A 112,804-nucleotide genomic window follows, 5' to 3' on the forward strand; every position below is an offset into this window, starting at 1 on the left:
CCTCGCGACCGATGATGGAAAACCCTCGCGGCTTCTGAAGGTCCGACGCGATCTTGGCCAGGAACTTGTTGTAGGAGAGCCCGACGGAGATGCTGATCCCGATCTCCGTCTCCACTTTATGGGCGAAACGGGCGAGGGTCAGGGCCGGGCTTCCGTGATGAAGCCGTTCTGTTCCGGTCAGGTCGAGGAAAGCTTCGTCGATGGAAACCGGCTCGACCAGCGGGGTCAGCTCCCGCATGAGCTGGCGCACCTCGCGCCCGGCCTTGCTGTACTTTTCTCCATTGGGCTTGATCACCGTGGCGTGGGGGCAGAGCTTGAGCGCCTGGAACATGGGCATGGCCGAGCGCACGCCGTAGGTTCGCGCCACGTAGCAGGCCGTGGAGACGACGCCGCGCTTGCCGCCGCCGATGATGACGGGCTTGTCGGCGAGGCTGGGATCGTCGCGCTTTTCCACCGCCGCGAAGAAGGCATCGCAATCCACATGAGCGATGGAGAGGGTGTCCCGTTCCTTGTGCCTGAGAAGGCGAGGGGAGCCGCAGACCGCACACCTCTCCGCCAATGGTCGGGCGGAAAGCGTCAGGCAGTCACGGCAGAAGGGCGCTTCGCTCATCGATGGCCGATTATTCGAACTCGGAGGGCGAAAGGGTCCAATGGGCCTGCACGATGTGCTCCGGCTTGGTATTGAGCTCCTTGGCGAGCGCGATCAGCAGCGGCTCGTCGGAGACCACATAGTCCAGGATTCCGGCAAAGAAGCCGGGGGACGAGGCGGCCGAGCGGATGGTGTCGGGCCTCAGGCCGGATACTGCCAGAAAGCGGCCGAGGCGCTCTTCGTCGCTTGTGATGAAGGAAAACGCCCCGAGTGCGACATTTTCGGCCTCGTCGCGGGTAACTCTTTTTAAGGGAGTGTTCATGCTGTCAATTTGCATTTCATCAATAGGTTTTGACCTAACTATACCATCAAATGAACCATTGGGCCGGTGAAGTACATCCGGAGCCCCGGGGAAAGCGGCCATGAAGAAGACGGTGCTCATCGTTGAGGACAACGAACTCAACATGAAGCTCTTCAACGACCTCCTCGAGGCCCATGGCTATGCGACCTTGAAGACCAGTCATGGGATCGAGGCCATGGAACTCGCCCGGGCTCACAAGCCCGACCTGATCCTCATGGACATCCAGCTGCCCGAGGTGTCGGGTCTCGAAGTGACCCGGTGGCTCAAGGCCGACGATGAGCTGAAGTCGATCCCGGTGATCGCTATTACGGCCTTCGCCATGAAAGGCGATGAGGAGCGGATCAGGGAGGGGGGCTGCGAGGCTTATATGTCCAAGCCGATCTCCGTTTCCAAGTTCATCGCGACCGTGAAGACCTATCTGGAGGCGGACGGCAAGCCGTCTTAAGCGGGTTCAATCCAGGGCAAGAGCCGCGCCGAGGCTTGAAGCGCACCGGTCATCCCTTTGGGGCGCCTTGGCTTTAACTTTTTTGGGAAAATGCCGCTTTTTGGCCACATAGGAGCTTGCATCGCTCCATGTTTCCTATACGTTCAGCCTAAATTTCCCGCTTTAAGCGGAAGAAATGCCCTACGGATGCTCAGGTCCGCCGCATCTCCTGGGACTTCGTGGGCTCGGCCAGCCCGGGGGCAGTTCGTTGCCTCCTCAACGCTGCTCCCGGCTGGCCACCAACTTCTCCATCTGATTTCCTAATTTCAGGCGCCGAAAGGCGCCTTTTGTTTTCCAGACCTTGATCGCCAAGCGTCGGCAAATTCGCCGAACATTGGCCGAATCGCTATGTATTCCTACTTTACTCAAGCTTGGCGGCAAGAAAACCTCTCTTTAGGGAAGGGTGGGCTTCAGGCTCGATCCGGGATGCGATTGCCTGTCTGCCCTGCTACCCTGGACGAAATTGACCTAACGGGATGAGGGATTATGGATCATCGCACACCTTCGCTTCCGCCCAAGACCGCGCTGACCCGCTTCTCCGTGGGCCCTCTGTCGACGATGACCCGTCGTCTCGCGGATGTCGCTTCTGGGCGTGCTCCTGCCGATCTGGTGATCACGGGTGCCCGCGTGCTTTCGACCTATAGCGAGCGCATCGCACCGGAGCGGGAGGTTTGGATCGCGGGCGGACGGATCGCCGCCGTGAAGCCTGCGGGAGCCTATCGTCAGGTCAGTGGGACGCCGGGACGGGTTTATGACGCGAAGGGCGGCATCGTCGCTCCAGGCCTCGTCGATCCGCATATCCATATCGAGAGCAGCATGATCACGGCCTGTGCTTACGCGGAGGCGGCCCTGCTCAACGGCACGACGACGATTTTCTGCGACAGCCACGAGATCGGCAACGTGATGGATGCTGCCGGCATCGAGATGATGCTGGAGGACGCGCGCCATGCGCCGCTTTCCATTTTCCTGACGGTCCCGAGCACGGTGCCTGCGACCTCCCCGGATCTGGAAACAGCGGGCGGCGACCTCACGCCGGACAAGATCGCGCAGCTTTTCGACCGCTGGCCGGAGGCAGCTGCGCTCGGCGAGAAAATGGACTTCGTCCCCGTCACCATGGGCGACGAGCGCAGCCATGCGATTCTCGCGGCAGCGCTGGAGCGCGGCAAGCCGGTCTCGGGCCACATCTACGGCCGCGAGTTCGTGGCTGCCTATGCGGCGAGCGGCGTTACGGATACCCACGAGGCCATCGACCGGGATATCGCCGACGACTTGCTCGATGCAGGCGTGTGGATCTTCCTGCGCGGTGGCCCGCCGACGACCCCGTGGCATTCGCTGCCCGAGGCCATCAAGACGATCACGGAGCTGGGATCCTCGCATAAGCGCATCTGCGTCTGCACCGACGACCGCGATGCGGACGATCTCATGATGTTCGGGATGGATTGGGTGACGCGCGAGGCCCGCCGCGCCGGCATGAGCCGCGAGCAGGCGTGGAGCATGGGCTCCCTCCATCCGGCGACACGTTTCGGGATGGAAGGGGAGATCGGCGGGCTCGGCGGCGGTCGGCGTGCCGACGTGGTGCTGCTGAACGACGAACTCGAAGTGCAGAACACCTGGTATGGTGGCGAGCTGGTGGTCGAAAACAAGAAGATCACCCCGGTACTCGATCAGGCCCTTTCCAATCGCTACCGTTATCCTGCGGAGGCGTATCGCACAGTCCACGTCTCGAAGCGGCCGAAGCTCATTCCGGAGCTGCCCGCAGCGGTGTGCGAAGCCCATGTGATCCGCGTGGCTCTGCCCGGTATCGTGCTCTTTCACGACAAGGTGCAGCTCCAACCCGAGAAGGATTGGGATGCGCTGCTTTCCAAGAACAACCTGACCTTCGTGTCTGTCATCGAACGCCACGGCCGCACCGGCGGGGCGGGAATCGCCCATGGTCTATTGAAGGATTTCGGACTGAAGAGCGGTGCGGTCGCGAGCAGCGTCGGGCACGATTCCCACAACCTGATCGTGGCAGGAACGAACGAGGGCGACATGCAGGTGGCCCTCGATGCGATCATCGAGGCGCAGGGCGGTGTCTGCGTCGTGGATCAGGGCAAGGTCGTCGCCATGGTGCCGCTGCCCATTGCGGGCCTTCTCTCCGACAAACGCGTCACGGAGGTAGCGGCGGAGACACGCGCTCTGAAGGCCGCGTGGGACAAGGCAGGTTGCAAGATCCCTTATATGGGATTCAACCTCATCCCCCTCTCGGTCATCCCGGAGATCCGCATCACTGATAAGGGATTGGTGCTCGTGCCGGAGATGAAGCTGGTGCCCCTTTACGAAGAATGACCGGTCAGGTGGCAGGACGATCGGATCCCATGTCTGCCGCTGCCTGCTGAAGGGTCAATTCTTCGATCCGCTCGAGCAGGTCGCCTAAATCCTGCCTGAACTGCTCGAACGCAAAGCCGAGGGCGAAGATCTGTCCGAACGTCTTCCCAGGCAGTTCATGGATGAGGGTGTCCGTCCTGAGCGCTTCCGCTTCGGTGCTGAACGCATTCAACGCTTCCTCGAAGACGGCCGATTCAGGGGGAGCCTTACGCTGATGAAGCGCTGACGCGAGGTCCAAGAGCAGCCTGCGGGTCGCCTCATGCAGGGCCATGAGGGAGGGAGTGAGCTTGTCCCGAGCCGGAGCGGGCAGAGGGCTCGAGGACGCACGGCCGATCATCACGAGGTCGTGGCGTACCCGGTAGAGGGTGCGGATAAGTGGCTCCGGATCAGGGGCCTCGGTCAGGTGACTTTTGCGCTCCCGCGTTGCCTCTTCGGCAGCCGCCTCCGCCTTCTTCAGAGCAGAACGGATCTGAGGATGGAGCTTCTGGAGAGCAGAGCGGCCCTGCGGGCTGGCCGTCAGCTCAGCGATGAAAACGGAGAACAGCTCCGCATTGAGAGTCACGACCCGGGCGGCCGCCTCGGTCAGCAGAACGTGCGCCCGCGCGGGCAAAATGAACAGCGAGACGACAACGCCGACGATATTGCCGAGCGTAATCTCCAGCACCCGATCAAAGGCGGAGGCGAGGGGGCCTATGGCCTGTCCTGTAGGAGGCAGGAGCATGATCAGCGAGGTGATGGGTGCGACCCGGAACGCCGGCTTGACCGCTGCCAGAAGTGCCAAGGGGAACAGAGCCACGACGATAGTAATTCCCAGACTCAGGGGGGAATCGTGTGGAGCGAGGGCGGCGACGAGGCCGCCATAGATGGCACCGGCCAAAGTGCCGCTGAACCGTTCGACGGCGGCCTTGAGCGATGCGCCGACGCTCGCCTGCATCACGACCACGGCGGTGATCACGGCCCAGTAGCCCTGCGGCAGATCGAGGATCTTCGTGACGACATAGGCCAGCGTGCCCGCGATGGTGACCCGCAGCGCCAACTTCAATTCGGCCGAACGTGCTCCGATGCGACCGCGTATCCATTCGATCCACCCAAATGGTGCCATGCGATTCTCCGGGCGCAGAGCATAGAGGGTGGTAGGCGGAGCCAGCTATGGAAAAGTCCGGCCTGTGGCGGACCTTACTCGCGTGGCAGCACAACCAGCGCGGAGCCGCATCCCTCGCAGGTGCCGAGGCTGGGCGACGCGATCATCTGCGTCGTCCGGCATTCAGGGCAACCCTTCAGGGCCATATGGAGCGATCCCTGCATCTGGTGTGCGCTTTGACGGAACGCCTCGCTGACTTGGACGGCCTGTTCGAACATAGGCGCCTCCCATGGTGACCCTCATGCTGCGCCTGTCGCGATCCACCGTCAACCAAGCTTCCCGGCGGCTACGCGGGCTCCTTGTGCCCCGTCGGCAGCATCGTTTCCGTATGGGTGACGAGGCTCGCGACCGAGAAGATGCCGAAGAGAACATGTGGCCAGAAGACTTGATCGGAAAAGCCGAGCAGGAAGGGCGATGCCGCAAGCAGGATCCCGCCGATGCCGTCGAGCATCAGGTGCAGTGACAGAGGAGGCCTAGCTCATAGGCCGTAAGGGCGGAGTACAGGATGGCTCCCGCGCCGAACGCGATGGCAACCCACGTGGCCGGTGTCACGTCCGTGAAGCCGAAGATCCACGGCGCCGCCATGAGGGCGATCCCCAGAGACAATCGATCGCACCATGAACGGCGGTGGGCGGAAAGCGCATGACGATTTCTAATGTCAGGCCGATTTGCACCAATGTGCTTCGCTACGTCCTGTTCCTTGCCGTCATCGACGTGGCTTGTGGGAAGGCCGGTCTGCGCTAGTTCGCGGAGAACGATAGGCGAAAGGCGGAAGAGGGAATGGACAGAATTCGGTGGCAGCAGGACCAGGTGGCCGGTGTGCCGCTCAACCGGTATGTCGGCTTCGTCGGCCCCATCGAAGTCGGGAGCGTGGCTTATGACGGAAGCAATCGGTTCTGGATCTGGTCGACGCCGCTGCAGGAAGATGCCTGGGGCTATGGTCCAACGGAGCAGGCCGCCAAAGCCGCTCTGGAAGCTTGGCTCGCTTCATGGCTCGACAATTTCAGACCCTTCTTCCAGGCAGACATCCATCCTTGATCGACCGGTAGCAGGCGAGCCTGGAGGCCTGAACTGATGGCAGGAACAACGACGACCTTCGCCCTGTTGTCGCGCCGGAGGAGAGCCCGATGGGCCATATCGTTCTGCTGGGCGACAGCATCTTCGACAACGGAGCCTATGTGAGATCCGGCGAGCCGGATGTGGTGGCGCAGGTCCGTGCCAGGTTGCCGGGCGGGTGGAAGGCTACTCTGTGTGCGGTGGACGGCGCCATCACGGCCGGGATCCAGCCTCAGATGACCCGAATTCCAGCCGACGCGACTCACCTGATCGTCAGTGCCGGAGGCAACGATGCCCTGCGCAACAGCGGGATATTACGGGAGCCCGCCCGCTCCGTAGCCGAGGTGCTGGCGAGGCTCGCGGATGTCCGTGATGAGTTCGCCCGCAATTACCGCGACATGCTGGACGCCGTTCTGAGCCGGCGCCTTCCGACGGCGGTCTGCACCATCTACGATGCCCGTTTCCCGGAACCGGACGAACAGCGCCTAGTCGTTACGGCCCTGTCGATCTTCAACGACGTCATCATGCGGGAAGCCTTCTCGCGCCGGCTCCCCCTCGTCGATCTGAGGCTGATCTGCGATCATCCGGACGATTACGCCAATCCCATCGAACCCTCGGCGAAGGGCGGGGACAAGATCGCAGCCGTCATCGCCCAGGTGGTGGCGGGTAACACGATCTTCCCGCGCTCGCAGGTTTACGCCCAATAAGGGCATGCTTCGCAGTGGAGGCGACGACCCGTCCGGACCTTCGCTCGAACATGAACAAATTGTCAGAATTGTATGTATTGCATGAAGAAAAACATTAAATATTCGGCCAAGCTCCGAACCGGATTTCATGTTCCGAATTGATCTGCCAAGGATTTAGGTCCGTCACTTCTCAAGAGGTCGACCATGAAGAAGTTTGCTTTAGTGGCTGGCGCTGCGGTGATTACGCTGGCAGGTGTCGGTAGCGCTCAAGCTCAGTACTGGCGCGGTGGGTGGCACGGCGCGGGATGGCATGGCGGCTACTATCCCGGCTACTACCGTAGTGGCGGGTGGAACAACGGCGGTGCTGTTGCCGCGGGCCTAGTCGGCGGTGCCGTCCTCGGCGGCCTTCTGACCGCGGCCGCAACGCCGGCCTATTCCTATCCGGCTTATGGCTACCCAGCTTATGGCTACGGATACGGTTATCCTGCCGCCTACAGCTATCCGGCCTACAGCTACCCAGCTTACGGCTATTATTCGGCCCCTGTAACGCGCGTCGTCTATCAGCCGGTCCCGGCCTATCGGACCCGCGTGGTTTATCGCGAGCCGGCCTACAGGACCCGAGTCGTCTACAGGCAACCTCGCGTAGCGACGCGGGTCGTCTATCGCGACCAGACCCGTGTCGCCCGCCCGGTTCGGCGGGATGTGGTGACCACGGGCTCCATCAGCCATCGCGAGGTCAACAGAGTCCGCAGGATCGACGGCGTCTATCGCTAAACCTACCGAGGGTAGTCGAGGAGACCACTTCGCGCTCTCAGAAAAAAAAGCCGCCCCGACGAGGGGCGGCTTTCTGTTTGAACGGATCTGTCGGAGGCCTTACTTAATCTTGGCTTCCTTGAACTCCACGTGCTTCTTCGCGACCGGGTCGTACTTCTTCAAGTTGAGCTTCTCGGTCATCGTGCGCGAGTTCTTCTTCGTCACGTAGAAATAGCCCGTGTCAGCGGTGGAGACGAGCTTCACTTTGATCGTTGCGGCTTTGGCCATGGTCGGGACCTCTTGTTCGGTTCAGGCGCTCGGTTGGCCCACGGCATGGCCGAAACGCAAAGGCCGGGTGAACCCGGCCGGAAAATCGTGGGGTTCCCATGCCTGATTATCGCAGATCAGTCAAGGGCGGAGGGCGGATTCTTCGATCGTCCGGCTCCTCCCGTTGAGGGCGTCTCGGTAGGAACAGCCGGAAAACGGGCTATAGCAGCTCCCGCACGAAACGGCCGCGCTGCTGATGATAGAAGGGTACCGGAAGCTGATGGCTGAATCCGGCTGCGATCCGGGCCTCCAGCTCGTCCAGAATCACAGTCGTAATCGGAGGCAGGTCCAGATCCTTCGCCTTGGCGATGGTGACCCAGGCCAGCTCGACGAGCTCCGCCTCCGGTCCGACGACGCCTTCGAGCTCGTCGGCGATGGCGGTGCGGTCGGCGGCGAAGAATCGGGTATCGAACCGTCTGACGCGCTTGGGCGGCGTGATGGCGCGGCCGATGAGGTGTAATGCTTCCAAATCGGGAAAAACGCCTCTTTCCAGGAACGTCGTCCAAGCCGTGTCGGCCGGCGCACTCTCCGGGCTGCCATAATCCTTGGTGCCGAGCAGAAGCCCGGTTTCCTCGAAGGTCTCGCGGATCGCCGCAAGCGCCAGAGCCCGGCTGCGCTGAGGCGAGGGGCGAGACACGCGGGCCATGAGGGCCTGCTCCGCCCGGGGATGGAGGGCGCCGGTCACCGTCATGGAACGGTCTCCGGCTTCGATCCGACCGCCCGGGAAGACGAACTTGCCAGGCATGAACTTCAGGCCCTCATGGCGCCTGCCCATGAGCACCTTGGGGGTCTTGCCCTTGCGGTCGATGATGATGAGGGTGGCGGCGTCGACGGGACGGAGGGTGGGGAGCTTGGGATTGGTCTCAGCGGAAACGAGGCGATCCATCCTCGCCAAAGTCTCGGTATCCGTCACGGGTGTTGTCCTCGCTAGAGCATCGGACCTAAAAGTGGATCCCACTCTTAGGATTCAATCTGATGCTCCTTTTCTAGGCTGGCATTCTTCTGGTTCCGGGCAGCGCCGAAGCCATGCATACCTAGCGCGTATTGCAGCCCCACGACAGCGCCTTTCACAGGCTGGAGCAGGGCAAGGCACAGGATCAGCGTCAGGGCCGGCCAGAGCGCCAGATGCACCCACATGGGCATCTCGAGCTTCGTCTCGGTCATGAGAATCCCGTAGCCGATGAGGTGGCCGACGATGAAAATCACAATGTAGGGCGGGAGGTCGTCAGCCCGGTGATGGTGGAACTCGGTCCCGCAGGCCTCGCAGTGATCAACGACCTTGAGGAAGCGCCTGAAGAGCCTGCCTCTGTCGCAGGCAGGGCAATGGCCCAGAAAGCCGCGCTTCATGGCCGGGATGGCCTTCACCTCTTCCGTCATGGCCGTAGACGTCGTCTCGATCGTCAAAGACATCCTTAATCCCCAAAACATCAGGCGCGGCCGCGCCGCTTCACCTTCACGCGGGTCGGAGCGCGACCCTTCGGGGGAGGCGACTTGCCCGCCTTGAAACCGCGAGGCGGACGCTTCGCGCCACTCCTGGACGGCCCGCTCCGGCCGGTAACGCGGCCCTTGGTGAGAAGCTCGAACCGCAGCGCACCTGCGACGGGCGCCGCCTCGACCAGCTTCACCTCCACTTTGTCGCCGAGCCGATAGGTTTCACCCGTATCATCCCCGCGCATCGAGTGGGTCCGCTCGTCGTAGCGGTAGTAATCGTCGCCGATGGTGGCCGCCGGAACGAAGCCGTCCGCGCCGGTCTCATTCAGCTTGATGAACAGGCCTGCCTTCGACACGCCCGAGATCTGTCCATCGAATGTGGCCCCGATCCGGTCGGCGAGGAAGTGCGCGATCAGGCGGTCGATTGTCTCACGTTCCGCCGCCATCGCCCGGCGCTCTGCAGCCGAGATCTTGGCGCTGATCTCGATCAGCTCGGCCCGGGTGGTATCCGGCGGCAGCCCATCCTTGCCGAGCTTGAGCGAGGCGATCAAGGCGCGATGCACGATGAGATCGGCGTAGCGCCGGATGGGGGAGGTGAAATGGGCGTAGCGTCGAAGGTTGAGGCCAAAATGACCGTAATTCTCTGCCGAATATTCGGCTTGGGACTGCGAGCGCAGCACCACCTCGTTGATGAAGAGCTGATGCTCCGTGTCCTCGACGCTTCTCAGGATGCGGTTGAACAGTTCCGGCTTCAACGCGCCCTGACTCGGAACCTTAAGGCCGATGGAGGCCAGCACCTCACTCAAAGCACGTATCTTCTCGAGCGAAGGCTCGTCGTGCACACGGTAGATCAGGTCGGATTCGGCCTTCTCCAGGCTCTCCGCCGCAGCCACGTTGGCGAGGATCATGAATTCCTCGATGAGCTTGTGAGCCTCCAGCCGCTCCGGCACGAAGATCCGGTCCACAGTGCCGTCGGGCTTGAGCACGATCTTGCGCTCGGGAAGGTCGAGGAACAGTGGCTCGCGGATGTCACGGGCCTTTTTCACCAGCTCGTACCCGGCCCAGAGCGGCCTTAGGATCGTGTCCAGGATCGGCCGTGTCATGTCGTCAGGCCTGCCGTCGATGGCGGCCTGGGCTTGGCTGTAGGAAAGCTTTTCCGCCGAGCGCATCATGATCCGGTGGAAACTGTGGCGAATTTTTCGCCCGTCGGGGCCGATCACCATGCGGACCGCCAGGGCAGGGCGGTCCTCACGCGGTCTCAGAGAGCACAGGTCATTGGAGATGCGCTCCGGCAGCATGGGGACGACCCGGTCCGGGAAATAGACCGAGTTGCCGCGTTCCTGCGCTTCGCGGTCCATGGCCGAGCCGGGGCGCACATAGGCCGCCACGTCGGCAATTGCCACGGTAAGGATATAGCCGCCGACATTGTTAGGATCCTCGTCCGAAACGGCATGCACGGCGTCGTCATGGTCCTTGGCGTCCGGCGGGTCGATGGTGACCAGGGGAAGGTCGCGCCAGTCCTCCCGGCCATCCAGGGAAACGGGCTTTGCCTTCTCGGCTTCCTCGATGACAGCTGTCGGAAACTCGTTGGGGATGCTGTGGGCGTAAATCGCGATCAGGCTGACGGCCTTCTCCGATCGAATCTCGCCAAGGCGCTCCTTCACCTTTGCAGTGGGCAGGCCGAAACGGCCATGCTTCACCACGGACACGGAGACCAGATCCCCATTCTGCGCCTCGCCCTCATCGCCGGGCCGGATCTGGAGTTCCTGCTCACGGGCCTTCTTGTCCACGGGTACGAGCCGTCCGCCACCCTCAGGCAGGGCTCGGAAGATGCCGAGCACCTGCGCCTGCTTCTTGGCGATGATCTTGGTCACACGGCCGGAATAGCGGTGGATGTCGCCGGGCTGGAGCGGGTCGACCCTCAGCAGAGCCCGATCGCCGACGCCGGCCACCGGCATGCCAGGGCGTGGCTTGCGCGGGGCGACGATGATGATGGTCGGGATGGAGCCGTGCTCCTCTTCGTCCCATTCGGTCGGCACGGCGATCAGCTCGCCGTCCCGGTCCCGCTTGGTGATATCGGCCAGCACGACCGGCGGCAGCTGGCCCGCCTTGTGGACCGTCTTGCCGCGCCTGTCGACGATACCTTCGATTTCAAGCTCCTTGAGCAGCTGCTTCAGCCAGATCCTGTCGCTGCCCTTGATGCCGAAGCGCTGCGCGATCTCGCGCTTGCCCACCTTGCCCTGGGCATGGGCGATGAACGACAGGACCTCTTCGCGCGAGGGCAGGGTAGCCGATGGGGCAGGTTTCGAACGTTTGACCAAGAGATAAGCTCGTCGGGTTTACAGGGTCTTGTCGCATGCGAACGTTGTCGCGGCTAGTCCGGGCCGCTCGGCATCCTTGATGACGCATGGGCGGAACAAGAGATCCATTTCGGGACGGGGCTTTGCGGCCAAAAAATAAGGCCCCGATGTCGGAGCCTTTGAGGGACCGGCCCGTGGGGGCAGAATGAGCCGGTGAGTTCATAAAACGCGCCGATCAGGGGATGGTTCCAAACTATTTTGAAAAATTTTCGAGAAAGTTTTGGAGAGCCTCCTGTGACCTAACGTAACGACCGATGTACCGATCAGTATTGAGATCACCGGCACAAGGCCGGTGATGACGTTCGAACTAGGTTTGCCCTCATCAGATATCCAGATCCGCCTCATCCGCGAAGGCCGCGCGTTCCTGGATGAAGGCGAAGCGAGCCTCGGGCTTGTTGCCCATCAGGCGCTCCACGGCGTCGCTCGCTTCCGGCTTGTCATCAGCCTCCACCACGACCTTCAGGAGCAGGCGCTTCTTCGGGTCCATGGTGGTTTCCTTCAGCTGGGCCGGGAGCATCTCGCCAAGGCCTTTGAAGCGGCCGATTTCGACCTTGCCACTGCCCTTGAATACGGTCTTCATCAGCTTTTCCCGGTCGGCATCGTCGCGGGCATAGGCCGATTTAGACCCTTGCGTCAGCCGGTAGAGGGGCGGCACCGCGAGGTACAGGTGCCCACCATCGATAAGGCGGGGCATCTGCCGGTAGAAGAAGGTGATCAGCAGCGAGGCAATGTGCGCGCCGTCCACGTCCGCGTCGGTCATGATGATGACCTTCTCGTAACGCAGGTCGGAATCCTTGTAGTGGGAGCCCGTGCCGCAGCCCAGCGCCTGCACGAGATCGGAGAGCTGCTGGTTCTGATGCAGCTTCTCCCGACCTGCGGAAGCTACGTTCAGGATCTTGCCGCGCAGGGGCAGAACCGCCTGGGTGGCGCGGTCGCGGGCCTGCTTGGCGGAGCCGCCGGCCGAGTCGCCCTCGACGATGAAGAGTTCAGAGCCCTTGGCGCCGGCATTCGAGCAATCCGCCAGCTTGCCGGGCAGGCGCAGCTTGCGGGTCGCGGTCTTGCGGGCGACCTCCTTCTCCTGGCGGCGGCGCAGGCGCTCTTCCGCCCGGTCGATGACCCAGTCGAGGAGCTTGTTGGCCTGCTGCGGCGCCGCCGCGAGCCAGTGATCGAACGTGTCGCGAATCGCGTTCTCGACGATGCGGCCGGCTTCCACCGTCGCCAGCTTGTCCTTGGTCTGGCCCTGGAACTCCGGCTCGCGGATGAAGACCGAGAGCATGGACGCGCAGGTCGCCATGACATCGTCGGTGGTCACGGCCGCCATGCGCTTCGACTGGCCGACGCGCTCGGCATGCTCGCGCAGGGCACGCAGGAGCGCGATGCGCAGGCCGTTTTCGTGAGTGCCGCCCTCGGGGGTCGGCACGGTATTGCAGTACGAGACGGAGAATCCGTCCTCGTTGGTCATCCAGGCGACCGCCCATTCCAGGGAGCCGTGGCTGCCGGGCTTGGTGATCTTGCCGGAGAAGAGCTGGTCCGTGACCAGCTCCTTACCTTCGATGTCGTGGAGCAGGTAGTCCTTCAGGCCGTTGGGGAACTTGAAGGTCGCCTCGGCCGGAACGTTGTCGGTTCCCTCGATCAGGGACGGGGCGCATTTCCAGCGGATCTCGACACCGCCGAAGAGATAGGCCTTCGAGCGGGCCATCTTGAACAGGCGGCGTGGCTGGAAGTGAGCGTCCTTGCCGAAGATCTGCCAGTCGGGCTTGAAGCGCACCTTGGTGCCGCGCCGGTTGAGGACGCGTCCCACAGTTTCCAGCTTGCCCTGCGGGATGCCGCGCGAGAAGACCTGGCGATAGAGTTGCTGGCCGCGCGCCACTTCTACCTCGAGGATCTCCGAGAGGGCGTTCACCACCGACACGCCGACGCCGTGCAGGCCGCCGGAGGTCTCGTAGACCTTCGAATCGAACTTACCGCCCGCGTGGAGCGTGGTCATGATGACCTCGAGAGCGGACTTCTTCGGGAATTTCGGGTGCGGGTCGACCGGGATGCCGCGACCGTTGTCGGTCACGGAGAGCCAGCCGCCTTCCTCCAGTTCCACCTCGATGAAGGTCGCGTGTCCGGCGACCGCCTCGTCCATGGAGTTGTCGATCACTTCGGCGAAGAGGTGGTGCAGGGCCTTCTCGTCCGTGCCGCCGATATACATGCCGGGACGGCGGCGGACGGGCTCGAGCCCCTCCAGCACCTCGATTGCGGACGCGTCATAGCCGGCTTCCCCCGGCGTGCCCTGAGAGGGCGCCGGACGGGACACCTTGACGGCGGCGGTTCGGGCTGAGGCGGGTGCGGCGCGCTTAGGCCCGGCGCCCCCGAAGAGATCGTCATTGTCTGTCATTGGGACCTTGGTCCGGGATGATGATTCGCGTTTCTTTACACTATTTCTCATTCCGTTTTTATACGAGAACAAAACGGAAACGAAAAGGGCGGTCTGTGGTGACAATCCACAAATTCGAAAATCAGGCTAGGCCGTAAAGGTTACCAGCGGTTTCCCTCTAAAGGATGTCTTCCGACTGTCATGAGGAACTGTTTAAATTGCATTCACGTTGGAAAGGTTAAGCATGAGCTTAACGGGAGAAACGGGCGTGACGACGCGGACGACTTTGACACCGGCACAGAAGCTTCACCTGGACCGCGCCGCGCGCAACGCCGGCGAGGCCTTTGCCTTCGACGAGCCGGATGCCGCGCCCGCGACTCAGCGATCTTACGGCTCGAGCCTGGTCTGGCTTTCCATGGCGGCGGTGGCCGTGCTGGGTCTGAGCTTCCTCTTCTAATCATCCTCGTCGGCGCTTTTGTTCTCACCGAAGATCGAGACGAGCCAGTCCTCGATCCGTTTGCCGAAGGTCAGCATAAAGAGCGTGATCAGGGTTCCGGCGATGGTGATGAACCAGGCGCCTAAGCCCGCGGTCACGCCGAGGCCCGCCGCGATCCACACGGTCGCGGCTGTTGTCAGGCCGTGAACCCGCATTTCGTCGCGTCCGTGGAGAATCGCCCCGGCACCGAGAAAGCCCAGGCCTGTTAGGATGCCCTGCACGACACGGCTGACGGCATCCTGACTGAAATGCAAATCCTGGTAGACCGAACCAGACAGGATCACGATGGCAGAGCCCAGGGCGACGAGGCCGAGTGTTCGCATGCCGATGGGCTTGTTATGGATGTCCCGGTTGATGCCGACCACCATGCCCGCGACGGCAGCGCCGCAAAGGCGCAACGTCATTTCGAGCTGGTCGGCATACTCAACCGATAACCAGGACAGCCATTCCCGCATGGGAATCAGCCGGCCTTGGCCGTTTTCTTAGACGACGCCTTCTTCGCCGCGGGTTTCTTGGCTGCCGTCTTCTTGGCCGGGGCCTTCTTCGTGGCGGCTTTCTTTGCAGCAGGCACCTTGGCGGCAGCTGCCTTCTTGGCCGGCGCCTTGCGCCCACGGCCCGCCTTCTTCGACGGACCGGCCGCCCGGCGAGCCTTCAGAAGCTCGACAGCCTCCTCCAGCGTCACCGCCTCCGCCGCGAGGGTGCGTGGCAAAGTGGCATTGGTCTCGCCATCGGTCACGTAAGGCCCGAAGCGGCCGGCCTTCACCACGATGGGCTTGCCGGATTCCGGATCATCGCCCACGGGGCGCCCTGGATCGGCGGCACGGCGGCCGCCGCCTCCACCGCTTTCCTTCGTGACAATCAGATCGATGGCGCGGTTGGCGCCGATCTCCAGCACGTCGTCGCCGGGCCCGAGATTGGCGTAGGTCTTGCCGTGCTGAACATAAGGCCCGTAACGGCCTATGCTCACCAGGATCGGCTCGCCCGATTCCGGATGGGTCGCCACCTGACGCGGCAGAGCCAGGAGCTTCAGGGCCTTCTCCAGATCGACCTGAGCAGGCGTCATGCCCTTGGGCAGGGACGAGCGCTTGGGCTTCTCGCCCTCGCCGAGTTGCACGAAGGGGCCGAAGCGGCCGTCGCGGAGGGTGACTTCGAGGCCCGTCTCCGGATCCGTGCCCAGCACCTTCACGCCGGGCTGGCCGCCATTATCCGAGGACCCGTCGCCTTCGCCCTCGACGCCGCTGGCGGCGAGCTGGCGGGTGTACTTGCACTCAGGGTAGTTCGAGCAGCCGATGAAGGAGCCGAACTTGCCGAGCTTGAGCGAGAGCTGGCCCGTGCCGCAGGTCGGGCAGGTACGCGGGTTGGAGCCGTCGCCCCTGTCCGGGAAGATGTGAGGCCCGAGCAGATCGTTGAGAGCATCGAGGACCTCCGTCATGCGCAGCTCCTTCGTCTCGCCGATGGCGGCGGAGAAGTCGCGCCAGAAGTCGCGCAGCACCTGTTTCCAGTCGATCTCGGAATTGGAGATCCGGTCTAGCTGCTCCTCGAGGTCCGCTGTGAAGTCGTATTCCACATAGCGGCGGAAGAAGCTCTCCAGGAACGCCGTGACGATGCGGCCCTTGTCCTCGGGCACGAGCCGTTTCTTCTCGATGCGCACGTATTCGCGGTCGCGCAGGGTCTGCAGCACGGCCGCATAGGTCGAGGGGCGGCCGATGCCGAGCTCTTCCATGCGCTTCACGAGGGAGGCTTCCGAGTAGCGCGGCGGCGGCTCGGTGAAGTGCTGGCTCGCGTTGATGCGGCGGCGCTCCAGGGGATCGCCCGCTTTCATCGGGGGCAGGCGGCCTTCGTCCTCATCCGCCTCGTCGTCCTTGCTCTCGTTATAGAGCGTAAGGAAGCCGTCGAACTTGATCACCTGGCCGGTGGCGCGAAGATCGAGCTTGCGCGGTCCGACCTGGGCCAGAATATCCGCCGTGGTGCGCTCCAGCTCGGCCGATTCCATCTGGCTCGCGATGGTGCGCGTCCAGATCAGGTCGTAGAGACGGGCCTGCTCGGGCTCCAGGTACTTGGAAACCTGCTTCGGCAGGCGGCTCATGTCCGTCGGGCGGATGGCCTCGTGGGCTTCCTGCGCGTTCTTGGCCTTGGTCGAGTACTTGCGCGGCGCGCCCGGCACATAGCGGTCGCCGTATTCCTTGCCGATCACCCGGCGGGCGGCCTGAACGGCTTCCGGCGCCATGTCGACGCCGTCCGTACGCATATAGGTAATGAGGCCGACCGTCTCGCCGCCGATATCAACACCTTCATAAAGCCGCTGCGCGATGCGCATGGTTTGTGCCGGCGCAAGGCCCAGCTTGCGCGAGGCCTCCTGCTGCAGAGTCGAGGTGGTGAAGGGCGGGTAGGGGTGCCGTTTGGCGGGCTTGGCCTCGATGTTCGCGACCGAGAAGGTTGCGAGTTCCAGGTCCTTCTTGAAGGCTTCTGCGTCCTTGCCGTTGCCGATGTCGAGGCGCTGGATCTTCTTGCCGTCGGCGCCGACGAGACGCGCGTCGAACACCGCGCCCTCCTTGGTGGCCAGGGTCGCGATCAGGGACCAATATTCGCGCGGCTTGAACGTCTCGATCTCGAGCTCGCGGTCGCAGACGAGGCGCAGCGCCACAGACTGCACGCGGCCGGCCGAGCGGGCGCCGGGAAGCTTGCGCCAGAGAACGGGGGAAAGGGTGAAGCCGACGAGGTAGTCCAGCGCCCGGCGGGCCAAATAGGCGTCGACCAGCGCTTGGTCGATCTCACGCGGCTGGCGCAGGGCGGCCTGCACGGCATCCTTGGTGATCGCGTTGAAGGTGACGCGCTCGACGGGCAGGTCCTTCAGGACGCGCTTTTCACGCAGAGCCTCCAGGACGTGCCAGGAAATCGCCTCGCCTTCGCGGTCCGGGTCGGTGGCGAGGATGAGCTTCTCGGCTCCCTTGATCGCCTTGGCGATATCGGAGACCCGCTTCGAGCCCCTGTCCTCGAGCGTCCAGATCATGCGGAAATCGGCATCCGGGTCGACCGAGCCATCCTTGGCGGGCAGATCGCGGATATGCCCGAAGGAGGCCAGGACCTCGTAATCCTTGCCGAGATACTTGTTGATCGTCTTGGCCTTGGCAGGCGACTCGACGACGAGGACTTTCATGAACGACTTCCTAAAAGCGGGAGCAGGCGGAGGCCCCGTTGCCAGGGCTGGCACGTCGGCGAGCCCCTGACCGACGCAGGGCGGGATAAGTGGTTGATGATCGCGGACAAGTCAAATCGGACTTGTCCATATGTTCCCTATATGGCCGTGAAGGCGCGCTCCAGCAAGGGACCGACCGCCTCTCCGAGGTCATTGGCGCCAATCATCCGGGCCGGAGCAGCAAGGCGGGTGAGGGCGTAGGCCTGTGTGATCTGGGCCGGCGCGGAGCGGGCCAGGGCTGCTGTGGCGGCAAGGACGAAGAGCCGTTCGGCCACGAATCTCGCCTTCGACTCGGGGTCGGAGGATTGCAGAGCCAGGACGATGTCCCGGGCGGCCTCGGAGGCTCCCGGAAGGTCCGCGACATCCGCCATCAGGCGCTCCAGAACGGTGGCCGCGACCTCCGGTTCCCGGTTCTCCGCGCGCAGGATATCGAGGGCGATCACGTTGCCCGAGCCCTCCCAGATCGCGTTGACCGGGGCCTCCCGGTAGAGCCGAGGCAGGGCGCTCTCCTCCACGTATCCGTTGCCGCCGAGGCACTCCATGGCCTCGTAGAGGAGGCGCGGGGCCGCCTTGCAGATGCCGAACTTGGCCGCCGGGGTCACGAGCCGGGCATAGGCCGCCTCGTGGTCGTCGGTGCGCGCCAGATCGAAGCTGCGGGCGGTCCGCAGGGCAAGGGCCGTCACGGCCTCGCTCTCCAGGGCGAGGTCCGCCAGCACCATCCTCATGGTCGGCTGATCGATGAGCTTCCTCTGGAAGACGCTCCGATGGCGGGCATGGTGCATGGCAAGAACCAGTCCCATCCGCACGAGACCGGCCGAGGCCACGGCGCAGTCGAGGCGGGTCAGCTGCACCATCTCGATGATGGTGCGCACCCCGCGTCCCTCCTCGCCGATTCGCCACCCGAAAGCTTCGTGGAACTCGACCTCCGAGGAGGCGTTCGAGCGGTTCCCGAGCTTGTCCTTGAGCCGCTGCAGGCGAAGCCCGTTGAGGGATCCGTCGGGCCGGAAGCGGGGGACGAGGAAGCAGGTGAGCCCGCCGGGAGCTTGGGCCAGGACCAGAAAGGCGTCGCACATGGGCGCCGACATGAACCATTTGTGCCCGGTGAGGACATATTCGTCCCCGGCCGTGGCTGCCGCCCTGGTGGAGTTGGCCCGGACATCGGTGCCGCCCTGCTTCTCCGTCATGCCCATGCCGAGGGTAACGGCCGTCTTCTCCCAGAAGGGAATGAAGCGGGAATCGTAATCCCGCGAACGGATCCTCGGCAGCCACTCGGCGAGCAGGGTCGGGGAGGTGGCAAGCGCTGCCACCGAGGCATGGGTCATGGTGATGGGGCAGATGTGCCCGCTCTCGACGCCAGCCGCCGTATAGATTCGAGCCGCCCGCGCCACGTGGGCGTGAACGGTTCGCTGCTCGTCCCAGGTCGAGGCATGAAGCCCGTCCTCCATGCTGGCTCGCATCAGCACGTGATAGGCCGGGTGGAACTCGACCGCATCGATACGATAGCCTCTTGCATCATGCGTGCGCAGCTTCGGCGGGTTCTCGTTGGCGAGCCTGCCGATGTCCAGCCGCTCCGCCGTGCCCCAGGCCTCGCCGAATTCCATGAGCCGTTCGGCCTCCACATCGACGCCGTTGACTTTCAGGCTGTCGAGCAGGGGACGGTTCGTGGCGATGAGATTCACGTCGCCGAAGGGGGGAGTCTGGTTGAAGACCTCGTGGGTGTCATGGTTCAACGACATGGCGTGACCCTCGGAGAGATGTTCCTCTTATTTTAGGGCGTCATGGCAGAAACGATGACTGTCTAGTGTTCCGTACCAACGTCACCTCCGGCCTTGTGCCCGTGATCCTGATTGCATGAGGCCCCGGGCCCTTCAGTATCGAGATGACCGGGACAGGCCCGGTCATGACTTGGGCGCGTGCCATAGTCGGGGCTAGTCAGTCCCTGGGCAAAATGTGAAGCCGGGCCAAATCCGTTGCTTGCCGCCGTTTCCCGGAGCGCCTATAGCCATCGCTTTAAGATGAGTGACGCCCCCCGATCCATTTTTCCCCACCGGCATCTCCTCGGCATCGAGGGGCTGTCTCCCTTGGACATTCAGGCACTTCTCGATCTCGCCGACAGCCAAGTCGAGGTGAGCCGCCAGATCGAGAAGAGCAAGTCGAGCCTTCGCGGCCGGACGCAGATCAACCTCTTCTTCGAAGCCTCCACCCGCACGCAATCGTCCTTCGAGATCGCCGGCAAGCGGCTCGGCGCCGACGTGATGAACATGCAGGTCGCCTCGTCTTCGGTGAAGAAGGGCGAGACCCTGATCGACACGGCCGTGACGCTGAACGCCATGCGGCCGGACATTATCGTCGTGCGGCATCACGCGGCCGGCGCGGTGCATCTCCTCGCCCAGAAGGTCGATTGCTCGGTGGTCAATGCGGGCGACGGCGCCCACGAGCATCCGACCCAGGCCTTGCTCGATGCCCTGACCATCCGCCGCAACAAGGGGCGCATCGCCGGTCTCACAGTGGCGATCTGCGGCGACATCCTGCATTCCCGCGTGGCGCGTTCCAACATGATCCTGCTTGCCGCCATGGGTGCGCGCGTGCGCCTCGTCGCACCCTCGACGCTGCTGCCTCCTGGCATCGCGCGCCTCGGTTTCGAAACCTTCACGAGCATGAAGGAGGGGCTGAAGGATGCGGACATCGTCATGATGCTGCGCCTGCAGCGCGAGCGCATGAACGGCTCCTTCGTGCCCTCCGTGAAGGAATATTTCCGCTTCTACGGGCTCGATCAGGAAAAGCTCGCCTTCGCCAAGCCCGATGCCCTCGTGATGCATCCGGGGCCGATGAACCGGGGCGTGGAGATTTCCTCGGACGTGGCCGACGGCGCGCAGTCCCTGATCCGTGAACAGGTCGAAATGGGCGTCGCCGTGCGCATGGCGGTGCTGGAGGCTCTGGCGAGCCATCTGCCGAACCGGTGAGACGCGTCATGAGCAACCAACCCATCCTCTTCAAGAACGCCCGCCTCATCGACCCCGCCAGCGACCGTGAGGAGCGCGGCGGTCTTCTGGTACGCGACGGAGCAATCCAGGCTGTCGGTCCGCAGGTGACGGAAGCGACCGACGCGCAGGTGATCGATTGCGCAGGCCAAGTGCTCGCCCCCGGTCTTATCGACATGCGCGCCTTCATCGGCGAGCCGGGCGGGCCCTATCGCGAGACTCTGAAAAGCGCCGGGGAGGCGGCCGCGGCGGGTGGTGTCACGACGGTCGTATCCATGCCGGATACGAACCCGGTGCTCGACGATCCGGCCGTCATCGATTTCATCGTGCGCCGGGCGCGCGACACGTCCATCGTCAATATCCGCCCGGCGGCCGCTCTGACGAAGGGTTTACAGGGGCAGGAGATGGCGGAGATCGGCCGGCTCATGGAGGCCGGCGCGATTGCCTTCACGGACGGTGCGCGCTCCGTCACGAATGCCCAGGTCATGCGACGGGCGCTCACCTACGCCCGCGACTTCGACGCGCTGATCGTCCACCACGTGGAGGATCCCGACCTCGTGGGGCAGGGCGTGATGAACGAGGGGGAATTCTCCTCGCGGCTCGGGCTCCCGGGCATCCCGCGCGAGGCCGAGACGGTGATGCTCGAACGGGACGTCCGTCTCGTGCGGCTTACGGGCGGACGCTATCACGCGGCGATGATTTCCTGCGCCGATTCGGCCGAGATCGTCCGGGCTGGGAAGGGAAAGGGGCTGCCGGTCACCTGCGGCGTCTCGATCAATCACCTGGCGCTCAACGAGAACGATATCGGCGATTACCGGACGTTCATGAAGCTCTCGCCGCCCCTGCGCCATGAGGACGACCGGCAGGCGGTCATCGAGGCATTGGCCGATGGCACGATCGACGCGATCGTATCGGACCATAATCCACAGGATGTTGAGAACAAGCGGCTGCCCTTCGCTGAGGCAGCGGACGGAGCGGTGGGGCTCGAAACGCTGCTTTCGGCCGCCTTGCGCCTCGTCCATGCGGGCCGCATTTCCCTGCCCAGACTCCTGCGGGCTTTGTCTACGAGACCCGCCGAAATCCTTGGGCTTTCCGGGGGACGCCTGAGCGTAGGCGCTCCCGCCGATCTGATCGTCTTCGATCCGGATGCCCCTTACGTGCTCGACAAGCGCCAGCTCAAGTCGCTGTCCAAGAATTCGCCCTTCGACGAGGCGCGCCTCGAAGGCCAGGTCTCCACGACGATGGTGGCGGGCAGGGTGGTTTTTCATCGCGATACGATGTAACGAGATATGAATGTCTGACGAAGCCAACCTCCTGCACCTGCTCACCGCGCTGGTCTTCGGCTACCTCCTGGGTTCGATCCCGTTCGGCCTGATCTTCACCCGGATGGCTGGCTTAGGAGATGTGCGCAAGATCGGCTCCGGCAACATCGGCGCCACGAACGTTCTCCGCACCGGCCGGAAGGGCTTGGCGGCCGCTACCCTGCTCGGCGACGCCCTCAAGGGAACCGTCGCGGTTCTGGTCGCCGCGCAATGGGGCCCGCAATTTGCCACGGTCGCCGCGCTCGGGGCCTTCCTGGGGCATCTTTTTCCGGTCTGGCTCAGGTTCAAGGGCGGCAAGGGCGTTGCAACCTTCATAGGCGTGCTGATCGGCCTCAAGCCGCTGGCGGCTCTGATCTTCTGCCTGATCTGGCTCGGGGTGGCCTTCGCCAGCAAGTACTCCTCACTCTCCGCCCTGATCGCGAGCGCTGCGACACCTGTGGTTCTCTGGCTTCTCGGGGAGCCCGGCATGGCCGGTGTGTCGATCATCCTCGTGGCGCTGCTCTGGTGGAAGCACAGCCAGAACATCAGCCGTCTGCTTGCCGGGACCGAGGGCAAGATCGGCCAGAAGGGCTGACCCATGATCCTGACGGATGAGCAGCGTCTCGATTGGCTTCGCCTCATCCGGTCAGAGAAGGTCGGTCCGCGCACCTTCCGCGCCCTCGTGAACCAGTATGGCGGCGCGGCCGCTGCCTTGGAGGCGCTGCCGGATCTCGCCCGTCGCGGCGGGCGCCTGATGCTGAAGGTCTGCAGTCGGGCGGAAGCCGAAAAGGAGATGATCGCCGCTGCCCGTCTCGGCGTTCGTTTCATCGCCATGGGCGAGCCGGACTATCCGAAGACCCTGAAGGCCATCGATACAGCCCCGCCTCTCATCGCAGTTCGCGGCTCTGCCGCCGTTCTGGCTCGCCCTTCGGTCGCCATCATCGGATCGCGTAATGCGTCCGCCTCCGGCCTCACTTTCGCGGAACGCCTGTCGCGCCAGCTCGGTGAGGCTGGTTACGTGGTCGTCTCGGGGCTTGCGCGCGGGATCGACACGAGGGCCCACAAGGCAAGCCTGGAAACCGGAACGGTCGCCGTACTGGCGGGTGGTCACGACCGCATCTATCCATCGCAGAACGAGTCGCTCCTCCTGTCCATCGTGGAGCAGGGAGGTGCGGTGGTTTCCGAGATGCCGATGGGCTGGGAGCCACGTGGGCGCGACTTTCCGCGCCGGAACAGGATCGTGTCGGGACTCTCCTACGGCGTTGTGGTGGTCGAGGCGGCGCGCCGGTCCGGTTCTCTCATCACGGCGCGGTTTGCCCTCGAACAGGGGCGCGAGGTCTTCGCCGTTCCAGGCTCGCCCCTTGATCCCCGGGCCGAGGGGACGAATGACCTTATCCGCGAAGGCGCCACGCTCTGCGCTGGCATCGAGCACGTGACCAGCGTCCTTGAGCCGCTGATCGCCTCAGGTCCGGAACTCGACCAGGGGGCCGAAGAACCACAACACGTGATCGGTGTGGAAGAACTTTGGGACGAGCTGGATCTGCCCGATATCATCCGCCCACCGGTGCGGCCGGTCGCGCCCGATGCGGGCTTCGACGAGGAAAGAAGTGAAGCCGAGGCCGACCTGATCGCGTTCCTCGGCCCATCGCCGGTGGCTATCGACGATCTCGTCCGGCAGTCGGGACTCTCCATCCGCAACGTTCAGATGGCGCTGCTGGAGCTCGAGATGGCCGGGCGCCTCGAACGCCATGGTGGCAATGCGGTGTCGCTCATCGTCGGGCGCTAACCCTTCAAGGAATCCCTGTCCGTCGCCTGCAGAGCCCTGATGGCCTCCAGCCGCGCCATGTCGAGGAGATAGGCGAGGAGGTCGAGTTTCGTCTCACGAGCGAGATAGGACAACTCGGCCGAAAACTCTGAGATGTATTGAGCCGTCTCCTGAGCAGACATGTTCGCTCGGTTCGGGAGGACAGTCTCCGCCTCTTTATTGGCCTGGAAATCGAGGGGATGGCGCGGGGTTTTGGACATCGAGGCTGTCACTGTCTCCATGTTTCAGTTCATTTAGATAGCAGCACAACCTAAAATCAGACAAGTGGGTCATATATAATCTGTGGTTGCAATCGACGATCGCCGTGGGGATTGACCGTGGCGGCAGGGCGAGCACTTCCAGGGTTTTAGGGAACGGAAGGGGCGCGTCTGTCTCTGAATCGGGTGTCTCAAAAATTGTGCGAGCCATCGACAGAAGCCGAATAAGCTTGCATTGGAGTTCCGATCTCCCACTCCACTTGTGTTGTCCGCGTAAGCTCCGAGGCATTGATGATCCACGTGACGAATTCCATCGCGCTCGATGAGTCGGAGCTTCAGGAGAGCTTTATCCGTGCCTCCGGGCCGGGCGGTCAGAACGTCAACAAGGTCGAGACGGCCGTTCAGCTGCGCTTCGATGTACGCAATTCTCCCTCGCTGCCCGATTACGTGAAGGAAAAACTGGAAAGGCTCGCCGGAAAGCGGCTGACCAATGAAGGCGTTCTGATCATCACCGCCCAACGCTTCCGCACACAGGAGCGCAACCGCGAGGACGCGGTGGAGCGTCTTGTGGAGCTGATCCGTCAGGCGACCGAGCGCCCGAAAACGCGCCGTCCCACCCGGCCGACGCTCGCCTCGAAGAAGCGCAGGCTGGAGGCGAAGGGGCGACGGGCCGAGATCAAGAAGGGTCGCAGCGGCAAGCCGGGCTTCGATTGAGGATTTACCCCTTAAGAACGATGCCGCCGAAGCCGAGAAGATCGGCGAAGACGGCCAGCACGACCCCGAGCCCGACGAGGATGAGGCCGGCGAGAAAGAACCGGACCGAGCGGTTGTAGCGATCGAGCAGGAGCGAGGAGACCAGCAGAAGATCCGCCAGCGCCTTCACCTGCAGGGCGAGACCCAACGTGATCAGGGCCACCGAGACAAGGTCCGAATGGCTCCATTCCCCTGGTAGTGCCGACCAGCGGCTCAGGAACCCGAGGGAGAAGCCGACGATGACGCCGATGGCCATGATGGAGCCGTTGCGGAAGGTGGCATCGACCCGTTGCAAGTCTTCGGTTGTGACAGATTCAGCAGCTTCCTTCCCCATTCTCAGGCTCCACTCTGTACAGTTCCACAACCTGAAGCGATCTTACCTTACTTGATGGCTGGTGAGCCGGCGAAACCGGTGGCAGCGCCTCACCCCGACGGAGGATAGGGGTGCTCAGCGCCTTTGAAGTCCGAGACCGTGTAGCAGCCGCCAGATTCGCGAATGGCATCAGGGCCGATGACGGCCTTCCCGTGTCCGCCGGGAATATCGAGGATATAGGTCGGCTGGCAAAGCCCCGAGATGCGGCCGCGCAGGCCCGCCACGAGGGCGCGGCCTTCCTCGATGGAGAGCCGGAAATGGCTCGTGCCTGGGGCGAGGTCCGGATGGTGGAGGTAGTAAGGCTTCACCCTTGTCTCCACGAAGGCGCGCATGAGGGCCGCCAGAGTATCGGCATCGTCGTTGATCCCTTTGAGCAGGACCGACTGGCTGATCATCACGATGCCGGCATCCACGAGCCGGGCGCAGGCCGCGCGAGCGGCAAGCGTCAGCTCGCGTGGGTGATTGGCATGGAGGGCTACATAGGCTGTCTTGCCGCTCGCCTTCAGCGCCGCGATCAGAGCTCCGTCAATTCGCTCCGGCTCGACCACGGGAACGCGGGTATGGAAGCGCACGATCTTGACGTGATCGATGGCGGAAAGCCGCTCCATGATCTCAGAGAGGCGTCGGGGCGAAAGAACCAGCGGATCTCCGCCGGTGAGGATCACCTCCCAGATTTCCGAATGGTCGGCCATATAGGCGAAGGCCCGGTCCATGGCCTCAGGGGAAAGAGTGCCAAGCCCCTGCGGGCCCACCATCTCGCGGCGGAAGCAGAAGCGGCAATAGACCGGGCACACATGCACGGCCTTGAGCAGCACGCGGTCGGGATAGCGATGCACGATGCCTTCGACCGGGCTGTGCGCGAGGTCGCCGATGGGGTCCGCGCGTTCCTCAGCCGTGACGTTCAACTCCGCCGGATCGGGCACGAACTGGCGTGCAATCGGATCGTCCGGGTCGCTCCGGTCGATGAGTGCGGCCATGGCAGGGCTGATCGCTACGGCGTAGCGCTCCGCCACCGCCTCGATTCCGGCCAGGTCTGCGGGCGCGACAAGACCGCTATCGACCAGTTCGTCAGGGGTGCGGATGGGACGGATCGCGTTCAACGGCTCGTCTCCGGTACGGGTGCCCAGATGACCTGATCGATGCGCGAAGCCCCGGTGGCGAGCATCGCCAACCGGTCAAAGCCGAGCGCGATGCCGCTCGCTTCGGGCATCTGCGACAGGGCTGCCAGGAAGTCCTCGTCCACAGGATAGCTTTCTCCGTAGATCCGCATCTTCTCCGCCATCTCGGCCTCGAACCGGCGCCGCTGCTCGGCGGCATCCGTCAACTCGCCGAAGGCGTTTGCGAGCTCTACCCCGCAGGCGTAAAGCTCGAACCGCTCGGCCACGCGCGGGTCCCGGGCTGTCGGACGTGCAAGGGCCGCTTCTGCGACCGGGTATTCGTCCAGGATCGTGGCGCGTCCGAGGCCGAGATGGGGCTCGACCCGCTCCACGATGGCGCGGCTGAACAGGTCCGCCCAGGTATCGTCCTCCGCCACCCGCATACCCGCCGCCTTCATCTGGGCGGCAAGGAGCCCCCGGTCGGTCGCGCCGCTCCGGTCTATGGAGGCGAGAAGGTCAATGCCGGCAAACCGCTGGAAAGCCTCGGCGACGCTCAGACGTTCCGGCTCCATAAAAGGATCGGTTTCACGGCCGCGATAGGTGAGGGTGCGGGTGCCTGCGGTCTCGGCCGCGAGGCCCAGAATTTCGCGGCAGTCTCGCATGAGCGTCTCATAGCTCTCACCCGCCCGATACCATTCGAGCATGGTGAATTCCGGGTGGTGCAGGGGACCGCGCTCTCGGTTTCGGTACACATGGGCGAAGCAGGCGATCCGGCTCTCTCCGGCAGCCAGCAGCTTCTTACAGGCGAATTCCGGGGAGGTGTGCAGGTAGAGGGGCGTCCGCGCCCCGTCATGGCCGATGGCCTCCGTCGTGAAAGCATGGAGATGCGCCTCGTTTCCCGGCGAGGCCTGGAGCGTGGCCGTATCCACCTCCACGAAGTCGCGGGCACCGAAGAACCCGCGCAGGGCTGCCTGGATCCGGTTCCGGCCGATCAGGAACGGGCGCCGATCCGCATGGACGTGAGGTGTCCACCAGGGAGAGGGGGCAGGTGCGGGCTTATCCATTCCAAAGGGCTCATTAAGGTCGGACTGGCGATTTGTGCGAAGATAGGCTACTTGCGGCACCGAAACCGTTTTCGGTGCCACTGAGGGCTGGACGACCCGACCCTCACGACGCGCCCTTATCTGTCACAAGGAAAGCCTCCCGTGAAGGTCATCGCCTCTACGCTCCGCAAAGGCAACGTCGTCGATATGGATGGCAAGCTTTATGTGGTTCTCACCGCCCAGAACATCCACCCCGGCAAAGGTACGCCGGTCACCCAGCTCGACATGCGCCGCATCTCCGACGGCGTGAAGGTCTCCGAGCGCTACCGTACCACCGAGCAGGTCGAGCGCGCCTTCGTCGAAGACCGCGAGCATACCTTCCTGTATCAGGACGGCGAGGGCTTCCACTTCATGAATCCGGAGACCTACGACCAGGTGGTCGTGCCGGAGGACATCATCGGCGACCAGAAGGCCTATCTCCAGGAAGGCATGGCCGTGATGCTCTCGACCCATAACGGCGTCGCGATTGCCATCGAGCTGCCGGCTCGCGTGACCCTCGAGATTACCGACACCGAGCCGGTCGTGAAGGGGCAGACGGCCTCCTCGTCCTATAAGCCCGCCATGCTGTCGAACGGCGTGCGCACCCTCGTGCCGCCGCACATCACTGCCGGCACCCGCGTCGTGATCATGACGGAAGACGGCTCCTACGTGGAGCGCGCGAAGGACTAAGTGTTCCGGCGGAGCGCCACGCAGCCCTCATCCTGAGGAGGTCGCGGAGCGACCCTCTCGAAGGAGAGGGTGGTGGCTGCAAGAAAGAACAAGGTCTTGAAGGGCAGGCGGTTTCGGTGGAGTCTCACCGGACGTCCTGCCCTTAAATTTTGGAGTCGAACGGTTTCATGGTGTCCGGTCCCGTAAACCCCATCAACCCTCTCGTTGCGGATGTGGGAAGCCCTCCGATCCCCGAGGCGCAGAGCTGGATCAGGCGCTATGATGGCTCCTTCGGGCCGCTGATCAACCTCTCCCAGGCCGTTCCGGGCAACGCGCCCCATGCGGGGCTGCTGGAGCGGATGGCCGCCGTCGCGGGGTCCGCGGCAGGCTCGCAATACGGGCCCATCAACGGCGATGCGGATCTTCGGCAGGCCTATGCAGCCGATCTCTCGCACCTTTATGAGGGCCGGATTGCGCCCGAGGACACGGCGATCACGGCCGGCTGCAACATGGCCTTTTTCGCTGCCATGATGCTGCTCGCCCATCGCGGCGAAGCGGTGCTGCTGCCGACCCCCTGGTATTTCAATCACCAGATGACCCTCGACATGCTGGGCATCGAGGCGCGCCCGCTGCCCTGCCGGCCTGAGAATGGTTTCGTGCCTCTCACGGATGATGTGGAGCCCCTGATCGACGAAAAGCTCAGGGCCATCGTCCTCGTCACGCCCAATAACCCGACCGGGGCCGTATATCCCGCCCATGTCATCGAAGCCTTCGCGCAGCTCTGCCGGAGGCGCGGCATTTATCTCGTGATTGACGAGACTTACCGGGATTTCCTGCCTCAGGGTATGAACCGCTCTCACGGGTTGTTCTCGACCGAGGAATGGCGGGACACGGTAATCCAGCTCTATTCCTTCTCGAAATCCTACGCGATCCCGGGGCACCGCACCGGGGCGATCACGGCCGACGTCAAACTCGTCGAGCAACTCGCCAAGATTCTCGACTGCATCCAGATCTGTGCCCCGCGGACCGCCCAGGCGGCGCTGCCGTGGGCCATCGATGCCCTGCGTGACTGGCGCGAGGACAACCGCGCAGAGATCAACCGGCGTGCACAGGTTTTTCAGGATGCTCTCGCGCCTCTGCCCGAATGGAAGATCGAGTCCGTCGGTGCCTATTTCGCCTATCTGCGCCATCCGTTCCCAGACGCCAAAGCGCAGCAGGTGGCCGAGAAGCTTGCCACGGAACGGGGGGTTCTGTGTCTGCCCGGAAGCTACTTCGGACCTGGACAGGAGCGACATCTGCGGGTCGCCATCGCCAATGTGGGAGCCGATGTCCTTCGAGGGCTGACGGAGCGGTTCCGGGGCCTTCGGGTCTGACCCTCCCCAAGAGAGTAAGCGACAATCTGCGGGTCCCGCCCTTGGCAGGATGGCGGGGCGATGGTTACTCTCTTGGTCAAGCAAGGCATCCGAGAGGGATGTTCGGGGATTCGTTTTGACCGTCAAAGTGGACGTCGCAGCAGAGCCAGGAGACCGACATGCGGAGCCGTTGGACGGTTCCGCAAACGGTGCTGCCTTGGTGGCGGAACGTCCTTCGCCAGTGCGGACGGATTATAGGCGGCGGTCCTCAAGGAGCTACGCAGCGCTCGATCTCGGCACGAATAACTGCCGCCTTCTCATTGCTGAGCCTGCGCATTTCGGCTTTCGCGTCGTCGATGCGTTCTCGCGCATCGTGCGGCTCGGCGAAGGCCTTGGCCGCGGCAACCGCCTGAGCGAAGACGCGATTTCGCGGACCCTCGATGCGCTGCGCGTCTGCCGCGAGAAGATGGCCGCCAAGGATGTGACGCGGGCGCGCCTCGTAGCGACGGAAGCCTGCCGGCTGGCAGAAAACGGCCCGTCCTTCATTGAGCGCGTGCGCGACGAACTGGACCTGGAGCTTGAGGTTGTCGACCGCAAGACGGAGGCTTATCTCGCCGTCACCGGCTGCGCATCCCTGGTCGATCCCAAGGCCCATTCCGTCATCGTGTTCGACATCGGCGGCGGTTCGACGGAGATTGCCTGGCTCGACGGTCAGGCGCCACACGCCTTCGCCGATCCCTGCAAACGGATCCGCGCATGGGATTCTTTGCCTGTAGGGGTGGTCACGCTGGCGGAGCGCCACGGCGGAATCGACGTCACGCCCAAAACCTTCGAGGGAATGGTTGAGGAGGTGTCCGAGCTTCTGCTCGATTTCGCTCTCGTCGCGGCTTCGGCAGGGCGGGCGCGCAACTTCCATCTGCTCGGTACCTCGGGAACCGTCACCACGGTCGGCGGCATTCACTTGGGACTTGCGCGCTATGACCGGCGCCGGGTCGACGGAATGTGGATGCGTCATGGCGAGATCTCGACAGTGATGCAGCGTCTGCTGCATTCGGACTTCACGCAGCGGGCCGAGAATCCCTGTATCGGCAAGGATCGTGCCGATCTGGTTCTCGCGGGCTGCGCCATTTTGGAAGCGATCCGGCGGGCTTTTCCCTCGGAGCGCCTGCGCATCGCGGATCGCGGACTGCGCGAAGGAATTTTGATGAAGATGATGCGAGAGGATTCGGTGTGGCGAGGGGGCCAGCGGTGAGCGCCAAGACAGGTTCCGGAGTCCGCAATCTCAAGCAGCGTGTGAAAACCGCCAACAAGCGGTCCCTCTCGTCGCAGAAATGGTTGGAGCGTCAGCTCAACGACCCTTACGTGGCCCGCGCGAAGCGCGAGGGCTATCGCTCGCGCGCGGCCTTCAAGCTGATCGAAATCGACGATAAGTATAAGATCCTGAAGCCCGGCCAGCGCATCATCGATCTCGGCGCGGCGCCCGGAGGTTGGTCGCAGATCGCCGCCAAGAAGGTGGGGCCGAAAGGAAAGATTGTGGGCATCGACCTTTTGCCCATCGATCCGATGGCCGGAGTCGAGTTCATCCAGCTCGACTTCCTGGACGACAGTGCGCCGGCCCGGCTGATCGAGATGCTCGGCGGCCCGGCCGATGTGGTCATGTCCGACATGGCCGCCAACACGACGGGTCATAAGAAAACCGACCACCTGCGCATCATCGGCCTTGCGGAGGCGGCGATCTATTTCGCCCGAGAGGTTCTTGCTCCCGGTGGCGTCTTCGTGGCCAAGGTGTTCCAGGGCGGCACCGAGAACCAGCTGCTTGCCGATCTCAAGCGCGACTTCGCCGTCGTGCGCCACGTCAAGCCGGCCGCGAGCCGGGCCGATTCGGCGGAACTCTATGTCCTGGCCACCGGTTTCCGGGGGCGGGCGGACGATACGCCGGCCGCCTGACGGCTTCTTGCCCAAGGCCTTTGAGCATAAGGAAACGACCATGGCACCGCATCAGATCGGCATCATCGGCCTCGGCAAGATCGCACAGGACCAGCATCTGCCGGTCATCAAGGCCAATCCGGATTTCGAGCTTCTGGCGGTTGCGAGCCAGCGCGGATTGAAGCCGGATGAGGCCAAGTACAGTTTCCAGGACTATCGGGACCTCCTGAAGATCCCCGAGGTGGAGGCCGTATCCATCTGTACGCCGCCCCAGGTGCGCCACCAGATTGCCAGGGACGCGCTCCTGGCGGGAAAGAGCGTGCTTCTGGAAAAGCCGCCCGCCGCGACCTTGAGCGAGCTCGAGGATCTCAAGGAACTCGCCGCGAAGGTGGGCAGGGTCGTCTTCACCACATGGCACGCCCAGTACAACAAGGCCGTCGAGGAGGCGAAGAAGGCGCTGGCCGGCTGGACGATCAAGCGCCTTCTGGTGACCTGGAAGGAAGACGTTCGGCACTGGCATCCGGGCCAGCAATGGATCTGGCAGGCCGGCGGGTTCGGCGTGTTCGATCCTGGGATCAACGCGCTCTCCATCGTCACCCGCATCATGCCCGAGCCGGTCTTCATCAAGACCTCGAACCTGGAGTTCCCCGCCAACCGCGATGCCCCGATCGCCGCCCACCTCACGTTTTCCATGAGCCACGGCCAGGGCGATCTTGAGGCGGTGTTCGACTGGCGCCAGACCGGCCCGCAGACCTGGGACATCGAGGTGGAGACGGAAGCCGGTTTGAGCCTCAAGCTCAGTCACGGCGGCAGCTGCCTGGAGATCGGCGGCCGACAGGTCGTGCAGGAAGAGCCTGCGGAGTACCAGGGGATCTATCGCCGTTTCGACGAGCTGCTGAACACTCGCCAGTCGGAGGTGGACGACGCCCCGTTCCGCCTCGTGGGCGATGCCTTCATGGTCGGAAAAAGGGTGCAGGTGGACGCGTTCGAGGATTGAGGAGCCTTGAAAGGAACATATCCGGTCGTTCCGGCATGGTTTAAGGGCTCGCCTGTCGAGCCACGACAGGAAGTGTGGCCAAGTGCTCATGCAAGGAGCGTTGCCCGACTGGCCAGCCCGATTATTCGGGAGGTTGATCATGCAACGGCATCTCATCGTGTCTGCCATCTTGGCCGGGACAGTAGGACTGATCCTGGCTCTTCCGACGCCTGCCTCTGCCCTGACGATGAAGGAGTGCAGCGCCAAGTATAAGGCCGCCCAGACGGCGGGAACGCTCGGCTCGACGTCCTGGAACGACTTCCGTAAGGCGCAATGCGGTTCGACCGCATCGGCGGCTCCAGCCGCGACCGGTCCGTCGGCTCCGGCGACCACGGGAGCCGTCGCTCCCCAGACACCGACCAGCTCATCCGCCGCGCGGTCAGCAGCCCCGATGACGCGCGGCAACGTGGTATTCCCGACCGCCGTCTCGTCGAAGTATTCGACTGGGTCGGCAGGAAAGGCGCGCATGCACACCTGCCTCGACCAGTACAAGGCGAACGAGGCAGGAGGCGGAAACGGCAATGGCGGCCTGAAATGGATCGAGAAGGGCGGCGGCTACTATTCGCAGTGCAACGCCCGCCTCAAAGGTTGACGAGGGCGCTCAACCACCGTCATTCCGGGTCGCCTCTGGCTTAGGCCCGGAATGACGGTATCGCGCTGTTAAGCCAGATACTTCTTGAGGAACGCCACCGTGCGGCTCCAGGCCAAATCCGCCGCTTCCTTGTTGTAGCGAGCGGCGCCGGTGTCGTTGTTGAATGCGTGGTTGGCTCCCTCGTAGACGTAGATCTCGTAGGTCTTGCCGGCCTGCTTCAGGGCTGTCTCGTAGGCCGGAATGCCGGCATTGATGCGCTCGTCTAGCCCGCCATAGTGCAGCATCATCGCGGCATTGATCTTCGGCACGTCCTCCGCTTTGGGCTGGCCGCCGTAATAGGCCACGCCCGCGTTCAGATTTGGCTCGTTGACGGCAAGGGTGTTCACCGCGCCGCCGCCCCAGCAGAAGCCGATGGCACCGACCTTGCCGTTCCCGTCCGGGAGCCCTTTCAGGTAGGCCACCGCTGCCTTGCCGTAGGCGGTCACGTCCTGTGTCTTGAGCTGGCCGATCATCTCGCGGCCCTTGTCCTCGTCGGCGGGCGTGCCGCCCATGGGGGAGAGGTAATCGAGCCCGAGTGCGATGAAGCCCTGGGTCGCCACGCGCCGGGTCACGTCTTTGATATGTGGGTTAAGGCCCCGATTCTCATGGATGACGATCACGGTCGGCAGCTTGCCTGCAGCGTCCTTCGGCTTCACGAGATAGCCCTTCAGGCCCTGGATGCCGGGAATGTCGACCGTCTCGGCGGTGATTCTCGGGTCGTTTTCCTGAACGGTCTGTGCCTTGGCGTAATTGCTCTGCAGGACCGACAACACAGTCGTCGCGGCAGCGGTGCTGCCGGCCAGGGCGGCAAGCCTGTCCAGAAAGCTGCGGCGGCTCATGCCGCCATGAGTGAAGTCGTCGTAAAGGTCGATGATGCGTTGGTCCACGGGCGCCCTCCCAGGCACCGGGTTTGCCCGATGCGTTTGTTCCCGGCACGAAGGTAGCGCAGCCTAACGGCCCGAAATACCGTCCCCAAGCCCCGTAGAGGCCGGTTTGTCCTTCACAATCTTGTGTCCGGACATTTCGGCGCCCGCCGTCGGCGACAGGCCGATGAAGACGAAGCCGGCCAAGGCCGATACGGTGGCAACTGCCCAGAAGGCCGGGCCGAAATCGGAGGCCGTGATGGTTGGATTGCCGTCGAGGCCGGCCACCGCTTCCAGCACGAAGGCTCCGAAGGCCACGCCGACGCTGAGGGAAACCTGCTGCAGGGCGCTCGACAGGCTTGTGGCATAGCTCATTTCCCGGTTCGAGATCTCCGCATAGCCGATAGCGTTCAGGCTCGTGAACTGAAGCGACCGGAAGCAGCCGCCGACGAGCAGGATGACCATCATCAACCAGTGTGGCGTCTCGGGCGTGAAGAAGCCGTTGGCGGCCACGAAAGCAGCTCCGATGAAGGCGTTGACGATCAGGAGTTTACGAAATCCGGTCCGCTCCAGGATGCGCTTGGCCATCGTCTTCATGAACAATGCTCCCACCGCCGCGATGAAGGTGAGCGAGCCCGACGCCAGGGGGCTCAAGCCGAAGCCCACCTGCAGCATGAGGGGCAGGAGGAATGGGATCGCCCCGATGCCGACGCGGAAGAGGAAACCGCCCACCACGCTGATGCGGAAGGTCGGGATCTTGAGCAGGCTGAGACGCAAAACCGGGTAGGGCGTGCGCCGCGCGTGGAACACATAGAGGACGAGGCAGATGGCGCCGATTACCACGCAGCCGAGCGAGATCTCCTCCGGTATCAGGTGCCGTCCGCCAGAGGCGAAGCCGAGCATGAGCAGGGCGAAGCCGAAACCGGAGAGCAGGAAGCCGATGAAATCCAGCGGCGGCGTGTCCTCTTCCTTGATGTTCGGCACGAACATCGTCGCCAGCACGATGCCGAGGATGCCGATGGGGATGTTGATGAAGAAGATCCAGCGCCAGTGGAAATAGGTGGTGATGAAGCCGCCGAGCGGCGGTCCGATGATCGGCCCGACCAGAGCCGGGATCGTCAGGGTCGCAAGAGCCTGCACCACTTCGCTGCGGGGGACGCTCCGCAGCAGCACGAGGCGTCCCACGGGCACCATCATGGCCCCGCCGGCGCCTTGGACGAACCGAGAGATCACGAACCATTCAAGGGAATTGGCGGCCGCGCAGGCGAGGGAGCCCGCCATAAACACCCCGATGGCAATGGTGAAGATCGTGCGCGCCCCGTACTTGTCCGCCATCCAGCCGGAGATCGGGATGAAGATGGCAAGGCTCACCAGGTAGGATGTCAGCGCTAGCTTGAGCGCGATCGGGTCTGTCCCCAGGCTTTGCGCGATCATCGGCAGGGATGTCGAGATGACCGTCGAATCCGTGTTCTCCATGAACAGGGCTGTGGCGATAATCAGCGGGAGAAGGCGGGATTGACGCATGACTCGTGGGACTTAGCGCTCGTCACTTCCCTTGCAAAGGGCAAAAAGGCGCAAGGCAGGTCTTCTGGAGAAGCGGCACTCGACCCTTTGCTAATTGACAAGCCCGTGCTACGGACCCGTGCCAACTCGCCAAAGCGTTATTCTCTTAAATCCGCACCTCTGAAGGAGTTGGTTATGGCCTCTGTATTTGCCGATAAGTTCATCGAAGGACTGACCTTCGATGACGTGCTCCTCCGGCCCGGCCGCTCCGAAGTCCTGCCCGGCGACGTCGACGTGGCGACCCGGCTGACCCGGACCATCCGCCTCAACATGCCGATCATCGCCTCCGCCATGGATACGGTGACGGAAGCCCGCATGGCCATCGCCATGGCCCAGAACGGCGGCCTCGGCGTGATCCACCGCAATCTCGAGCCGGAAGCCCAGGCTGAGCAGGTCCGCCTCGTGAAGCGCTACGAGTCGGGCATGGTGATGAACCCGATCACCATCCATCCCGACGAGACCCTGGCCGAAGCCCTCGCGATGATGAAGCACCATGGCATTTCGGGCATTCCGGTGGTGGAGCGCGGCCCCGGCGGCACGAAGGGCAAGCTCGTCGGCATCCTGACCAACCGCGACGTCCGCTTCGCCAACAATCCTGGCCAGAAGGTCTCCGAGCTGATGACCAAGGACCGCCTGATCACGGTTCGCGAGGGCGTGAGCCAGGACGAGGCCCGCCGCCTCCTGCACCAGTTCCGCATCGAGAAGCTCCTGGTCGTCGACGATCATTACCGCTGCATCGGCCTGATCACCGTGAAGGACATCGAGAAGCAGGTCGCCTATCCCAACGCCGCCAAGGACGCGCAGGGTCGCCTCCTGGTCGCCGCCGCCACGACGACGGGCGAGCAGGGCTTCGAGCGCGCCGAGCGCCTCATCGATGCTGGCTGCGACGTGGTGGTGGTCGATACGGCCCACGGCCACTCCGTGAAGGTTCTGGAAAGCGTCACCCGCGTGAAGAAGCTCTCCAACGCCGTCCAGATCGTGGCCGGCAACGTGGCGACCCGGGAAGGCGCCCAGGCGCTCATCGATGCCGGGGCGGATGCGATCAAGGTGGGCATCGGCCCCGGCTCGATCTGCACCACCCGGATCGTGGCGGGTGTCGGCGTGCCCCAGCTCACGGCCATCATGGAAGCCGTCGAGGCCGCCTCGCAGGCCGACGTTCCGGTGATCGCCGATGGCGGCATCAAGTTCTCGGGCGATCTCGCCAAGGCCCTCGCGGCCGGGGCCTCCTGCGCCATGGTGGGCTCGCTGCTGGCCGGTACGGACGAGACCCCCGGTGAGGTGTTCCTCTACCAGGGACGCTCCTACAAGTCCTATCGTGGGATGGGTTCGGTCGGCGCCATGGCCCGCGGTTCGGCGGACCGCTACTTCCAGGCGGAAGTGCGCGATACTCTGAAGCTCGTGCCGGAAGGCATCGAGGGGCAGGTAGCCTACAAGGGACCGGTTTCGGCCGTGCTGCACCAGCTCACCGGCGGCCTTCGCGCCTCCATGGGCTATGTGGGCGCCGCGACCCTGCCGGAGTTCCAGGAGAAGGCCAAGTTCATCCGCATCACCAGCGCGGGCCTGCGTGAAAGCCACGTCCACGACGTGACGATCACCCGGGAGAGCCCTAACTACCCGACTCGTAGCTAAGCTTCAGTCGAGTTCTTGCCCATGAGCATCACGGCCATTCTCCTTCCCGTCTACGTTCAGGTCGCGCTGACCATCCTGCTGCTGCTCTGGATGGGCAGTTCGCGGTTCGGCAGCCTTCGAGCGGGCGAGGTGAAGGTGAAGGACATCGCCTTGGGCGAGCGCAACTGGCCGACGCGCATCCTGCAGGTCCAGAACTCGTACCATAACCAGTTCGAGCTGCCGGTCCTGTTCTATGTGCTGGTGGTGCTGGCGCTGATCACCCGCAAGGCCGATATGCTGTTCGTGGTGATGTCCTGGATGTTCGTGGCAAGCCGCCTCGTCCATGCGGCCATCCACACGACCTCGAACCGGGTGCCTTTGCGCTTCCAGGCCTTCGTCGTCGGTGTGCTGATCCTGGCTGCCATGTGGGTCATCTTCGGCATCCGGGTGCTGGCGGCCGAGACTGGTGTTTAGGAAGGGGCGGGATGGGCGTTGAACCCATCCCGCGCATCGCATTAGTACTTGCGGCCGCTCTCGAGCTGCGTCTTCGCATCCATCTGCTTGACGGGAGGCGGGGTGAGATCGGCAGCCGGGGCGGTGGCGCAGGCAGCGATGGTCAGGGTAAGGCCGACGGCAACGAGGCCGCGGGTCAGTCGGGTCAACATAGAGAGTGGCTCCAAAGAGGAATCGTGCGGAATGCACGTACCCTCTCAATCCACTATCGATGGGGACAGAAAATAGGAAACAATGTGTCGTTTATACGGCCAAGCTTAAGTGTGCTTTTTCGATGACACCTGCCGCCCGCATCTCTGCCGCCATCGAGGTCCTGGCCGATATCGATGCCCGCCGCCGCCCGGCGACCGACGCCCTGAAGGATTGGGGCCTGTCGCATCGTTTCGCCGGTTCCAAGGATCGGGCCGCCATCGCAAGCCTCGTCTACGACGCTCTGCGCCGGAAGTCCTCGGCCGCCTGGATCATGGGCGAGACGACGCCCCGCGCGATCGTGCTCGGGATGCTGAGGCTCCAGCGGAGCATGGCACCAGATGCCATCGCGGCGCTTTGCTCTGGTGATCGCTTTGCTCCGGAGCCGCTCTCGGCCGGCGAGCGCGAGCGCCTGGAGAAGGCCGATCTCAGCGATGCGCCACCCCCTGTGGCGGGCGACTTTCCGGACTGGATCGAGCCGTCCATCCGCGGTCTTTTCGGAGACGATCTCGTGGCGGAGATGCGGGCGCTTACGACCCGTGCGCCGCTGGATCTGCGGATCAACACCCTGAAAGTCTCTTCGCGCGAGGAGGCGCACGATGCCCTGCCGCATCTTGGCGCCGTCGAGACGCCGCTCTCGCCGCTGGGCCTCCGCATCGCTCCGAGCGAGGACGGGCGCGGCCCGGCGGTGCAGTCCGAACCCGAGTTCCTGAAGGGTTGGATCGAGATCCAGGACGAGGGCTCGCAGCTCGTGGCGCTGTTGTCCGGCGTCAAGCCCGGCGAGCAGGTGGTCGATCTCTGCGCGGGCGGCGGCGGCAAGACCCTGGCGCTGGCCGCCATGATGGAAAACCACGGCCAGATCTACGCCACCGACAACGACGCCCGCCGCCTCGCTCCGATCCATGACCGGCTATCGCGCGCAGGTGTCCGCAACGTCCAGGTGCGCACGCCCCGGGCCAAGGCCGATGCGGTGACGGATCTCGACGGAAAGATCGATTGCGTTCTGGTGGATGCGCCCTGCACGGGCGTCGGCACCTGGCGGCGCAATCCGGATGCGAAATGGCGCCTGCGCCCCGGCAGCCTCGAGACCCGGCGCAAGGAGCAGGAAGCGGTTCTCGACCGGGCGGCACGGCTCGTAAAACCGGGCGGGCGCATCGTCTACATCACCTGCTCGATCCTCCCGGAGGAGAACGATGAGGCGCTGTCTGCCTTCATGGAGCGTCACGACCGGTTCAAGCCTGTCTCCATCGACAAGGCATTGGAGGCGGCTCAGCTCGGCCGTCTCAAGGATGTGGCGCGTCCAACCGCTCATGGGCTCCAGCTGACGCCACACAAGACCGGCACCGACGGCTTTTATGCCGCGATCCTGGTGCGAAACCCATGAAAAGCCTCATATTTCGATTGTTGTCCCGACCCCGAAGGCCGTAAGAACCTGCCATGACTCAGACCCACGATAAAATCCTCATCGTCGATTTCGGCTCCCAGGTGACCCAGCTCATCGCACGGCGCGTGCGTGAGGATGGCGTCTATTCGGAGGTGGTGCCGTTCCAGAAGGCCGCAGAGGCGATCCGGACTATTAAGCCCAAGGGCGTGATCCTCTCGGGTGGGCCGGAATCGGTCACGACCGATGCCTCGCCCCGCGCGCCACAGGAGCTGTTCGACACGGATCTTCCGGTCTTCGGCATCTGTTACGGCCAGCAGACCATGGCGGCGCAGCTCGGCGGCGAAGTCGAGGGCGGGCATCATTCGGAGTTCGGCCGCGCAGAGGTCGAGGTGCTGACCGAGAGCCCGCTGTTCCAGGGCGTCTGGCAAGTCGGCAAGAAGTATCCCGTGTGGATGAGCCACGGTGACCGGGTCACCAAGCTGCCGGCAGGCTTCGAGGTGCTGGCAATCTCGGAGAACGCGCCTTTCGCGGCTGTCGCGGATGAGGCGCGTAAATTCTATGCCGTGCAGTTCCACCCGGAGGTGGTGCATACGCCGCAAGGCGCGCAGCTCATCCGCAACTTCGTGCGCGACATCGCAGGCTGCAAGGGCGACTGGACCATGAAGGCCTTCCGTGAGGAGGCCATCGAGCGCATCCGTGCCCAGGTCGGCACCGGCCGGGTGATCTGCGGTCTGTCGGGCGGCGTCGATTCCGCCGTGGCGGCCGTGCTGATCCACGAGGCCATCGGCGACCAGCTCACCTGCGTGTTCGTGGACCATGGGCTGCTGCGTGCCTCTGAAGCCGAGCAGGTGGTCACGCTGTTCCGCGATCACTACAACATCCCGCTCGTGCACGTGCAGGCGCAGGACCTCTTCATCGGTGCGCTCGAAGGCGTGTCGGACCCGGAGGTAAAGCGCAAGACCATCGGCAAGCTCTTCATCGACGTGTTCGACGAGGAGGCCAAGAAGATAGGCGGCGCTGACTTCCTGGCGCAGGGCACGCTCTATCCCGACGTGATCGAAAGCGTCTCGTTCACCGGCGGGCCTTCAGTGACCATCAAGAGCCACCACAACGTCGGCGGCTTGCCCGAGCGCATGAAGATGAAGCTCGTGGAGCCGCTTCGTGAGCTGTTCAAGGACGAGGTGAGGGTGCTCGGCCGCGAGCTCGGCCTACCCGAGGCCTTCGTCGGACGCCATCCGTTCCCCGGCCCGGGTCTCGCCATCCGCGTGCCCGGCGAGATCACCCGCGAGAAGCTCGACATCCTTCGCAAGGCCGATGCGATCTATCTCGAGGAGATCCGCAATGCCGGCCTCTACGACGAGATCTGGCAGGCCTTTGCCGTGCTGCTTCCGGTGAAGACCGTCGGCGTCATGGGCGATGCGCGCACCTACGATCACGTCTGTGCGCTCCGCGCCGTCACGTCCATCGACGGCATGACGGCAGATTTCTATCCCTTCGACATGACCTTCCTCGGCCGGGTCGCTACCCGCATCATCAACGAGGTGAAAGGCATCAACCGCGTCACCTACGACATCACCTCGAAGCCGCCTGGGACGATCGAGTGGGAGTAACAGATGCCGGTCACCCTCTATGGCATCAAGAATTGCGACACGGTGAAGAAGGCGCGCTCCTGGCTGGACGCCAAAGGCGTGCCCTATGCCTTCCACGACTACAAGTCGGAAGGCATTGACCGCCCGCGTCTCGAATCCTGGGCTCGCGATGTGGGCTGGGAGACGCTTCTGAATCGTGCGGGAACCACGTTCCGCAAGCTGCCCGATGGCGATAGAGTCGGGCTCGACGAGCCGAAGGCGCTCGCGCTCATGCTCGATCAGCCCTCCATGATCAAGCGCCCGGTGCTCGATCTCGGCGGGCGGATTCTGGTGGGTTTTAAGCCGGAACTATACGAAGAATCGATCAGGTAGCGTCTCGTCCGCTTCCCTCGTCATAGCTGTGCTCGTCATGGCCGTGCGCGTCTTGGGATCTCAATGCGTCAAAACGTCGATCCCCTGAACAAGTCCGAGGATGACGAACCCATCTTTCTCATTGAGTTTCCGTCGGATTACGCCTGCGGCGGATCGAAGTTCAGGCCGGGCAGCCCGTCGCCGTCGGGAGTGCCGAAACCGCTGGGCTGCAACTTACTCTATCGGTAGGACCATCTCGCAGGACGCGCCTCCCGGGGCGTAGGAGACCCATGCCTTGCCGCCTAGCTCCGCGCCTAGTCCGCGTTCGATGAGGCGGGAGCCGAAGCCCTTATGTGTCGGGGGCTTCACGGTGGGGCCGCCGCGCTCCCGCCAGGAAAGGACGAGTTGCTGCTCTTCACTGTCTGGCGACGGACTCTGCAAATCCCAGACGATGTCGACTTCTCCGTTATCGTTCGAGAGCGCGCCGTATTTTGCGGCATTGGTGGCGAGCTCATAGAGCGCCATCGAAAGCGAAAGCACCATCCGTGGGCTCACCCGCACCTTGGGGCCGCGCATGTGAATTCGCTCGGGCAAGCCGCCGCGATAAGCCTTGACGGCTTCCTCGATGACATAGGTCAGTTCCGCGCCCTCCCAGTTTTCCCGCGTCAGCACGTTATGGGATTGGGCAAGCGATATCAGCCGCCCCAGGAAGGTCTCATGTACGGATCTTGGTATATTCGTGTTGCGCAGGGTATGGGCGGCAATCGACTGAACGGTGGCGAGCGTGTTCTTAACTCGATGGTTGAGCTCGTTGATGAGCAGCCGCTGTCGCTCCTCGGCCTGGACGCGTTCGATGGCGACGGAGGCAAGTTGAGAAAGCTGGACGATGATAGCTTCGTCCTCGGCATCGAACTCGCTTCCATCCATTTTGTCCGAGAGCTGGATGAGTCCCAGAATTCTGTCGTCCTTCCAAACGAGAGGCGCCGCAAGCCATCCTCTCATCGGGGGATGAGCGTCCGCATATTGACCGAAGCCACGCCAGCGTGGATGCGCCTCGAGCTCGGCTTGCGTCATGCGGATCGGCTTATTGGTTTCGCCGATCATCGTGTAGATTCCCGAGCCATGGGGAGAGGCTTCGAAGTCCTTCCATTTCTCGTATTTGTCGGACATGAGATTGACGGCGATCAGCGAACTCCAGCTGTTGGTCCGAAGGAATCCAACGGTCGCCTGATGCGCGCCGACGATCTCCTGAGCTGCCTTCGTGACGCTGGTGAGCAATTCCTCAAGCGAAGCCGCCGCCGTGATGGCAAGCGAGGCTCCGGCGAGGGCTTGGAGCCGTTCGGAGCGCTTGCGTAACGTTGCTTGGGTCTCATCGGAGCCGAGGGCATGAACCTCGACCATGGTCCCAGAAGCGGTCCGGCTCCGATCCTGGAAAGGACACGCCCTGAAGGCCACCGAAAGAGGAGTTCCGTTCTTGTGCAGGAGAACCGCTTCTCCCTTGCTCTCATGATCGATGGGATAAGGATGCTCGAAGAACGATTCGTCATGGGGTTGAGGGAGGTCCCCGTGTCTGCCGGGGAGTAGGATTTCCCGCAAAGGGCGGCCCTGCAATTCACGCGAGGAGTAACCTGTTAGCGTCTCGGCTGCGGCGTTGATGTCGACGCAGTTTTGATTTCGGTCAACCAAGAAGATCGCGGCCGATAGGAGGTCGAGCAGATTTCTCGGATTGTTCTCACTCTCCCGCACTGTACCAAAGCCCTGTTCTGATGCCCCGATACACCGCCTTTTAACTTAGTAGCTACATCGCATCCGTCCGCCGCGACGAAATCAGATATCAATCGTCTTCAGTCGAAAAATGCCAATTCTATGGTTCGCTTTTGGCTGTTCTGCTAATGAATGTTTTTTGACTTGATAACGTAACCCAATAAACAAGCCATTTTTGTGGCGATAAAACATTATAATAGAAATATTGCTGCGGCAGCACGACACTGGCTGCGACTCCTGCGGAGGAGAGATCTTGCTTTTAGAGCGAAGAGCCGGACGGATCCTCGTCTTCGCTCATCCTGACTGACCATCGCCCTTCTGCCGTTCCAAGGATGGTAACGGGCAATCCCGCTCAAAACGAAAAGGCGGGCCGCAAAGCCCGCCTTTTCAATGTCCGCTTCAGCCGTCCCTACTGGATCTTCGGCGGCTCGTCGAAGTTCAGGCCGGGGAGGCCGCCCGGTTCGCTGCCGGGAGCGCCGAGGCCCGGGACCAGCAGCTCGTCGAGCTTCTTCTGCACCGCTGCCGGATCGACGGTGGGTCCGGCGGCCTTGTAGTGCATCACGATCTGCGGGAACATGATCACGATGGCCACCATGATCAGCTGGATGCACACGAAGGGCACGGCGCCCCAGTAGATCTGGCCCGTCGTGACCGGCTCCATCTTCTTGCCCGTCACACGGTCGATATACGGCACCTTCGGTGCCACCGAGCGCAGGAAGAAGAGGGCGAAGCCGAAGGGCGGGTGCATGAACGAGGTCTGCATGTTCACGGCCAGGATCACACCGAACCAGATCAGGTCGATTCCGAGCTTGTCGGCCGCGGGCCCGAGGAGCGGGATGATGATGAAGGCCAGCTCGAAGTAATCGAGGAAGAAGGCCAGGAAGAACACCAGGATGTTCACGAAGACCAGGAAGCCGACCTGACCGCCGGGCAGCGAGGTGAGCAGGTGCTCGACCCAGATGTGGCCGTTCACGCCGTAGAAGGTGAGCGAGAACACGCGGGCGCCGATCAGGATGAACAGCACGAAGGCCGAGAGCTTCGCGGTCGCTTCCGTCGCCTGACGAACGAGGGTCCAGTTGAAGCGGGCGGGGTTGTTGTCGAGCTTGCGCTTGACGGCCGCGAGGATCACCGAGCCCAGGGCGCCCATGGCGCCGCCTTCGGTCGGCGTCGCGAGACCGATGAAGATGGTGCCGAGCACGAGGAAGATCAGCAGGAGCGGCGGCACCATGACGAAGGTGACCTGCTGGGCCATGTTGGACATGAGACGCAGGCCGGTGAAGCGCTCGACGATGCCGACGATGAGCGCATAGATCGTCCCGGCGAGGATCATCTCGAAGGCGAGCGCGGCACCTTCATGTCCCTGGCTGTGAAGATAGGCGTAGAGGCCCACCAGGACGGCAGTGAGAACGGCCGAGATTGCGATGCGCTTGGCGCCCAGCATCTTGTTCATGAGGGCGCAGATCAGGGCCACCACAGTGGCGACGCAGATCGTCAGGATGACGAAGTCGGCACCGGCCTTGGTGCCGGTCTGAGACATCACATAATAGCCGACGAGACCCGAGAAGAGCACCAGGATGCCGAGCTGCCACACGCCGCGCGCGCCGTCGGGCTCGCGATAGCCGATGGCTTCCGGCGGCAGGCCGGGGGCCGATTTCGGGAAGAAGATCGACATCAGCATGATGTAGCCGGCGTAAAGACCGGTCAGGATCAGGCCGGGCAGGAAGGCGCCCTCGTACATGTCGCCCACCGAGCGGCCGAGCTGGTCGGCCATGACGATGAGAACGAGGGAGGGCGGGATGATCTGAGCGAGCGTACCGGAGGCCGCGATCACGCCGGAGGCGAGACGGCGGTCGTAGCCGTAGCGCAGCATGATCGGAAGCGAGATGAGGCCCATGGAGATCACGGAGGCTGCAACGACGCCCGTCGTGGCGGCGAGCAGCGCGCCCACGAAGATCACCGCATAGGCGAGGCCGCCACGCACGGGTCCGAAGAGCTGGCCGATGGTGTCGAGCAGGTCTTCCGCCATGCCGGAGCGTTCCAGCACCAACCCCATGAAGGTAAAGAACGGGATCGCCAGCAGCACCTCGTTCGACATGGTGCCGTAGATGCGGTCGGGCAGGGCCTGAAGGAGCGGCCAGGAAAGGGTGATGGTCTCGGGCGCCAGCGGAGCGAGTTCCACGGCGATGAAGAAGAACAGAAGCCCGTTGGCCGCGAGCGCAAACGCGACCGGGTAGCCGAGCAGGAGGAAGACCACGAGCGCCGCGAACATGATCGGCGCGAGGTTCTGGGCAATCAATGCAGCCATTGATGAAAACTCCGGAATACTTGGATCTGGCGCCGGGGATCAGCTGACGCCGTCGCCGGGAGGCGTCGCGCCGGTGCCAGGGGAATTGACGGTGCCGATGTCCTGGATGAGGCGCTCCGCCTCGGCTTCGACGCTGTGGCCGCCGGATTCTTCGTCCTCAAGCTGGCCCTGCATGATCGCGACGCGCTTGATCAGCTCGCTCAGCCACTGGAAGAACATGGAGAGGAAGCCGAGCAGAATGAGCCCCTTGGCCGGCCAGATCAGCAGGCCGCCGGCATTCGACGAGACCTCGCCGGAGCGATAGGAGTTGATGAAGTAGGGGATGCACAGCCAGAGCAGCAGGGCCACAAAGGGGAGTAGGAAGAAGATGTGGCCGAAGACGTCGATCCCGTCCCGGCTGCGCTTCGAAAGCCGGCTGGAGACGATGTCGATGCGGATATGCTCGTTCGCCTTCAGGGTCCAGGCGGCGCAGAGCATGAACACGGCACCGAACAGGTACCATTGCAGCTCGAGCCAGGCATTGGAGGATACGCCGAAAACGCGACGGATGATGGCGTTGACGGCCGAGACCAGGATGGCCACCACGATGGCCCAGGCCGCAACCTTGCCGATGCGTTCGTTGATCGAGTCGATGACACGGGATAGCCCAAGAAGCGCCGTCACCTGTCTCCCCCTTGAAATTGTTGATATGTTGCGGCCTAGCTATCGGACTTCAGGCAGTACCGCTAGTGCCGTTTTAGTCTAAGCGAGGTTTGCGGCCCTCGTAGCGGGGAAATTTTCGGGCTGCAAGATGCTCTGTTGTTAAAAGTTTAGGCAGCCTAAGGCTTTGGTCTCGATAGGAAACTTGCGGCGTCAGCGTTCAGGCTTTCCGTCTTACGTTGCGTCTCCCAGTCGTCCCACTTGGTTCTCCGGGTCTGGAATGGCTATAAGTTCCTAAACTCTGGAGGTGATCGTGACGCTGCTGATTGTTGGACTGGTGATCTTTCTCGGCATCCACTCCTTCAGCATGGCGCGCGGACGCCGAGCTGCCCTGATCGGAAAGATCGGGGAGGGGCCCTACAAGGGCCTTTACTCGCTCGTGTCCTTGATCGGGATCGTGCTGATCGCCATCGGCTTCGGCCAGTATCGCGCAAACGGCTACATCCCGGTCTGGGAGCCACCGGTCTGGACGCGTCACCTCGCCCTTCTCTTGGTCTGGCTCGCCTTCATCTGCCTCGCGGCGGCCTATCTGCCGGGACGCATCAAGACCCGGCTCAAGCACCCGATGCTCGCCGGGGTGAAGATCTGGGCCGTGGCGCATCTTCTCGCCAACGGCGATCTCGGGTCTATCTTGCTGTTCGGCTCGATCCTGGCCTGGGCGGTGATGGCCCGCATCAGCGCCAAGCGCCGCGACGTGGCGGCCCAGCACGGGGGCACTGCAGCGCCTGCGGGATGGCGCAACGACGTGCTGGCGGTGGTGATCGGAACGGTTGCCTATCTCGCCTTCGCGTTCTGGCTGCATCCCTGGCTGATCGGCGTTCCCGTCGTGCCTACCCGGACGTGAGAACTCTTGCGCACGAAGCCTCTCGCCTTGCGCGATGGTCTATGTTAGGCGACCTCCTTCGATTGCAGGAGGCGGCTGCTTTTTGGCCGCAAGAGTGAGACGATGGCCCCGAACGACGAGTTCATTCGCGAAGTCGATGAGGAATACCGCCGCGACCGGATCGCCCAGATCTGGAAGCGCTACAACGGAATCATCATCGGCGTGGTCGTGCTGGTCGTGGCCGGCGTCGGCGGTTGGCGCTTCTGGGAGCATACCCAGCAGACCCGGGCACAGGAAGCGGCCGTGCGCTACGAGGAGGCCCTGCGCCTCTCCTCCGAGGACAAGGGACAGGAAGCGCAGGGCGCGTTCGAGGCCGTGGTCAAGGAAGACGGCGGCACCGGTTATGCCATGCTCGCACGCTTCCGTCTGGCCGCGGAACTCGGGCAGCAGAATGCCGAAAACGGCGCATCGGCTTTCGACGCGCTCGCCGGCGACTCCGCCGTGCCGCCCCTGTGGAAGGATCTCGCGCGCCTTCGCGCCGCCTGGCTGCGCGTCGACACGGCCGAACCCGCCAAGTTGCGTCAGGCTGTGGAACCTCTGGCCTCGCCATCGAGCGCCTGGCGCCATTCTGCGAGGGAACTCTTAGGCTTATCCGGCCTTAAGGCCGGTGATATGGATTATGCCGGTCGCTGGTTCGACCAGATCGCCGCCGATCGCGAGACGCCTTCCTCCCTGAGGCAGCGGCTTGCCGTCTATACCGCCCTGGTGGCGGGCGGTCCGGTGCAGGCGACGCAGTAGGATAGGACAGGACATGACGGCGACCGTCGCCATTGTCGGGCGGCCGAATGTCGGCAAATCGACTCTCTTCAACCGTCTCGTCGGCAAGAAGCTGGCGCTCGTGGACGACCGGCCGGGCGTGACCCGCGACCGGCGCGAGGGCGAGGCCAAGCTCGGCGATCTCGAATTCCGCATCATCGACACGGCAGGGCTCGAGGAGGCGACCGAAGAGTCGCTCCTCGGCCGTATGCGCGCACAGACCGAGGCCGCCATCGCCGATGCCGACGTGATCCTGTTCGTGATCGATGCCCGAGCCGGGATTCTGCCCGCCGACCGCCCCTTCGCCGAGATGGTGCGCCGATCCGGCAAGCCTGTGATCCTCATTGCCAACAAGGCCGAGGGTGGCTCCGGCATGGCCGGCGCCTATGAGGCGTTTGCGCTCGGCCTCGGCGATCCGGTCCCGCTCTCCGCCGAGCACGGCGAGGGCATGGCAGACCTCTTCGAGGCGCTGATGCCTCACTTCCCCGATCCGAACGAGATGGAGGAAGAGGAGGACGACCCGAACAAGCCGTTGCAGGTCGCCATCGTCGGGCGTCCGAACGCGGGCAAGTCCACCCTCATCAACCGCATGGTCGGAGAGGAGCGCCTGCTCACCGGGCCCGAAGCCGGCATTACCCGCGATTCCATCTCGCTCGATTGGGAATGGCGCGGACGTCCGATCAAGTTGTTCGACACGGCGGGACTGCGCAAGCGCGCACGCGTTGAGGACAAGCTCGAAAAGCTTTCCGTCGCCGATGCCCTGCGTGCCGTGCGCTTTGCCGAAGTCGTGGTGGTGCTGCTCGATGCCACGATCCCGTTCGAGAAGCAGGATCTGTCCATCGTCGATCTGGTGGAGCAGGAGGGCCGAGCCCTCGTGATCGGCCTCAACAAGTGGGATCTCGTCGCCGACCAGCAGGGCCTCCTGAAGGACCTGAAGGAGAAGGCCACCCGCCTTCTGCCGCAGGTTCGCGGCGCTCCGGTGGTGCCGCTCTCCGGGCTCGCCGGCAGCGGCATCGATCCGCTCATGAAGGCGGTATTCCAGGTCTACGAGAAGTGGAACACTCGCATCTCGACCGCGAAGCTGAACCAGTGGCTTTCCGAAGCCCTGGAGGCCAATCCGCCGCCCGCGGTCTCGGGACGCCGGATCAAGATTCGGTACATGACGCAGGTGAAATCGCGCCCGCCGCATTTCGCCGTCTTCGGAAACCAGCTCGATGCACTGCCGAAGAGCTATACGCGCTACCTCGTCAACGGCTTGCGCGAAGCCTTCGATCTCCCCGGCACCCCGATCCGCGTGTCCCTGCGCATGGGGCAGAACCCGTTCGACAAGGAGCGGAAGTAGGGCGCTTCCAGCCGCCGAGCATGGCCGGCACGATGCCGGCCATCGGGTGTTTTCATTCCTCAGTAGAGCGGTTGCAGCCTCACGTTGGGGATCACGAAGGGGCCCATCGCCAGAAAACCGTTCTCAAGCCGCAGAGCCGGCAGGGAGGCGAGCTGCGGCTTCGCGTTGGGCTGACCCTGCTGCGAACGCGGCCCCTGTCCGAGCAGCATGCCCAGGAGATTGCCCCCAACTCGCCCACCGGTCAGGTTGCCCAGGAGACCGTCGAGGCCTGCGGCCGCGACGGTGAGCTGGCCTGCTGGGCGGTGCTGCTCGTCGAGGCGCAGCTCGCCCTTGGTTTCGATCTGGCGGGTGCCCTTGATGGCCGAGAGCATCAGGATGTCGAGCTTGCCGCCCGCATTGCGCCAGAGCTCAAGCTCTTCGACGATCGTTCCGCCCTTGAAACCGTCAGCCTGGGTCACCGTGACGTCCGCGCTCAGGTTGGTGGGCTCCGCTCCGCCGATCAAGGCATCGAGGATGGGGATGCGCGCCTCTGTCACCGAAGCGGCCACATCGCCCGCGAGCTCGGCCCGTCGTGAGGGATTGGGGCGGACATGGAGTTCCAGGTGCCTGCCGGATCCGGCAATGTCGCCGTTGCCGAGTCCCGTCACCGACACCTTGGGGGCATCGGCCGCCACTGACAGGCGCTGTAGGCCGGTCTGCGAGGCGTTGATGCTGGCCTGGAGCAGGTCCCAGCTGCCGTCGACCGTCACGGCCCCGTCCGTCACGCGCAGCGGGCCCGCCACTTCCACGATCACCCGCCGCGGCTGATAGACCTGAGCGACGGCCTCGGTGCGCCCGAAGGAGGCGGACACCGAGCCCCGCTTCAGGTCGAGGGACGCGCAGATGATCTCAATGCGGAACGGATACCCCAGGATCGTCCGGTCGCCGCATGTCCATTGCCGCCCGTTCCTGGCCTCCGCGGCGATCCAGCCGTCGAGAGCCTCCGCCGTACGGTTGCGGATCACGAACCAAGCGATGCTCCAGGCGATGGCAACGAGTAGCAGCAAGACGAAGGGTGTGTAGAGCCAGAAACGGCTGCGGCGAACGCTCGCCGTTGGGGCAGCCTGGTCCATGCGCGATCTCCTGTTGTGCTGGTGTGTGGTTACTGGTAGCGCCGGATGCAGGCAAGGTTCGGGCGCGGGTGACATGAAGGATCTCACGGAGGATTTATGGGTTTTCGGCTACGGCTCGCTCATGTGGCGGCCCGGTTTCCCCTACGTTGAACGCATTCACGCGCACCTTTACGGCTACCACCGGTCGCTCTGCGTCTTCTCCCACGTTCACCGCGGAACGCCCGAGCATCCGGGGCTGGTCATGGGCCTCGACCGGGGTGGGCGCTGCCATGGAGTGGCCTTCCGCGTGGCGCCCGAGGAGGCAGCGGCAACGGTCCAGTATCTGCGCGAGCGCGAGCAGGTCACCTCCGTTTATCTGGAGCGGCATGTGCCCGTGCGGCTGGCCGATGCGCGCCGCGTTCGCGCGCTGGCCTATGTGGTCGACCGCAATCATGGGCAATATGCCGGCCGGTTGTCCTATGATGAGGTCTTGAGGCTCGTGCGTCAGGGAGAGGGAATTTCCGGACGCAATCCCGATTACGTGCGCTCCACTTACGAGCATCTCATCGGCATGCACGTGGTCGATCCGCTGCTGCACCGGATCGTCGACGCGCTCGATCAGGAGGCGTGAACCTCGTTCTCGCGCAAATCCTCGAAGATCGCGCGGCGGTCGTCCTCGGTCGCAGCCAAGCGATGGATATGGAGTTCGGTGGCGCCGAGATCCTGAACCTTGGCGAGCCAGCGCAGGCGGGTCTGCTCGCTGGGATCCGATGCCGCCATAGCGGCGTCGACCACCATTCCGTTGCCCGTTCGATCCCGCTTCACGGCCAGGATCACCGCGTCCGTGACCTCGAGAAGTTCCGTCTCGTTCAGCGGATGCACGCCGACAATGTAGCGGCGCCCCGAACGGCCGCGCCAGGAACTCAAGGTGGAAGAGGAGCGAAGCCCAGCGGTCGCCCGTAGCCTTTCCTCGCGCACACCAGTCCTCCGCGTTCGGTCGTTGCGGAGATCCCGCATGGCCGCGTTCCAGGATATGGTTCGTTTGTTCGCCATATGTTCTTATATGTAAGAACGGCTGCGTGAGTCGTCAAGGCTGCTGAAAGCTTGGCTGTGCTTGGGTTTGCGGGTTTTTGCGCCCGCTTATGTGAGCGTTGAGCTCACACAAGCGGGAGGGCCGGCACGAGGCCAGCCATGACGTAAGGACGGTTGGTAAGCCGGGAAAGCACCCAGGAGCAGCTTCTCACACCTTCGACAACGTGGTCTCTGAAGCGGTTGAGCCTAAACCGAGTTCCGCCCGGCCCTCCTCAAGAAGCCGGTTGGAAGCCGTCTCGATCCGCTCCTGAACCAGCTTGAAGAATTCCTCGCGCGCCAGCCCTGGGGCGATGGGGTCCTGAACCTCGATGCGCACCGTGCCGGGACGGCGGATGAACTTGCGGCGGGGCCAGTAGAGGCCCGAGTTCATGGCGATCGGAATGCAGGGAAAGCCGAGATTCTGGTAGAGATGCGCCACGCCGTACTTGTAGGCCGGAGGTGCCCCCGGTGGGCGGCGCGTGCCCTCGGGGAAGATGATGATCTGCCGGCCGTGCTGGGCTTCTTCCTTGGCCCGTGCCGTCATCTGCACCAAGGCCAGCGATCCCGCCTTGCGGTCGATGGGAACGCAGCGCGCCTTGGCCAGATACCAGCCGAAGAACGGGATCCACATCAGCTCGCGCTTGAGGATGTAGGTGGGATCGTCGAGAAGCGGCAACAGGGCGAAGGTCTCGAGGAACGACTGGTGCTTGGCGGCAACCAGCGCCCCGCCGGGCGGGATCTTCTCCTGCCCGGTGATCACGACCTTGATTCCGGCGACAACCCGCAGAAGCCAGACCGAGGTGCGCGCCCACATCTTCACCAGTTCGATGAACTGGCGGCGAGGCACGAGCGCTCCCGGGATCAGGAGGATTAGCCACAGGATCAGGTTGGCATAAAAGGCGACGTTGAAAAGCAGGGAGCGAACGATCAGCATGATTTCTTGAAAACGAAAAGCGGAGCATCGTGCTTCGCGGGCGCGGCACCTTAATGGGTTTTCGTGCAGGACCATAGGGCCCCGGACCCAAAAATGGACCCGCCTTTGGGATCAAATCAGATGCTTCATTCTTCAGACTGAAGCACTGTCCCCGAGGCGGCTCGGAGCTATACGTGGCGCTAGCGCCAGAGTGGTTCGGCGACGATCTGCGCCTTGATGGGCCCCCCGCCGCTGATGATCTTCGCCACCGAGGAGCGCTCCGGATCTTTCTCGAAGCGGGTCCGGATCCAGACCGCCAGGAACTTCAGATACTCGGTGAAGACCAGGCGGGCCACGGCCGGCTTGTGCCACCACTCATGCGGGTCGATGGTGGCCGCGACCGGATAGGGGATCTTCTGAAGGTTCGGCAGCGCGTGCTCGAGTTCCACCAGGGTGCGCGGCATGTGGTAGTTCGAGGTCACCACGATGATGGTGTCGAATCCGTTCGCTTCGGCCCAGCGTCTCGTCTCGATGGCGTTGCCGATGGTGTTCCGGGCCCGGTAATCCAGATCCACGCAGCAATCGAAGAGCCGTCGCTGGCCCGGATTGAGGCGGGCGATCTGGTCCCTGCTGGTGTTTTCGTTGACGCCGGAGATCAGAAGCCTCTTGGCATACCCCTTGGCGAGAAGGTCGATGGCGTCGCCGATGCGCTGCGCGCCGCCCGTCATGGCGACGATCCCGTCCGCCCGTGTCTCGGGCGGCTGCTCGAAACGGTCGAGGCTGTAGACGAAGCCCAGGAAGCCGAGGAACCCGATGACCAGGGCCGCAATGAAACTCCAGAAGCCGAAGGTGAGCAATCGGCTCACAAGAGACCGCTCGGCGGGATGCCTAGTCGATGCGGGCATCGTCCAGCCCCAGCCCACAGCCTCTGTGGAATCCACGGCGCCCGGCGCTACCCAACTCTGCGTTCGCGAGGTCATCTTGGACGAACATAACGGAGAATGCGGCAATGGAGAGGCAACCTGCTCTTTCCTTGTTAACCCTCACCATCAACCACTTTCGTTAAGAAAGCGTCTCACGGTCAGGCGCGAGACGATGCCGGCGATCAGTGCCACGAGGAGCGCAATGAGGATCACCACCGTATAGCCGCTCCAGCTGATCGTGAAGGCGCCGAACAATGCCTCCAGCTGGTCGCCGGTGGGACTTGCCCGCCAGGAACGGGCCACGAAACCCAGGATCAGGGTGAGGAGCAGGGCGGCGGCAGCCCCGATGGCGCTCCCGCGCAGGCCGAGCCGAAAGAAGCGACGCTGGAATTCCTTCGCGATGAAATCGTCGTTGGCGCCAACGAAATGCAGCACCTCCACCACCTCCCGGTTGCCGGCCATGGCGCCCCTCGTGGCGAAGATCACCGCAAGGCCCGCGGCGAGGAGCACGAGGGCGACGAGGAAGACTCCGATGCCGATGATCGTGTTGGCCATGGTCGACAGCCGCGAGACCCAGAGGGCGTGGTCGTCGAGGGTGGCGCCGGGCACATCGCGCTGCAGGGATTGCCGCAACGGACCGAAATCGGGCCTCGTATCCTGTTTGATCTTGATCACGATCAGACGGGGAACCGGCAGATCCTTGAAATCGAGGCCGGTCCCGAGCCACGGCTCGAGCAGACGCTCGGATTCCTCTTTCGTGAAGGCCTGGGCCTGCTCCACGCCGGGCGTCTGCCGGGCCAAGGCCACGGCGCGTTCTACGTCCTGGTCGATGGAGCGCTGGGCATTGGGGCGGATCTGGATCGTGACTTCACGGGCGATCTCGGAGCGCCACTGTGCGGAACTTGCCGACACGAGTTCGGCGCCGCCGGCGCAGAGCGCGGCGAGAAAAGTCAGGATGGCGATGACGGCCGCAAGGGCCTGGCCGCCGGCCGAGTCCACCGGCACGAGCGGGGCGTTCCGGCTCAAGGAGGCGGGCAGGGTGCGTTTCTGTCCCTCGGCGGCAGCAGCCTTCTTGGGACGAGGTTGAGGCGCGGCGTTCATCCGGCTCACTCGTCGATATGCAGCCGCCCGTCGCCGAGCACGAGGCGGCGCACGTCGAGCTGATCCATGAGACTGAAATCGTGGGTTGCTATGACCACCGAGGTTCCGAGACGATTGAGTTCGATGAACAGGCGCAGCAGGCGGCGGGCGAGCGACGGGTCCACATTGCCCGTCGGCTCGTCCGCGAGCAGCAGGTCGGGGCGCACGATCAGCGCCCGGGCGATGGCCGCGCGCTGTTTCTCGCCACCGGAGAGGACGGGCGGCAGCATGTGCATGCGGTCGCCGAGGCCGACCCAGCGCAGCAGCTCGACAACCTCGGCCCGGTAGCTCGATTCCTCCTTGCCCTGGACGCGCAAAGGCAAGGCCACGTTCTCGTAGGTGGTCAGGTGATCGAGCAGGCGGAAGTCCTGGAAGACCACGCCCATGCGGCGGCGGACACTCGTCAGCTCGTCCTTGGAAATCCCGGATACGTCTTCGCCGAAAAGCGAAATCAGGCCGCGGGTCGGCTTCACCGAGAGCAGGATCAGGCGCAGAAGCGTGGTCTTGCCGGCGCCGGACGGGCCGGTAAGGAACTGGAAGGAATTCGGCTCGATGGAAAAGGTCAGGTCGCGCAGGACCTCGGGGCCCATGCCGTAGCGCACGCCCACATTCTCGAAATGCACGGCCGGGGCCGCACTCTCGTCATAGTCCTCGTCGTAAAGCGCCTTCACGCGTCTCGAGCCATCCTTGGAGGTTATCGGTTCTTGTGGCGGATAAAGACCGCGATTCGCCTTCTTATCGCCCCTGCATGGTTAGCAAGCCATAAACTCGGCATGCGGCGACGGGAAGCCAGCGGTTCGCGGGACATTGCCGCAGGAGAGGCGAGGGAGACGATCTCCCTCCACGTCATCGCTTACCTCAGGCCGGCAATACCGATCCGAACGACCCTGCGCTCCTCTAAGCGGGATGACTTGGCCGGCAAGCACCTCTTTGACCCTAAAACGTCCAAGTCCGTTTGACATCCTCGTCCAAGCATGGTCGTGAAGAAGCAGGCCCAAGGCTTTTGTATTCTCTGCTGGATTGATGACGATGAGCACTGCCCCCCGGATCCGGGTCCTTTTCGACGAAGACACCATTGCCAAGCGCAACGAGGCGCTGGCCCAGGAAATCGCGGCCGCCAAGCCCGAGAACCTCCTCGTCGTCGCCGTGCTCAAGGGCAGCTTCATGTTCGCCGCGGACCTGATCCGCGCCCTGCACCGGACCGGGCTCACCCCCCAGGTCGAGTTCGTGCACCTGTCGAGCTATCTCGACGGCACAGTCTCCACCGGAAACGTCACGATCCTGCGCGACGTGGAAAGCGACGTGCGCGGACGCGATGTGCTGCTCGTGGACGATATCCTGGAATCCGGCCGTACGGTCACCTTCGCCAAGGACCTGCTGATGGCCCGGGGCGCCAAGAGCGTGAAGACCGCCGTGCTCCTGGAGAAGCCCGGCAAGCGCGCCGTGCAGATCCATCCGGACTACGTGGGCTTTACCTGCCCCGACGTGTTCGTCGTCGGCTACGGCATGGACGTGGCCCATTCCTACCGCCAACTGCCCTTCGTCGGCGTGGTCGATCACCTCGACAACAGCCCGGACCTGTTCGACAAGCCGGAAGCCTGATTATCCGTTCAGGCGCCAGATCGTCCCGTTGAGCAGGGTGGCATAGGTCACCCAGGCCAGATAGGGCACGAGAAGCAGGCCTGCGGTCCGGTCGAGCCTCCAGAAGGTGCGGATCGTGGCGATGATCGCCACGATCAGCGCGGCGATCACGATGAGGCCTGCAATCGGGCTCCTTCCGCCGAAGAAGGCAAAGGACCAGAGACCGTTCAGCGCGAGCTGAGCAAAGAAGGCGATGATGGCGGTCGAGCGTCCGCGGCGGTTTTCCGGCAGGGCGAGAATGCGCCAGAGCGCATAGGCCATCATGGCGTAGAGCAGCGTCCAGGCCACCGGAAAGGCCCAGTTCGGCGGCGTGAAGCCGGGCTTCTGGAGACCAGCATACCAGGTCGGGATGTTCGGCTGGGTGACGAGGCTTGCCGACACCGCGACTGCGACCACCGGCACCACCGCCACGAGGAAGCGCGGAAGCGGCCGCATTGCATGGCTGGCCGGCGCAGTTTGATCTGTATGCATGCTCGGAATCTCTTTATGACGGACGCATTGTTATCCTTGTGACGCAACCTGTCACGCTTGCGGAGGTTCCCTCATGTCGTCATCGCGTTCCCCATGGTCGAAGCGCAGCCTGGCGGCCCAGGCCATGGGCCATGTGGATCCGATCACCAAAGCGATCGTGCCTCCGATCCATGTGACGACCACCTATATCCGCGACGAGGACAACGCCTACTCCTCGGGCTTCGTCTATGGCCGCCCCGACAACGCCACGGTGCGCGAGGCCGAGGAGGTTTTGGCCATGCTGGAGGAGGCCGAGGCCGGCGCGTTGCTGTTCTCGTCCGGCATGGCGGCCGCGACCGCCGTATTCCAGGCGCTGGATCCGGGCGATCACATCGTGGCCTCCAAGGTCATGTACTGGGCCCTGCGCAGCTGGCTGATGACGGAAGCCGTGCGTTGGGGTCTCAAGGTCGATTTCGTGGAGACCGACGACCTCGATGCCCTCCGTTCTGCCGTGAAGCCCGGCGAGACCAAGCTGGTCTGGGTCGAGACGCCCTCGAATCCGCTCTGGACGATTACCGACATCGCGGCCGCCGCCGAGATCGCCCACGCGGCTGGGGCGCGTCTCGCGGTCGATTCCACCACCGCCTCGCCGATCCACACCCGGCCGCTGACCCTCGGCGCCGACATCGTCATGCATGCGGCGACCAAGGTGCTGAACGGCCATTCCGATGTGGTGGCGGGCGCGCTCGCGGGTGCGAAGGCCGACGCATTCTGGACGCGGGTCGCCTCCATCCGCAAGATGCAGGGAGCCATCCTCGGGCCTTTCGAGGCGTATCTCCTGATGCGCGGCATGCGCACGCTCCATGTGCGGACGGCTGCACAGGCGAAGAGCGCGCTCGATCTCGCTCAGCGCTTTTCAAACCATCCTCAAGTGGCCCGCGTGCTCTATCCCGGCCTGCCGCAGCATCCCGGCCACGACATTGCCGCCCGGCAGATGGAGAACGGCTTCGGCTACATGCTCTCGATCCAGGTCTCAGAAGGAGAGGCTGCCGCGATCCGCACGGCGGCGCGGGTCGGCCTGTGGAAGCGGGCGACCTCGCTCGGCGGCGTCGAGAGCCTCATCGAACACCGCGCTTCGATCGAAGGTCCGGGCACCCCATGCCCGCCCGACCTGCTGCGTCTTTCCACCGGCATCGAGGATGTGGAGGACCTGTATCGGGATCTGGATGAGGCCTTGCGGGGCTGACATCCTCTTCGTCATGGCCGGGTTCGTCCCGGCCATCCCGATTTGAAAAGCGCTGTGCCTCAAACAAACGGGATCACCGGCACAAGGCCGGTGATGACGTGCAGTGAGTGGGAAGGGCGGTGGATTGTGGGCCCCCCTTAGCCAGCTATCTTGATCCTGTCACAAAACCTGTGCTTCTCTCCGATACAGGCGAACCCTGTTTCGCAAGAAGATCAGCCGAGGGAAGACCATGACACAATCCATCACCCGCCGCCGCGTCCTGCAGACCGGCGTGGCCGCAGCCGCCATCGCCGGAATGCCTCAATTCACGTGGGCGGCAGGCCCGGTCGTGAAGCTCCGCATCCTGGAGACCACCGACCTTCACGTGAACATCTTCCCCTACGACTACTACCGCGACGCCGCCGACGATACGGTCGGCTTGGCACGCACCGCGACCCTGGTGAAGGCGGCGCGTGGTGAAGCGAAGAACAGCCTGCTGTTCGATAATGGCGACATCATCCAGGGCTCCCCGCTCGGTGATTACGTGTCCTATCGGAAGGGCATGAAGAAGGGCGACGTTCATCCCATCGTCGCCGCCATGAACACCCTGAATTACGATTGCGGCACGCTCGGCAATCACGAATTCAATTACGGTCTCGATTTTCTGCAGAATTCGCTGGGCGCCGCAAAATTTCCGATTGTCTGTGCCAATGCGGTGAAGGCCGACGGCCAGACCCTCTACAAGCCTTGGCTCGTTCTCGACCGCGAGGTGGTCGATGAGTCCGGTGCCAAGCAGAAGCTGAAAGTCGGCGTGATCGGCTTCGTGCCGCCGCAGATCGTGCAATGGGACAAGGCGAATCTCGACGGTAAGGTGACTACCGTCGACATCGTGGATGCGGCCAACAAGCATGTACCGGATCTGAAGAAGGCCGGTGCCGACATCGTCGTGGCGCTCTGCCACTCTGGCATCGCAGGCGGCGAGCGCAAGGGCGGCGAGGAGAACGCGGCGCTACATCTCGCGAAGGTCGACGGTATCGACGTGATCCTCACCGGCCACCAGCATTTCGTGTTCCCCGGCGGCAAGGAATTCAACAACATCGATGGTGTCGATGTGAAAGCCGGCACGCTCCATGGCAAGCCCGCCGTCATGGCCGGATTCTGGGGCAGCCATCTGGGCCTCATCGACCTTGAACTCACCAAGGACGGCGATGCCTGGAAGGTAGCGAACTTCCGCACCGAGGCGCGCCCGATCTACGACCGCGTCGATCGCAAGGTCGTGGCGAAGGTGGATTCGGAGGTCGGCGTGATCGCCGCCGCTCAGGCCGATCACGACTCGACGCTGAAATACGTGCGCGAGCCCGTCGGCAAGACTGCGGTCCCGATCCACTCCTATTATTCGCTCGTGGCGGACGACGCCTCGGTGAAGCTGGTCGCGGAGGCGCAGTCCTGGTACGTGGCCGACCAACTCAAAGCCTCGCCCTTCAAGGATCTGCCGATCCTTTCGGCGGCCGCGCCCTTCAAGGCCGGTGGACGCGGCGGACCGAACTACTTCACCGAGATCAAGCCGGGCCCGCTCGCCATCAAGGACATGGCGGACATCTACATCTATCCGAACACCATCCGCGTCGTGAAGGTCACCGGTGCGCAGGTGCGCGAATGGCTGGAGCGCTCGGCAGGCATCTACAACCAGATCGACGTGGCCAAGGGCGGGGAGCAGGAACTCATCAATCCCAAATTCCCGGCCTACAACTTCGATGTCATCGCGGGCGTGCAGTACAAGATCGACCCGACGCAGGCCTCGCGCTACGACGACAACGGCAAGGTCGTGAATGCCGATGCGCACCGCATCAAGGACCTGACCTATAACGGCAAGCCCGTGACGGATGATCAGCAGTTCATCGTGGTGACCAACAATTACCGCGCTGGCGGCGGCGGCAACTTCCCCGGTGCCGACGGAACGACCATCGTGTTCGAGGCGCCGGATCTGACGCGCGATGCCATCATGCGCTACATCATCGAGAAGAAGGAAGTGGCCCCGAAGGCCGACGGCTCCTGGTCGCTCGTCTCGCCCGCCGGCGTCACCATGACCTTCACCACCGGTCCGAACGCCGCCCAGTATCAGCCGGCCGGCATCAAGGTCGAGAAGATGGGCGATGCGCCGGAAGGCTTCGTGAAGTACCGCATCGTGAGCTGATCCCGCTCCACATCGCTTGGCGAGGCGGCCGGGCTCATGCCCGGCCGTTTTCATTCGGGCCTCTATGCGAAGAACTCGAACATCACACTTGCGTGAGCACTCACTGCGTCATTTCGCCAATTGCTGGCGAAACAGACAGCACTCCCGCCCATGTGGCTGAAGGCGCGACCGAAATTCGTCACGTCCCCTGCGCTTGTCATGACCGGAAAAGCGGCACCCCCGATGCTTGAAGCCAATTTAACCTTGCGCTAACCAGCGGCCTTTCGAATGCGGGCATCGCCGCATTGCCGATCCTTATTTTATTCTGGTCTTTCCATGATTTTTCTCCTTCGCAGATTGGTCTGCTTTCTGCTCGCATCGGTCGCGATGGCGACGCATGCCGCCGCCGATGAAGACGAGATCTGGAGCAGGAACATCACCCCATCCTGGCTCGACGAGCATCTGGCGGCCAAGCGTGCGACACGTGCGCGTCCGGCGCCTCGCCTGAGCCGCACACAGGTCTGGGCCTACGGCTTGTCCCGTTCCGACATGCAGGCCTTCCTCCCGACCGATTTCGACCGGGCCGTCGGCGCCAAACTGCAGCCGTTCCAGGACTACAACTTCCTCGTAGGAACGGAACTCGTCCGCAGCGGCAGCGAGTCCAGCCTTGTATCATCCAGAGCGACCTGGGAGGCTTTCCTGGAGCGCGACTGGCAGACCCTCGGGGTCAGCGCCGGGCTGTCGACGGCGGGTTTCGTCGACAGCGTACAGAATGCCTATACGCAATCCATCAGCGGCAGCATGGATATTCCGTTCGATATCCCTCTCCAGACGTGGACCACGCAGCTGCGGCTGTCTCCCAGCATGAATCTGGACAGCATGAACGGCGTCGTCGGCACCGGCCTGTTGTCGGAGATCATCGGCCGGACCCGGCTGAGCTCCCGTGCGGATCGCTTCACGTCCGATCTGAATGTCAGGCTTGGTTACGGCGTCGCGCCCGATACGCGCCCGACGGCTTCCGCAAGACTCGAGTTGCGGATCGCGCCCAATCTCTGAATGGAGCATGGGCGCATCGCTCCGGCTGCCGTTCCGAACCTGTCAGGCCCTTGCCCGTTGACGGTGAGGCTTGTGACTGGAGCGACATGTGGGACAGCTGATCTTCGATGGCCTCGGGCCTTATGATCTGCCTGATGCGACCCATGCGGATGCGCAAAAGGACGGCGATGGGTTTATGATCTCATTCCGGTTGTGGAAGTCGGAGAACGCCTGGACCTTGGTCCGGGTCCATGTGAGCGACGAAGAGGCGGTGAAGCTTGCCCGTCAGATCGGAGATGCACGCATGCGATCAGACGGATCGACCGTTATCTGACGGAACGCTTGAGGTGGGTTATTCAGGGAAGCGGAATCAGGTCGCTCATGGTTTCCGGCTTCGGCTCCTTGCCGAGGCGCTTGCGCTTGGCGAGAATGATGGTGCCGTTGAGTTCGCCGCCGAAGAGGAAGATGGCTCCAAGCGTGTAGAGAAAGATCAGGGCTACCATGGCGGTGGCGAGGCCCCCATAAGTCGAGGCGTAGGCGCCGGGGTAGAATTCCAGATACCAGCTGAAGGTGAAGCCACCGAGAAGCCAGAGGAGCAGCGTCACGCCCACCCCGGGCAGCACGTTCCGGAAAGGGCGGCGTCCGGCCGGCACGAGCTTGTGGGCGAGCAGAAGGCCCGTCACGATCACCAGGGTCGCGACGCTGATCCGCAGGAAGCCGATCAGAACGGCGAGAGGTTCGAGAGCCGGCACCCAGGAGAGGACGATCCGCCACACGAAGGGGCCGAGCACGACCAGAAACGCCAGGGCCAGCAGCATCATGGCGCCGGCGATCACGAAAGCGATGGATTCGAGCCGCGTCAGCCACCACGGCCGGGTCTCACGGACCCCGTAGGCGCGGTTCAGTCCGACCCTGAGGCTCTCCACCCCACTCGACGCGAAATAGAGCGCCAGCACGAGACCTAGGGTGAGTACGTCGCTGCGCCGCCCGGTGAGGATCGTATGCACCTCACGGGCGATCGGCCCGGCGACCTCCTGCGGCCAGGCCTCGAGGATGATGTCCGCCACTTCGTCGGCCAGAGACCCCGTCCCGAACAGGCTCGCCAAGGCGGTGACGAGGATCAGGAACGGAAAGAGCGAGGTCAGGACCGACAGGGCGATGTGGCTCGCGATAGCCCAGGAATCGTGCAGCACGAAGCGGGTGGACGCGATGGCCAGGAGTTCAAGCGAGAGGCGAAGGCGATTCAAAAGACAGGTCTCCAGGCTGCTGGAGATGGTGCGCCAGAAGCCAAGGGCAAGGAAGGGGGAGGCGGGTCTGACTTGAGGGATTTTCCTTTGTCCTGGGGTAAAGTGTTGGTTGCAGGCGCCGGACCGATGCGTGAATGGCGCTGGCATACCTCTCCCCGGTGGGGAGAGGTCGAGCGAAGCGAGGGGGAGAGCACTTTCCGGATAGATCTTTAACCCCTCACCCGCCGCGCTACCGCGCGTCGACCTCTCCCTCAAGGAGAGGTGAACCCGCTTCATTCCTTCACCCGCATTCCGTCATGTATCGACACGTCGTGAAAATCGACGTTTGGATGAGAGGCCACGGATCGACAAAGGCCGAGGTTCGGGCCTACAAGCTCACGATCGGTCTGCCTCATCCCATTTCCGCCATGAACCCGACTCCCTTCGCTCGCCTCGCGCCGCCACTCTTCGTGCTCATCTGGGCGACGGGGTTCATCGTGGCCCGGTTCGTGGCGCCCTACGCCGAGCCGCTGACCTTCCTGTTCGTCCGCTATGTGCTGGCGACTATCGTCCTCGGTATCATCGTTGCCGTCGCGCGGGTGCCCTGGCCTCGAAAGTGGTACGATTGGCGCAACAGCCTTATCGCCGGCGTTCTCCTGCACGGGCTCTATCTCGGCGGGGTCTTCTGGTCGGTGAAGCATGGGCTGCCTGCCGGGATCTCGGCCCTCGTGGCCGGGCTTCAGCCCCTGGCCACCGGGCTTCTTGCCGGGCCCCTCCTGGGCGAGCAGGTTTCTGCGAGACGGTGGACCGGGATCGGCATCGGCTTCATGGGCGCGGCCCTTGTGGTGGCGCCGAAGCTGGGAGCGGGCGGCGTGCCGGCCTTGTCGCTCGGCATCTGCATCCTCGGAATGCTCTCCATCACCTTCGGCACGATCTGGCAGAAGCGCACCGGCAGCAACCTTGATCTGCGGGTCAACGCGGCCATCCAGTATATTGGGGCGGCAGCCATCACTTTGCCTCTCATGCTCCTGACGGAGCAAGGCCATATGGAGCTGACCCTGCCGCTTCTCGGGGCTCTGGCATGGGCCGTGCTGGGGCTGTCCATCGGGGCCATTGGACTGCTCCTCTTCCTCATCCGTCAGGGAGCCGTCGTCGGCGTTGCAACTCTGCTCTACCTCGTGCCGCCGGTCGCGGCCCTGATGGCCTTTGCTCTTTTCGGCGAGACCTTGAGCCCGATTCAGCTCGCAGGCATGGCCTTGGCTGCTCTCGGCGTTGCTGTGGCAAGCCGGAATTGAAACGCGCAATGCCCCGACCGCATGGCCCGGGGCTTTGTCTCACGTTCGCACTATTTCGTGATTCTCACTGATACCGGATCGCTGGCGGGAAAGGTCTCCTCCACGCCTTCATCGAGCAATTCGTCCTGGTGCTTCTTGCCGTTTTCGGAAGACTTGTCCTCCTTGCGCTTGGGCTTGTCCTTCGGTGTGTCCTTCTGGCGGTTCTTGTCCGTCATGGCATGTCTCCATCGTTCGAGTGGAATTCCCGTTGAGGAGGCAACGCATCAGGCCAAGCTTCGATCCTTCATTCGGCTACTGTAAACGAAAACGGCGCCTTGCGGCGCCGCTTCCAGGATCCTTAGCGGGGCTGGCCCTGCTGCTGGTTGACGAAATAGTCGAAGGGCAGCTCGGCGATGCGGAACCAGGTCAGTTCCTTGTCACGGAAGGTGCTCCAGGAATCGTACACCTTCTTGAACTTGGGGTTGGAGGCGGCGATCTCGTTGTAGAGCTTGTAGGCTTCCTTATAGCTCTGCTCCATCACGTCGCGCGGGAATGGGCGAAGCTGGACGCCTTGGCCGACGAGGCGGCGGATCGCATCGGCGTTCTGGGCGTCGTACTTGGCCACGCACATGGCGTTGGCTTCCGCACAGGCCGCTTCGAGGATGGCCTTGTAGTTGGCAGGAAGCTCGTTCCACTTGTTCATGTTCACGTAAAGCGAGGGCTGGGCGCCGCCTTCCCAGAAGCCCGGATAATAGTAGTACTGGGCAACTTTCACGAAGCCGAGCTTCTCGTCGTCGTGTGGGCCGGAGAACTCGACCGCGTCGAGGGTGCCACGCTCCAGGGCCGGGTAGATGTCGCCGGCAGCGAGGACCTGGGGCACCACGCCGAGTTTCTGCATGATCTGGCCGCCCATGCCGGCGATGCGCATCTTGAGGCCCTGCAGGTCGGCGATGGATTTGATCTCCTTGCGGAACCAGCCGCCCATCTGCGCGCCGGTCTGGCCCGCCGGGATCGGGTAGATATTGTAGTCCTTCATGAACTCGCGGACGAGATCGAGGCCGCCGCCATAGTACATCCAGGCGTTATGCTGGCGCACGTTCATGCCCCACGGCACCGAGGTCTCGAACATGAAGGTCGGGTCCTTGCCGATGAAGAAGCTCGACAGAGTGTAGGAGCACTCGACCGTGCCGTTCTGCGTGGCATCGAGGCTCTGAAGCGCACCGACGATCTCGCCTGCGGCGAAAACCTGGATCTGGAACTTGTTGTCGGTGGCCTGAGCCACGCGCTTGGAGATCATCTCGCCGGCGCCGAAGAGGGTGTCGAGGCTCTTCGGGTAAGCCGAGGTCATGCGCCAGCGAACTTCGGGCTGCGCCTGCGCGATAGCCGGAGAAGCGACAGCACCCGCCGCAGCCGCAAGGCCCGCACCCTTGAGAACTTTTCTTCTATCCATGAGCATTTCCTCGACCGATTTATGTCGTCATTGCCGATTTGGCTGAACATTCCATAAAGCGGGAGGAGGGCCGCTGTCACTCCGCCTTCTGTTGGGTCAGGTATGCGGCGGGAGAGAGCAAGCTATGCAGTGAGGTCATCCTCTCCATTGTCATCCCGGGCGGCGCAGCCGATCCGGGATCGTCGGACGGGTGTGTTGTGTTCGACTATCCCTTCCACAAGAAGGAGAGGGCTTGCGGCGCTGTATTCTGAAAGCGATCCCGGGTTCTGCTGCGCAGCCCCGGGATGACGTGCCTTGCCGGTCTTACCGCTCTTCCGAGCCACCTTTGGATAATGGGCGCTGCTGCTGGCCGCTATGGGCTCGGGCTGAGCGTTTGGGGGGCTTCTCGTCGCCGGTGGAGGATGTCGAGCGTCCACCCGACTGGCTCGCCGTGGGATGACCACGCACCAAAGTACCTTTCGGCACATCCACCGCATTGCCGGGCGCCGGGACGCGGGCGCGGGAAGCAGCGCCGCCGCTCATGCCGGTCGGGCCCGTCGTGCCTTCGGTCTGTGCTGCCCGAGGAGCCGGACTCTTGGCGGCAGTCGTGTTCACGCCCTCGGCGATCTCCTCGTTCGACAGCTGGAAGCCCGCATCGTCGTCTTCCTCCTCGGGCACTTCCTTGAAGGAATGAAGGCCGGCCTTTGAACCGCTCGTCGGGCGGTTGTCGTCCACGTGATCGATATCGAGATCGGGATCGAGCTTCTTGGACGCACCCATGATGCCTGTGGCTTTCGCAGCGGCGCGCTTGGTGTTGCCGACATCGTTGCGCTGGGTCGGGCCTGCAACGAAATCATCGCCGGTCTCTTCCTGGGCGACCTCGTTCAGCACCTCATCCACTGGCGGCTCCGGCAGACGGCCACGCTTGTCCTGTGCCATGGGCTATTCCTCTTCTTGGGTTTCGGTCAGGCCTTGCTGGCCTTCATTTCCAGGAGGCAACGTCCCGTCCAGGACGGGTGTTCCGGCCCCGCATCATCGAAGAAACGGGACCGAACGTCCTTATTGGCCGAGCTCTTTCTGCATGTCCTGCAGCAGCGCCAGATGCTCGTTGATCTGACCGCGCGCGAGCTTGGCCAAGTTCGTCATCTCACGATTGCCGGAGGCCTGTTGGAGATGGCTCTCCTGAAGCTTCAGCAGCTCCTGATGTCCCTCGATCTGCATCGCGACGTAATCCTTGTCGAAAGCCGGGCCCGGCTGGGCCTTCGACAGGCGCTCCATGGCCTGCGCGTCCTTCTGCGGTAGCTCGGGGGCTGTCGCAGCGGATTGCCGTGCGCCCTGCGTGGTGGAGGCGGTGGCGCTCGGATCGGCGAAGGAACGCATGATGTCGGTGAGCAGGTTCTGCTCGGCGATCTCGAAATTCGCGAACTGCTTGACGCGCGGATTCTGAGCCTTGCTGTGTGCAAAGTTCGACTGCTGCAGCGACACGGTGCTCAGTCTCAGCATCTGCTCGACATATTGCCGGTCGACCTGCGATTGCTGCTGGCCCATGGCGGCCGGCGCGCTGGCCTGTCCCTGGCGCATGGGGGACTGCGTGTCCTGCGGGGCGCCACCTTGCTGCGTGCGCTGCTGGCGCTGCTGGGCGTTCTGGCCGAGAGCCGGATTCACCTGTGTTTCGGCGGGCTGCGGCGTGGTGGGCTGCGTGATGGCCTGGTTCTGCTGCTGAGCGAGGGCGGGAAGGCTGATAGCGGCCATGAGGCCGGCAACCACGAGGCTGCGTGACATCAAGTTTCTCCTGCGAGCAAGTTGTGAGAGCGAACGTTTGCGGGAGAAATTTGTTCGAGCACGTAGTCTCAGCTGATCGTTCCTGCTCAGGCCGAACTTCGAGCAAGCGTGTCCGTTGTGAGACTGAGCGAACGAAGGGAAGAACGATGCAGGACCGGGCAACACGAGTCGTCATGCTGGTGATCGCGGCGCTGCTCGCGATCTTCGTGCTCCAGCCTTACGTGACGGGCTACTTGTTTTCGGCCAGGGAGCCGCGTCCTGTCGCGGCGCGCGGGGATCTGTCCGAGTACGAGCAATCGACAATCCGCGTTTTCGAGACCGTTGCGCCCTCCGTGGTCCAGGTGGTCGCCTTGTCCGGGCGTGGCCCCGCGGGAGGGCAGCCGGCGGGATCGGGTACCGGGTTCATCTGGGATGCCGCGGGCCACGTGGTCACGAACCACCACGTGGTCGAGAACGGCGCGTCCTTCGTGGTGCGGCTCGCATCCGGCGAGGTGCTGCCCGCGGATGTGGTCGGCCGGGCGCCGAACTACGATCTCGCCGTGCTGCGGGTTCAGCGCCAAGGGGGATTGCCGGCGCCCGTCGCTGTTGGAAGATCGGCCGATCTCAAAGTCGGACAGACCGCCTATGCCATCGGCAACCCGTTCGGACTCGACCAGTCCCTCACGACCGGCATCATCAGCGCGCTCAAGCGCCGTCTGCCCACGAGCGGCGGACGCGAGGTCGCGGACGTGATCCAGACCGACGCGGCGATCAATCCAGGCAATTCGGGCGGCCCGCTGCTCGATTCCGCAGGTCGCCTCATCGGCGTCAATACGGCGATCTTCTCGCCGTCCGGCACCAATGCGGGCATCGGCTTCGCCATTCCCGTCGACGTGGTCAACCGCGTGGTGCCGGAGCTGATCCGCAGCGGTCGCGTGCCGACGCCGGGCATCGGGATCCTGGCGGGGGACGAGACGCTCGCGGCTCAACTCGGCGTGAACGGCGTGATCGTGGCGGAGGTCGTGCCGGGCTCGCCCGCCGAACGGGCCGGATTGCGCGGCGTCGATCTCCGTGCTGGCGTCATCGGCGACGTGATCGTCGGTGTGGGGGATGATCCCGTGCGGCACCTGTCTGATCTGACGGACCGGTTGGAGCGCACCGGCGTGGGGAACACGGTGTCCCTCACGATTCTCAGGAACAATCAGCGGCAGGATGTCAACGTGGCGGTCGTCGACGTGGGAGAACAAACGCCGCGCTCTCGCAGACCATAAAGAGAACACAACTTTGGTAGGGGCTGATTTGTTTCCTCGAAGTCGAAACTTTCTCGAAGGCCCGCCGTTAGTCATCGAACCTTCACCAACGGAGGAGCGAATGAAACCTGACAGCACCGAACCCAATATCCTGGTGCAAAGCTCGGCAGTCGATCTGGGCGATATATTTCCCGAATACGCGAAGACCAACATCAATCAGGTCGCCGGCAAATATTTCGGCCACTTGAGTGCGGCATCGGTCTACGTCACGCGGGAAGGCATCACCTATCGCTGCACGGTAAACATGCAGATGGGCGCCCTCAAGATGATGACGGGCGAAGCCAAGAACAAGGATCTCTACGCCGCCTTCCGGGCTGCGCTGCAGAAGACGGCCAAGCAGCTTCGCCGCTCGAAGCGTGAACTGCGTGAGGACAAGGCGGCGCGCACCGACAAGGACATGCTCCTGCGTGAAGGAACTGCCCCGCGTCGCACGCAGAGGCGCAGCGAAGAGGCCGCACCGGCGGCCAACGACGAGGGCGACTACCGCGTCGCTGCTGAATAATCCGACACTGTAAGCCGTTGCGACATCCGGCGGTCATCGCCAGGAAGGTCGCCTGTGTTTCTCCGCAATGTCCTGGCCGGGAACGACCTCTCCCGGCCAGAACGCGCCGCGACGGCTTGGAGCATCGGACCCAAAAGTGGGTCCACTTTTGGGATCCAATCCGATGGTCAACTCCCTGAGCTGGCGCATCGTGCGGCCCTCTGGGTTCGCACGATGCGCTAGTCTCCGACCGCGCGCATGAGGGGCCTCGGCGGCTCCATGAGGTTGTCAGAGATCAACTGCATGAATTCCATGATCGGCGCCGGGCGGCCGAACAGGTAGCCCTGTGCTTCCGCGCAGCCTTCGAGACCGAGGAACCGCAGTTCCTCGGATGTCTCGACACCTTCGGCGATGACGGGAAGCCCCAAGCCCCTCCCGAGCCCGAGTACGGCGCGCACGATGGCGGCCGCCTGAGGATTCGCATGAACCGCCTGGATGAAGGAGCGGTCGATCTTAATCTTGTCGAACGGGAAGGCGCGCAGGTTCGAGAGCGAGGAATAGCCCGTACCGAAATCGTCCATGGCGATGTTGACGCCGATCTCCTTCAGTCTCTGGAGCGAGAGGAGCGCGCGGTTGGGGTCGCGGATCAGCGCCGTCTCGGTAATTTCGATCTCGAGCCGTTTCGCCGGCAGATTCGTCTGATTCAAGGTGGCCTGGACGAATTCCACGAAGCCGTCGCTGGTGAGTTGCAACGCCGAGACATTCACCGCGACGGTCAGCGGCCGTCGCCAGCTCGCGGCCTCCCGGCAGGCCTCCCGCATCACCCATTCGCCGATCTTCAGGATGAGCCCACTCTCTTCAGCGATCGGAATGAAGACGGCGGGCGAGACACTGCCGCGCGTCGGGTGGTTCCAGCGCAGCAGGACCTCGAACCCGTTCACCTCGCCCGTATCGACCTGCGCCTGCGGCTGATAAGCGAGACTCAGTTCGTTATTGGCGATGGCGCCGCGCAGGTCGTGTTCGATGCTGCGGCGTTCCCGGATCTGGGCTCCCATGGACGCCTCGAAGAACCGATAGGTGCCTTTGCCCTCCGTCTTTGCGCGGTAGAGGGCCGCGTCGGCGCTGGAGAGCAGCTCTGTACGGTCCTTTCCGTCGGCGGGATAGAGTGCGATGCCGACGCTGACCGAGAGGAGCCCCGCCGGAACGCCCTCCTCGTCCCACTTGAGGCTTTTGAGGAGCCTGTCGGCGAGCTGGCCCGCCTGGGCGGGATCGGTCACGTGAGGCGCGATGATGGCGAACTCGTCACCGCCGAGACGCGCGAACATCTGTCCGTCCAGGAGGACCGAGGAGAGATGCTTCGCGATGTCCTGAAGTACCCGGTCGCCGGTGGCATGGCCGTAGAGGTCGTTGACATCTTTGAAGCCGTCGAGGTCGAGGCACAACAGCGCCATCTGCCGTTTGGTTCTCCGATGCAGGCGGATCTCGCGGTCAAGGCGGAGATCGAAACTCGCGCGATTGTCGAGGCCGGTGAGTGCATCGTGATGAGCGAGATAACGGATCCGCGCTTCCGCGTTCCGGCGATCGCGGAGGTCGCGGAAGGCGACCACGTTGTGCGGAGCGCCGTTGTAGATGATCTGACGGGAGATCAGCTCGACGGGGAGGAGGGTGCCGTCCGCATTCCGCAGATCGGTTTCGACGGCTTGCCCCGGCCACCCGAACAGCTTGTCCCGCTTGGCGCTGTCGGGCACCCAATCGGCGAGGGACTGGCCGGCAATCTGCTCGGATGTCAGGCCGGTCAGGCGCGCGAAGCTCTGGTTGACCGTCACGATGGAATCCCCGTCGCAGAGGACGAGACCCTCGACCGCGGCGTCCGTGAGGTCGCGCATCCGCTGCATCTCCAGGGAGGCACGGCGGCGCTCCCGGATGTCGAGGCTCAGCGCGAGGACGGCGAGCAGCAGTATCGAGAGACTGACGAACGCCACGCCGCTGGCGAGCCATTCGGTTTGGATGGAGGAGGGCGAGAGCGGGATGCTCGGATCGGGCGTGATACTGACCGCCCCCATGGCGGTGAAATGATGGCTGCAGATCGCGAGCGTGAGCAGCAGCGCGCCGAGGATAGTTACCTTTCGAGACGAACGGTTGAGCGCGGTCGCGAGAGCCGCAGCGCCCAGAAGAGCGCCCAGCAGGATCGAGGCGGCCACCAGTGCAGAATCCCACGCCATGATGCCGGCGACCTCGAAGGCAGCCATGCCGGTATAATGCATTACGGCGATGCCGCCGCCGACGATGGCGCCGCCGATCCAGGGTGCCGAAGAAAGTCCGGACAGCAGAGCGGTGCCGAGGCCAATGCCGGTGAGGATCACGGCGGCTACCAGGGACACGATTGTCAGCGTGACGTTGTATGCCGTCGGCAGGGATGGGGAGAAGGCCAGCATCGCGATGAAATGCGTGGCCCAGATGCCGAATCCGGTAGAGGCGGCCGCGATGGCGAGCCATGCGAGCCGGCTGCGACTTTCCGTACGTCGCGCGTGGTTGAGCAGGTTGATCCCCGTCAGAGAAGCCAGCGCGCAGACAAGCGCCGCAAGGGCAACGAGCCGGAGATCGTGCTGGGAGACGATGCAATCGTAGACGGTGAGCATGATGAGCCTTTGCAGATCGCCCGCCGCTTCGATGCCATCGCGCGTAAGGGATGCTTGCCGGAAACTGAGATCGGGAAGATGATCCGGCCTCTTACCGGTATGGCGGGGCGGCATCATGCCTTTGGATCGGCATCATTCAAATGAGCCCCAATCCGCCAAGGATTTCGGGACCTTGTCCCGCTCGGTAAAATGAGACATCGCCTCGGCAAGTCAACGAAGGACGAACGAGAAGGGATGCCTATTGGGCAGCAGGGTTAATGACGCATGCTGGCGTGCATTCTGCTCAAGACATGTTCTGATCAGCTGTTGTCGTCGAGGACGACACCCCGCATGTCATGGCCAAGCGCATGCTCCGTCATCTCGATGCCGAAAGGCCTGGCGCTGTACGGAAGCGAGATCACCGGCACAGGGCCGGTGATGACGTGGTGCATGTATCCAGGAAAGAGGCGTGCCCGGAATTCACAGCAGACGAAACGCCTCAAGCCGGCATCTGCGGCTCGATGACCTTTCCGTCCTGGGTGAAGTCGTAGATCTTGCCGGTCTCGCTCCAGGCAGGAAGAGCAAGCTTCACGATGTGAGGGGCGAGGTCTTCCGGCGTCTTCAGGGTCAGAGGATCCTCGCCGGGCATCGCCGTGCGGCGCATGGCGGTGCGCAGCGGGCCCGGATTGAGCAGCATGGCCCTGACCGGGGTCGTCGCCGTCTCGGCGGCATAGGTGCGCACCAAGGCCTCGAGGGCAGCTTTCGACACCGAATAGACCCCCCAGTAAGCCTTGTGCTTGTGGGCGGCTCCGGACGTGATGAAAATCGCGCGGCCCGCATCCGAGGCGCGCAGCAGCGGATCGAGGGAGCGGATGAGGCGATAATTGGCCGTCACATTGACCGCCATCACCTCGTCCCAGACAGGCTGGTCGATATGGGTAATCGGCGCAAGCTCTCCGAGCTGGCCTGCATTGCCGAGCAGGATGTCGAGCTTGCCCCAGCGCTCGTGGATCGCAGCGCCCAGCCGGTCGAGCGCGTCGAAGTCCTTCAGGTTCACCGGCACGAGGGTGGCCGAGGCTCCCTTGGCGCGGATCTCGTCGTCGAGGGATTCGAGCGCTCCCTGGGTCCGGGCAAGCGCGATCACGTGTGCGCCGGCTTCGGCAAGGGCGAGGGCCGCCGCGCGGCCGATGCCGCGCGAAGCGCCGGTGACGACCGCGACGCGGTTGTGGAGGGGCTTGTCCATGGGAATGCTCAGTCGGCTTCGGCGAGAACGGCGAGGCGGCGCGGGGTCGCGACGGCGAGATCCGTCAGCGGCGTCGGGTAATCGCCCGTGAAGCAATGGTCGGTGAACTGCGGCTGCGCCGGGTTGCGGCCCTTCTCGCCCATGGCGCGATAGACGCCCTCGATGGACAGGAAGGCGAGCGAATCTGCCCCGATATACTGGCGCATCTGCTCCAGGTCGTGGGTGGCGGCGAGCAGCTTCTCCTTCTCCGGCGTGTCGATGCCGTAGAAGTCGGGATGCGTGATCGGCGGGCTCGAGATGCGGAAATGGACCTCCTTGGCGCCGGCCTCGCGCATCATGCGCACGATCTTCACGGAGGTCGTGCCGCGCACGAGGCTGTCGTCCACGAGCACGATCCGCTTGCCGGCAATCGCCGAACGGTTGGCGGAGTGCTTCATGCGCACGCCGAGCTCGCGCACCGACTGGGTCGGCTGGATGAAGGTGCGGCCCACGTAGTGGTTGCGGATGATGCCGAGTTCGTAGGGCAGGCCGCAGGTCTGGGCGTAGCCCAGAGCCGCCGGCACGCCGGAATCGGGCACCGGGATCACCACATCTGCGTCAGCCGGGGATTCCAGGGCGAGCTCGCGGCCCATGCCCTTGCGAACGTCGTAAACGCTGCGGCCGTTCACGACGGAATCGGGACGGGCGAAATAGATGTATTCGAAGATGTCCGGGCGGGCGGGCTGCTCGGGTACGAAACGGAAGGATTCGATGCCCTCGTCCGAGATCACCACGCATTCGCCGTTCTCGATGTCGCGGACGAAGCGGGCCCCGATGATGTCGAGCGCGCAGGTCTCCGAGGCGAGGATGTAGCGGCCGTCCAGCTCGCCCAGCACGAGCGGGCGGATTCCCAGCGGGTCGCGGGCGCCGATCAGCTTCTTGTTGGTGAGCGCCACCAGGGCGTAGGCGCCCTCGAGCTTCTGGATGGCCTCGACGAAGCGGTCGATGACCCGGTCCTTGCGGCTGCGGGCGACGAGGTGGACGATCACCTCCGTGTCCGTGGTGGACTGGCAGATGGCGCCGTCGCGGATGAGGTTGCGGCGAAGCGTGAGGCCGTTGGTCAGATTGCCGTTATGAGCCACCGCGAAGCCGCCGCCGTCCAGCTCTGCGAAGAGGGGCTGCACGTTGCGCAGGACGGTCTCGCCCGTGGTCGAGTAGCGGGTATGGCCGATGGCGGAAAGGCCTTCGAGGCGTTCGATGGTCGCGCGGTCGGAGAAGTTGTCGCCCACCAGGCCGAGCTTACGCTCCGAATGGAAGACCGATCCGTCGTAGGAGACGATGCCTGCCGCCTCCTGCCCGCGATGCTGCAGAGCGTGGAGTCCCAGCGCGGTGATGGCGGCGGCATCCGGGTGCCCGTAGATGCCGAAGACACCGCATTCTTCGCGCAGGGTATCGCCATCGAGGTCCAGGTTCACCTGCTTCGGGGTGACCTGCCACGTCTCAGACAAAGCAGACATGTTCGTACCTTTGGGATTCGCGCCCCCACCGGCGCCGCCCTTATGTAGTCGGCATTCGACTAAACGCCAATGCCTATTCTGACGCTGGCGGAAACGTGATGCCCGATCGGATGCAAAAGTGTGTTTGCACTGTTGCACCCGCTGCCGGTTTCCCCAGGCGCTACTTGGACTTACGCACTAAACTGGAAGTACGTTCCACACGGTGCGCGAACGGCTCAGCTCCGCCGCTGGGGCGGCTGCGGGGCTGCAGGTGCCGCCGGGGCTGCCGGGCGCTGCGGGTCCGGCTCGGCCGGCTCGGTCTCCGCCGGCGCTTCCTTGTTGCGCAGGCGCTGGATCATGGCCTCGGCATTCTCAGGCAGCATCGCGATGATGCTGTCCCGGGCATTCTCCATGGCGGGGCGAGTCTTGGAATCCGCTGCCCACACAGGTTCCTTGCCCTGGACCAGCCAACCCAGGAACGCCCAGCCGATCACGCAGATCAGGAAGCCGCGCGCGGCACCGAAGAAGAGCCCGAGGGTACGGTCGAGGGCGCCGATGCGGGAATCGAGGATCAGGTCGGAGATCTGCACCGTGATGATCGACACGATGATCAGGGTCACGATGAAGATGCCGCCGATGGCCGCAACGAGCGCCACCGTGTTGCTGTGGATATATTGCTGCGCGATCGGAAGGGCCGTCGGATGCAGGTACCAGGCCGCGGCGGCCGCCACGACCCAGGCCACGATGGCGAGCACCTCGCGGGTGAAGCCGCGAACGGCGGCGAGAAGAGCCGAGATCAGGACGATACCGATGACGACGAGATCCAGTACGGAAACGGGCATGGGCCGAGCCTACGCAATATGACAGGAATGGAGCCGCCTTCGCGGGTTTCGAGCCTGGCTCTATAGCGTTAACAATGGCTTTCGTCACCCTTGGAACGGCAGCAGGCTGTGCGAAGGCGGCGGGAGAGTGGCCTTTCAGACGATCGCCTAGGAAACCTGCACGATCAACTTGCCGAAATTCCTACCTTCCAACATCCCGATGAAGGCTTCCGGTGCAGACTCAAGGCCATCGACGATGTCTTCCTGGTACCTGATGCGCCCCTCGGCGATCCATTGCGCCATCTCCCGGTAAAAGGCAGGGCGCTGAGCATGGAACTCGCGCTGAATGAAGCCGCGTATGGTCAGGCTCTTGGTGAGCACGTCGCGCATGAGAATGGGCAGCCTGTCCGGGCCTTCGAAGGGGCCGGTGCTGTTGTATTGCGCCACGAGGCCGCAGACCGGAATGCGGGCAAAGGTATTCAGTAACGGGAAAACGGCATCCCAGACTTTTCCGCCGACATTTTCGAAATAGATGTCAATCCCATCCGGACAGGCGGCTTGCAGATCCTCCGCGAAAGAGGGCGAGTGATGGTCAAGGGCGACATCGAAACCGAAAACGTCTCGAACCAGCGCGCATTTCTCGGGTCCTCCGGCGATTCCGACCGCTCGTGCCCCTTTGATGCGAGCTAGTTGCCCCACCGTCGCCCCGACAGGACCGCTGGCCGCCGCCACGACCACGGTCTCCCCCGGCTTTGGCTGTCCTAGAGTGAGCAACCCGGCATAGGCGGTGAAGCCTGGCATCCCGAGCACGCCCAATGCGGTCGTGACAGGCGCCTGCTGCGGATCGAGCTTGCGCAGGTCGGACCCGTCCGACAAGGCGTAGGACTGCCAGCCCGAATATGAGAGAACGATCTCGCCCGCAGTGTAGTCCGGGTGGTTGCTCTCGAGCACCTCGGCCACGGTACCGCCCTCCATGACCTGCCCGATCTCGACGGCCGCAGCGTAGGATTTCGCAGCACTCATGCGGCCTCGCATGTAAGGATCGAGCGAGAGATACCGGATCCTGAGCAGCACCTGCCCGTCGCTCGGCCTCGGGATCGGTTTCTCCACGAACTCGAAGTTGTCGGGCGAGGGGCGACCGACCGGGCGCGAAGCGAGGAGCACTTGGAGGTTCTGGTCTGTCACGGTGCGATTCCTGGAACGGGATTATGTCAACGCGCCGGGTTCCATGGCGCGCACGATAGGCTTGCCATAACGGGTGGGGCGCCGATCCCATTCGTCAAGCCTTGGAGGCGCCGTTGCAGCACTGTGGAACAACAAAAAAGCCCCGGCGGATACCGCCGGGGCTTCAAGAAGAAGTGATGTCGGTCTTCAGATGAACAGGAAGTCGTTGAAGGACAGCGCTGCGCCGGGCTTCACCTTGAGGATCTCGATGGGCTTGGCGCCGCCGGATCCGTCCACGTCGAGGTAAACGGTGCCGTTCTTCTTGTTGTAGACGACATAGTCGTTGCCGTCCTTGGACGTGGTTCCGACGGTGAAGAACTTCTTCTCCAGCTTGCCTTCCTTGAAGACCTTGTCGAGCCCGACCGACGACATCTTATCCGGCTTGCCCTTCTTGGCGAGGCCGAAAAGATCGCTTTTAGAGGCTTTGACCTTGAACGATTTCAGTGCATCCAGGTCGAAAAGGATCTTGTCCTCTCCGGACTTGAAGTCTCTGATCTGGTCGAAATGCCCCTTCTTGAAGGGTGTGTCGAACACGAAGGTGTCAGCCCCGGCACCGCCGAAGAGGATGTCTTTTCCGCTTCCGCCGTTGATGGTGTCGTTGCCGCCGTTGCCCCAGATCCAGTCATTCCCGGCGCCGCCGTTGATGATGTCGGCGTTCTCGGTTCCGCGGAGCTTTTCGTTGCGCGCCGAACCATCGACCTCGCTGACGTCGGTTACGCCGATCGACAGCGTCTTCTCAAAGCTCAGGCCGCCCGCATCCGTCACCTTGACCGTAACCCTAAGCGAAGAAGCCGTCTCGTAGTCGAACTTTGCGCCGTCAGCCACGACAAGTTTGTTGTCGACGATCTGGAAGCGTCCGCCAGCGTTATCCGTCAGGCTGAACGTGAAAGTCTCGTTCGCATCAGGATCAAGAGCCATCAGGGCACCAACTTCAGTGCCCGCTTTAGCATTTTCTGCGACCGCCGGTGCCACAATCCCCCCGAGAGCGAGGTCAGTCGGGGCTTCATTGACGTTTGTGACCTTAACTGTGACCGATGCCGGATCGACCGGGGTCGATCCGCCCTCGCTCGTCGCGCTGATCGCGAGATTGAAAGACGTCAGACCGCTCTCGAAATCAAAGAGGCTTGGCGTCTTCACGCGCAATTCACTGCCTTCGATCACAAAGCGTTCCGAAAAGTAATCCGCCAGCTGGAAGTGAAAGGTTTCGCCCGTTGCGCCGCCATTGACTTTGAGGGTGGCGACCAGGTCGCCCGCTTTCGGGTTTTCCCCAATGCTGATGGTGGACAGAATATCGATTGTGGCCATGTGTTCCTCTCAAGGCTCTTTGAAATTGTACCTCCTCGGAGGTATCTCGAACGGGTTATTAGTTCTGCGGAACTGTCACGAAGTTCCTCTAAAGTGTCAATGCGGACAAATGGTCTAGTCGTATGCCAAGATGCATGTTCGACTATGATGCTTTGCGATGACGCACGGAATAATTTGCGACAAAGTCCGTGACGTGTCCGATCAATGCTTTGGAACGCTAGAGGCGTCCGCTTTCTAGCCTTGGGTTTTTGTCCGGCTTCGGAGGGAATGTTGTTAATGACGAGCTTTAATCCGCTTGAACCTCTGGCACAGCGAGAATCAGGGGAAAGCGGCCGTGGTACCAAGGGACCTCAGCCCGGTCGGTGGATGCCGGGCTGAAGGGAATTCCTCAGATAAAGATCAGATCGTCGGCCTTAAAATAGGTCTCGAGCTTCGTATCGTGCCCGTAGGAATTCACTTCGGTGATGTCGAAGCTCCCCTTTCTTGCAAGGCTGGGACTGGTGAGTTCCGTGATGTCGAAACTGCCTTTTCTTGAGAGAGTGGGGCTGTCGAACTCGGTAATGTCAAAGCTTCCCTTCCTGGAAAGGGTAGGGCCCGTAACCTCGGTAATGTCGAAGCTGCCTTTCCTGGCAAGGCTGGGGCTGTCGAGTTCAGGAATTGGAGCGTTTGAAAGGTTCTTCGCCATCTTTCCCCCTACAGATTTAAGGCTTGTCCGGTTCTGAGACTTAAGATACCGGCTGAGCACCAATGATACGATATATAGTAACATTGAACTGTCAAGCAGGATTTCATCATAACGAAACGGCATGCATTCTCTACCCAGCCTTGCGCCGACGCGCTGCGATTCCTGCAACGAGATCAGTGATATGGCCAATGGATGAGGCCGCCAGCGGCAGCTTCTCCTTGTTGGATTTATCCACACGCGGTGCCGGAGCGATCGCGCTCGAAAAGCCGAGTTTCGCCGCCTCCTTCAGGCGGGCCTGTTCCTGCGCCACGGGGCGGATCGCGCCGGACAAGCCCATCTCTCCGAAATAGACGGAATCGGGCGGCAGCGGATTGCCCGAAAGCGAAGAGATCAGGGCGGCCGCTGCCGCAAGATCCGCTGCAGGCTCGGTGATGCGCAGGCCACCTGCGACGTTGAGATAGACGTCGTGCATGCCGAGTTTCAGTCCGCCATGGGCCTCCAGCACGGCGAGCACCATCGACAGGCGGTTCTGATCCCAGCCGACGACGGCCCGGCGCGGCGTGCCGAGGGACGTCGGAGCCACGAGGGCCTGGATCTCGACGAGAAGCGGGCGCGTGCCTTCCATGCCGGCGAAGACGGCCGTTCCAGGCGTGGCCATGTCGCGCCCGGCGAGGAACAGTTCGGATGGGTTGGAGACCTCGCGCAGGCCCTGGTCCGACATCTCGAACACGCCGATCTCGTCGGTGGGTCCAAAGCGGTTCTTGACCGCGCGCAGGATCCGGAAGTGGTGGCCCGTATCGCCCTCGAAGGAGACCACGGCATCGACCATGTGCTCGACGACCCGGGGGCCGGCGATCTGCCCGTCCTTCGTCACGTGGCCGACCAGGATCACGGCGGTGCCCGTGGTCTTGGCGAAGCGGATCAGCGCCTGGGCCGAGCCGCGCACCTGGGTGACGGTACCCGGCGCGGATTCCACCGTCTCGGTCCACATGGTCTGGATCGAGTCGATGATCGCAAGCGCCGGCGGGCGGCCCTGGCTCAAGGTAGCGATGATGTCCTCGACATTCGTCTCGGAGGCGAGCTCGACGGGGGCTTGGCCGAGGCCGAGGCGTTCGGCCCGCAGGCGCACCTGCGCCACCGCCTCTTCGCCCGAAATGTAGGCGACGCGCTCGCCCCGATTGGCGAGGGCGGCGGAGGCCTGCATGAGAAGGGTGGACTTGCCGATGCCGGGATCGCCGCCGAGCAGGATGATCGAGCCGTGCACGAATCCGCCGCCCGTGACCCGGTCGAGTTCCGCGATACCCGAAGGCGTGCGCGGGGCTTCCTTGGTCTCGCCGGAGAGGCCTTCAAGCGGAAAGATGCGGCCTTTGGCGCGGGACGGACGCGTGGCGACGGGCCCCGCCATGGGGCTGGCGGAACCGGCCTCCTCGGCGATGGTGTTCCAGCCGCCGCAGGCCTCGCACTTGCCTTTCCAGCGGTTATAGACCGCGCCGCATTCCTGGCACACGAAAGAGGGGTGACGCTTGGCCATCAGCCCTGTCCCCCGCGATAGGCCCGGGCATAGCGTGCGCCGAGATTGGTCAGGATTTCGTAGCCGATGGTGCCTGCGCGGCGGCCGACCTCGTCGATGGTCAAGTCGCCGCCGATGAGGGTGACGGTGTCGCCGCGCTGAACCTGGTTCTCCAGCACGCTTGTGACGTCGATGGTGATCAGATCCATGGAGACGTTGCCGGCGAAGGGGCAGGGGTGACCCGCCACCAGGGTCATGCCGGCGAGCAGGTCATCGCCGCTCCTGCCGCGTGCGCTCGCGGAACGCGGGTAGCCGTCCGCATAGCCGACGGAGAGGGTGGCGATCCGGCGCTTCTCCAAGGCCAGCCATCGCCCATTGTAGCCCACCGTGTGATCCGCCTCGACCCAGCGCAGCTGCACGATGCGGGCCTCCAGGCCCACGACCGGCTTCATAGGATTGTCCCGGCCCGGCGTCGGGTTGCCGCCATAGAGCGCATAGCCGGGCCGCACCAGGTCGTAGCGCGGCTTGTCGCCAAGGAAGATGCCCGAAGAATTCGGGAGCGATGCGGGAATGCCGGGAAGAGACGACCGCACCGATTCGAAAGCCTCGATCTGCTCGCGGTTCAGCGGATTGTCGCTCTCTTCCGCGCTCACGAAATGGCTCATCAGAAGCGCGGTTTCGAAATCCTTGAGCGCCGTCCGGTCCTCGAGCGTCAGTCCCTGAGGCACGGTGAGGCCGAGCCGGTTCATGCCGGTATCCACATGGATCGCGGCGGGCCGCTTCCGACCTTCAGCCCGGCAGAACCCCGCCCATTCCTCGATTTCCTCGAAGGAGCCCAGGACGGGCCTCAGATTGAATTCCGCGTAAGTCGGTCCAGTGCCGCCGAAGAGGCCGTTCAGCACATAGATCGCCGCGTCCGGCGCCACGGCGCGGGCGCGGATCGCCTCGCTCAGATGCGCCACGAAGAATGTGCGGCAACCGGCTTTGCCGAGAGCTGGGACGGCCTGCTCGATGCCGATGCCGTAGGCATTCGCCTTGACGACGGCGGCCGTTTCCGCGCCGCCCGCCTTGTCACGCAGGGTGCGCCAGTTCGAGGCGAGAGCATCGAGGTCGATGTGGAGGATGCCTCCGGCGGCGTTCTCAGGGATGCCGCCGGCGGTTTCATGCTGAGAGGTGAGCTTGGTCAATCGCCAATCCGTTCGGGAAGTTTGTCTTCATCCGCAAGGTCGGTGAAGCGGGTGATGTCGGCCTGGAAGGCGAGCTGCACGGTGCCGGTCGGTCCGTGACGCTGCTTGCCGATGATGACCTCGGCCTTGCCATGGACCTGATCCATCTCCGATTGCCACTTGAAGTACTCCTCGGTGCCGGGTTTCGGCTCCTTGTTCTTCAGATAGTACTCCTCGCGGTAAACGAACATGACCACGTCGGCGTCCTGTTCGATCGAGCCCGATTCACGAAGGTCGGAGAGCTGCGGCCTCTTGTCGTCGCGGGATTCGACCTGACGGGAGAGCTGAGACAGAGCGATGAGCGGGACGGACAGTTCCTTGGCAAGCGCCTTGAGGCCGGTGGTGATCTCGGTGAGCTCCTGCACGCGGTTCTCGCCCTTCTTGGCGGATCCGGAGAGGAGCTGAAGATAGTCGACGATGAGGATGTCGAGGCCGCGCTGACGCTTGAGGCGGCGCGCGCGGGCAGTCAGTTGCGCAATGGAGATACCGCCGGTCTGGTCGATGTAGAAGGGGATCGACTGCATCTCTCTCGCGGCTTCCGTGATTTTGTAGAAGTCGTCCTCGCGCATGTCGCCGCGGCGGATCTTGTAGGACGGCACGCCCGACTGCTCGGCGATGATACGGGTCGCGAGCTGCTCGGCCGACATTTCGAGGGAGAAGAAGCCGACGATCCCGCCATTCACCGTCTTCAGGTTGCCGTCCTGCTGCTTCTCGGCCCGATAGGCCTTGGCGATGTTGAACGCGATATTCGTCACCAGCGAGGTCTTACCCATCGCCGGACGCCCGGCGAGGATGACCAGATCCGAAGGCTGAAGGCCGCCGAGGGACTTGTCCAGGTCGATGAGCCCCGTCGAGATGCCGGAGAGGGCGCCTTCTCGCTTGTAGGCGGCGGCGGCCATGTCGATGGCCGCAGTGAGCGCATCGGAAAAACGCTGGAAGCCGCCGTCGGCGCGGCCCGTTTCCGCGATCGCATAGAGACGCCGTTCGGCCTCCTCGATCTGCTCGCGCGGTGAATTCTCCACCGGGGCATCGAAGGCGTTGTTGACGATGTCCTCGCCGATATTGATGAGGTTGCGGCGGATGGCGAGGTCGTAGATCGTGCGGCCGTAATCCTCGGCGTTGATGACGGTGGTCGCCTCGGCTGCGAGACGTGCGAGATACTGGGACACGGTGATGCCGCCGAGATCCTGATCCCCCAGGAAGGTTTTCATGGTGATCGGGGTCGCGATCTTGCCGGCCTTGATCAGGCTCGTCGCCACCTCGTAGATGCGCCGGTGCAGGTCTTCGATGAAATGGCTGGCTTCGAGGAAGTCCGAGACGCGGTAATAGGCGTCGTTGTTGACCAGAATCGCGCCCAGCAGAGCCTGTTCGGCTTCAATGTTGTTTGGGGGCGTCCGAAACTGCGGCTCGGCGGTTTCGAGGCGGGCGATCAGGGCATTGGCGGTGGCCATCTGGCGCTCCGGAAACAGATAAGGGTTTAGAGTCTCTTAGACCGCAATTGGTGTCCTAAAGGTTGCCGGGCGGACACGAAGCCGGGACTCCTCCCGATCTGTCCTCGCTGTCCTCGATTCTCACACCGTTCCTTGTCTCGCAGGCGTCGCAACTTGACTCTTCCACAAGCCTGAAAACGAAAGAAAAACGCTCCCCGTCGAATCGACGGAGAGCGCGATTTTAGAACAAATCAAGAACTAGAGCAATCGGTCCAGCTTGGATGTCACATCTTCCACATCATGGCCGGGCTTGTCCCGGCCATCCCGACCCGTGAAGCTCGGCGCTCTTCGGATCGGGATCACCGGCACAGGGCCGGTGATGACGGCGGAGGATTTCATTCCCGGCCATTGCGGGCCGGAAACGACAACCTGCCTCAGAGCTCTTCGTCGCCGCCGGCTTCGGCCAGGGCAGCGCCGACCTCGAGGCCGAGGTCGTCGAGGTTGGTCTCCTCACGGGTCGTGACCGACTCGCCGCGAGCCTGACGCTCGGCTTCCTCAGGGCTGCGGGCGACGTTGATCGTCACCTGAACCTCGACCTCCGGATGGAGGGCGACCGGCACGTTGTGCAGGCCGATGGTCTTGATCGGCTGGTTGATCGCGATCTGGTTGCGGTCGACCGTGAAGCCGTTCTGGGTCATGATCTCGGCGAGGTCGCGGGTCGAGACCGAACCGTAGAGCACGCCGGTTTCGCCCGACTGGCGCAGAATGATGAAGCTCTGGCCGTTCAGCTTCTCGCCGACGGCTTCGGCTTCCTTGCGGCGCTCGATGTTGCGGGCCTCGAGCTGGGCGCGCTGGGTCTCGAAATGCTTCTTGTTGGCGTCCGTGGCGCGCAGGGCTTTGCCGCGCGGCAGGAGGAAGTTGCGTGCGTAACCGGAACGGACCTTCACGGTCTCGCCCATCTGGCCGAGCTTTGCGACGCGCTCGAGAAGGATCACTTCCATGGTTGTCTCCTTTAGGTTCGTGATCAGGTGGAAAGGGTTGGAGGCGGATTCGGCCGCGTGCCGAAGCGGCGGCGCAGACCGAAGACGGTGTCGGCAATGCCGAACAGGGCCAGGGCGACCATGAGGATGCCCTGGGTGACGAAGATCAGCACGTACAGTGCCGACAGGATGAACGAGCGGCCCGACTTGCCCCGCGTGCGATCGTGGATGGCCGCGAGGCCCTGCAGGGCGAAAGCCATCAGGAAGGCACCCGATAGGGCCATCCCGAGGGCGCCGATGAAGCCGTCGAAGCTCGCGACGACGAGCGCGCCGACCAGGATCAGACCGACGGACCGGGGCATCACGAGGTCCGGCACCGGAGCCCAGGGGCGCGGCAGGCGCTTTGAGGCCTGGACGATGCGGGCGGCGGCCCAGAGATAGAGGGCCAGGACGGTGGCAAAGCCCTGGGCCGAGAGGAAGGGTGTCAGGCGCGCGAAGATGCCGACCAGTTCCTCACGCGTTTCCGGTTCGAGTGCGCCCGCTCCGGAGGTGGCGAACTGCGTATCGACGAAGGCCCCGGCGACCGAGCGGGCGTTCTGATCGAAGGCCGCGTAGTCGCCGCCCGTCGAGATCACCCCGGCGGCGATGATGGTGAGCGCCGCCGTTGCGGCAATCCAGGCCAGGAGCCGGCCGACGGGATACCACTCCATCGTGCCGTCCGGGCCGGGACGTCCGAGCAGGGCGAGATAGGACAGCCACCAGGCGGGCAGGGCCGTGATGAGGGCAAAGCCCAATCCGCTGAGAGGCGACAGGATCAGGGCGATCGCGATGCCGCCGACAAGGGCGGCGATGAGCCCTGAGCGGTGGTCCCAGCCGAGGGAAACGATCAGAACAGGGATGGGGGCAAGCAGATACAACACGGCCGCGAGCGGGGTCGCCTTGACGATCACCGCGGTCAGAAGGGCCGATACGAGGCCCGCGCCTATGCCTGTTGCAACAAAATTCATCGTCTCGCTGTCCCGCTGCTCGTCGGCAGGGTTAGGGGCCTGTGCCCCAACTGACCCGGCGGATTTGCACCGCTGGGCTATGAATGGAAACTTTCCACCTCATCCTGAGGAGCAGCGAGGCTGCGTCTCGAAGGAGGCTCCAGAGAGTGCCGGAACCGCCATCCTCGACCTTCGAGACGCCGCCCGTGGCGGCTCCTCAGGATGAGGATGGCTATCGAGGAGACTGCCCGACCTGAATCGGGCAGATCAGATCTTAGCGGATCACGTAGGGCAGGAGGCCCAGGAAGCGGGCGCGCTTGATCGCCTGGGCGAGCTCACGCTGCTTCTTGGCCGACACGGCCGTGATGCGCGAAGGAACGATCTTGCCGCGCTCGGAGATGTAGCGGGACAGGAGCTTCGTGTCCTTGTAGTCGATCTTCGGAGCGTTGGGACCTGAGAACGGGCAGGTCTTGCGACGGCGGAAGAACGGACGGCGACCGCCGCCGGCAGCGCCACCAGTAGCACCAAATGCCATGATTAAGCCTCCTCGCCTTCGTTGCCGCCATCAGGGCCGCCATCGCGCTCACGGCGCTCGCGGTCCTTGCGCTCATCGCGGTCGCGCTTCTGCATCATCACGGACGGCTCGGTCTCGAGCTCTTCGACCTTGATGGTCATGAAGCGAAGGATGTCTTCGTTGATGCGCATCTGACGCTCCATCTCGGCCACGGCCGGGGCCGGAGCGTTGAGGTTGAACATCGTGAAATGCGCCTTGCGGTTCTTCTTGATGCGGTAGGCGAGGGACTTGACGCCCCACATCTCGGTCTTGTCGACGCTGCCGCCGTTCTGCTCGATGACGCCCTTGTACTGGTCGACCATTGCTTCGACCTGCTGCGGGGTGACATCCTGGCGAGCCAAAAAGATATGCTCGTAGAGAGGCATAGTGGGCCTTTCTCAGGTTTGAGGTTCAAGCCGTGCACTGTTTTGACGAGTGTTCCGGCCGTTTCGCGCGTCCGATCGGCGCCAAGCCCTTCGAGCCTGCAAGGCCCGAGCGGTTGTCGAAGGCGGAGACACGGGACGACGGAGCATGACACCCCTGTGCGGCAAGCCGCACCGTCCGTTCAGCCCCCGGCCGGAGCGAACGCGAAGCGGGGGCTATAGTCGATTTGCCGTAGGAAGGCAAGGGAAGTCTATGGCACAGCCCTGAGCGGCAATTTGCCGTTGAAAGCACGTCCGGATCCATTTCGCGCCTCTAGCCAACGGGAGGCTCTAGGCTAAAACACCCTTATGACAGCTCCTCCTCTACGCCTCGGCGTCAATATCGACCACGTCGCGACCGTGCGGAATGCGCGGGGCGGCATTCATCCCGATCCGGTCCGGGCCGCGAATCTGGCCGTTCTGGCCGGGGCGGACGGGATTACCGCGCATCTCCGGGAGGACCGACGGCATATCCGGGATGCGGATATGTGGCGGCTCAAGCAGGAACTGTTCGTGCCGCTCAATTTCGAGATGGCGGCGACTTCCGAGATGGTGGCGCTCGCCACCCGGATCCATCCCCATGCCGCCTGCCTCGTGCCCGAGAAGCGCGAGGAGCGCACCACGGAAGGGGGGCTCGACATCATCGGTGCTCACGCCCATCTCCGTCCGGTGATCCAGGAATTGAAGAGCGAGGGCATCCGGGTGTCGCTGTTCGTCGAGCCGGAAATCGCCGTCATGGATGCCGCCTGCGACCTGCGGGCGCCCGTGGTCGAGCTCCATACGGGGACCTATTGCGAGGCGGTCGCCGATGGGGACCAGGCCAGAATCGCCCATGAGCTCGAACGCCTGAAGCGAGCGGCCGAGCACGGAGCCGCGATCGGCCTCGAAATCCACGCGGGTCACGGTCTTGCCCTCGACTCGGTGCGTCCGGTCGCGGCGATTCCGCAGATCATGGAGCTCAATATCGGCCATTCGCTGATCGGGGAGGCGATCTTCGTCGGGCTCGATGAGGCAGTCCGGGCGATGCGCGCTGCCATGGACGAGGGCCGGGCACAGGTGTCGGCGTGATCATCGGCATCGGCTCAGACCTCTGCGACATCCGGCGCATCGAGAAATCGATCGAGCGCTTCGGTGATCGGTTCACTCACCGCATCTATACGGAGGGCGAGCGGGCGCGAAGCGACAGGCGGGCAGCCCGCGCTCCGTCCTATGCCCGGCGCTTCGCCGCCAAGGAGGCCTGCGCCAAGGCCCTCGGAACGGGGTTGAGCCATGGCGTCTTCTGGCGCGACATGGAGGTGGTCAATCTACCGACCGGCCGCCCGACCATGCGGCTGACCGGGGGAGCCCTGGCGCGCCTGCAGGCCATGACGCCGGCGGGACACAGGGCGGTCGTCCATGTGTCCCTGACCGACGATCCGCCCCTGGCTCAAGCCTTCGTGATCATCGAGGCGCTGCCTGTATGAGGGGTGGCTGCGTTGCGGCACGACGCGCCTTAGGTTAGAGCATGCCGCATCAGGACGGATTCCGGCCGCCCGACGAGCGGCCCGGAACGAACAAATCCATCGAGAGTGGTTTGCCCTTGGGGCTTAAGTGCAAACCCCTCTCGACTTGCCACCGGATGAGGACGGCCTTCGCCGTCGCGGTCCAAGAGCATAGGTCGACGGACGTGAGCGATAAAAGCAGCAAATACGTAGGTAGCAGCGCGAAGAACGAGGAAGGCGGCCTTTGGGAAACCATCAAGGTCATCGTCCAGGCGCTCCTGATCGCGGTCGTCGTGCGGACCGTGCTCTTCCAGCCCTTCAACATTCCGTCCGGATCCCTGATCCCGACGCTGCTGATCGGCGACTACCTGTTCGTTTCCAAGTATTCCTACGGCTATTCCAAGCACTCGATCCCCTTCAGCCCGGGCATTTTCTCCGGCCGCATCTTCGGTTCGGAACCGAAGCGGGGCGAGATCGCCGTGTTCAAGCTGCCGAAGGATAATTCGACCGACTACATCAAGCGCGTCATCGGCCTGCCGGGCGACAAGATCCAGGTGATCGGCGGCGTGCTGCACATCAACGGCCAGCCGGTCCAGCGCGAGCGCGTCGAGGATTACAAGACCACGGACCTCTACGGCCGCACGATCTCCGTGCCGCAATACAAAGAGACGCTGCCCGGCGGCGTCTCGCATTTCGTGATCGAGCGCGACGGCGACCGCGGCTACTGGGACAACACCAACGTCTACACGGTGCAGCCGGGCCACTTCTTCATGATGGGCGACAACCGCGACAACTCCACCGACTCGCGGGACGAGGCGAGCGTCGGGCAGGTGCCGTTTGAAAACCTGGTCGGCCGCGCCGAGATCATCTTCTTCTCCATCGACGAGAGCGCCTCCCTGTGGCGTCCGTGGGAATGGCCGCAGAAGATCCGCTGGAATCGTCTCTTCGAACGGATCCAGTAAGCCGTGGCACGCCGCAGGCCGAACCTTGACGAGCTTCTGGGTAAGCTCGGTTACCGCTTCGAGAGACCCGAACTCCTGGACGAGGCGCTGACCCATGTCAGCGCCCCTCAGGCGGCCGGACAGAGCTATCAGAGGCTGGAGTTCCTGGGTGACCGGGTGCTGGGCCTCGCCATCGCGGGACTGCTCTACAGGAAGTTCCCCGGCGCACCCGAGGGCGAACTCTCCCGGCGCCTCGCGGAACTCGTGCGGCGCGAAAGCTGCGCCGAGATCGCCATCGCATGGGATGTCGGGCCCTATCTCAAGCTCGGCGCGGGCGAAGCCCATTCAGGCGAGAGGCGCAACCAGACGATCCTGGCCGATGTCTGCGAAGCGATCATCGGCGCCGTCTTCCTGGACGGCGGCTACGAGGCGGCCAGCGCTCTCGTCGAGCGCTCGTTCCAGCCCCTGCTGGAGGCGCCCCGCCGCCCCTTGCGCGATCCCAAGAGCGCCCTGCAGGAATGGGCGCAGGGGCAGGGGCTCCCGCCCCCGACCTATTCCGTGGCGGAGCAGACCGGGCCCGACCATGCGCCGAAATTCCGGGTCATGGTCAAGGTGAACGGTGCCGAGGGCGAGTTCGGCTCCGGCACTTCGAAGCGCATCGCGGAACAGGCGGCGGCGCGAAGCCTTCTCATGAGAGAGGGCGTCTGGACGGAGGAAGAGCATGGAACAGCCTGAGCAGACCAACACGAAGGCCGGTTTCGTCGCTCTCATCGGCGCGCCGAACGCGGGCAAATCGACCCTCCTGAACTCGCTCGTCGGGTCGAAGGTCTCCATCGTGTCGCGCAAGGTGCAGACGACCCGCGCCCTCGTGCGCGGCATCGCCATCGAGGGCGAGGCGCAGATCGTCTTTGTCGACACGCCCGGCATCTTCAAGCCCAAGCGCCGCCTCGACCGGGCCATGGTCACGTCGGCCTGGGGCGGCGCAGGGGATGCGGACGTGATCGCGCTCCTCCTCGACGTCCGCAAAGGCATCGACGAAGAGGCGGAAGCGATCCTCGACAAGCTGCCCGAGCTGAAGCGCCCGAAGGTGCTGATCCTCAACAAGATCGACCTGATCGAACGCTCCAAACTCCTGGAGCTGTCCGCGAAGCTCAACGAGAAGGTGCCCTTCGCCCATACCTTCATGATCTCGGCCCTGAAGGGCGACGGCATCCAGACCTTGAAGCGTCAGCTCGCCGAGATGATGCCGGAAGGGCCCTGGCTCTACCCGGAAGACCAGATCTCCGACGCGCCCCTGCGCATGCTGGCTGCCGAGATTACCCGCGAGAAGATCTACGAGCGCCTGCACGAGGAGCTGCCCTACCAGTCCACCGTCGAGACCGACCAGTGGCAGGTGCGCCCCGACGGCTCTGTCCGCATTGAACAGACCGTGTTCGTCGAGCGCGACAGCCAGCGGAAGATCGTGCTCGGCAAGGGCGGCCAGACGATCAAGGCCATCGGCCAGGCCGCCCGCAAGGAGATCGCAGAGATCGCGGAAAGCCCCGTGCACCTCTTCATCTTCGTGAAGGTGCGCGAGAACTGGAGCGACGATCCGGAGCGCTACCGCGAGATGGGTCTGGAGTTCCCGCGGGGTTAGACCCGTCAGTCGGCTCGCCGGTCGCGTGGAAACCGTTGATCTATCTCGGTTTCGAGGGGTGTCCCGACGCAACCAGATCAGCCGTCGAACTTTATCATAACAGGTTTGTATGAAGGTCGGGCCGTTGCCCGGATAAGCCTTCCCGAAGTAGCCCAATAGTGCCGATGTCGACGTTCTGGAGAGGCCATGAGCAGCTCTTCCGACCAGACGGCACAAAGACGCCTTGCTGCTGTCCTCGCCGCTGACGTGGTGGGCTATTCTGATCTCATGTCCAAAGACGAGGAAGGCACGCTGCGCAGGCTGAGGGATCTGCGGCGGCAGGTCATAGAGCCCAGAATCCGTTCTCATCACGGTCGTCTGGTGAAAACTATCGGGGATGGATTCCTGTGCGAGTTTTCGAGCCCTCTCGAGTCCGTTCGTTGCGCGGTCGAGCTTCAGGAGGTGGTGGCCAAGGCGTCAGCCGAGGAAAGCCTGAAGCCGCTCCAGTTGCGGATCGGGATCAACCTCGGTGACATCATCGTCGAAGAGGACGGGGATATTTTCGGCGATGGCGTGAACATCGCCTCGCGCCTGCAGAAGATGTCGTTGCCGGGCGGCATCTGCCTGTCGGGAAAGGTCCATGAGGAGGTGCGGGACAAGCTACCTTATCAGTTCGAGGATCACGGCGAGCATCGTTTCAAGAATATCGGGCGGCCCATCCGGGTCTACTGCCTTCTGGCAGGAATGGATCAATCGATGACGTCGATCGCCGCGCGATCCGCCGCCTCTCAGCTGGATAGGCCGTCTATCGCGGTCCTGCCCTTCGTCAACCTCGGCAAGGATCCTGAACAGGAGTATTTCGCGGACGGCATCGTCGAGGACATCATCGCTGCACTGTCACGCTTCCGGTCCTTCTTCGTCGTCGCGCGCAACTCCACCTTTGCCTACAAGGGACGCAACGTGAGCGTTCAGCAGATCGGGCGTGAGCTGGGTGTACGGTATGTTCTCGAAGGCAGCGTCAGGCGCTCCGGCGAGAAGATCCGCATCACCGCGCAATTGGTCGATGCCGTCACCGGCATGCATCTGTGGGCGGAGCATTACGATGGTGTGATGGCGAACGTGTTCGATCTGCAGGATCAGATCACGACCAGTGTCGTCGGATCGATCCAGCCTTCCATTCGGGCGGCCGAGATCGAACGGGCGAGGCACAAACGCCCTGAGAATCTCGACGCTTACGATCTCGTCATGCGGTCCCTGCCTTATGTCTGGTCGCTCGAGTTCGAGGGCAACAAGGAGGCGACCCGGCTCGTCGACAAGGCGCTTCTGCTCGATCCGACCTATCCGCTCGCCCTCTCGCTGGCTGCATGGTGCCGAGGACAGCGTATCGTCTACAACTGGTCCAAGAACGTGCAGGAGGATAGGCGTGAGACCCTGCGGCTGGCACAGGCTGCCGCAGCGATCGCCAGCGATGATCCGTTCATTCTCACGGTGCTCGGCGCGGCTTTAACGGTCACAAGAGAGTACCAGCGTGCACAATCGATGCTGGAGCGAGCCCTTGCGCTGGACCCGAACTCCGCTTGGGCTTGGAACCGCGGCGGCTGGTTGCGCAACTATCAGGACGACCCCGAGGGTGCCATCCGGCATTTCGAGCGCTCATTGCGTATCAGCCCCTTCGATCCCATGGCGTTCAACTGCGATATCGGGATCGGGTGCGCTCACTTTATCGCAAAGCGGTACGATGAAGCGGCGCAGTGGCAGGAAAAGGGCTTGAGGGCCAAGCCAAGGGCCGCCTGGATCCATCGGACCCTCGCCCCTGCCTATGCTCTCGCTGGCGATCTCGACAAGGCGCGGGACAGCGTCGGCGAATTGGTGAAGGGCTACCCCGAAATCCGGATCTCCGACATTCGCGGGGCTCTGGCGTTCAGCCAGGAAGTTCTTGATCGCTTCGCGGAGGGCCTGCGTCTGGCAGGTCTCCCGGAGTGACGTCTTCGCGATGCTCCAAAAAGGAACCGGGAGGATCGTCTCCTCCCGGCCCTGGGTTTTTACTGCTGGTTCTGGCCCTGCAGCAGCGGTGTGATACGGCGCATGGTCACGCGACGGTTCTCGCGCTCCGGCCCTTGGGTGTTCACCTTCAGATACTGCTCGCCGTACCCTTGCGTGGTGAGGTTCTCGGCAGGAATCTGGAAGCGCTGCGTCAGGATGGTCGCGACGCTTTCAGCTCGCCGGTCGGACAAGGTCAGGTTGTCCTCGTCCGCTCCGACCGCATCCGTATGACCCTCCACCAGGAAGATCTCGTTCGGGTTGCGGGAGATGGCCTGACGCAATCCGTCCGCAATGACCCTGAGGGAATCGATCTGATCGGGGGGCAATTCCCACGAGCCGAACTCGAAGTTGATCGTATCGACGTCCACGCGACGCATGCGCTCTCGAAGCGGCTGGCTGCGGCGAACCTCGTCGAGGGTATAGGCCCTTTCGATGCGCTCCACCGGCGGTGCCGTGAAGGCTCGCACGATATCGGCCTCCGACGCGCGCTCTGTCTCGACGATGTATTCCTCCCGGGGGATCCGAACCGTCGGAGGAGGCATGCGGATGACTTCCTCTTCCACGTATCCGTAGCCGGGGCGCCGTTCGATCCCGCTGCGCCGGTTCTCGATGAGCACGACCTCGTTTCCGGCCGGTTCGCGGCGCGTGCGGCGGATCAGGTTTCCGTCCTGGTCGCGTACGGTCACGATCTCGGAACCGTCGGGGCGGCGCACGATGGTGACCTCCTCGTCTGCGCCGCGACGCTCGGTACGGATATCGGCATCGCGGTAGGTCTGGCGGAATCGCTCGGTCTCATCGTGGCGGATGATGACCTGGTTGCCCTCGCGGATGATCGTGCGATTGCCGGGCTCCTCGATGATGACCCGGTCGCCTTCGCGCCGTTCACGACGCTGGCTGCGCAGATCATCGATGCGGACCTGCGATGGATCGAGGGGCTCGGCTCGGCTTGGTGCGCCCTGCTGGAATCCGGGCCGTCCAGGAGACTGCTGAGCCGGGGCGCCGGGAGAAGGAGGCACGGGCTGCTGGGCGCGGGGTGCCGGGGCGGGAGCCGGCGCGGGAGCTGCCGGCGGCGGAGCCGGTGCCCTGGTTGGTGCCGGCGGGGCAGGTTGGGGCGCCGGGGGCGCGCTGGGCTGTTCCTGCGTCGGACGCTGACCGCGTGTTCGGTCGGGGTTCTCCGGGTTGTCGGAGCGGCCCGGGCGCTGACGTTCCACCGGCGGCGCGGCGTTGGGAGCCGGCTGCTGGGGAGCAGGAGCTGGAGGTGCGGCCTGTTGCGGGGCCGGGGGAGGCGCAGCCGGACGCGGCTGGCCTGCCGGAGGCTGCTGCCGGGGACGCTCAGCCGGTGCCTGCTGGCGTTGCTCCTGCGGGGCAGGGCGTTGCGGCTGTGCGGGCGCTTCAGCCGGCGGTTGGGGCCTCGCGGCCGGTGGCTGTGCGGGACGGGGCGGAGCGGCTTCCGATGGCGGAGCCGGCCGCTCGGCAGGCTGGCCGCCCGGCTGACCCGGCTCGCGACGGGGGCGCTGGCCACCCGGACCTTCCTCGGGACGCTGGCCGCCTGGGCCTGCGCCGCGGGGCGGCCGCTGGCCGCGTTCCTCGGAGGCGCCGGGGCCTCCCTGGTCCGGTCCGCCTTGCCGGCGTTCCTGGCCGGGGCGTCCGCCGCGCTCACCATCCGGTCCCTGCCGCCTCTGGCGCGCGCCGGGCGGCAGCTCTTCATCGGTGTCGGGGCCGGCCTGGGCCAGCACGAGCGGTTTTGCGGGTTCCGATGGGAGCGCCGAGACATGGACCGGCAGCAGCATGAGAGGAAGGGCGGTACTCGCAAGAAACAGACGGGAAAGCTTCATGATCCTCAATTCAACAATTGGCAGAGTACAGTCATCGACAATGACACGCTGCAGGTTTGGTTCCGAAGAAAGGCAGGATTCCGCTTCTGAAACAGAATTTTAGAAGTTCACGGATATCGTTGAAAAACATGGATGAATGCGGCCTGAATGCTTACATCAGGACTTCAGGAAGCACTCTCGCCGAAGGCAGCCGCGCGGATGCAATGGACTGATGAAGGCGTCGTTCTCGGCGTCCGCAAACACGGAGAAACGGGCGTCGTCCTCGAGCTGATGACCCGCGCGCACGGCCGGCATCTCGGCCTTGTCCATGGCGGCCGCTCGAAGAGCCTCCAGGCCGTGCTCCAGCCGGGCAATACCGTGCAAGCCACCTGGCGGGCAAGGCTCGACGATCATCTCGGGACCTATCAGGTCGAGGGACTGAATTTGCGCGCCGCGCGGCTCATGGGCTCCTCCATGGCCCTGTACGGTCTCGCCACCCTGGCTCACCTGATGCGCTACTTTCCCGAGCGGGATCCGCATTTCGCCCTCTACGAAACCATGACCGTGCTGTTGGATCACCTGGACGATCCCGATCTCGCGCCGCCGCTCTTCGTGCGCTTCGAACTGGCCATGCTTACCGAGCTCGGCTTCGGCCTGGACCTCTCCTCATGCGCGGCGACCGGCTCCGAGCGGAACCTCGCCTATGTGTCCCCGAGGAGCGGGAGGGCTGTCAGCGTGGAGGCCGGGGAGCCCTATAAGGACAGGCTCCTGAAGCTGCCGGGTTTCCTGATCGGCCAGTCCCGGTCCAACCGGCCGGGCGAGGAGGAGATCCGGGCCGGATTTGCCCTCACGGATTTCTTCCTGCATCAGAACGTCTTCGAGCCGCACGGGCGCCGGGCCCCGGAGGAGCGGGCGCGTTTCGTCGCACTGGCGACGGCTGGGGACGATTGAGGTTTGTTTCTGTTATGTTCTCTTTCGAAGTGATAAAGAAGCGATTCGCAATTGAGGATTTCGAGTAATGGGTAAGCCGGTCAATCCGCCGTCAGGGGGCGAGATCGAGAACATCAATCTCAAGGACGCCCTGGAGGAGCGCTATCTCGCCTATGCGCTCTCGACCATCATGCACCGGGCGCTTCCGGACGCGCGGGACGGCCTGAAGCCCGTCCACCGCCGCATCCTGCACGCCATGCGCCTTCTGCGCCTCGACCCCAAGTCGGCGCCCAAGAAATGCGCCCGCATCGTCGGCGACGTGATGGGTCAGTTCCACCCGCACGGCGACCAGTCGATCTACGATGCCCTCGTGCGCATGGCGCAGGACTTCGCCCAGCGCTATCCGCTGGCGGACGGGCAGGGCAATTTCGGCAATATCGACGGCGATAACGCGGCCGCCATGCGCTACACCGAAGCCAAGCTGACGGAAGTGGCGCGTCTGCTGCTCGAAGGAATCGACGAGGACGCGGTCGATTTCCGTGAGACCTACGACCAGACCAACGAGGAGCCGGTGGTGCTGCCGGCGGCCTTCCCGAACCTGCTCGCCAACGGCTCGCAGGGCATCGCGGTCGGCATGGCGACGTCGATCCCGCCGCACAACGCCGCCGAACTCTGCGACGCGGCGCTGCATCTCATCTCGAAGCCGAACGCGACCTCCGAACAGCTGATGCAGTTCGTGCCGGGCCCGGATCTGCCGACCGGCGGCATCATCGTCGACACGCCGACCGCGATGGCCGAGACGTACCGGACGGGCCGCGGCTCGTTCCGCGTGCGCGCCCGCTGGACCAAGGAGGACCTCGGACGCGGCAACTGGCAGATCGTCGTCACCGAAATTCCCTATTCGGTGCCGAAGTCCCGCCTGATCGAGAAGATCGCCGAGCTTCTGCAGGAAAAGAAGCTGCCGCTACTCGCGGACGTGCGCGATGAATCCGCCGAGGACATCCGCGTCGTTCTGGAGCCGCGCGCGAAAACGGTCGATCCGATCATCCTGATGGAATCGCTCTTCAAGCTCACTGAGCTGGAGAGCCGCATTCCCATGAACGTGAACGTGCTTTCCCGCGGCAAGGTGCCGAAGGTGCTGAGCCTTGCGGAATGCCTGCGCGAATGGCTCGACCATCGTCGCGAGGTCCTGATCCGCCGCTCGGGCTTCCGTCTGGCGGCCATCGATCGGCGCTTGGAGATCCTGGGCGGCCTGCTCATCGTCTATCTCGATCTCGACCGGGTGATCAAAATCATCCGCGAGGAGGACGAGCCGAAGGCGGAGCTGATGCGCGTCTTCAAGCTCACCGAGGTCCAGGCGAACGCCATCCTCGACACTCGCCTGCGCTCGCTTCGCAAGCTCGAGGAGATGGAGCTCAAGCGCGAGCAGAAGAACCTGCAGGACGAGAAGGCCAAGATCGAGGAGCTTCTCGGCTCCGAGAAGGTGCAGTGGAAGACCATCGCGGGCGAGATCAAGGAGGTCCGCAAGACCTTCGGACCGGATACACCGCTGGGCAAGCGCCGCACGTCCTTCGCCGAGGCTCCCGACACCTCCGACATCGATTTCGCGGAAGCCATGATCGAGCGCGAGCCGATCACGGTCATCGTGTCCGAGAAGGGCTGGATCCGCGCCATGAAGGGCCATCAGGCCGATCTCTCGGGCGTACAGTTCAAGGGCGACGATGAGCTGAAAACCGCGTTCTTCGCCGAGACCACGTCCAAGATCGTCGTGGTGGCGGATAACGGCCGCTTCTTCACGCTCGACGCCTCGAAGCTTCCCGGCGGGCGCGGCTTCGGCGATCCGATCCGCCTCATGGTCGACCTGGAGGAGGGCGCCGACTTCATCTCGGCCTTCCCCTACCGGGCGGGCTCGAAGCTGCTCGTGGTCGCGACCGACGGGCGCGGCTTCGTGGTGCCCACGGACGAGATCACGGCGAACACCCGCAAGGGCAAGCAGATCCTCAACCTCGACGCTCCGGCCAAGATGGTGGTCTGCACCGAGGCCGAGGGCGACCACGTGGCAATCATCGGCGAGAACCGCAAGCTCCTCATCTTCCCCGCCAAGCAGGTGCCGGAGATGACCCGCGGCAAGGGCGTGCGCCTCCAGCGCTACAAGGACGGCGGCGTCTCCGACGCGAAGGTCTTCACCCTGAAGGAGGGCCTGACCTGGAAGGACACCTCCGGCCGCACCTGGACGGTCGCCAAGGAAGACCTCCGCGACTGGATGGGCGACCGCACCGAAGCCGGCCGCCTGCCGCCGAAGGGCTTCCCGAAGTCGAACAAGTTCGGGGAGTAATCGGTGTCGAAGCTCGTGCTTTATGGAAACAGGGAGTCAGGTCATTCCTACAAGGTGAAACTGGCTCTCACGCTTCTCGGGCTGGAGCACGAGTACCGGCCGGTCGATCTCACGATCGATCGCAGCAACAGGCCTCCCGATTTTCGGGAGGTCAGCCGTTATGGCGAGGTCCCGGTTCTCGTGACGAATGGCGAGCCCATCGTCCAATCCAACGCCATCCTCATGCACCTCGCACGCACCACAGGGCAGCTGCGTGGCGAATGCGACCCGGACCGAACGGTCGAATGGCTCTTCTGGGAGGCAAATCGGATCGGCTTTTCCATCTCCAACCTTCGGCTCGTCAGACATTTCAGGGCCGATAGCACTCCCGAACTCGTCGCTTGGCTGGAGGGCCGCGCTCGGGCCGATCTCGACCGGCTCGACGAAGAGTTTCGGAACACCGGCAGGTTTCTGCTCGGTTCGAGCATCTCCATCGCCGACATCGCCTGCTGCGGATATCTGTTCTGGCCTGAGCAGACAGGAATCAATTACGGACACTGGAAGCATGTGAGCGCGTGGCTCGACCGGATCCGCGCCGTGCCCGGCTGGGCCCATCCTTATGCGCTTCTGGGTTGAGTCAGTCTCTCACGCCTGCCCCGCCGTTCCGCCCGTCGTCTCGGTCGGGTTGTCCATGTCCGGTGGAACCGGGCCGCGCTCTCCCGCGCCGCGTTCGAGGCGGGTTGCGATTTCCGCCACGTGCCGCCCCTGGAATCGTGCGCCTCCCAACTCGTTTTCGCTCGGCTGGCGCGAGCCGTCACCGCCGGCGAGCGTCGTGGCGCCGTACGGCGTGCCACCCGACACTTCATCCATCTTGGTCTGGCCCGGATAGGAATAGGGCAGTCCGACGATGATCATGCCGTGGTGCAGCAGCGTGGTATGGAACGATGTGATCGTTGTCTCCTGCCCGCCGTGCTGCGTCGCCGTGGAGGCGAACACGCTGCCGACCTTGCCGACGAGCGCACCCTTCACCCACAGACCGCCGGTCTGGTCGAGGAAGTTGCGCATCTGCGCGGCCATGTTGCCGTACCGGGTCGGCGTGCCGAAGATGATGGCGTCGTAATCGGCGAGTTCGTTCGGGTTCGCGACAGGCGCATCCTGGTCGATCTTCATGCCCGACTTGCGCGCGATCTCCTCCGGCACCAGTTCCGGCACGCGCTTGACGACGACCTCGGCTCCTTCGACCGAGCGGGCGCCCTCCGCGACGGCCTGAGCCATCGTCTCGATATGGCCGTAGGATGAATAGTAGAGGACCAGGATCTTGGCCATGTCGGTCACCTTTGTTCGCGCGGGAGTTACGAACGAACAAGGGACGGGGCGGGTTGTTCCTATAGGTTCAGTTAGAAACTGGCACATATCTGAGCCCTCATCCTGAGGAGGTCGCGCAGCGACCGTCTCGAAGGACGAGGGCGTTTCCAGTGCCCACTGGATCCTCCTTCGAGACGCAGCCTAACGGCTGCTCCTCAGGATGAGGTCATGGATTGATCAACAGGAGTTCTGAGCCCACCTGCAGCAGCGCCGCGAACTCAATCCACCCGCGCCCAGCCATGGGCGAGCAAGCGCTCCTGCGGCTTGAATCGGGCCTTGTAGCCCATCTTCTTCGAGCCCTCGACCCAGTAGCCGAGATAGAGATAGGGCAGGCCCATCGCCTTCGCGCGGCGGATATGGTCGAGGATCATGAAGGTGCCGAGGCTGCGGTCCAGCATCTCCGGTTCGTAGAACGAATAGACCATGGAAAGGCCGTCGCTCATCTCGTCGGTGAGGCTCACGGCAATCAGGTCACCCGATCCTTTGCCCGTGATGCCGCTGTCGATCCCGCGCCGGCGATATTCGATCATCTTCGTGTCGACATGGCTGTCCTCGACCATCATGGAAAAGTCGAGCACGGTCATGTCGGCCATGCCGCCGTCGGCATGGCGCGTGTCGACATAGCGGCGGAAGAGCGAGTACTGCTCCGAGGTGGGACGGTTCGGCAGCGGGGTGCCAATCAGGTCGGCATTGTCCTTCAGGACCCGTCTCAGGTTGCCGGAGGGCTCGAACTCGTTCACGAGCACGCGGACGGACACGCAGGCGCGGCACGCATCGCAGGCGGGCCGGTAAGCGATCGTCTGAGACCGGCGGAAGCCGCCCTGCGTGAGGATCTCATTCAGTTCCCGGCCGCGCCGTCCCACGATGTGCGTGAAGACCTTTCGCTCCTCCTTGCCCGGCAGATAAGGGCACGCGGACGGGGAGGTGAGGTAGAATTGCGGGGCGTCGCGGGGCTGGCTCGTCAATCGTGAAAGCCTCGTGGAGAAACCTTGAGCGCTACGTCAACGCTCAAGGATAACATTGGTGTCCGGGACGTCCAGGAAAAGTGAGCGGATGTCACAGAGGTTTGTTTTCGAGCAGTGCGGAATTGACACCCACCACGTCATGGCCGGCCTTGTGCCGGCCATCCCGCTTCCGTGAAGCGCCGCAGCTTTGCAATCGGGATCACCGGCACGAGGCCGGTGATGACGTGGTGGGTGTCATCCCCGTCTCCCGACATAAGAATGGCCGTGACATGAGCGGGCTCGCGCGTCATCGCTAGAGGCCGAACGACTACCCCCTCACCACCATCATGCCGGTGAGCAGGTCGCGGATGAAGCGGCGGTCGTCGCGGACTAAGCCGACGAACACGTCGCAGGCCCAGAGCAGGAAGGTCGAGATCGCCACGTAGAAGAACAGCGCGTGCACGGCCGCGGCGAGCGGCCCAGGGCCCCGTCCCGTGCTCGGATCGATCACGCGCAGGCCCATGTAGCGCATGCCGACCGTCGCCTGGGAGGCGCCGCCGATGGTGACGGCGTTGTAGACGATGAAGATCAGGGCCGTGAGCGGAAGGGCGAAGAACAGGCCCCAGCCGAGCCCGAGCGTGATGATGCCGAGGAAGAAGATCCCGATGGAGATCAGCACGACCCAGAGGGCGATCACGACCAGATCGATCAGATAAGCCCAGAAGCGCCGCGAGATAACGCCCTCCGTCAGCCGGGTGTCCGGCGTGTAGGACGGGTAGTTCAGGGTCGGCGGATAAGGTTGATTGACCATCGGTCACTCCTCAGAAGGCGGTCTCGGGCAGGCTGCGGGATTCGATCCGCTGCGGTGCGAGTCCCTCTGCTGCCAGGGCCTCGAACACCTCTAATGTATGTGCTCGATCCCGCGTTTCGATAGTGATGTCGATGGAAACGCCCTTCGCAGGCACGTCCAGGAACAGGCGGCCGTGGGAAACCTCGAGGATGTTGGCCCCGAGATTGCCGAGAAGGCTCGCCACGCGGCCGAGAAGGCCCGGCCTGTCGTTCGAGGTGATGCGGAACGACGTGATCCTGTCGTCCCGTTCCAGCTCGCGCACCATCACGGAGGCGAGGATGCGCGCGTCGATGTTTCCGCCGCAGAGCACTAGGCCGACCCGTTTGCCTTTGAAGCGCTCCGGCTGCGCCAGCATGGCCGCGAGGCCGGCCGCGCCCGCGCCTTCCGCCATCGTCCTCTGCAGGGTGGCATAGGCATTGACGGCGCGCTCGATCAGGGGTTCCTCGACCGGGATGATGCAGGGCACGAGATCCCGGACGATGGGCAGGGGCAGTTGCCCCACGGTCTTGACCGCAATGCCCTCCGCGAGCGTGGCGCCCCCGATGGGACGGTTCTCTCCCAGGATGGCGTTGCGGAAGGACGGGTAGAGGGCCGCTTCGACGCCGACGATCTCGACGGCTGGCTTCAGGGCCTTCGCCGCGATGGCGATGCCGGAGATCAGCCCGCCGCCGCCGATGGGCACGACGATCTGGTCGAGGTCGGGAGCATCGGCCAGCATTTCGAGCGCGATGGTGCCCTGGCCGGCCATGATCCTTGGATCGTCGTAGGGGTGGACGAAGACGAGCCCCTCCTGGTCGGCGATTTCGCGGGCCCGGGCGGCGGATTCGTAGAGCGTCTCGCCCTCGAGGATCACCCGCGCGCCGTAGGAGCGGGTATTCTCCGCCTTCACCAGGGGCGTGCCTTCCGGCATCACGATGGTCGCCGGTATGCCGAGGCGGCGCGCATGATAGGCTACCGCCTGGGCATGGTTGCCGGCCGACATGGCGATGACGCCGCGTTTGCGCTCGGCCTCCGTGAGACTTTCGAGCTTGGTGGTGGCGCCGCGCTCCTTGAACGAGCCGGTCGGCTGCATGTTCTCGTGCTTGACGAAGACGGTGGCGCCGGTGAGCTGCGACAGGCGGGGGGCCGGCACGAGCGGCGTGCGCAGGACCTGGCCCCGGATGGTATCCGCCGCGCGCTTCACGTCCTCGATGGTAATGGCGTAATCGGCCACGTCGTCCTCCAAAATCCTATTATACGCCGTCAAACGGCTCTTGGCGTCGGGTCCCTGAAGCCCAGCAGGCCGCCGGGCCGGAAGATCAGGAAAACGACAAGGGCCACGTAAAGCGCCATGTCGCGCATCTCGATGGGGAGATACGCCGACCAGAGCGTCTCGAATAGGCCCACGGCGAAACCTCCTAACATCGCTCCCGGGATCGAGCCAATGCCCCCGATGACGGCGGCGATCAGCGCCTTGAGGCCGTACTGAAAACCTCCGGCGAACCCCAAGCCGCCGTATTGCGCCACGATCAGCATGCCCGACAGCCCGGCCATGGCGCCGGCCAGCGCAAGTGTCTGGACGAGGAGGCGCAGGCCGTCGACACCCATGAGCGCCGCCGCTTGAGCGTCGTCCGCATAGGCCCGCCAGGCGCGTCCGAATCCCGTGGCCTGAACGAGCCACAGGAGCCCGAGCGCCGCCACGAGACCGATTCCCGCCGTGATGATGGTGATCGGCGTGAGGCTGACGAGAAAGTCCTCCGCGCGGGCGAGGGGCCACGCCTCGGACCAGATCGGGGGCAGCCAGACGGTTACGGGGCTTTGCACGAGGCGCAGGTATTCCATCAGGAAAATGCCCATGCCGACCGTCGCAATCAGGCTCGGCTGGGAACTGGGGCCGGCAATGCGTCCGATGGTGAAGTAGCCCCCCACGGCGCTGTGGAGCGCCCCCGCGAAGAGGGCCGCCGTCAGACCGGCGGCGAGACCCAGAACGGGCGAATTCGTGCCGTAGGCCAACAGGATCGAGGCTCCTGCGACGGTCGCCGCCGAGCCCACGGCCGCGAGTTCCCCGAATGCCAGGTTGATTCGCCCGGTCAGGCCGAAGACCAGCGCATAGGCGACGGAGAGCAGGGCGTAGATCGCCGTCCTCGGCAGGCTCACCAGAATCTGCTGGAGCCAATAGGCGAGACTTTCGGGGATTTGGAGCGCGTTGGCGGACGGGCGGCTTCCCGGATCCCCCGCCATTCCCTCCGGCGTTTCGAGATAATAGCGCTTGAGCAGGTAGAGGCTGGCGCCGGAGAGCGGGCCTTCCTCGGTCGCGAGGCCCTCGAGTTCAGCCTTGTTGGGAGAAAGCCCCTCGGCCATGAACTGGCAGATCGCGAAGCGCTGGAGGATCGGGCGGTCCGGGTACTCCGCCAGATACTCGACCCGGAGACTCCTCGGCACGGGTCCAGTCTGGATGTGTTCGACAGTGATTGTCGCGCCGGGGTTGAGAGCCGGAAGGGCTGAGCGGCAGACCCGCGCCTGGTCCGCATCGATGGTGAGGCCGCAGGCGGTGAGGAGGCAGAGGCTGAAGAGGAGCGCGGCGAACCGTACGAGCTTCAGGAGGTGGCCCATGAAAGGCCCGGACAAGAAGCTCTCCTTTGTCATGGTCGGGACGACCTCAGCCATCCCTTGTGGTTGAAGCGCCGCGCCGAGAAACATGTTCCGCTGTCATCCCCGGCGAGCGAAGCGAGGGAAGGGGACCCACAATTCAGCGCTGAGCTATGGATTCCCTTCCCCTCCGCTGACGCTCCGGCCGGGAATGACACCGAAGGCAACTTTCGAATCGGGATCACCGGCACGAGGCCGGTGATGACGTGGTAGGCAACGCTATCAATAATGGTCAGCCCCGGTTCTTCAGCTTTTCTGCGACCTTCGGGGCGAAATAGGTGAGGATGCCGTCCGCGCCTGCACGCTTGAAAGCCAGAAGGCTTTCCATCATCGCCCGCTCCCCGTCGATCCAGCCGTTCCCGGCCGCGGCCTGGATCATGGCATACTCGCCGGAGACTTGGTAGGCGAAGGTCGGAACCGCGAAGGTCTCCTTCACCCGGCGGACGATGTCGAGATAGGGCATGCCGGGCTTGACCATGATCATGTCGGCGCCTTCCTCCAGATCGAGGGCGACCTCGCGCATGGCCTCGTCGGAATTGGCCGGATCCATCTGGTAGGTGCGCTTGTCGCCGATCAGCGTGGCGCTGGTGCCGATGGCATCCCGGAACGGGCCGTAGAAGGCAGACGCGTACTTGGCCGCGTAGGCCATGATCTGCACATCCAGGAAACCGGCCGCGTCGAGCCCTTCGCGGATGGCGGCCACACGTCCGTCCATCATGTCCGATGGGGCGATGATGTCGGCGCCGGCCTCGGCCTGGAGCACGGCCTGACGCACGAGGAGGGCGACTGTCTCGTCGTTGAGGATGCGCTCGCCGTCCATCACGCCGTCATGGCCATGGCTGGTATAGGGGTCGAGCGCCACGTCGCAGACGATGCCGATATTCGGCACGGCCTTCTTGATGTCGCGCGCGGCGCGGCAGACCAGGTTGCGGCTGTTGAGGGACTCGGATCCGGTCGGGTCGCGCAAGGCAGGATCCGTATAGGGAAACAGCGCGATGGCCGGGATGTCGAGCGATGCCGCCCGCTCGGCCTCGCGTACGGCCTCACCGATGGTCAGGCGATCGACGCCTGGCATGGAAGCCACCGGCGTACGGCCGCTGGCGCCCTCGACGACGAAGATCGGCCAGATCAGGTCGTTCACCGTCAGCACGTTCTCCTGCACCAGCCGCCGCGACCACTCGGCCTTGCGGTTGCGTCGCAGGCGGTGGGATAGGTTCAGGGAGGAGGCGGGAGCTTCATCCGGGGAGCGGCGGGGGAACGGCGACAGTTTCGACATGATCCTCACACGGGGCCGGCTTCGATGCGCCGGCGAAGGACCAGAGGGTTAGCACATTTAAATTGCTCTAAAAAAGGGTTCGACGTCGCAGTTCGGCCCCATCCGTGTGAAATTGCCCTCAACCCAGCCATGCATTGTGGGCCTCGGTGTCATTCCCACGTCATGGCCGGGACAGGCCGGCCGTGACGTGGGAGAGGCGTTGGGCCGCCAATCACATCGTGTCCATTGACGGCCGGGCGGCGCCTTGTTTTAAGCCGGACTGAAACGAAGGAGTGTTCCATGGACGAGAGCGTTGAAGTCCTCTGCGAGAAGCAGGGCGAGGCAGGCCTCATCACGCTCAACCGTCCCAAGGCGCTCAACGCCCTGACCCTTTCCATGGTGCGCGAGATGCGCCGGGCTCTCGATTCCTGGGCGCAGGATCCCGCCGTGACACGCGTCGTCGTCCAGGGGGCGGGCGAGAAGGCCTTCTGCGCCGGCGGCGACATCCGGCAGCTCACGGAAGACCTGAAGGCGGGGCGCCGCGAGGAGGCGCTCGCCTTCTGGCGCGAGGAATACCAGCTCAACATCCGGATCAAGCGCTATCCCAAGCCGTACATCTCCCTGATCGACGGCATCGTCATGGGCGGCGGCGTCGGCGTATCTCTGCACGGCACCTGCCGGGTGGCCGGCGACCGCTACCTCTTCGCCATGCCCGAGGTCGGCATCGGCTTCTTCCCCGATGTGGGCGCGACCTATGCGCTCCCGCGCCTTCCGGGGCAGACCGGCATGTATCTCGCGCTCACGGGCGAGCGGGTGAAGCGCGCCGACGCGATGATGCTGGGGCTTGCGACCCATGCGGTGCCGAGCGGCAACATTGAGGGCCTGCGCGAGGCGCTGATCGGCGGCGATTCCGTCGAAGCGGCGCTTGCGCAGGTCGCGGCCGATCCCGGCCAGGCGCCGCTGGAGGACCAGCGGGACCTCATCGATTCCTGCTTCTCGGCCGACAGCGTGACCGACATCCTGGCACGCCTCGACGCCGCCGCCCGGAGGGGCTCCGATTTCGCCGCGAAGACCGCCGCGGGCATGCGGACGAAGTCGCCGACGAGCATGTGCCTCGCCTTCGAGCAGGTGCGCCGGGGGGCGTCGCTGGATTTCGAGGAGGCCATGAGGACCGAGTTCCGCATCGTCTCCCGCATCGGCGAAGGTCACGACTTCCACGAGGGCGTGCGCGCGGTGCTGATCGACAAGGACAACCAACCCGACTGGCAGCCTACCTCCCTGGACGCGGTGGAGAGGGCCGACATCGAACGGCATTTCGCCAGCCTGGGCGAGCGTGAACTGGAGGTCGCCTGATGTTCCGTAACGGCAATCAAAGCACGTCCGCCCAGGCGGCCCGTGAATACCTCTCGGACCGCATCGAGGAGCGCCCCGTCCCCACCTCCATCATGCGCTGGAGCTTTGTGCTCACCTGGTTCATGCGGGTCCTGGCGATCCTTTGGATCATGAAGGGCCTGAGCGCCTGGGCGGTGATTCTCGGCATCTGGACCCCGGTCGGGCAGTTCGAAGGGCGCTCGACGGGCTACCAGGCCACGATCATCTATTTCGCCCTGATCGACCTGATCGCGGCCGTCGGCCTCTGGATGGCCAGCACCTGGGGCGGGGTCATGTGGCTGCTCGCCATCATGAGCCACCTGATTCTCGCGGCCTTCTTCCCGGGTATCGTTTCCGGCGGCGTCATGACGGTGGCGTTCTTCCTGACCCTGATCGCCGTCTATCTCGGGATCTCCTGGCTGGCCGCGCAGGAGAATCGCTGACCGGGCGTCGGGGAGCCGCGCTCACGCAGAAGTGTATCCTCAAGAGCACAGTTCAAAGTTACATGTGCCCTGAAGGCGGTTCAGAGACCCCGGAACGATCGGGCAGGCCGGTTTGCCATAAAACGGCCCCGATGTTCCTCGTTTTCGATACCGTTCTTTAATCCTATCCCGGCACTTATGCTGGGAACGGGGGCATACGCGGGCGCTCGTCCGCCGTCCTCATGTCGACCACTTCTAACCGGGAAGAGCCTGCGCTCATGTTGTCTCGCCGTACCCTCCTGACCGGATCGCTCGCCCTGATCTTCACGCCTGCCACCGTTGCCCTGGCTCAGACCCAGGCCGAGTGGTCGCAGAACTACGAGGCGGTGTCCCGCACCCGCGTTCAGCGCACCTCGACCCCCATGATGTCGCAGGAATCCCTGGCCGCGACCGAGCAGATGATCGAGTATTACCGCAACATCGCGGCTCGCGGCGGCTGGCAGCCCGTCCAGGGCGTCCAGGGCCTGCGCGTCGGCTCCAAGAGCCCGGCGGTCGTCGCCCTGCGCCAGCGCCTCATCATCACCGGCGATCTCGACCAGGCCGCCGGCGAATCGCCGATCTACGATTCCTACGTCGAGGCCGGCGTGCGCCGCTTCCAGGCCCGCCACGGCATCAGCTCCACCGGCACCATGACGGCCCCGACGGTCGCCGCCATGAACGTGCCCGTGGATGTCCGCATCCGCCAGCTCGAGATCAACGTCTCCCGCCTGCGCACCCTGGTGGCCGGCGGCCTGCCCAACCGGTACGTGGTCGCCAACATCCCGGCCGCCCTGGTCGAGACGGTGGAGGGCGGTGTCGTCCATACCCGCCACGCCGCCGGCGTCGGCAAGATCGACCGTCAGTCGCCGCTCCTGAACACCAAGGTGGTCGAGGTCAACTTCAACCCGTTCTGGACCGTGCCCGCTTCGATCATCAAGAAGGACCTGATCCCGAAGATGCAGAAGGAGCCGAACTACCTGACGGACAACAAGATCCGCATCTTCAACGGCAACACCGAGCTTTCGCCCTCGCAGGTGAACTGGTTCTCGGACGAGGCGACCCGCTACCGCTTCCGCCAGGATCCGGGCGGCGAGCTCAACTCCATGGGCTTCGTGCGCATCAACATCCCGAACCCGCACGGCGTCTACATGCACGACACGCCCTCCAAGGGCATCTTCGGCGACGATTTCCGCTTCGTGTCCTCGGGCTGCATCCGCGTGCAGAACGTGCGCGACTACATCGAATTCCTGCTGAAGGACACGCCCGGCTGGAGCCGCGAGCAGATCGACGCTGCCTTCAAGTCCGGCGAGCGCATCGACGCCCGCCTGTCGCAGCCCGTTCCGATCCACTGGATCTACATGACCGCCTGGGCGACCCCGGACGGCCTCGTCCAGTTCCGCGACGACATCTACAACAAGGACGGCCTCGGCAACGCGATCCCGGTCGCCAGCCGCACCCCGACCGAGCCGGACGAAGAGATGTTCCTGCAGAACTGAGGTTCTCGGAGAGTTTCAGACCGACACGTCATCACCGGCCTCGCGCCGGTGATTTCGTTTGTGGGACCTGTTTCCTTCCCGCGGCCGGGCGGGATAGGTGTTCCCTCAACGTCATGGCCGGCCTTGTGCCGGCCATCCCGATAGGGTGAAGCGCGGCGCTCTTCGGTTCGAGATCACCGGCACGAGGCCGGTGATGACGTGATGGGGCGCTCCGACCACCCGTTGCATTTCCAAACCCGCACGGACATCTCTCCAGAACAGGTTGGCTCCCTTGAGCCAGCCATGTTAAAGGCCTGGGCAATTCGGATCGAGCGGCCGGTTCCAGCCGGGCTCACAGGAAGGCGAGGTATCCCATGAGCGCGAGTGAAGCGGCACGTAGCCATCTCTCCAACAGCTTTTTCTCGGCGAGCCTTGCCGATAGCGATCCCGAGATCGCCCGTGCCATCGGGCTCGAACTCGGCCGCCAGCGCGACGAGATCGAGCTGATCGCCTCCGAGAACATCGTGTCCCGTGCGGTCCTCGAGGCGCAGGGCTCGGTGATGACCAACAAGTACGCGGAAGGCTATCCGGGCCGCCGCTATTATGGCGGCTGCCAGTTCGTCGACATGGCCGAGGAACTGGCCATCGAGCGCGCCAAGCGCCTGTTCGACTGCAAGTTCGCCAACGTCCAGGCCAATTCGGGTTCCCAGGCCAACCAGGCCGTGTTCATGGCGCTGATGAAGCCCGGCGACACCTTCATGGGCCTCGACCTCGCCTGCGGCGGCCACCTGACCCACGGCTCCCCGGTCAACATGTCCGGCAAGTGGTTCAACGTGGTGAGCTACAAGGTTCGCGAGAGCGACCAGATCATCGACATGGACGAGGTTGCGGAACTGGCCCGCACCCACAAGCCGAAGGTGATCGTCGCCGGTGGCTCGGCCTATTCCCGCTTCTGGGACTTCGCCCGCTTCCGCGAGATCGCCGACGAAGTCGGGGCCTTCTTCATGGTCGACATCGCGCATTTCGCCGGTCTGGTGGCGGGCGGCGCGCATCCGTCGCCGTTCCCGCACGCCCATGTGGTTACGACCACCACCCACAAGACCCTGCGCGGCCCGCGCGGCGGCATGATCCTCACCAACGAGGAGGACATCGCCAAGAAGGTCAATTCCGCGATCTTCCCCGGCCTCCAGGGCGGCCCGCTCATGCACGTGATCGCGGCGAAGGCGGTCGCGTTCGGCGAGGCGCTGCGCCCCGAGTTCAAGCTCTATGCCCGCTCGGTGGTCGAGAACGCCAAAGTGCTCGCCGACACCATGCTGGCGAACGGCTACGCCATCGTGGCCGGCGGCACGGACAACCACCTGATGCTGGTGGACCTGCGCCCGAAGAAGCTCACCGGCAAGGCCGCGGAAGCCGCCCTCGGCCGCGCCCACATCACCTGCAACAAGAACGGCGTTCCCTTCGACCCGGAAAAGCCGATGGTTACCTCCGGCATCCGCCTCGGAACCCCCGCAGCCACCTCGCGCGGCTTCGGCGTGGCCGAGTTCAAGCGAGTGGGCGAGCTGATCGTCGAGACCCTTGACGGTCTTGCGAAGCATGGCGACGAAGCGAACGCGGCGGTCGAGGAATCGGTCAAGCACCGCGTCCACGAGCTGACCCGCCGCTTCCCGATTTACGCGTGATAGCGAGCGGTCGGAGTGCGGCCCGATACTGCCCTTGTTCGTCATCACCGGCCTTGTGCCGGTGATCTCGATAAGGAGAGGTACGGCGCTTCACTCCATCGGGATGGCCGGGACAGGCCCGGCCATGACGGCGAAGAGTGGCCCACGGAAGACCTGCATCCGTTCCGAACCTGCGTGGCCTGGACAAATCTTGATATAGTTTTCGGGTAGAAGGCTGATGCGTTGCCCCTATTGCGGGAGCCTGGACACCCAGGTGAAGGATTCCCGCCCCACGGACGATTCCTCGTCGATCCGCCGTCGCCGCATCTGCCCGGATTGCGGCGGCCGCTTCACGACCTTCGAGCGCGTGCAGCTGCGTGAGCTGACGGTCCTGAAGCGCTCCGGCCGTCGGGTCCCGTTCGACCGCGACAAGCTCCAGCAATCGGTGGAGGTCGCGCTCCGCAAGCGTCCGGTGGACCCGGAGCGGGTCGAGCGCATGATCAACGGCATTGTGCGCCAGCTCGAGAGCATGGGTGATGGCGAAGTGCCGAGCGAGACCGTGGGGGAACTCGTCATGGAGGGCCTCAAGGGGCTTGATGACGTGGCCTATGTGCGGTTCGCTTCCGTGTACAAGAACTTCCGCGAGGCCAAGGACTTCGAGGAGATTCTTGGCAAACTGGCTGAGGGCGAGGACGATCTCCCGCCGCCGCCGAAGAAGAAGCGCGCTCCGAGCGAGCCATGAACCGGTTCGAGGCGACGTGGCAGGATTCCGACGCGACCAATAGGGACGAGCGTTTCATGCGCTTGGCCATTGCCCTTGGCGAGCGCAATCTCGGCCTGACCTGGCCGAACCCGTCCGTGGGGTCCATCATCGTGGACGAGAGCGGCGCTGCCCCGGTCATCATCGCTCAGGGCGCCACTCAAGCTGGCGGTCGCCCCCATGCCGAGCGCGTGGCCCTGGCAGCCGCCGGCGAGCGCGCCAGGGGCGCCACCCTCTACGTGTCCCTCGAACCCTGTTCGCACCACGGCAAAACCTCGCCCTGCGCGGACGCGGTGGTTGAAGCAGGCGTGAGCCGCGTGGTCTCGGCCATCGAGGATCCCGATTCCCGCGTGGCGGGGCTCGGCCATGCGCGGTTGCGGGAGGCCAGCATCGAGGTGACTGTCGGCGTTCTGGGCCGGGAGGCCCGCCGGGCCCATCTCGGCCATATCACCCGCGTCACCCGGGGACGGCCTGCCGTCACGGTGAAGCTTGCCCGCAGCACGGAAGGGCTGGCCGGTTCCCGTCACGGTCCGCGCCTGATGCTCACGGGCGAGATCGCCAACGCGAAGGTCCACCTGATGCGCGCCCATGCGGATGCGATCATGGTCGGGGCCGGGACCGTTCTCGCCGACGATCCGCTGCTGAACGTGCGCCTGCCGGGGCTCGAAGCCCGCTCGCCGGTCCGCATCGTGATCGATTCGAGCCTGCGCACGCCCGCGAGTGCGCGGGTGGTCGCCGGGGCGCGGGACATCCCGACCTGGATCGTCACCAGTGTCGCGGCTCCCGTCGAGGCGGAACGGGCCCTGACCGCCCTTGGCGTCGAGGTTTTGCGTGTCGAGAGCGATGAAGGTGGCCGCGTCCTGTTGCCAGAAGCCCTGCGGCTTCTGGGTACGCGCGGTCTCACGCGGATATTCTGCGAGGGCGGTCCCGAGCTGGCGGATGCGCTGGCCAAGGCCGACCTCGTCGACGAGCTTGTCCTGATCACCGGGCGCTCGGCCAGAGGGCAGGGAGATGTGCCCGCCCTCGGCCTGGCGCTGCAGGACCGGATGGATTTTCTCGATTGCCGGGCCGAGGAGCAGATCGGCCCCGATCTTTTCATGTTCTGGGAGAGACCCTGATGTTCACGGGTATCGTCACCGATGTCGGTGAGATTGCAACTGCCGAGGGCGCTCAGGGAACCCTGAAGCGCCTGCGGATCCACGCGTCCTACGATCCTGCCACCATCGCGCTCGGCGCCTCCATTGCGTGCGGCGGTCCGTGCCTGACCGTCGTTGCGGTCGGCCCGCGCGAGGGCGGCTGCTGGTTCGACGTGGACGCGGCCGCCGAAACCCTGGATCGCACCACCGTGGGCGACTGGGAGGCCGGCACCAAGGTCAACCTGGAGCGCTCCCTGAAGATCGGCGACGAACTCGGCGGCCATATCGTGACCGGGCACGTGGACGGGATCGCGACCATCGTGGCCAAGGAATCGATCACTGCGGGCGACGATCCGTGGGGCCCGACCGCCCGCTTCACCATCAAGGCGCCGCACGCGCTGGCTCCGTTCATAGCGGAGAAGGGCTCGGTCTGCCTCGACGGCACGTCGCTCACGGTGAACTCGGTCAACGACGACATGTTCTCCGTGCTCATCATCCCGCATACCCTCGCGGTCACCACCTGGGGCGACCGGCAGGTGGGCGACAAGCTCAATCTCGAAGTCGATCTCATGGCCCGCTACGCCGCGCGGCTTGCGGATGCGCGCCGGGCGGAGTAGGGGAACGCCTAACGTTTCCCTTATCCCATACACAGCCCTCATCCTGAGGAGCCGCTGCGAGCGGCGTCTCGAGGACGAGGGCGTCTCCAGTGCTCTCTGGATCCTTCTTCGAGACGCAGACGTCGTCTGCTCCCCAGGATGAGGTTCGAGACATTGTTGGAACTCTGAACGGATGTCCCATGGTCGCGCCTTCCGATAAGCCGAAAAGCCCTCGTCCGCCGGTTCCCGGCGCCCGCATCCTGGTCGTCGAGGCTCGCTTCTACGACGACATCGCCGACGAGCTCCTGCGCGGCGCCCGCGGCGCCGTCGAGGCGGCTCAGGCCACCATGGACGTGCTGACCCTCGACGGCGCGCTCGAAATCCCCGCCACCATCGCCATCGCGCTCGATGCCGCCGAGAAGGCCGGCAAGCCCTACGATGCCGTCGTGGCCCTCGGTTGCGTGATCCGTGGCGAGACCGGGCATTACGACATCGTCGCGGGCGAGAGCGCCCGCGCTCTCATGGACCTGTCGGTCGCCCGCAAGATCCCGCTCGCCAATGGCATTCTCACGGTCGAGAATGATCAGCAGGCCTGGACCCGCGCGAGCGTGAATGAATTGAATAAGGGTGGCGGAGCGGTGGACGCGGCTCTGGCCGTGCTGCGCATCAAGCAGAAACTGGAGGGCTGATCATGACGAAGCCAGCAGAGCGCTCGGCCGCTCGCCTCGCTGCCGTCCAGGCTCTCTATCAGATGGACCTGTCAGGCAAGACCGTGCTCGACGCGCTCGCCGAATTCGAGGCTTTCTGGATCGGCCGCGAGGTCGAGGGCATCGAGTTCCAGCCGTCGGACAATGATTTCTTCCGTGACATTCTCTCGGGCGTGGTCAAGAACCAGCGCGAGATCGACGTGAAGATCGACAACGCGCTTGCCACCGATTGGCCGCTCAAGCGCATCGAGGCGGTGCTGCGCGCCATCCTGCGCGCCGGCGGCTACGAGCTCATGTTCCGCAAGGACGTGCCGGCTCGCGTCGTCATCACGGAATATGTCGACGTGACCCACGGCTTCTACGGCGACGACGAGCCCGGTCTCGTGAACGCCGTCCTGGACAAGCTCGCCCGCGAGGTGCGTCCGGGCGAACTCGAGAAGAAGGCGGCCGGGCAGGGCAAGCGGTAGGCATCATGCGGGTGAGGGCGGTCGGCCGATGAGCTCGAGAGAACGCCCCGGCGAGGACAGCCTCATCGCCCGCTTCTTCGCCCCCATCGCGGGCGAGGGCGGACTTGGCCTTAAGGACGATGCGGCCCGTCTCACCCCGGCGCCCGGCCACGATCTTGTCCTCACCGTGGACGCGCTGGTGGAGCGCGTGCACTTCCTGCCCGAGGATGCGCCCGGCTCCATCGCCCGCAAGGCACTGGGCGTCAACGTCTCGGATCTTGCCGCCAAGGGCGCCGAGCCTGCCGGCTTCCTGCTCAGCCTCGCCTTGCCTCAAGAATGGACCGAGGAATGGCTGGCGGCTTTCGCTGCCGGCCTTGGCGAGGCGTCGCGTGATTTCTCCTGTCCGCTCCTGGGCGGCGACACTGTCAAGACGGCCGGGCCCCTGACCCTGTCGGTCACCGCTGTCGGCGAGGTTCCGACAGGCCGCATGGTTCGGCGCACGACCGCCCACGTCGGAGACCTGATCTGCGTCACCGGCACCATCGGCGATGCGGCCCTCGGCCTGAAACTCCGCTCCGCTCCGGCCTGGGCCGAGAACCTGTCCCCGGACGAGAGGGCCCATCTCGCCGACCGCTATCTGCACCCTCGGCCGCGCCATGCCCTGGCCGGCGCCCTCCGCGACCACGCGAGCGCCGCCATGGATGTCTCGGACGGCCTCGCGGGCGACCTCGCCAAGATGATGCGGGTCAGCGGAGCAAGCGCCCTCATCGAGGCCGACCGGGTGCCGCTGTCGGGCGCTGCCGCGCAGGCGGTCCGGCTTTCGCCGGACCTCCTCGACCTCGCCCTGACCGGAGGGGACGATTACGAAATTCTCTGCACTGTGCCGGAAACGGATCTCGACAGTTTCCGGAAAGAGGCCGATAGGGTTGGGATCGCCCTCTCCGTCATTGGCAGGGTCATCTCAGGAGATGATCTGCCGGTCTTTCGGATGAACGGTCTCGAAAGACGCTACGATGTCGGCTCCTACCAGCATTTCTGACACCTCCTTCCACACGGCTTCCAGCGACTCGATTGCCAAGCGCAATGCCGTCGTCCTCGCCGTCGCGATGGCGCTCGGCGGCTCAAGCCCGGCCATCGTCGTATCCCTCGGCGGTCTGGTCGGGCAGGCGCTCGCGTCGAACAAGGAACTGGCGACGCTCCCGGTCAGTTTGCTCAATCTGGGATTGGCCCTCGGCACCATTCCGGCCGCCATTTTGATGCGCAAGGCCGGGCGGCGGATCGGCTACATCGCCGGCGCCGGCATCGGTCTGACCGGCGGTTGCCTGGCGGCCTTCGGCATCGCGGCGTTCAGTTTCCCCCTGTTCTGCCTCGGCACCCTCATCATTGGGAGCTACGGCTCCTTCAACCAGGGCTACCGCTTCGCCGCGACCGATGCGGCCTCCGAGGCATTCAAGCCGAAGGCGATTTCCTGGGTCATGACGGGAGGGCTCGTGGCCGGCGTCATCGGGCCGCAAACCGTGATCTGGACAAGGGATGCGGTCGAAGCGGCCCCGTTTGCGGGAGCCTTCCTGGGGCAGGCCACCCTGGCGATGCTCTCGATGATCGCCGTATCCTTCCTGCGCCCGGCACCCCTCGGAAACGCGTCTTCGAAAACGGGCGGAAGGCCACTGTTCGAGATCGTACGCCAGCCCCGATTCATCGTGGCCGCCGTGACCGGCCTCGTCTCCTACAGCCTCATGACCTTCATGATGA

Annotated in this window: 112 protein-coding genes and 1 pseudogene (2 of these 113 running past the window's edge); 55 read left to right on the forward strand and 58 right to left on the reverse strand. The window is 64.0% G+C overall.

Annotation, left to right across the window (positions count from 1 at the left end; genetic code table 11):
• Positions 1-610, reverse strand: the start of a protein-coding gene (locus DDF70_RS04605) for a DNA polymerase IV (protein ID WP_114943694.1). It extends 659 nt beyond the left edge of the window; 610 of the gene's 1,269 nt are visible here — the first part of the coding sequence; its start codon is at positions 608-610; its stop codon lies beyond the left edge, outside the window.
• Between the two features lie 10 nt (positions 611-620).
• Positions 621-911, reverse strand: coding sequence for a DUF3572 domain-containing protein (locus DDF70_RS04610; RefSeq protein ID WP_114943695.1), 291 nt, complete (start codon positions 909-911; stop codon positions 621-623).
• 100 nt (positions 912-1,011) lie between these two features.
• Here DDF70_RS04610 and DDF70_RS04615 point away from each other — a divergent pair, with 100 nt between their 5' ends.
• Positions 1,012-1,395, forward strand: a complete 384-nt coding sequence (locus DDF70_RS04615; protein WP_036351276.1) for a response regulator — start codon at positions 1,012-1,014, stop codon at positions 1,393-1,395.
• Between the two features lie 525 nt (positions 1,396-1,920).
• Positions 1,921-3,762 carry an adenine deaminase gene (locus DDF70_RS04620; RefSeq protein WP_114943696.1) on the forward strand — a complete coding sequence of 614 codons (1,842 nt, stop codon included), beginning with the start codon at positions 1,921-1,923 and terminating at the stop codon, positions 3,760-3,762.
• 4 nt (positions 3,763-3,766) lie between these two features.
• On the opposite strand, the gene DDF70_RS04625 is transcribed toward DDF70_RS04620, so the two are convergent.
• Positions 3,767-4,903: an FUSC family protein gene (locus DDF70_RS04625; RefSeq protein WP_114943697.1), complete on the reverse strand. Its 1,137-nt coding sequence runs from the start codon at positions 4,901-4,903 to the stop codon at positions 3,767-3,769.
• Between the two features lie 74 nt (positions 4,904-4,977).
• The gene (locus tag DDF70_RS04630; protein ID WP_114943698.1) at positions 4,978-5,160 is read right to left on the reverse strand and encodes a hypothetical protein; all 183 of its coding nucleotides are present in this window, start codon (positions 5,158-5,160) and stop codon (positions 4,978-4,980) included.
• An 11-nt stretch (positions 5,161-5,171) separates the two neighbouring features.
• Here DDF70_RS04630 and DDF70_RS37420 point away from each other — a divergent pair, with 11 nt between their 5' ends.
• Positions 5,172-5,405, forward strand: a complete 234-nt coding sequence (locus DDF70_RS37420; protein ID WP_205772394.1) for a hypothetical protein — start codon at positions 5,172-5,174, stop codon at positions 5,403-5,405.
• On the opposite strand, the gene DDF70_RS37425 is transcribed toward DDF70_RS37420, so the two are convergent.
• Positions 5,393-5,527, reverse strand: a complete 135-nt coding sequence (locus DDF70_RS37425; RefSeq protein WP_205772395.1) for an SPW repeat domain-containing protein — start codon at positions 5,525-5,527, stop codon at positions 5,393-5,395. The genes DDF70_RS37420 and DDF70_RS37425 overlap by 13 nt on opposite strands.
• A gap of 195 nt (positions 5,528-5,722) precedes the next feature.
• Here DDF70_RS37425 and DDF70_RS04640 point away from each other — a divergent pair, with 195 nt between their 5' ends.
• The 3 genes from DDF70_RS04640 to DDF70_RS37430 all read left to right on the forward strand — a co-directional run bounded on the left by DDF70_RS04640 (position 5,723) and on the right by DDF70_RS37430 (position 7,458).
• Entirely contained in the window at positions 5,723-5,980 is a 258-nt protein-coding gene (locus DDF70_RS04640) for a hypothetical protein (protein ID WP_114943699.1), read from the forward strand.
• 89 nt (positions 5,981-6,069) lie between these two features.
• Positions 6,070-6,705 carry an SGNH/GDSL hydrolase family protein gene (locus DDF70_RS04645; RefSeq protein WP_114943700.1) on the forward strand — a complete coding sequence of 212 codons (636 nt, stop codon included), beginning with the start codon at positions 6,070-6,072 and terminating at the stop codon, positions 6,703-6,705.
• Positions 6,706-6,888: 183 nt separating this feature from the next.
• The gene (locus DDF70_RS37430; RefSeq protein ID WP_205772396.1) at positions 6,889-7,458 is read left to right on the forward strand and encodes a hypothetical protein; all 570 of its coding nucleotides are present in this window, start codon (positions 6,889-6,891) and stop codon (positions 7,456-7,458) included.
• A gap of 99 nt (positions 7,459-7,557) precedes the next feature.
• Here DDF70_RS37430 and rpmG read toward each other — a convergent pair whose 3' ends face one another.
• The 5 genes from rpmG to parE form a co-directional block, all read right to left on the reverse strand.
• Positions 7,558-7,725: a 50S ribosomal protein L33 gene (gene rpmG / locus DDF70_RS04655; RefSeq protein ID WP_009491004.1), complete on the reverse strand. Its 168-nt coding sequence runs from the start codon at positions 7,723-7,725 to the stop codon at positions 7,558-7,560.
• 199 nt (positions 7,726-7,924) lie between these two features.
• Positions 7,925-8,650 carry an NUDIX hydrolase gene (locus tag DDF70_RS04660; protein ID WP_245435378.1) on the reverse strand — a complete coding sequence of 242 codons (726 nt, stop codon included), beginning with the start codon at positions 8,648-8,650 and terminating at the stop codon, positions 7,925-7,927.
• 74 nt (positions 8,651-8,724) lie between these two features.
• Complete coding sequence (locus tag DDF70_RS04665) at positions 8,725-9,174, reverse strand: DUF983 domain-containing protein (RefSeq protein ID WP_114943702.1); 450 nt, start codon at positions 9,172-9,174, stop codon at positions 8,725-8,727.
• A 17-nt stretch (positions 9,175-9,191) separates the two neighbouring features.
• A complete protein-coding gene (rnr, locus tag DDF70_RS04670) occupies positions 9,192-11,516 on the reverse strand; it encodes a ribonuclease R (protein WP_245435366.1) in 2,325 nt (774 codons plus the stop codon).
• A 361-nt stretch (positions 11,517-11,877) separates the two neighbouring features.
• Positions 11,878-13,938, reverse strand: a complete 2,061-nt coding sequence (gene parE / locus DDF70_RS04675; RefSeq protein WP_114943703.1) for a DNA topoisomerase IV subunit B — start codon at positions 13,936-13,938, stop codon at positions 11,878-11,880.
• Between the two features lie 247 nt (positions 13,939-14,185).
• Here parE and DDF70_RS04680 point away from each other — a divergent pair, with 247 nt between their 5' ends.
• On the forward strand, positions 14,186-14,374 hold the full coding sequence (locus DDF70_RS04680) for a hypothetical protein (RefSeq protein ID WP_205772397.1): 189 nt from the start codon (positions 14,186-14,188) through the stop codon (positions 14,372-14,374).
• Here DDF70_RS04680 and DDF70_RS04685 read toward each other — a convergent pair.
• From DDF70_RS04685 to DDF70_RS04695, 3 genes are all read right to left on the reverse strand, one after another.
• Positions 14,371-14,817 carry an MgtC/SapB family protein gene (locus DDF70_RS04685; RefSeq protein ID WP_245435367.1) on the reverse strand — a complete coding sequence of 149 codons (447 nt, stop codon included), beginning with the start codon at positions 14,815-14,817 and terminating at the stop codon, positions 14,371-14,373. The genes DDF70_RS04680 and DDF70_RS04685 overlap by 4 nt on opposite strands.
• A gap of 56 nt (positions 14,818-14,873) precedes the next feature.
• Positions 14,874-17,570, reverse strand: coding sequence for a type I DNA topoisomerase (topA, locus tag DDF70_RS04690; RefSeq protein ID WP_114943706.1), 2,697 nt, complete (start codon positions 17,568-17,570; stop codon positions 14,874-14,876).
• Positions 17,571-17,707: 137 nt separating this feature from the next.
• Positions 17,708-19,345, reverse strand: coding sequence for an isovaleryl-CoA dehydrogenase (locus DDF70_RS04695; RefSeq protein ID WP_114943707.1), 1,638 nt, complete (start codon positions 19,343-19,345; stop codon positions 17,708-17,710).
• 279 nt (positions 19,346-19,624) lie between these two features.
• Here DDF70_RS04695 and DDF70_RS04700 point away from each other — a divergent pair, with 279 nt between their 5' ends.
• From DDF70_RS04700 to dprA, 4 genes are read left to right on the forward strand one after another with little or no spacing between them, the layout of a single operon-like run.
• Entirely contained in the window at positions 19,625-20,572 is a 948-nt protein-coding gene (locus DDF70_RS04700) for an aspartate carbamoyltransferase catalytic subunit (protein ID WP_114943708.1), read from the forward strand.
• Between the two features lie 8 nt (positions 20,573-20,580).
• A complete protein-coding gene (locus DDF70_RS04705; protein WP_114943709.1) occupies positions 20,581-21,873 on the forward strand; it encodes a dihydroorotase in 1,293 nt (430 codons plus the stop codon).
• Positions 21,874-21,883: 10 nt separating this feature from the next.
• Positions 21,884-22,486 carry a glycerol-3-phosphate 1-O-acyltransferase PlsY gene (gene plsY, locus DDF70_RS04710; RefSeq protein ID WP_114943710.1) on the forward strand — a complete coding sequence of 201 codons (603 nt, stop codon included), beginning with the start codon at positions 21,884-21,886 and terminating at the stop codon, positions 22,484-22,486.
• 3 nt (positions 22,487-22,489) lie between these two features.
• Positions 22,490-23,677, forward strand: a complete 1,188-nt coding sequence (gene dprA, locus DDF70_RS04715; RefSeq protein WP_114943711.1) for a DNA-processing protein DprA — start codon at positions 22,490-22,492, stop codon at positions 23,675-23,677.
• Here the strand turns inward: dprA and DDF70_RS04720 are convergent.
• Positions 23,674-23,916, reverse strand: coding sequence for a hypothetical protein (locus DDF70_RS04720; RefSeq protein WP_162820218.1), 243 nt, complete (start codon positions 23,914-23,916; stop codon positions 23,674-23,676). The genes dprA and DDF70_RS04720 overlap by 4 nt on opposite strands.
• 288 nt (positions 23,917-24,204) lie before the next feature.
• Between DDF70_RS04720 and arfB the strand changes: the two genes are divergently transcribed.
• Positions 24,205-24,627 (forward strand): alternative ribosome rescue aminoacyl-tRNA hydrolase ArfB, encoded by a 423-nt coding sequence (gene arfB / locus DDF70_RS04725; protein ID WP_114943713.1) that lies wholly within the window; start codon positions 24,205-24,207, stop codon positions 24,625-24,627.
• A gap of 4 nt (positions 24,628-24,631) precedes the next feature.
• Here the strand turns inward: arfB and DDF70_RS04730 are convergent, their stop codons facing one another.
• The 3 genes from DDF70_RS04730 to epmA all read right to left on the reverse strand — a co-directional run bounded on the left by DDF70_RS04730 (position 24,632) and on the right by epmA (position 27,200).
• Positions 24,632-25,000 (reverse strand): hypothetical protein, encoded by a 369-nt coding sequence (locus DDF70_RS04730; RefSeq protein ID WP_114943714.1) that lies wholly within the window; start codon positions 24,998-25,000, stop codon positions 24,632-24,634.
• Between the two features lie 89 nt (positions 25,001-25,089).
• Positions 25,090-26,139: a lysine-2,3-aminomutase-like protein gene (locus tag DDF70_RS04735; protein WP_114943715.1), complete on the reverse strand. Its 1,050-nt coding sequence runs from the start codon at positions 26,137-26,139 to the stop codon at positions 25,090-25,092.
• Positions 26,136-27,200 carry an EF-P lysine aminoacylase EpmA gene (gene epmA, locus DDF70_RS04740; RefSeq protein WP_114943716.1) on the reverse strand — a complete coding sequence of 355 codons (1,065 nt, stop codon included), beginning with the start codon at positions 27,198-27,200 and terminating at the stop codon, positions 26,136-26,138. The genes DDF70_RS04735 and epmA overlap by 4 nt, the downstream gene beginning before the upstream one ends.
• Before the next feature lie 141 nt (positions 27,201-27,341).
• Here epmA and efp point away from each other — a divergent pair, with 141 nt between their 5' ends.
• The 6 genes from efp to DDF70_RS04770 all read left to right on the forward strand — a co-directional run bounded on the left by efp (position 27,342) and on the right by DDF70_RS04770 (position 32,793).
• The gene (gene efp / locus DDF70_RS04745; protein WP_114943717.1) at positions 27,342-27,908 is read left to right on the forward strand and encodes an elongation factor P; all 567 of its coding nucleotides are present in this window, start codon (positions 27,342-27,344) and stop codon (positions 27,906-27,908) included.
• A gap of 167 nt (positions 27,909-28,075) precedes the next feature.
• Positions 28,076-29,260, forward strand: a complete 1,185-nt coding sequence (locus DDF70_RS04750) for an aminotransferase (protein ID WP_114943718.1) — start codon at positions 28,076-28,078, stop codon at positions 29,258-29,260.
• 199 nt (positions 29,261-29,459) lie between these two features.
• A complete protein-coding gene (locus tag DDF70_RS04755; protein WP_342633901.1) occupies positions 29,460-30,491 on the forward strand; it encodes a Ppx/GppA phosphatase family protein in 1,032 nt (343 codons plus the stop codon).
• Positions 30,488-31,186 carry an RlmE family RNA methyltransferase gene (locus DDF70_RS04760; RefSeq protein ID WP_114943720.1) on the forward strand — a complete coding sequence of 233 codons (699 nt, stop codon included), beginning with the start codon at positions 30,488-30,490 and terminating at the stop codon, positions 31,184-31,186. The genes DDF70_RS04755 and DDF70_RS04760 overlap by 4 nt, the downstream gene beginning before the upstream one ends.
• Positions 31,187-31,226: 40 nt before the next feature.
• Positions 31,227-32,162, forward strand: a complete 936-nt coding sequence (locus DDF70_RS04765; protein ID WP_114943721.1) for a Gfo/Idh/MocA family protein — start codon at positions 31,227-31,229, stop codon at positions 32,160-32,162.
• 139 nt (positions 32,163-32,301) lie between these two features.
• Positions 32,302-32,793 carry a hypothetical protein gene (locus tag DDF70_RS04770; protein WP_114943722.1) on the forward strand — a complete coding sequence of 164 codons (492 nt, stop codon included), beginning with the start codon at positions 32,302-32,304 and terminating at the stop codon, positions 32,791-32,793.
• A gap of 68 nt (positions 32,794-32,861) precedes the next feature.
• Here DDF70_RS04770 and DDF70_RS04775 read toward each other — a convergent pair whose 3' ends face one another.
• Together DDF70_RS04775 and DDF70_RS04780 are read right to left on the reverse strand one after the other, a co-directional pair.
• Positions 32,862-33,719, reverse strand: a complete 858-nt coding sequence (locus tag DDF70_RS04775) for a dienelactone hydrolase family protein (protein ID WP_114943723.1) — start codon at positions 33,717-33,719, stop codon at positions 32,862-32,864.
• A gap of 63 nt (positions 33,720-33,782) precedes the next feature.
• Positions 33,783-35,219, reverse strand: a complete 1,437-nt coding sequence (locus DDF70_RS04780; RefSeq protein WP_114943724.1) for a DHA2 family efflux MFS transporter permease subunit — start codon at positions 35,217-35,219, stop codon at positions 33,783-33,785.
• Between the two features lie 174 nt (positions 35,220-35,393).
• On the opposite strand from DDF70_RS04780, the gene guaB reads away from it, so the two are divergent.
• Both guaB and DDF70_RS04790 read left to right on the forward strand, forming a co-directional pair.
• A complete protein-coding gene (gene guaB, locus DDF70_RS04785; RefSeq protein WP_114943725.1) occupies positions 35,394-36,887 on the forward strand; it encodes an IMP dehydrogenase in 1,494 nt (497 codons plus the stop codon).
• 21 nt (positions 36,888-36,908) lie between these two features.
• The gene (locus tag DDF70_RS04790; protein WP_114943726.1) at positions 36,909-37,340 is read left to right on the forward strand and encodes an MAPEG family protein; all 432 of its coding nucleotides are present in this window, start codon (positions 36,909-36,911) and stop codon (positions 37,338-37,340) included.
• A 41-nt stretch (positions 37,341-37,381) separates the two neighbouring features.
• Here DDF70_RS04790 and DDF70_RS36395 read toward each other — a convergent pair whose 3' ends face one another.
• Positions 37,382-37,531, reverse strand: a complete 150-nt coding sequence (locus DDF70_RS36395) for a hypothetical protein (RefSeq protein WP_009491032.1) — start codon at positions 37,529-37,531, stop codon at positions 37,382-37,384.
• Positions 37,532-37,653: 122 nt separating this feature from the next.
• Here DDF70_RS36395 and DDF70_RS04795 point away from each other — a divergent pair, with 122 nt between their 5' ends.
• Genes DDF70_RS04795 through DDF70_RS04805 form a run of 3 tightly spaced genes read left to right on the forward strand, consistent with a single transcriptional unit; the run spans position 37,654 to position 40,913 of the window.
• A complete protein-coding gene (locus DDF70_RS04795) occupies positions 37,654-38,952 on the forward strand; it encodes an RsmB/NOP family class I SAM-dependent RNA methyltransferase (RefSeq protein WP_114943727.1) in 1,299 nt (432 codons plus the stop codon).
• Positions 38,953-39,005: 53 nt separating this feature from the next.
• Positions 39,006-40,562, forward strand: a complete 1,557-nt coding sequence (gene guaA / locus DDF70_RS04800; RefSeq protein ID WP_114943728.1) for a glutamine-hydrolyzing GMP synthase — start codon at positions 39,006-39,008, stop codon at positions 40,560-40,562.
• Between the two features lie 3 nt (positions 40,563-40,565).
• Complete coding sequence (locus DDF70_RS04805; protein WP_114943729.1) at positions 40,566-40,913, forward strand: ArsC family reductase; 348 nt, start codon at positions 40,566-40,568, stop codon at positions 40,911-40,913.
• Positions 40,914-41,126: 213 nt separating this feature from the next.
• On the opposite strand, the gene DDF70_RS04810 is transcribed toward DDF70_RS04805, so the two are convergent.
• The 4 genes and pseudogenes from DDF70_RS04810 to DDF70_RS04820 form a co-directional block, all read right to left on the reverse strand.
• Positions 41,127-42,293 carry a sensor histidine kinase gene (locus DDF70_RS04810; RefSeq protein WP_245435368.1) on the reverse strand — a complete coding sequence of 389 codons (1,167 nt, stop codon included), beginning with the start codon at positions 42,291-42,293 and terminating at the stop codon, positions 41,127-41,129.
• Positions 42,294-42,638: pseudogene (locus tag DDF70_RS39160) on the reverse strand (PAS domain-containing protein); the annotation flags it as partial.
• A 427-nt stretch (positions 42,639-43,065) separates the two neighbouring features.
• The gene (locus tag DDF70_RS04815; protein ID WP_114943731.1) at positions 43,066-44,961 is read right to left on the reverse strand and encodes a TRAP transporter large permease; all 1,896 of its coding nucleotides are present in this window, start codon (positions 44,959-44,961) and stop codon (positions 43,066-43,068) included.
• A gap of 39 nt (positions 44,962-45,000) precedes the next feature.
• A complete protein-coding gene (locus tag DDF70_RS04820) occupies positions 45,001-45,624 on the reverse strand; it encodes a TRAP transporter small permease subunit (protein ID WP_114943732.1) in 624 nt (207 codons plus the stop codon).
• Positions 45,625-45,913: 289 nt separating this feature from the next.
• On the opposite strand from DDF70_RS04820, the gene DDF70_RS04825 reads away from it, so the two are divergent.
• From DDF70_RS04825 to der, 3 genes are all read left to right on the forward strand, one after another.
• Entirely contained in the window at positions 45,914-46,504 is a 591-nt protein-coding gene (locus DDF70_RS04825; RefSeq protein ID WP_114943733.1) for an NnrU family protein, read from the forward strand.
• A 102-nt stretch (positions 46,505-46,606) separates the two neighbouring features.
• Entirely contained in the window at positions 46,607-47,281 is a 675-nt protein-coding gene (locus DDF70_RS04830; RefSeq protein ID WP_114943734.1) for a tetratricopeptide repeat protein, read from the forward strand.
• 13 nt (positions 47,282-47,294) lie between these two features.
• Positions 47,295-48,641, forward strand: a complete 1,347-nt coding sequence (der, locus tag DDF70_RS04835) for a ribosome biogenesis GTPase Der (RefSeq protein ID WP_114943735.1) — start codon at positions 47,295-47,297, stop codon at positions 48,639-48,641.
• Between the two features lie 59 nt (positions 48,642-48,700).
• Here the strand turns inward: der and DDF70_RS04840 are convergent, their stop codons facing one another.
• Positions 48,701-49,753: a DUF2125 domain-containing protein gene (locus tag DDF70_RS04840; protein ID WP_162820220.1), complete on the reverse strand. Its 1,053-nt coding sequence runs from the start codon at positions 49,751-49,753 to the stop codon at positions 48,701-48,703.
• Between the two features lie 73 nt (positions 49,754-49,826).
• Between DDF70_RS04840 and DDF70_RS04845 the strand changes: the two genes are divergently transcribed.
• Positions 49,827-50,363, forward strand: a complete 537-nt coding sequence (locus tag DDF70_RS04845; protein WP_114943737.1) for a gamma-glutamylcyclotransferase — start codon at positions 49,827-49,829, stop codon at positions 50,361-50,363.
• On the opposite strand, the gene DDF70_RS04850 is transcribed toward DDF70_RS04845, so the two are convergent.
• From DDF70_RS04850 to ftsE, 5 genes are all read right to left on the reverse strand, one after another.
• Positions 50,351-50,749 (reverse strand): hypothetical protein, encoded by a 399-nt coding sequence (locus tag DDF70_RS04850; RefSeq protein WP_170316031.1) that lies wholly within the window; start codon positions 50,747-50,749, stop codon positions 50,351-50,353. The two genes, DDF70_RS04845 and DDF70_RS04850, sit on opposite strands and share 13 nt — an antisense overlap.
• 223 nt (positions 50,750-50,972) lie before the next feature.
• Positions 50,973-51,737 carry a lysophospholipid acyltransferase family protein gene (locus DDF70_RS04855; RefSeq protein WP_114943739.1) on the reverse strand — a complete coding sequence of 255 codons (765 nt, stop codon included), beginning with the start codon at positions 51,735-51,737 and terminating at the stop codon, positions 50,973-50,975.
• Between the two features lie 179 nt (positions 51,738-51,916).
• Positions 51,917-52,696, reverse strand: a complete 780-nt coding sequence (locus DDF70_RS04860) for a YdcF family protein (RefSeq protein ID WP_114943740.1) — start codon at positions 52,694-52,696, stop codon at positions 51,917-51,919.
• A gap of 69 nt (positions 52,697-52,765) precedes the next feature.
• Complete coding sequence (locus DDF70_RS04865; RefSeq protein ID WP_114943741.1) at positions 52,766-53,740, reverse strand: cell division protein FtsX; 975 nt, start codon at positions 53,738-53,740, stop codon at positions 52,766-52,768.
• Positions 53,741-53,745: 5 nt separating this feature from the next.
• Complete coding sequence (gene ftsE, locus DDF70_RS04870) at positions 53,746-54,450, reverse strand: cell division ATP-binding protein FtsE (protein WP_114943742.1); 705 nt, start codon at positions 54,448-54,450, stop codon at positions 53,746-53,748.
• A gap of 358 nt (positions 54,451-54,808) precedes the next feature.
• Here ftsE and hpt point away from each other — a divergent pair, with 358 nt between their 5' ends.
• Positions 54,809-55,381 carry a hypoxanthine phosphoribosyltransferase gene (gene hpt / locus DDF70_RS04880; protein ID WP_114943889.1) on the forward strand — a complete coding sequence of 191 codons (573 nt, stop codon included), beginning with the start codon at positions 54,809-54,811 and terminating at the stop codon, positions 55,379-55,381.
• Here the strand turns inward: hpt and DDF70_RS04885 are convergent, their stop codons facing one another.
• Positions 55,382-55,891: a TspO/MBR family protein gene (locus tag DDF70_RS04885; protein ID WP_114943744.1), complete on the reverse strand. Its 510-nt coding sequence runs from the start codon at positions 55,889-55,891 to the stop codon at positions 55,382-55,384. It abuts the gene before it with no gap.
• Positions 55,892-55,964: 73 nt separating this feature from the next.
• Here DDF70_RS04885 and DDF70_RS04890 point away from each other — a divergent pair, with 73 nt between their 5' ends.
• From DDF70_RS04890 to DDF70_RS04905, 4 genes are all read left to right on the forward strand, one after another.
• A complete protein-coding gene (locus tag DDF70_RS04890) occupies positions 55,965-57,116 on the forward strand; it encodes a trans-sulfuration enzyme family protein (RefSeq protein ID WP_114943745.1) in 1,152 nt (383 codons plus the stop codon).
• A gap of 229 nt (positions 57,117-57,345) precedes the next feature.
• Positions 57,346-59,289 (forward strand): bifunctional 2',3'-cyclic-nucleotide 2'-phosphodiesterase/3'-nucleotidase, encoded by a 1,944-nt coding sequence (locus DDF70_RS04895; RefSeq protein ID WP_114943746.1) that lies wholly within the window; start codon positions 57,346-57,348, stop codon positions 59,287-59,289.
• A gap of 366 nt (positions 59,290-59,655) precedes the next feature.
• Positions 59,656-60,324 (forward strand): hypothetical protein, encoded by a 669-nt coding sequence (locus DDF70_RS04900; protein WP_162820221.1) that lies wholly within the window; start codon positions 59,656-59,658, stop codon positions 60,322-60,324.
• Between the two features lie 88 nt (positions 60,325-60,412).
• Positions 60,413-60,637, forward strand: a complete 225-nt coding sequence (locus tag DDF70_RS04905; RefSeq protein ID WP_114943748.1) for a hypothetical protein — start codon at positions 60,413-60,415, stop codon at positions 60,635-60,637.
• A gap of 22 nt (positions 60,638-60,659) precedes the next feature.
• Here DDF70_RS04905 and DDF70_RS04910 read toward each other — a convergent pair whose 3' ends face one another.
• A complete protein-coding gene (locus DDF70_RS04910; RefSeq protein ID WP_114943749.1) occupies positions 60,660-61,550 on the reverse strand; it encodes a YihY/virulence factor BrkB family protein in 891 nt (296 codons plus the stop codon).
• A gap of 407 nt (positions 61,551-61,957) precedes the next feature.
• Between DDF70_RS04910 and DDF70_RS04915 the strand changes: the two genes are divergently transcribed.
• Entirely contained in the window at positions 61,958-62,824 is an 867-nt protein-coding gene (locus DDF70_RS04915; RefSeq protein WP_114943890.1) for a DMT family transporter, read from the forward strand.
• Between the two features lie 50 nt (positions 62,825-62,874).
• Here the strand turns inward: DDF70_RS04915 and DDF70_RS37325 are convergent, their stop codons facing one another.
• The 4 genes from DDF70_RS37325 to DDF70_RS04930 all read right to left on the reverse strand — a co-directional run bounded on the left by DDF70_RS37325 (position 62,875) and on the right by DDF70_RS04930 (position 66,014).
• On the reverse strand, positions 62,875-63,039 hold the full coding sequence (locus tag DDF70_RS37325) for a hypothetical protein (RefSeq protein WP_170316032.1): 165 nt from the start codon (positions 63,037-63,039) through the stop codon (positions 62,875-62,877).
• 122 nt (positions 63,040-63,161) lie between these two features.
• Entirely contained in the window at positions 63,162-64,253 is a 1,092-nt protein-coding gene (locus tag DDF70_RS04920) for a TRAP transporter substrate-binding protein (RefSeq protein ID WP_114943750.1), read from the reverse strand.
• 303 nt (positions 64,254-64,556) lie between these two features.
• Positions 64,557-65,171: a hypothetical protein gene (locus DDF70_RS04925; protein ID WP_114943751.1), complete on the reverse strand. Its 615-nt coding sequence runs from the start codon at positions 65,169-65,171 to the stop codon at positions 64,557-64,559.
• Between the two features lie 120 nt (positions 65,172-65,291).
• Positions 65,292-66,014: a DUF4142 domain-containing protein gene (locus DDF70_RS04930; protein WP_114943752.1), complete on the reverse strand. Its 723-nt coding sequence runs from the start codon at positions 66,012-66,014 to the stop codon at positions 65,292-65,294.
• Between the two features lie 146 nt (positions 66,015-66,160).
• On the opposite strand from DDF70_RS04930, the gene DDF70_RS04935 reads away from it, so the two are divergent.
• Entirely contained in the window at positions 66,161-67,264 is a 1,104-nt protein-coding gene (locus DDF70_RS04935) for a S1C family serine protease (RefSeq protein WP_114943753.1), read from the forward strand.
• 100 nt (positions 67,265-67,364) lie between these two features.
• On the forward strand, positions 67,365-67,805 hold the full coding sequence (hpf, locus tag DDF70_RS04940) for a ribosome hibernation-promoting factor, HPF/YfiA family (RefSeq protein ID WP_114943754.1): 441 nt from the start codon (positions 67,365-67,367) through the stop codon (positions 67,803-67,805).
• Between the two features lie 218 nt (positions 67,806-68,023).
• Here hpf and DDF70_RS04945 read toward each other — a convergent pair whose 3' ends face one another.
• The 15 genes from DDF70_RS04945 to rpsF form a co-directional block, all read right to left on the reverse strand.
• Entirely contained in the window at positions 68,024-70,423 is a 2,400-nt protein-coding gene (locus tag DDF70_RS04945; protein ID WP_170316034.1) for a bifunctional diguanylate cyclase/phosphodiesterase, read from the reverse strand.
• 299 nt (positions 70,424-70,722) lie between these two features.
• Positions 70,723-70,854, reverse strand: a complete 132-nt coding sequence (locus DDF70_RS38670; RefSeq protein ID WP_281024339.1) for a hypothetical protein — start codon at positions 70,852-70,854, stop codon at positions 70,723-70,725.
• Positions 70,855-70,901: 47 nt separating this feature from the next.
• A complete protein-coding gene (locus tag DDF70_RS04950) occupies positions 70,902-71,645 on the reverse strand; it encodes an SDR family NAD(P)-dependent oxidoreductase (RefSeq protein WP_114943755.1) in 744 nt (247 codons plus the stop codon).
• Positions 71,646-71,653: 8 nt separating this feature from the next.
• The gene (purF, locus tag DDF70_RS04955; protein ID WP_114943756.1) at positions 71,654-73,141 is read right to left on the reverse strand and encodes an amidophosphoribosyltransferase; all 1,488 of its coding nucleotides are present in this window, start codon (positions 73,139-73,141) and stop codon (positions 71,654-71,656) included.
• A gap of 215 nt (positions 73,142-73,356) precedes the next feature.
• Complete coding sequence (locus DDF70_RS04960) at positions 73,357-73,962, reverse strand: CvpA family protein (protein WP_114943757.1); 606 nt, start codon at positions 73,960-73,962, stop codon at positions 73,357-73,359.
• A 147-nt stretch (positions 73,963-74,109) separates the two neighbouring features.
• Entirely contained in the window at positions 74,110-75,126 is a 1,017-nt protein-coding gene (locus tag DDF70_RS04965) for an NADP-dependent oxidoreductase (protein WP_114943758.1), read from the reverse strand.
• Between the two features lie 186 nt (positions 75,127-75,312).
• Positions 75,313-76,470 carry a cadherin domain-containing protein gene (locus DDF70_RS38675; protein WP_114943759.1) on the reverse strand — a complete coding sequence of 386 codons (1,158 nt, stop codon included), beginning with the start codon at positions 76,468-76,470 and terminating at the stop codon, positions 75,313-75,315.
• A gap of 388 nt (positions 76,471-76,858) precedes the next feature.
• On the reverse strand, positions 76,859-77,278 hold the full coding sequence (locus DDF70_RS04975; protein WP_162820222.1) for a hypothetical protein: 420 nt from the start codon (positions 77,276-77,278) through the stop codon (positions 76,859-76,861).
• Positions 77,279-77,285: 7 nt separating this feature from the next.
• Complete coding sequence (gene radA, locus DDF70_RS04980) at positions 77,286-78,686, reverse strand: DNA repair protein RadA (protein WP_114943761.1); 1,401 nt, start codon at positions 78,684-78,686, stop codon at positions 77,286-77,288.
• Positions 78,686-79,852, reverse strand: coding sequence for an alanine racemase (gene alr, locus DDF70_RS04985; protein WP_245435370.1), 1,167 nt, complete (start codon positions 79,850-79,852; stop codon positions 78,686-78,688). Before alr ends, radA begins: the two co-directional genes overlap by 1 nt.
• The gene (locus DDF70_RS04990) at positions 79,849-81,342 is read right to left on the reverse strand and encodes a replicative DNA helicase (RefSeq protein WP_114943762.1); all 1,494 of its coding nucleotides are present in this window, start codon (positions 81,340-81,342) and stop codon (positions 79,849-79,851) included. Before DDF70_RS04990 ends, alr begins: the two co-directional genes overlap by 4 nt.
• 413 nt (positions 81,343-81,755) lie before the next feature.
• Positions 81,756-82,322 carry a 50S ribosomal protein L9 gene (gene rplI / locus DDF70_RS04995; protein ID WP_114943763.1) on the reverse strand — a complete coding sequence of 189 codons (567 nt, stop codon included), beginning with the start codon at positions 82,320-82,322 and terminating at the stop codon, positions 81,756-81,758.
• A 23-nt stretch (positions 82,323-82,345) separates the two neighbouring features.
• Complete coding sequence (locus DDF70_RS05000) at positions 82,346-83,308, reverse strand: DUF2232 domain-containing protein (protein ID WP_114943764.1); 963 nt, start codon at positions 83,306-83,308, stop codon at positions 82,346-82,348.
• A 253-nt stretch (positions 83,309-83,561) separates the two neighbouring features.
• Positions 83,562-83,822 (reverse strand): 30S ribosomal protein S18, encoded by a 261-nt coding sequence (gene rpsR, locus DDF70_RS05005; RefSeq protein ID WP_036353512.1) that lies wholly within the window; start codon positions 83,820-83,822, stop codon positions 83,562-83,564.
• Between the two features lie 2 nt (positions 83,823-83,824).
• Positions 83,825-84,226, reverse strand: a complete 402-nt coding sequence (rpsF, locus tag DDF70_RS05010) for a 30S ribosomal protein S6 (RefSeq protein WP_114943765.1) — start codon at positions 84,224-84,226, stop codon at positions 83,825-83,827.
• A 345-nt stretch (positions 84,227-84,571) separates the two neighbouring features.
• Here rpsF and DDF70_RS05015 point away from each other — a divergent pair, with 345 nt between their 5' ends.
• From DDF70_RS05015 to DDF70_RS05040, 6 genes are all read left to right on the forward strand, one after another.
• Positions 84,572-85,330, forward strand: coding sequence for a pyridoxine 5'-phosphate synthase (locus DDF70_RS05015; RefSeq protein WP_114943766.1), 759 nt, complete (start codon positions 84,572-84,574; stop codon positions 85,328-85,330).
• Positions 85,327-85,725, forward strand: coding sequence for a holo-ACP synthase (gene acpS, locus DDF70_RS05020; protein ID WP_114943767.1), 399 nt, complete (start codon positions 85,327-85,329; stop codon positions 85,723-85,725). Before DDF70_RS05015 ends, acpS begins: the two co-directional genes overlap by 4 nt.
• Positions 85,726-85,766: 41 nt before the next feature.
• On the forward strand, positions 85,767-86,705 hold the full coding sequence (gene lepB / locus DDF70_RS05025) for a signal peptidase I (RefSeq protein WP_170316033.1): 939 nt from the start codon (positions 85,767-85,769) through the stop codon (positions 86,703-86,705).
• Between the two features lie 3 nt (positions 86,706-86,708).
• Complete coding sequence (gene rnc, locus DDF70_RS05030; RefSeq protein WP_114943768.1) at positions 86,709-87,419, forward strand: ribonuclease III; 711 nt, start codon at positions 86,709-86,711, stop codon at positions 87,417-87,419.
• Positions 87,406-88,320, forward strand: coding sequence for a GTPase Era (era, locus tag DDF70_RS05035; RefSeq protein ID WP_114943769.1), 915 nt, complete (start codon positions 87,406-87,408; stop codon positions 88,318-88,320). The genes rnc and era overlap by 14 nt, the downstream gene beginning before the upstream one ends.
• 186 nt (positions 88,321-88,506) lie before the next feature.
• The gene (locus DDF70_RS05040) at positions 88,507-90,282 is read left to right on the forward strand and encodes an adenylate/guanylate cyclase domain-containing protein (RefSeq protein WP_114943770.1); all 1,776 of its coding nucleotides are present in this window, start codon (positions 88,507-88,509) and stop codon (positions 90,280-90,282) included.
• Between the two features lie 59 nt (positions 90,283-90,341).
• On the opposite strand, the gene DDF70_RS37835 is transcribed toward DDF70_RS05040, so the two are convergent.
• The gene (locus DDF70_RS37835; protein WP_245435371.1) at positions 90,342-92,177 is read right to left on the reverse strand and encodes an OmpA family protein; all 1,836 of its coding nucleotides are present in this window, start codon (positions 92,175-92,177) and stop codon (positions 90,342-90,344) included.
• Between the two features lie 198 nt (positions 92,178-92,375).
• Here DDF70_RS37835 and recO point away from each other — a divergent pair, with 198 nt between their 5' ends.
• The 3 genes from recO to DDF70_RS05065 all read left to right on the forward strand — a co-directional run bounded on the left by recO (position 92,376) and on the right by DDF70_RS05065 (position 96,036).
• Positions 92,376-93,107, forward strand: a complete 732-nt coding sequence (gene recO / locus DDF70_RS05055) for a DNA repair protein RecO (RefSeq protein ID WP_114943773.1) — start codon at positions 92,376-92,378, stop codon at positions 93,105-93,107.
• Positions 93,108-93,174: 67 nt separating this feature from the next.
• A complete protein-coding gene (parC, locus tag DDF70_RS05060) occupies positions 93,175-95,421 on the forward strand; it encodes a DNA topoisomerase IV subunit A (protein ID WP_114943774.1) in 2,247 nt (748 codons plus the stop codon).
• A gap of 3 nt (positions 95,422-95,424) precedes the next feature.
• A complete protein-coding gene (locus DDF70_RS05065; protein WP_114943775.1) occupies positions 95,425-96,036 on the forward strand; it encodes a glutathione S-transferase family protein in 612 nt (203 codons plus the stop codon).
• 9 nt (positions 96,037-96,045) lie between these two features.
• Here the strand turns inward: DDF70_RS05065 and wrbA are convergent, their stop codons facing one another.
• From wrbA to hemB, 6 genes are all read right to left on the reverse strand, one after another.
• A complete protein-coding gene (gene wrbA / locus DDF70_RS05070; protein ID WP_114943894.1) occupies positions 96,046-96,726 on the reverse strand; it encodes an NAD(P)H:quinone oxidoreductase in 681 nt (226 codons plus the stop codon).
• Positions 96,727-96,983: 257 nt separating this feature from the next.
• Positions 96,984-97,730 carry an arginyltransferase gene (locus DDF70_RS05075; RefSeq protein WP_114943776.1) on the reverse strand — a complete coding sequence of 249 codons (747 nt, stop codon included), beginning with the start codon at positions 97,728-97,730 and terminating at the stop codon, positions 96,984-96,986.
• Positions 97,731-98,037: 307 nt separating this feature from the next.
• Positions 98,038-98,520 carry an RDD family protein gene (locus DDF70_RS05080; RefSeq protein ID WP_114943777.1) on the reverse strand — a complete coding sequence of 161 codons (483 nt, stop codon included), beginning with the start codon at positions 98,518-98,520 and terminating at the stop codon, positions 98,038-98,040.
• A gap of 10 nt (positions 98,521-98,530) precedes the next feature.
• A complete protein-coding gene (locus tag DDF70_RS05085; RefSeq protein ID WP_114943778.1) occupies positions 98,531-99,772 on the reverse strand; it encodes a threonine ammonia-lyase in 1,242 nt (413 codons plus the stop codon).
• Positions 99,773-99,801: 29 nt separating this feature from the next.
• Positions 99,802-101,166 (reverse strand): branched-chain amino acid ABC transporter permease, encoded by a 1,365-nt coding sequence (locus DDF70_RS05090; RefSeq protein ID WP_162820223.1) that lies wholly within the window; start codon positions 101,164-101,166, stop codon positions 99,802-99,804.
• A gap of 253 nt (positions 101,167-101,419) precedes the next feature.
• Positions 101,420-102,463 carry a porphobilinogen synthase gene (hemB, locus tag DDF70_RS05095; protein WP_114943780.1) on the reverse strand — a complete coding sequence of 348 codons (1,044 nt, stop codon included), beginning with the start codon at positions 102,461-102,463 and terminating at the stop codon, positions 101,420-101,422.
• A gap of 279 nt (positions 102,464-102,742) precedes the next feature.
• Here hemB and DDF70_RS05100 point away from each other — a divergent pair, with 279 nt between their 5' ends.
• The 11 genes from DDF70_RS05100 to DDF70_RS05150 form a co-directional block, all read left to right on the forward strand.
• Positions 102,743-103,795 (forward strand): enoyl-CoA hydratase/isomerase family protein, encoded by a 1,053-nt coding sequence (locus DDF70_RS05100; protein WP_114943781.1) that lies wholly within the window; start codon positions 102,743-102,745, stop codon positions 103,793-103,795.
• Positions 103,795-104,256 carry a DUF6163 family protein gene (locus tag DDF70_RS05105; protein WP_114943782.1) on the forward strand — a complete coding sequence of 154 codons (462 nt, stop codon included), beginning with the start codon at positions 103,795-103,797 and terminating at the stop codon, positions 104,254-104,256. The genes DDF70_RS05100 and DDF70_RS05105 overlap by 1 nt, the downstream gene beginning before the upstream one ends.
• A 257-nt stretch (positions 104,257-104,513) precedes the next feature.
• Positions 104,514-105,770, forward strand: coding sequence for a L,D-transpeptidase family protein (locus DDF70_RS05110; RefSeq protein WP_114943783.1), 1,257 nt, complete (start codon positions 104,514-104,516; stop codon positions 105,768-105,770).
• Positions 105,771-106,123: 353 nt separating this feature from the next.
• Positions 106,124-107,428 carry a serine hydroxymethyltransferase gene (glyA, locus tag DDF70_RS05115; protein ID WP_114943784.1) on the forward strand — a complete coding sequence of 435 codons (1,305 nt, stop codon included), beginning with the start codon at positions 106,124-106,126 and terminating at the stop codon, positions 107,426-107,428.
• A gap of 217 nt (positions 107,429-107,645) precedes the next feature.
• Positions 107,646-108,149 (forward strand): transcriptional regulator NrdR, encoded by a 504-nt coding sequence (gene nrdR / locus DDF70_RS05120; RefSeq protein WP_009491100.1) that lies wholly within the window; start codon positions 107,646-107,648, stop codon positions 108,147-108,149.
• Positions 108,146-109,285, forward strand: coding sequence for a bifunctional diaminohydroxyphosphoribosylaminopyrimidine deaminase/5-amino-6-(5-phosphoribosylamino)uracil reductase RibD (gene ribD, locus DDF70_RS05125; RefSeq protein ID WP_245435372.1), 1,140 nt, complete (start codon positions 108,146-108,148; stop codon positions 109,283-109,285). Before nrdR ends, ribD begins: the two co-directional genes overlap by 4 nt.
• Positions 109,285-109,920 carry a riboflavin synthase gene (locus DDF70_RS05130; RefSeq protein ID WP_114943785.1) on the forward strand — a complete coding sequence of 212 codons (636 nt, stop codon included), beginning with the start codon at positions 109,285-109,287 and terminating at the stop codon, positions 109,918-109,920. Before ribD ends, DDF70_RS05130 begins: the two co-directional genes overlap by 1 nt.
• A 179-nt stretch (positions 109,921-110,099) precedes the next feature.
• Positions 110,100-110,588: a 6,7-dimethyl-8-ribityllumazine synthase gene (gene ribH, locus DDF70_RS05135; protein ID WP_114943786.1), complete on the forward strand. Its 489-nt coding sequence runs from the start codon at positions 110,100-110,102 to the stop codon at positions 110,586-110,588.
• Between the two features lie 2 nt (positions 110,589-110,590).
• The gene (gene nusB, locus DDF70_RS05140; protein WP_114943787.1) at positions 110,591-111,073 is read left to right on the forward strand and encodes a transcription antitermination factor NusB; all 483 of its coding nucleotides are present in this window, start codon (positions 110,591-110,593) and stop codon (positions 111,071-111,073) included.
• Between the two features lie 28 nt (positions 111,074-111,101).
• Positions 111,102-112,091, forward strand: coding sequence for a thiamine-phosphate kinase (gene thiL, locus DDF70_RS05145; RefSeq protein ID WP_114943788.1), 990 nt, complete (start codon positions 111,102-111,104; stop codon positions 112,089-112,091).
• Positions 112,066-112,804, forward strand: the 5' portion of a protein-coding gene (locus tag DDF70_RS05150; RefSeq protein ID WP_114943789.1) for an MFS transporter. 491 nt of this gene lie beyond the right edge of the window; 739 of the gene's 1,230 nt are visible here — the first part of the coding sequence; its start codon is at positions 112,066-112,068; its stop codon lies off the right edge, out of view. Before thiL ends, DDF70_RS05150 begins: the two co-directional genes overlap by 26 nt.

It is taken from the genome of Microvirga calopogonii (assembly GCF_003347665.1).
GTDB classification, from domain to species: domain Bacteria; phylum Pseudomonadota; class Alphaproteobacteria; order Rhizobiales; family Beijerinckiaceae; genus Microvirga; species Microvirga calopogonii.

Coding starts and splice junctions, on each gene's coding strand:
- DDF70_RS04895 (WP_114943746.1), top strand. CDS start 57,346: ATGACACAATCCATCACCCGCCGCCGCGTCCTGCAGACCGGCGTGGCC.
- DDF70_RS04885 (WP_114943744.1), bottom strand. CDS start 55,891: ATGCATACAGATCAAACTGCGCCGGCCAGCCATGCAATGCGGCCGCTT.
- rpmG (WP_009491004.1), bottom strand. CDS start 7,725: ATGGCCAAAGCCGCAACGATCAAAGTGAAGCTCGTCTCCACCGCTGAC.
- DDF70_RS37325 (WP_170316032.1), bottom strand. CDS start 63,039: ATGACGGACAAGAACCGCCAGAAGGACACACCGAAGGACAAGCCCAAG.
- DDF70_RS04790 (WP_114943726.1), top strand. CDS start 36,909: ATGAGCATCACGGCCATTCTCCTTCCCGTCTACGTTCAGGTCGCGCTG.
- era (WP_114943769.1), top strand. CDS start 87,406: ATGGAACAGCCTGAGCAGACCAACACGAAGGCCGGTTTCGTCGCTCTC.
- DDF70_RS04830 (WP_114943734.1), top strand. CDS start 46,607: ATGGCCCCGAACGACGAGTTCATTCGCGAAGTCGATGAGGAATACCGC.
- DDF70_RS04640 (WP_114943699.1), top strand. CDS start 5,723: ATGGACAGAATTCGGTGGCAGCAGGACCAGGTGGCCGGTGTGCCGCTC.
- epmA (WP_114943716.1), bottom strand. CDS start 27,200: ATGGATAAGCCCGCACCTGCCCCCTCTCCCTGGTGGACACCTCACGTC.
- DDF70_RS04925 (WP_114943751.1), bottom strand. CDS start 65,171: ATGGCACAGGACAAGCGTGGCCGTCTGCCGGAGCCGCCAGTGGATGAG.
- der (WP_114943735.1), top strand. CDS start 47,295: ATGACGGCGACCGTCGCCATTGTCGGGCGGCCGAATGTCGGCAAATCG.
- DDF70_RS04990 (WP_114943762.1), bottom strand. CDS start 81,342: ATGGCCACCGCCAATGCCCTGATCGCCCGCCTCGAAACCGCCGAGCCG.
- DDF70_RS04780 (WP_114943724.1), bottom strand. CDS start 35,219: ATGCGTCAATCCCGCCTTCTCCCGCTGATTATCGCCACAGCCCTGTTC.
- glyA (WP_114943784.1), top strand. CDS start 106,124: ATGAGCGCGAGTGAAGCGGCACGTAGCCATCTCTCCAACAGCTTTTTC.
- DDF70_RS05080 (WP_114943777.1), bottom strand. CDS start 98,520: ATGGTCAATCAACCTTATCCGCCGACCCTGAACTACCCGTCCTACACG.
- rplI (WP_114943763.1), bottom strand. CDS start 82,322: ATGGAAGTGATCCTTCTCGAGCGCGTCGCAAAGCTCGGCCAGATGGGC.
- DDF70_RS04865 (WP_114943741.1), bottom strand. CDS start 53,740: ATGAACGCCGCGCCTCAACCTCGTCCCAAGAAGGCTGCTGCCGCCGAG.
- DDF70_RS04660 (WP_245435378.1), bottom strand. CDS start 8,650: ATGGATCGCCTCGTTTCCGCTGAGACCAATCCCAAGCTCCCCACCCTC.
- DDF70_RS37420 (WP_205772394.1), top strand. CDS start 5,172: ATGGTGACCCTCATGCTGCGCCTGTCGCGATCCACCGTCAACCAAGCT.
- recO (WP_114943773.1), top strand. CDS start 92,376: ATGCAATGGACTGATGAAGGCGTCGTTCTCGGCGTCCGCAAACACGGA.
- hpf (WP_114943754.1), top strand. CDS start 67,365: ATGAAACCTGACAGCACCGAACCCAATATCCTGGTGCAAAGCTCGGCA.
- hpt (WP_114943889.1), top strand. CDS start 54,809: ATGAGCACTGCCCCCCGGATCCGGGTCCTTTTCGACGAAGACACCATT.
- DDF70_RS04795 (WP_114943727.1), top strand. CDS start 37,654: ATGACACCTGCCGCCCGCATCTCTGCCGCCATCGAGGTCCTGGCCGAT.
- ribH (WP_114943786.1), top strand. CDS start 110,100: ATGGTCGCGCCTTCCGATAAGCCGAAAAGCCCTCGTCCGCCGGTTCCC.
- hemB (WP_114943780.1), bottom strand. CDS start 102,463: ATGTCGAAACTGTCGCCGTTCCCCCGCCGCTCCCCGGATGAAGCTCCC.
- DDF70_RS04815 (WP_114943731.1), bottom strand. CDS start 44,961: ATGGCTGCATTGATTGCCCAGAACCTCGCGCCGATCATGTTCGCGGCG.
- dprA (WP_114943711.1), top strand. CDS start 22,490: ATGATCCTGACGGATGAGCAGCGTCTCGATTGGCTTCGCCTCATCCGG.
- DDF70_RS05040 (WP_114943770.1), top strand. CDS start 88,507: ATGAGCAGCTCTTCCGACCAGACGGCACAAAGACGCCTTGCTGCTGTC.
- topA (WP_114943706.1), bottom strand. CDS start 17,570: ATGAAAGTCCTCGTCGTCGAGTCGCCTGCCAAGGCCAAGACGATCAAC.
- DDF70_RS04950 (WP_114943755.1), bottom strand. CDS start 71,645: ATGGACAAGCCCCTCCACAACCGCGTCGCGGTCGTCACCGGCGCTTCG.
- DDF70_RS04620 (WP_114943696.1), top strand. CDS start 1,921: ATGGATCATCGCACACCTTCGCTTCCGCCCAAGACCGCGCTGACCCGC.
- DDF70_RS04705 (WP_114943709.1), top strand. CDS start 20,581: ATGAGCAACCAACCCATCCTCTTCAAGAACGCCCGCCTCATCGACCCC.
- guaA (WP_114943728.1), top strand. CDS start 39,006: ATGACTCAGACCCACGATAAAATCCTCATCGTCGATTTCGGCTCCCAG.
- DDF70_RS04805 (WP_114943729.1), top strand. CDS start 40,566: ATGCCGGTCACCCTCTATGGCATCAAGAATTGCGACACGGTGAAGAAG.
- DDF70_RS05015 (WP_114943766.1), top strand. CDS start 84,572: ATGACAGCTCCTCCTCTACGCCTCGGCGTCAATATCGACCACGTCGCG.
- DDF70_RS04850 (WP_170316031.1), bottom strand. CDS start 50,749: ATGCGGGATCTCCGCAACGACCGAACGCGGAGGACTGGTGTGCGCGAG.
- DDF70_RS04730 (WP_114943714.1), bottom strand. CDS start 25,000: ATGGGGAAGGAAGCTGCTGAATCTGTCACAACCGAAGACTTGCAACGG.
- DDF70_RS04750 (WP_114943718.1), top strand. CDS start 28,076: ATGGTGTCCGGTCCCGTAAACCCCATCAACCCTCTCGTTGCGGATGTG.
- DDF70_RS04665 (WP_114943702.1), bottom strand. CDS start 9,174: ATGTCTTTGACGATCGAGACGACGTCTACGGCCATGACGGAAGAGGTG.
- DDF70_RS04770 (WP_114943722.1), top strand. CDS start 32,302: ATGCAACGGCATCTCATCGTGTCTGCCATCTTGGCCGGGACAGTAGGA.
- DDF70_RS04900 (WP_162820221.1), top strand. CDS start 59,656: ATGGCGACGCATGCCGCCGCCGATGAAGACGAGATCTGGAGCAGGAAC.
- arfB (WP_114943713.1), top strand. CDS start 24,205: ATGATCCACGTGACGAATTCCATCGCGCTCGATGAGTCGGAGCTTCAG.
- DDF70_RS04855 (WP_114943739.1), bottom strand. CDS start 51,737: ATGCTGATCGTTCGCTCCCTGCTTTTCAACGTCGCCTTTTATGCCAAC.
- DDF70_RS04890 (WP_114943745.1), top strand. CDS start 55,965: ATGTCGTCATCGCGTTCCCCATGGTCGAAGCGCAGCCTGGCGGCCCAG.
- DDF70_RS04860 (WP_114943740.1), bottom strand. CDS start 52,696: ATGACCTCGCGAACGCAGAGTTGGGTAGCGCCGGGCGCCGTGGATTCC.
- DDF70_RS04915 (WP_114943890.1), top strand. CDS start 61,958: ATGAACCCGACTCCCTTCGCTCGCCTCGCGCCGCCACTCTTCGTGCTC.
- lepB (WP_170316033.1), top strand. CDS start 85,767: ATGCCGCATCAGGACGGATTCCGGCCGCCCGACGAGCGGCCCGGAACG.
- DDF70_RS37430 (WP_205772396.1), top strand. CDS start 6,889: ATGAAGAAGTTTGCTTTAGTGGCTGGCGCTGCGGTGATTACGCTGGCA.
- rpsR (WP_036353512.1), bottom strand. CDS start 83,822: ATGGCATTTGGTGCTACTGGTGGCGCTGCCGGCGGCGGTCGCCGTCCG.
- DDF70_RS04645 (WP_114943700.1), top strand. CDS start 6,070: ATGGGCCATATCGTTCTGCTGGGCGACAGCATCTTCGACAACGGAGCC.
- ribD (WP_245435372.1), top strand. CDS start 108,146: ATGAACCGGTTCGAGGCGACGTGGCAGGATTCCGACGCGACCAATAGG.
- DDF70_RS04720 (WP_162820218.1), bottom strand. CDS start 23,916: ATGTCCAAAACCCCGCGCCATCCCCTCGATTTCCAGGCCAATAAAGAG.
- DDF70_RS37835 (WP_245435371.1), bottom strand. CDS start 92,177: ATGAAGCTTTCCCGTCTGTTTCTTGCGAGTACCGCCCTTCCTCTCATG.
- DDF70_RS04630 (WP_114943698.1), bottom strand. CDS start 5,160: ATGTTCGAACAGGCCGTCCAAGTCAGCGAGGCGTTCCGTCAAAGCGCA.
- DDF70_RS38670 (WP_281024339.1), bottom strand. CDS start 70,854: ATGCACCACGTCATCACCGGCCCTGTGCCGGTGATCTCGCTTCCGTAC.
- thiL (WP_114943788.1), top strand. CDS start 111,102: ATGAGCTCGAGAGAACGCCCCGGCGAGGACAGCCTCATCGCCCGCTTC.
- DDF70_RS04975 (WP_162820222.1), bottom strand. CDS start 77,278: ATGCCGTTTCGTTATGATGAAATCCTGCTTGACAGTTCAATGTTACTA.
- DDF70_RS04845 (WP_114943737.1), top strand. CDS start 49,827: ATGAAGGATCTCACGGAGGATTTATGGGTTTTCGGCTACGGCTCGCTC.
- DDF70_RS05130 (WP_114943785.1), top strand. CDS start 109,285: ATGTTCACGGGTATCGTCACCGATGTCGGTGAGATTGCAACTGCCGAG.
- DDF70_RS04930 (WP_114943752.1), bottom strand. CDS start 66,014: ATGTCACGCAGCCTCGTGGTTGCCGGCCTCATGGCCGCTATCAGCCTT.
- DDF70_RS04625 (WP_114943697.1), bottom strand. CDS start 4,903: ATGGCACCATTTGGGTGGATCGAATGGATACGCGGTCGCATCGGAGCA.
- DDF70_RS04945 (WP_170316034.1), bottom strand. CDS start 70,423: ATGCTCACCGTCTACGATTGCATCGTCTCCCAGCACGATCTCCGGCTC.
- DDF70_RS04920 (WP_114943750.1), bottom strand. CDS start 64,253: ATGGATAGAAGAAAAGTTCTCAAGGGTGCGGGCCTTGCGGCTGCGGCG.
- DDF70_RS38675 (WP_114943759.1), bottom strand. CDS start 76,470: ATGGCCACAATCGATATTCTGTCCACCATCAGCATTGGGGAAAACCCG.
- DDF70_RS05110 (WP_114943783.1), top strand. CDS start 104,514: ATGTTGTCTCGCCGTACCCTCCTGACCGGATCGCTCGCCCTGATCTTC.
- DDF70_RS05000 (WP_114943764.1), bottom strand. CDS start 83,308: ATGAATTTTGTTGCAACAGGCATAGGCGCGGGCCTCGTATCGGCCCTT.
- DDF70_RS04935 (WP_114943753.1), top strand. CDS start 66,161: ATGCAGGACCGGGCAACACGAGTCGTCATGCTGGTGATCGCGGCGCTG.
- wrbA (WP_114943894.1), bottom strand. CDS start 96,726: ATGGCCAAGATCCTGGTCCTCTACTATTCATCCTACGGCCATATCGAG.
- DDF70_RS04840 (WP_162820220.1), bottom strand. CDS start 49,753: ATGGACCAGGCTGCCCCAACGGCGAGCGTTCGCCGCAGCCGTTTCTGG.
- DDF70_RS04685 (WP_245435367.1), bottom strand. CDS start 14,817: ATGACGTTGCGCCTTTGCGGCGCTGCCGTCGCGGGCATGGTGGTCGGC.
- DDF70_RS37425 (WP_205772395.1), bottom strand. CDS start 5,527: ATGGCGGCGCCGTGGATCTTCGGCTTCACGGACGTGACACCGGCCACG.
- rpsF (WP_114943765.1), bottom strand. CDS start 84,226: ATGCCTCTCTACGAGCATATCTTTTTGGCTCGCCAGGATGTCACCCCG.
- DDF70_RS04765 (WP_114943721.1), top strand. CDS start 31,227: ATGGCACCGCATCAGATCGGCATCATCGGCCTCGGCAAGATCGCACAG.
- nusB (WP_114943787.1), top strand. CDS start 110,591: ATGACGAAGCCAGCAGAGCGCTCGGCCGCTCGCCTCGCTGCCGTCCAG.
- DDF70_RS04610 (WP_114943695.1), bottom strand. CDS start 911: ATGAACACTCCCTTAAAAAGAGTTACCCGCGACGAGGCCGAAAATGTC.
- parE (WP_114943703.1), bottom strand. CDS start 13,938: ATGACAGACAATGACGATCTCTTCGGGGGCGCCGGGCCTAAGCGCGCC.
- DDF70_RS05100 (WP_114943781.1), top strand. CDS start 102,743: ATGGACGAGAGCGTTGAAGTCCTCTGCGAGAAGCAGGGCGAGGCAGGC.
- DDF70_RS04700 (WP_114943708.1), top strand. CDS start 19,625: ATGAGTGACGCCCCCCGATCCATTTTTCCCCACCGGCATCTCCTCGGC.
- radA (WP_114943761.1), bottom strand. CDS start 78,686: ATGGCCAAGCGTCACCCCTCTTTCGTGTGCCAGGAATGCGGCGCGGTC.
- guaB (WP_114943725.1), top strand. CDS start 35,394: ATGGCCTCTGTATTTGCCGATAAGTTCATCGAAGGACTGACCTTCGAT.
- DDF70_RS36395 (WP_009491032.1), bottom strand. CDS start 37,531: ATGTTGACCCGACTGACCCGCGGCCTCGTTGCCGTCGGCCTTACCCTG.
- DDF70_RS04695 (WP_114943707.1), bottom strand. CDS start 19,345: ATGTCGTTGAACCATGACACCCACGAGGTCTTCAACCAGACTCCCCCC.
- DDF70_RS04960 (WP_114943757.1), bottom strand. CDS start 73,962: ATGCCCGTTTCCGTACTGGATCTCGTCGTCATCGGTATCGTCCTGATC.
- DDF70_RS04810 (WP_245435368.1), bottom strand. CDS start 42,293: ATGGTCGAGGTTCATGCCCTCGGCTCCGATGAGACCCAAGCAACGTTA.
- plsY (WP_114943710.1), top strand. CDS start 21,884: ATGTCTGACGAAGCCAACCTCCTGCACCTGCTCACCGCGCTGGTCTTC.
- DDF70_RS04615 (WP_036351276.1), top strand. CDS start 1,012: ATGAAGAAGACGGTGCTCATCGTTGAGGACAACGAACTCAACATGAAG.
- DDF70_RS05105 (WP_114943782.1), top strand. CDS start 103,795: ATGTTCCGTAACGGCAATCAAAGCACGTCCGCCCAGGCGGCCCGTGAA.
- purF (WP_114943756.1), bottom strand. CDS start 73,141: ATGTCTGCTTTGTCTGAGACGTGGCAGGTCACCCCGAAGCAGGTGAAC.
- parC (WP_114943774.1), top strand. CDS start 93,175: ATGGGTAAGCCGGTCAATCCGCCGTCAGGGGGCGAGATCGAGAACATC.
- nrdR (WP_009491100.1), top strand. CDS start 107,646: ATGCGTTGCCCCTATTGCGGGAGCCTGGACACCCAGGTGAAGGATTCC.